The organism is Pedobacter aquatilis (genome assembly GCF_030409415.1).
Lineage (GTDB): Bacteria > Bacteroidota > Bacteroidia > Sphingobacteriales > Sphingobacteriaceae > Pedobacter > Pedobacter aquatilis.
On record NZ_JAUFPW010000027.1, the window covers coordinates 1 to 109,760 of the forward strand.

General features: G+C 36.2%; 81 protein-coding genes and 1 tRNA gene. 28 read left to right on the forward strand and 54 right to left on the reverse strand.

Features of this window, described 5'->3' with window-relative positions:
• Positions 1 to 136: 136 nt before the first annotated feature.
• The 3 genes from QWY86_RS10815 (at position 137) to QWY86_RS10825 (ending at position 4,851) form a co-directional block, all read left to right on the forward strand.
• Positions 137 to 367 (forward strand): hypothetical protein, encoded by a 231-nt coding sequence (locus tag QWY86_RS10815; RefSeq protein ID WP_290241926.1) that lies wholly within the window; start codon positions 137 to 139, stop codon positions 365 to 367.
• 271 nt (positions 368 to 638) lie between these two features.
• Positions 639 to 3,776 carry a sacsin N-terminal ATP-binding-like domain-containing protein gene (locus QWY86_RS10820; RefSeq protein WP_290241928.1) on the forward strand — a complete coding sequence of 1,046 codons (3,138 nt, stop codon included), beginning with the start codon at positions 639 to 641 and terminating at the stop codon, positions 3,774 to 3,776.
• 1 nt (position 3,777) lies between these two features.
• Entirely contained in the window at positions 3,778 to 4,851 is a 1,074-nt protein-coding gene (locus tag QWY86_RS10825) for an AlbA family DNA-binding domain-containing protein (protein ID WP_290241931.1), read from the forward strand.
• A 613-nt stretch (positions 4,852 to 5,464) separates the two neighbouring features.
• Here QWY86_RS10825 and QWY86_RS10830 read toward each other — a convergent pair.
• The 3 genes from QWY86_RS10830 to QWY86_RS10840 form a co-directional block, all read right to left on the reverse strand.
• Positions 5,465 to 6,457 carry a hypothetical protein gene (locus tag QWY86_RS10830; protein WP_290241933.1) on the reverse strand — a complete coding sequence of 331 codons (993 nt, stop codon included), beginning with the start codon at positions 6,455 to 6,457 and terminating at the stop codon, positions 5,465 to 5,467.
• 258 nt (positions 6,458 to 6,715) lie between these two features.
• The gene (locus QWY86_RS10835) at positions 6,716 to 7,678 is read right to left on the reverse strand and encodes a hypothetical protein (protein ID WP_290241935.1); all 963 of its coding nucleotides are present in this window, start codon (positions 7,676 to 7,678) and stop codon (positions 6,716 to 6,718) included.
• A gap of 351 nt (positions 7,679 to 8,029) precedes the next feature.
• A complete protein-coding gene (locus QWY86_RS10840; protein WP_290241938.1) occupies positions 8,030 to 9,406 on the reverse strand; it encodes an ImmA/IrrE family metallo-endopeptidase in 1,377 nt (458 codons plus the stop codon).
• A gap of 302 nt (positions 9,407 to 9,708) precedes the next feature.
• On the opposite strand from QWY86_RS10840, the gene QWY86_RS10845 reads away from it, so the two are divergent.
• Together QWY86_RS10845 and QWY86_RS10850 are read left to right on the forward strand one after the other, a co-directional pair.
• Positions 9,709 to 10,968, forward strand: coding sequence for an AAA family ATPase (locus QWY86_RS10845; RefSeq protein WP_290241940.1), 1,260 nt, complete (start codon positions 9,709 to 9,711; stop codon positions 10,966 to 10,968).
• Positions 10,969 to 10,970: 2 nt separating this feature from the next.
• On the forward strand, positions 10,971 to 11,669 hold the full coding sequence (locus QWY86_RS10850; protein WP_290241942.1) for an RloB family protein: 699 nt from the start codon (positions 10,971 to 10,973) through the stop codon (positions 11,667 to 11,669).
• A gap of 52 nt (positions 11,670 to 11,721) precedes the next feature.
• Here QWY86_RS10850 and QWY86_RS10855 read toward each other — a convergent pair whose 3' ends face one another.
• The 7 genes from QWY86_RS10855 to QWY86_RS10885 form a co-directional block, all read right to left on the reverse strand.
• Positions 11,722 to 11,979 carry a hypothetical protein gene (locus tag QWY86_RS10855; RefSeq protein WP_290241944.1) on the reverse strand — a complete coding sequence of 86 codons (258 nt, stop codon included), beginning with the start codon at positions 11,977 to 11,979 and terminating at the stop codon, positions 11,722 to 11,724.
• 343 nt (positions 11,980 to 12,322) lie between these two features.
• Positions 12,323 to 15,550, reverse strand: a complete 3,228-nt coding sequence (locus QWY86_RS10860) for an SNF2-related protein (protein ID WP_290241946.1) — start codon at positions 15,548 to 15,550, stop codon at positions 12,323 to 12,325.
• A 24-nt stretch (positions 15,551 to 15,574) separates the two neighbouring features.
• A complete protein-coding gene (locus tag QWY86_RS10865) occupies positions 15,575 to 17,875 on the reverse strand; it encodes an ATP-binding protein (protein ID WP_290241949.1) in 2,301 nt (766 codons plus the stop codon).
• On the reverse strand, positions 17,856 to 18,545 hold the full coding sequence (locus tag QWY86_RS10870; protein WP_290241951.1) for an ABC-three component system middle component 1: 690 nt from the start codon (positions 18,543 to 18,545) through the stop codon (positions 17,856 to 17,858). The genes QWY86_RS10865 and QWY86_RS10870 overlap by 20 nt, the downstream gene beginning before the upstream one ends.
• Positions 18,538 to 19,830 carry an ABC-three component system protein gene (locus QWY86_RS10875; RefSeq protein WP_290241953.1) on the reverse strand — a complete coding sequence of 431 codons (1,293 nt, stop codon included), beginning with the start codon at positions 19,828 to 19,830 and terminating at the stop codon, positions 18,538 to 18,540. Before QWY86_RS10875 ends, QWY86_RS10870 begins: the two co-directional genes overlap by 8 nt.
• Positions 19,831 to 19,863: 33 nt before the next feature.
• The gene (locus QWY86_RS10880) at positions 19,864 to 23,598 is read right to left on the reverse strand and encodes an AAA family ATPase (protein ID WP_290241956.1); all 3,735 of its coding nucleotides are present in this window, start codon (positions 23,596 to 23,598) and stop codon (positions 19,864 to 19,866) included.
• Positions 23,599 to 24,834: an exonuclease SbcCD subunit D gene (locus tag QWY86_RS10885; RefSeq protein ID WP_290241959.1), complete on the reverse strand. Its 1,236-nt coding sequence runs from the start codon at positions 24,832 to 24,834 to the stop codon at positions 23,599 to 23,601.
• 530 nt (positions 24,835 to 25,364) lie between these two features.
• Here QWY86_RS10885 and QWY86_RS10890 point away from each other — a divergent pair.
• Together QWY86_RS10890 and QWY86_RS10895 are read left to right on the forward strand one after the other, a co-directional pair.
• Entirely contained in the window at positions 25,365 to 26,822 is a 1,458-nt protein-coding gene (locus QWY86_RS10890) for a recombinase family protein (protein WP_290241961.1), read from the forward strand.
• A gap of 12 nt (positions 26,823 to 26,834) precedes the next feature.
• Positions 26,835 to 27,032 (forward strand): hypothetical protein, encoded by a 198-nt coding sequence (locus QWY86_RS10895; protein WP_290241963.1) that lies wholly within the window; start codon positions 26,835 to 26,837, stop codon positions 27,030 to 27,032.
• A gap of 157 nt (positions 27,033 to 27,189) precedes the next feature.
• Here the strand turns inward: QWY86_RS10895 and QWY86_RS10900 are convergent.
• Positions 27,190 to 27,263, reverse strand: a tRNA-Met gene (locus tag QWY86_RS10900).
• A 138-nt stretch (positions 27,264 to 27,401) separates the two neighbouring features.
• On the opposite strand from QWY86_RS10900, the gene QWY86_RS10905 reads away from it, so the two are divergent.
• The 3 genes from QWY86_RS10905 to QWY86_RS10915 all read left to right on the forward strand — a co-directional run bounded on the left by QWY86_RS10905 (position 27,402) and on the right by QWY86_RS10915 (position 30,573).
• Positions 27,402 to 27,782: an START-like domain-containing protein gene (locus tag QWY86_RS10905; RefSeq protein ID WP_290241966.1), complete on the forward strand. Its 381-nt coding sequence runs from the start codon at positions 27,402 to 27,404 to the stop codon at positions 27,780 to 27,782.
• A 29-nt stretch (positions 27,783 to 27,811) separates the two neighbouring features.
• Positions 27,812 to 29,236, forward strand: coding sequence for an LptF/LptG family permease (locus QWY86_RS10910; protein ID WP_290241968.1), 1,425 nt, complete (start codon positions 27,812 to 27,814; stop codon positions 29,234 to 29,236).
• A gap of 125 nt (positions 29,237 to 29,361) precedes the next feature.
• Positions 29,362 to 30,573, forward strand: a complete 1,212-nt coding sequence (locus QWY86_RS10915; RefSeq protein ID WP_290241970.1) for a bifunctional 3,4-dihydroxy-2-butanone-4-phosphate synthase/GTP cyclohydrolase II — start codon at positions 29,362 to 29,364, stop codon at positions 30,571 to 30,573.
• A gap of 188 nt (positions 30,574 to 30,761) precedes the next feature.
• On the opposite strand, the gene QWY86_RS10920 is transcribed toward QWY86_RS10915, so the two are convergent.
• The gene (locus QWY86_RS10920) at positions 30,762 to 35,159 is read right to left on the reverse strand and encodes a translocation/assembly module TamB domain-containing protein (protein WP_290241972.1); all 4,398 of its coding nucleotides are present in this window, start codon (positions 35,157 to 35,159) and stop codon (positions 30,762 to 30,764) included.
• Between the two features lie 101 nt (positions 35,160 to 35,260).
• Between QWY86_RS10920 and tsaD the strand changes: the two genes are divergently transcribed.
• Positions 35,261 to 36,262 carry a tRNA (adenosine(37)-N6)-threonylcarbamoyltransferase complex transferase subunit TsaD gene (gene tsaD, locus QWY86_RS10925; protein WP_290241973.1) on the forward strand — a complete coding sequence of 334 codons (1,002 nt, stop codon included), beginning with the start codon at positions 35,261 to 35,263 and terminating at the stop codon, positions 36,260 to 36,262.
• A 207-nt stretch (positions 36,263 to 36,469) separates the two neighbouring features.
• Positions 36,470 to 36,667: a hypothetical protein gene (locus QWY86_RS10930; RefSeq protein ID WP_290241975.1), complete on the forward strand. Its 198-nt coding sequence runs from the start codon at positions 36,470 to 36,472 to the stop codon at positions 36,665 to 36,667.
• A gap of 78 nt (positions 36,668 to 36,745) precedes the next feature.
• Here QWY86_RS10930 and recA read toward each other — a convergent pair whose 3' ends face one another.
• The 5 genes from recA to QWY86_RS10955 form a co-directional block, all read right to left on the reverse strand.
• Positions 36,746 to 37,762: a recombinase RecA gene (gene recA / locus QWY86_RS10935; RefSeq protein ID WP_290241976.1), complete on the reverse strand. Its 1,017-nt coding sequence runs from the start codon at positions 37,760 to 37,762 to the stop codon at positions 36,746 to 36,748.
• A gap of 132 nt (positions 37,763 to 37,894) precedes the next feature.
• Complete coding sequence (gene nth / locus QWY86_RS10940) at positions 37,895 to 38,545, reverse strand: endonuclease III (RefSeq protein ID WP_290241978.1); 651 nt, start codon at positions 38,543 to 38,545, stop codon at positions 37,895 to 37,897.
• Positions 38,546 to 39,026: 481 nt separating this feature from the next.
• Positions 39,027 to 40,217, reverse strand: a complete 1,191-nt coding sequence (locus tag QWY86_RS10945) for an MFS transporter (RefSeq protein WP_290241980.1) — start codon at positions 40,215 to 40,217, stop codon at positions 39,027 to 39,029.
• A gap of 225 nt (positions 40,218 to 40,442) precedes the next feature.
• Positions 40,443 to 40,637: a hypothetical protein gene (locus QWY86_RS10950; protein WP_290241983.1), complete on the reverse strand. Its 195-nt coding sequence runs from the start codon at positions 40,635 to 40,637 to the stop codon at positions 40,443 to 40,445.
• Between the two features lie 87 nt (positions 40,638 to 40,724).
• Positions 40,725 to 41,309 carry an RNA polymerase sigma factor gene (locus tag QWY86_RS10955; RefSeq protein ID WP_290241985.1) on the reverse strand — a complete coding sequence of 195 codons (585 nt, stop codon included), beginning with the start codon at positions 41,307 to 41,309 and terminating at the stop codon, positions 40,725 to 40,727.
• A gap of 259 nt (positions 41,310 to 41,568) precedes the next feature.
• Here QWY86_RS10955 and uvrA point away from each other — a divergent pair, with 259 nt between their 5' ends.
• Positions 41,569 to 44,373, forward strand: coding sequence for an excinuclease ABC subunit UvrA (uvrA, locus tag QWY86_RS10960; RefSeq protein WP_290241987.1), 2,805 nt, complete (start codon positions 41,569 to 41,571; stop codon positions 44,371 to 44,373).
• Between the two features lie 16 nt (positions 44,374 to 44,389).
• Positions 44,390 to 45,043 (forward strand): LysE family transporter, encoded by a 654-nt coding sequence (locus QWY86_RS10965; protein WP_290241989.1) that lies wholly within the window; start codon positions 44,390 to 44,392, stop codon positions 45,041 to 45,043.
• A gap of 401 nt (positions 45,044 to 45,444) precedes the next feature.
• Here QWY86_RS10965 and QWY86_RS10970 read toward each other — a convergent pair whose 3' ends face one another.
• The 10 genes from QWY86_RS10970 to QWY86_RS11015 all read right to left on the reverse strand — a co-directional run bounded on the left by QWY86_RS10970 (position 45,445) and on the right by QWY86_RS11015 (position 54,670).
• On the reverse strand, positions 45,445 to 46,479 hold the full coding sequence (locus QWY86_RS10970; RefSeq protein ID WP_290241991.1) for a DUF2157 domain-containing protein: 1,035 nt from the start codon (positions 46,477 to 46,479) through the stop codon (positions 45,445 to 45,447).
• Positions 46,480 to 46,611: 132 nt separating this feature from the next.
• Positions 46,612 to 48,828, reverse strand: a complete 2,217-nt coding sequence (locus QWY86_RS10975) for a cation:proton antiporter domain-containing protein (RefSeq protein ID WP_290241993.1) — start codon at positions 48,826 to 48,828, stop codon at positions 46,612 to 46,614.
• 508 nt (positions 48,829 to 49,336) lie between these two features.
• The gene (locus QWY86_RS10980; protein WP_290241995.1) at positions 49,337 to 50,350 is read right to left on the reverse strand and encodes a bifunctional riboflavin kinase/FAD synthetase; all 1,014 of its coding nucleotides are present in this window, start codon (positions 50,348 to 50,350) and stop codon (positions 49,337 to 49,339) included.
• Positions 50,351 to 50,509: 159 nt separating this feature from the next.
• On the reverse strand, positions 50,510 to 51,370 hold the full coding sequence (locus QWY86_RS10985) for a YitT family protein (RefSeq protein ID WP_290241997.1): 861 nt from the start codon (positions 51,368 to 51,370) through the stop codon (positions 50,510 to 50,512).
• Positions 51,367 to 52,098: a tRNA pseudouridine(55) synthase TruB gene (gene truB / locus QWY86_RS10990; protein ID WP_290241999.1), complete on the reverse strand. Its 732-nt coding sequence runs from the start codon at positions 52,096 to 52,098 to the stop codon at positions 51,367 to 51,369. The genes QWY86_RS10985 and truB overlap by 4 nt, the downstream gene beginning before the upstream one ends.
• Before the next feature lie 26 nt (positions 52,099 to 52,124).
• The gene (locus QWY86_RS10995) at positions 52,125 to 52,919 is read right to left on the reverse strand and encodes an undecaprenyl-diphosphate phosphatase (RefSeq protein WP_290242001.1); all 795 of its coding nucleotides are present in this window, start codon (positions 52,917 to 52,919) and stop codon (positions 52,125 to 52,127) included.
• Positions 52,920 to 52,996: 77 nt separating this feature from the next.
• Positions 52,997 to 53,323, reverse strand: coding sequence for a type II toxin-antitoxin system VapC family toxin (locus tag QWY86_RS11000; protein ID WP_290242003.1), 327 nt, complete (start codon positions 53,321 to 53,323; stop codon positions 52,997 to 52,999).
• Positions 53,308 to 53,526: a type II toxin-antitoxin system VapB family antitoxin gene (gene vapB / locus QWY86_RS11005; protein WP_290242004.1), complete on the reverse strand. Its 219-nt coding sequence runs from the start codon at positions 53,524 to 53,526 to the stop codon at positions 53,308 to 53,310. The genes QWY86_RS11000 and vapB overlap by 16 nt, the downstream gene beginning before the upstream one ends.
• Positions 53,527 to 53,564: 38 nt before the next feature.
• Positions 53,565 to 53,792 carry a DUF3098 domain-containing protein gene (locus QWY86_RS11010; protein WP_290242006.1) on the reverse strand — a complete coding sequence of 76 codons (228 nt, stop codon included), beginning with the start codon at positions 53,790 to 53,792 and terminating at the stop codon, positions 53,565 to 53,567.
• Positions 53,792 to 54,670, reverse strand: a complete 879-nt coding sequence (locus QWY86_RS11015; RefSeq protein ID WP_290242008.1) for a cell division protein FtsX — start codon at positions 54,668 to 54,670, stop codon at positions 53,792 to 53,794. Before QWY86_RS11015 ends, QWY86_RS11010 begins: the two co-directional genes overlap by 1 nt.
• 202 nt (positions 54,671 to 54,872) lie before the next feature.
• On the opposite strand from QWY86_RS11015, the gene QWY86_RS11020 reads away from it, so the two are divergent.
• Positions 54,873 to 55,277, forward strand: a complete 405-nt coding sequence (locus QWY86_RS11020; protein WP_290242010.1) for a lipocalin family protein — start codon at positions 54,873 to 54,875, stop codon at positions 55,275 to 55,277.
• Positions 55,278 to 55,345: 68 nt separating this feature from the next.
• On the opposite strand, the gene QWY86_RS11025 is transcribed toward QWY86_RS11020, so the two are convergent.
• Both QWY86_RS11025 and QWY86_RS11030 read right to left on the reverse strand, forming a co-directional pair.
• Entirely contained in the window at positions 55,346 to 55,642 is a 297-nt protein-coding gene (locus QWY86_RS11025) for a type II toxin-antitoxin system RelE/ParE family toxin (protein ID WP_290242012.1), read from the reverse strand.
• Positions 55,624 to 55,794, reverse strand: coding sequence for a hypothetical protein (locus QWY86_RS11030; RefSeq protein WP_290242014.1), 171 nt, complete (start codon positions 55,792 to 55,794; stop codon positions 55,624 to 55,626). The genes QWY86_RS11025 and QWY86_RS11030 overlap by 19 nt, the downstream gene beginning before the upstream one ends.
• 120 nt (positions 55,795 to 55,914) lie before the next feature.
• On the opposite strand from QWY86_RS11030, the gene leuS reads away from it, so the two are divergent.
• Positions 55,915 to 58,740: a leucine--tRNA ligase gene (gene leuS, locus QWY86_RS11035; RefSeq protein WP_290242015.1), complete on the forward strand. Its 2,826-nt coding sequence runs from the start codon at positions 55,915 to 55,917 to the stop codon at positions 58,738 to 58,740.
• A gap of 275 nt (positions 58,741 to 59,015) precedes the next feature.
• Here leuS and QWY86_RS11040 read toward each other — a convergent pair whose 3' ends face one another.
• The 3 genes from QWY86_RS11040 to QWY86_RS11050 all read right to left on the reverse strand — a co-directional run bounded on the left by QWY86_RS11040 (position 59,016) and on the right by QWY86_RS11050 (position 63,703).
• The gene (locus QWY86_RS11040) at positions 59,016 to 60,314 is read right to left on the reverse strand and encodes a DEAD/DEAH box helicase (protein WP_290242017.1); all 1,299 of its coding nucleotides are present in this window, start codon (positions 60,312 to 60,314) and stop codon (positions 59,016 to 59,018) included.
• Between the two features lie 207 nt (positions 60,315 to 60,521).
• Complete coding sequence (locus tag QWY86_RS11045) at positions 60,522 to 61,856, reverse strand: MFS transporter (protein ID WP_290242019.1); 1,335 nt, start codon at positions 61,854 to 61,856, stop codon at positions 60,522 to 60,524.
• A 362-nt stretch (positions 61,857 to 62,218) separates the two neighbouring features.
• Positions 62,219 to 63,703 (reverse strand): APC family permease, encoded by a 1,485-nt coding sequence (locus QWY86_RS11050; protein WP_290242020.1) that lies wholly within the window; start codon positions 63,701 to 63,703, stop codon positions 62,219 to 62,221.
• A 447-nt stretch (positions 63,704 to 64,150) separates the two neighbouring features.
• Here QWY86_RS11050 and QWY86_RS11055 point away from each other — a divergent pair, with 447 nt between their 5' ends.
• Positions 64,151 to 66,019, forward strand: a complete 1,869-nt coding sequence (locus tag QWY86_RS11055; RefSeq protein ID WP_290242022.1) for a DNA topoisomerase IV subunit B — start codon at positions 64,151 to 64,153, stop codon at positions 66,017 to 66,019.
• 124 nt (positions 66,020 to 66,143) lie between these two features.
• Complete coding sequence (locus QWY86_RS11060) at positions 66,144 to 68,282, forward strand: ATP-binding protein (protein ID WP_290242024.1); 2,139 nt, start codon at positions 66,144 to 66,146, stop codon at positions 68,280 to 68,282.
• An 11-nt stretch (positions 68,283 to 68,293) separates the two neighbouring features.
• Here QWY86_RS11060 and QWY86_RS11065 read toward each other — a convergent pair whose 3' ends face one another.
• The 3 genes from QWY86_RS11065 to QWY86_RS11075 are packed head-to-tail and all read right to left on the reverse strand — an operon-like array spanning position 68,294 to position 76,583.
• A complete protein-coding gene (locus tag QWY86_RS11065; protein ID WP_290242026.1) occupies positions 68,294 to 69,307 on the reverse strand; it encodes a YihY/virulence factor BrkB family protein in 1,014 nt (337 codons plus the stop codon).
• 6 nt (positions 69,308 to 69,313) lie between these two features.
• Positions 69,314 to 71,605 carry a translocation and assembly module lipoprotein TamL gene (gene tamL / locus QWY86_RS11070; protein WP_290242028.1) on the reverse strand — a complete coding sequence of 764 codons (2,292 nt, stop codon included), beginning with the start codon at positions 71,603 to 71,605 and terminating at the stop codon, positions 69,314 to 69,316.
• Positions 71,589 to 76,583, reverse strand: a complete 4,995-nt coding sequence (locus QWY86_RS11075; RefSeq protein ID WP_290242030.1) for a translocation/assembly module TamB domain-containing protein — start codon at positions 76,581 to 76,583, stop codon at positions 71,589 to 71,591. Before QWY86_RS11075 ends, tamL begins: the two co-directional genes overlap by 17 nt.
• 146 nt (positions 76,584 to 76,729) lie before the next feature.
• On the opposite strand from QWY86_RS11075, the gene QWY86_RS11080 reads away from it, so the two are divergent.
• Both QWY86_RS11080 and QWY86_RS11085 read left to right on the forward strand, forming a co-directional pair.
• On the forward strand, positions 76,730 to 77,224 hold the full coding sequence (locus tag QWY86_RS11080) for a cytidine deaminase (RefSeq protein WP_290242032.1): 495 nt from the start codon (positions 76,730 to 76,732) through the stop codon (positions 77,222 to 77,224).
• A 557-nt stretch (positions 77,225 to 77,781) separates the two neighbouring features.
• Complete coding sequence (locus QWY86_RS11085; RefSeq protein WP_290242034.1) at positions 77,782 to 80,685, forward strand: DNA gyrase/topoisomerase IV subunit A; 2,904 nt, start codon at positions 77,782 to 77,784, stop codon at positions 80,683 to 80,685.
• A gap of 42 nt (positions 80,686 to 80,727) precedes the next feature.
• On the opposite strand, the gene cdaA is transcribed toward QWY86_RS11085, so the two are convergent.
• From cdaA to folP, 3 genes are all read right to left on the reverse strand, one after another.
• Positions 80,728 to 81,519 (reverse strand): diadenylate cyclase CdaA, encoded by a 792-nt coding sequence (gene cdaA / locus QWY86_RS11090; protein WP_290242037.1) that lies wholly within the window; start codon positions 81,517 to 81,519, stop codon positions 80,728 to 80,730.
• Between the two features lie 117 nt (positions 81,520 to 81,636).
• Positions 81,637 to 81,999, reverse strand: a complete 363-nt coding sequence (locus tag QWY86_RS11095) for a four helix bundle protein (protein WP_290242039.1) — start codon at positions 81,997 to 81,999, stop codon at positions 81,637 to 81,639.
• Between the two features lie 142 nt (positions 82,000 to 82,141).
• Entirely contained in the window at positions 82,142 to 82,996 is an 855-nt protein-coding gene (gene folP / locus QWY86_RS11100) for a dihydropteroate synthase (RefSeq protein ID WP_290242042.1), read from the reverse strand.
• A gap of 98 nt (positions 82,997 to 83,094) precedes the next feature.
• Here folP and QWY86_RS11105 point away from each other — a divergent pair, with 98 nt between their 5' ends.
• From QWY86_RS11105 to QWY86_RS11125, 5 genes are read left to right on the forward strand one after another with little or no spacing between them, the layout of a single operon-like run.
• The gene (locus QWY86_RS11105; RefSeq protein WP_290242044.1) at positions 83,095 to 83,640 is read left to right on the forward strand and encodes a DUF1599 domain-containing protein; all 546 of its coding nucleotides are present in this window, start codon (positions 83,095 to 83,097) and stop codon (positions 83,638 to 83,640) included.
• A complete protein-coding gene (locus tag QWY86_RS11110; RefSeq protein WP_290242046.1) occupies positions 83,640 to 84,791 on the forward strand; it encodes a BT_3928 family protein in 1,152 nt (383 codons plus the stop codon). Before QWY86_RS11105 ends, QWY86_RS11110 begins: the two co-directional genes overlap by 1 nt.
• On the forward strand, positions 84,792 to 85,847 hold the full coding sequence (locus QWY86_RS11115) for an ABC transporter permease (protein ID WP_290242048.1): 1,056 nt from the start codon (positions 84,792 to 84,794) through the stop codon (positions 85,845 to 85,847).
• A gap of 3 nt (positions 85,848 to 85,850) precedes the next feature.
• Positions 85,851 to 86,294 (forward strand): DinB family protein, encoded by a 444-nt coding sequence (locus QWY86_RS11120; protein WP_290242049.1) that lies wholly within the window; start codon positions 85,851 to 85,853, stop codon positions 86,292 to 86,294.
• A complete protein-coding gene (locus QWY86_RS11125; RefSeq protein WP_290242051.1) occupies positions 86,291 to 86,794 on the forward strand; it encodes a shikimate kinase in 504 nt (167 codons plus the stop codon). The genes QWY86_RS11120 and QWY86_RS11125 overlap by 4 nt, the downstream gene beginning before the upstream one ends.
• Positions 86,795 to 86,918: 124 nt before the next feature.
• On the opposite strand, the gene crtD is transcribed toward QWY86_RS11125, so the two are convergent.
• From crtD to QWY86_RS11140, 3 genes are all read right to left on the reverse strand, one after another.
• Entirely contained in the window at positions 86,919 to 88,397 is a 1,479-nt protein-coding gene (gene crtD, locus QWY86_RS11130; protein ID WP_290242053.1) for a 1-hydroxycarotenoid 3,4-desaturase CrtD, read from the reverse strand.
• A 10-nt stretch (positions 88,398 to 88,407) separates the two neighbouring features.
• Positions 88,408 to 90,108: a M28 family peptidase gene (locus QWY86_RS11135; protein WP_290242055.1), complete on the reverse strand. Its 1,701-nt coding sequence runs from the start codon at positions 90,106 to 90,108 to the stop codon at positions 88,408 to 88,410.
• Between the two features lie 100 nt (positions 90,109 to 90,208).
• Positions 90,209 to 90,571: a DUF1304 domain-containing protein gene (locus QWY86_RS11140; RefSeq protein ID WP_290242057.1), complete on the reverse strand. Its 363-nt coding sequence runs from the start codon at positions 90,569 to 90,571 to the stop codon at positions 90,209 to 90,211.
• An 802-nt stretch (positions 90,572 to 91,373) separates the two neighbouring features.
• Between QWY86_RS11140 and dnaK the strand changes: the two genes are divergently transcribed.
• Positions 91,374 to 93,278, forward strand: coding sequence for a molecular chaperone DnaK (dnaK, locus tag QWY86_RS11145; RefSeq protein WP_290242059.1), 1,905 nt, complete (start codon positions 91,374 to 91,376; stop codon positions 93,276 to 93,278).
• Between the two features lie 373 nt (positions 93,279 to 93,651).
• Here dnaK and QWY86_RS11150 read toward each other — a convergent pair whose 3' ends face one another.
• The 12 genes from QWY86_RS11150 to QWY86_RS11205 form a co-directional block, all read right to left on the reverse strand.
• Entirely contained in the window at positions 93,652 to 94,551 is a 900-nt protein-coding gene (locus tag QWY86_RS11150) for a nucleotidyltransferase family protein (protein ID WP_290242061.1), read from the reverse strand.
• A gap of 51 nt (positions 94,552 to 94,602) precedes the next feature.
• On the reverse strand, positions 94,603 to 95,259 hold the full coding sequence (locus tag QWY86_RS11155; RefSeq protein WP_290242063.1) for a hypothetical protein: 657 nt from the start codon (positions 95,257 to 95,259) through the stop codon (positions 94,603 to 94,605).
• Positions 95,260 to 95,269: 10 nt separating this feature from the next.
• A complete protein-coding gene (locus QWY86_RS11160) occupies positions 95,270 to 96,844 on the reverse strand; it encodes a helicase HerA-like domain-containing protein (RefSeq protein ID WP_290242066.1) in 1,575 nt (524 codons plus the stop codon).
• Positions 96,845 to 97,256: 412 nt separating this feature from the next.
• Complete coding sequence (locus QWY86_RS11165; RefSeq protein ID WP_290242067.1) at positions 97,257 to 98,132, reverse strand: J domain-containing protein; 876 nt, start codon at positions 98,130 to 98,132, stop codon at positions 97,257 to 97,259.
• A 135-nt stretch (positions 98,133 to 98,267) separates the two neighbouring features.
• Positions 98,268 to 100,685, reverse strand: a complete 2,418-nt coding sequence (locus tag QWY86_RS11170) for an alpha/beta hydrolase family protein (RefSeq protein ID WP_290242069.1) — start codon at positions 100,683 to 100,685, stop codon at positions 98,268 to 98,270.
• A 108-nt stretch (positions 100,686 to 100,793) separates the two neighbouring features.
• Positions 100,794 to 101,210: a DUF1801 domain-containing protein gene (locus QWY86_RS11175; protein WP_290242071.1), complete on the reverse strand. Its 417-nt coding sequence runs from the start codon at positions 101,208 to 101,210 to the stop codon at positions 100,794 to 100,796.
• Positions 101,211 to 101,212: 2 nt separating this feature from the next.
• Entirely contained in the window at positions 101,213 to 101,680 is a 468-nt protein-coding gene (locus tag QWY86_RS11180; protein WP_290242073.1) for a hypothetical protein, read from the reverse strand.
• Positions 101,681 to 101,792: 112 nt separating this feature from the next.
• The gene (locus QWY86_RS11185; RefSeq protein WP_290242075.1) at positions 101,793 to 102,908 is read right to left on the reverse strand and encodes a M42 family metallopeptidase; all 1,116 of its coding nucleotides are present in this window, start codon (positions 102,906 to 102,908) and stop codon (positions 101,793 to 101,795) included.
• A 119-nt stretch (positions 102,909 to 103,027) separates the two neighbouring features.
• Positions 103,028 to 103,435, reverse strand: a complete 408-nt coding sequence (locus tag QWY86_RS11190; RefSeq protein ID WP_290242077.1) for a GNAT family N-acetyltransferase — start codon at positions 103,433 to 103,435, stop codon at positions 103,028 to 103,030.
• Positions 103,435 to 104,019 carry a hypothetical protein gene (locus tag QWY86_RS11195; protein WP_290242080.1) on the reverse strand — a complete coding sequence of 195 codons (585 nt, stop codon included), beginning with the start codon at positions 104,017 to 104,019 and terminating at the stop codon, positions 103,435 to 103,437. The genes QWY86_RS11190 and QWY86_RS11195 overlap by 1 nt, the downstream gene beginning before the upstream one ends.
• A 6-nt stretch (positions 104,020 to 104,025) precedes the next feature.
• Positions 104,026 to 105,189 carry an MFS transporter gene (locus tag QWY86_RS11200; RefSeq protein WP_290242082.1) on the reverse strand — a complete coding sequence of 388 codons (1,164 nt, stop codon included), beginning with the start codon at positions 105,187 to 105,189 and terminating at the stop codon, positions 104,026 to 104,028.
• A gap of 163 nt (positions 105,190 to 105,352) precedes the next feature.
• Entirely contained in the window at positions 105,353 to 106,894 is a 1,542-nt protein-coding gene (locus QWY86_RS11205) for an acyl-CoA carboxylase subunit beta (RefSeq protein WP_290242084.1), read from the reverse strand.
• A gap of 296 nt (positions 106,895 to 107,190) precedes the next feature.
• Here QWY86_RS11205 and QWY86_RS11210 point away from each other — a divergent pair, with 296 nt between their 5' ends.
• Positions 107,191 to 107,535: a hypothetical protein gene (locus tag QWY86_RS11210; protein WP_290242087.1), complete on the forward strand. Its 345-nt coding sequence runs from the start codon at positions 107,191 to 107,193 to the stop codon at positions 107,533 to 107,535.
• A gap of 118 nt (positions 107,536 to 107,653) precedes the next feature.
• The gene (locus tag QWY86_RS11215) at positions 107,654 to 109,258 is read left to right on the forward strand and encodes a SulP family inorganic anion transporter (protein WP_290242088.1); all 1,605 of its coding nucleotides are present in this window, start codon (positions 107,654 to 107,656) and stop codon (positions 109,256 to 109,258) included.
• 38 nt (positions 109,259 to 109,296) lie between these two features.
• Here QWY86_RS11215 and QWY86_RS11220 read toward each other — a convergent pair whose 3' ends face one another.
• A complete protein-coding gene (locus tag QWY86_RS11220) occupies positions 109,297 to 109,521 on the reverse strand; it encodes a hypothetical protein (RefSeq protein ID WP_290242090.1) in 225 nt (74 codons plus the stop codon).
• Positions 109,522 to 109,760 lie beyond the last annotated feature (239 nt).

Below are 109,760 nucleotides of genomic sequence, written 5' to 3' on the forward strand. Positions count from 1 at the left end.
CTTTCTGAAGGATTCATCAAACACTCGTCTGCCCATATAATCAAATTTAAAAGTTTCTTTCTAAATCTGACGACTAAATCCCTCTAGTCAAATGTAGCAACTCCAGTTCTTATATGCTGCAATTTGCTCTTTCATTATGAGTGGATGGGTTTATGCCAATACTGACAAGGATTTTCTAGGCAATGGCGATTTACAGTCTCATATAATAGGAAAGTATATATTGCTTGTAAGTCTAGCTTTAGGCGTCGGGATATCCATTATTTTTTCGATAGCAGGAATAATTTTCTTTTTTAAATGGGCGAACAGCGCTTTTTCCAATGCATCTAAAGATTTAAAAGAGATTGCTGGAAAAGAGAATAAGTTTTAGATGCGAATATTCTAAGCAGGGCCGGTTTTTTGCATTTATTATTTTATGCCTTAATTGTCTTTACAGAGAAAAATAAATAACAGTCTTTTGCCAGAAGGTAAATCAGTCATTTTAGATTAAAATCCTGATATTACTTTTATATCTGGGGGAGGTTACTTCCTAAAGGTAAGCTCTTTTACATTAGTTTTTTGTCTTTAATCGCAAACTTTTTTTTACTAAAATAAAATTAATTATTGTACACGCTCAATATTTTACACTAAATCTAAATTAAATGAACTCAAGCAATGGTATATTCTCGAAATATGAAAGGGATGAGCTAAACAAGATTACCGCAAAATCAATTCTGGAAAAATTGATGAATATCCGTCAAAATATAAATACTGAATTTACCGCGAGGAGATTGGTATGGGAGTTGATTCAGAATGCAAAAGATAATGTCTTTTTATCAAATACTGGGGAGGAAAAAGTAGACGTAAGTATCTCGATATCCGAAAACATGTTTACATTTTCGCATAATAAAGGTTTTTTTACCAATGAGCACATACGAGGGCTGATAAGAAAATACTCGTCTAGTGATAAGAATAGGGATGAGGAAAATGTTGGCCAAATTCATAAAACCACCGGACGTTTTGGGACCGGCTTTATGACGACCCATCTTCTTTCAGAATGTGTAGAGATCAAAAGCCATTATAAGAACGAAGATGGTAATTTTCATGATTTCAGCTTTGTATTAGACCGGTCAGGAAAGACCGAATCCAAAATCATTGAGGGAATAAATCAAGCATTCGATGATGCTGAAGCTAGTATTCAAGCATCAAATGTGAATTCCCTATCGAAAGATGAACTGAAAACTTCGTTTATATATCCACTGACTCCGCAAAAAGAGACCTTGGCGAATATTGCCCTGGACGAGGCCTTGCAAGGGATCGCCTACACATTAATTAATGTTCCAGAAATTAATTCTGTTCGATTGGATGATGGCCTTTTCGGAGATGTTAAATACACGATTGAACATTTTGATGATATCGAACATGATGAATTAAATCTTCAGGTTTTTAATCTTAAGATGAACGGGAAAAGTTCTAAGTTTTATTATCTCCGTATTTCTGAATCGGATGTCCAACTCATTATTCCGGTTTCCTATACTAGAGGCAACTATCACATTGAACATTTGGATAAGAAGATACCTCGCTTGCATCTAGACTTTCCGATGATTGGTACTGAAGATCTCTACCTACCTTTCGTGGTAAACAGCTCTCTTTTTGAACCCACAGAACCTCGGGACGGTGTGAGCTTAATTGATGATGAGGAAAATGATACTTTGAAACTCAACTGTAGCATCATGGTTAAAGCAGTCTCTTTATATCAACAATTCCTAGATTTTATAGGTACTGAAACGAATTGGCAGGATTTATATAATCTTGCCAGAGTCAAAAACCCAAAAAGACATGTTTGGATAGATCCTGATTGGTTTAAGACATCTGTAATTAAACCAATCAGAGAAACGTTACTGGAAAGTGAAATTGTAGAAACAGACAGTGGCGATAGAATTTCAATCCTCGATAGCGAAGGCTATTATCTTGCCTATTTTCCAGTTGCAGCAAATGAGGGGATCCAGAAATTTTTATTTAAACTTGTCAAAAAAATTCATCCGGATAAAGTGCCTAAAAAAGAACATGTATCTCATTGGGCAGAAATTATTTGGAGTGACTGCAGGTCGTATTCGCTAACCAGCTTGACAGAAGAAATTCAGGAAAAAGGGGATCTTGATACTCTGGGCGAATCTTTGGTTGACACTTGCCAGCCGTTATCTTTTTTAAACGATTATTACAAATTATTGAATGAGGAAGAGGAGGTCATCAAGGAAATCAAAGTGGATAAGTACACGGTGATTCCTAACCAGCTGGGAACCTTTGTAGCCAAAACAAGTCTCTATATTGAAGATAAAATTGATGAAGAAATTAAAAATGTCTGCGCTATGGTCGGCACGGACCCGAGGACTTACCTGATATATCCCGGTGCACTCACTGGTGAAGGAATAAAATACTACTTTAAAAAACAAGATGATTTAATAGCTCTTATAAATGCCGCGATAAAAGACGAGAGTGGCAGTGAAATATCGGCTATTTGTGACTACCTGGTAAGTTTGTTCCCTAAAAAAGACATACCTGAAAAGAGAACTAAGATTTTTGATTTATCTGAACGTATATATCCAGACGATTTTAAAGAAAAACGGCACCTCAACTACTTTGATGAAAAAATCTGGGAAGAGTCAGATAAGAAATCCTTATTATACATAGTTAATGCCTTGTCTGATCAAAAAAACGTGGAAACTGCCCGGGAGGAATACGGGTTTGACAATGATGATGACTTTTTAACCTGGTTAAATGACTTTGTTTCCTTCCTTACAGATTACAAATTTTCAAACTTCTATGATCGGGAGAAAGCTCCAATTCTACCGGATCAGAATGGGAATTTTAAAACTGCGAACAGCCTCTTTTTGGACGAGGATGATATCGGCGATGTTTTAAAGGATATTTCTGCAGAATTGGGATCGGATTTTAGAGCTGAATTACTTGATGTTTCGATTTTCTTAACCCTCCCCGAAAATAGGACCTATGGAATTGCCCAGGTAGCTGAAAGAATTTCAACCCATATCAAACCAATACTTCGAGATGTTGATCTTCGCAAGGAATATAAAACGACATTAAAAAAGTTTTACGTCTGGATGAGTGAAAATAAAGAGTGCGGAGAAAGACACTTTCCAGATCTCTATGAGAAAAGGTTCCTTTTTCTGGAAGATGATGACATATCTTCAAATATGAAGAAAGCGACGGAGTTTGAAGCGCTCATGGAAGAACATGGAATAGAGAATATTGATGAGTTAAGGAAAAAACTGGCAAGCCTCAGTAATTATGACAATGTGGAACACCAGGATGAAGACAGCGAGCGTATTGCTATTACAAAGGAGGTGTTGGTAAGCTTGGGTATTTCAACGCCCGATCAACTGATGGAAGCACTCAAAGATCCGGGTATTTCATCCAGGTTTTTGCATACTTCAAAGCCTACCCCTGAAATGTACCAATATGCCCATAAACTTATAGATAGGGCGAAAATAAATATTAAGGAGTTTTTGGAGAATCATCCGGATTATGATTGTACTGATCTCGAGGAAACTGCCCCGACAACCTTTGCCGGCATATTAAAAAATGGTATAGAAGTACAAATCGTAGCGCGGCCTTCCGACAACGGCGAAGTCATCGTTTACTATTCATCAGAGAAAGATACCCTTGATAATGATAACGCTGAATTGTGGGTAGAAAATGGAATTACCGATCCGCACTTACTTACACTTGGCCGTATACTCAAAAGCACGGGAATAACAAAAATCCCGATTAACATGAACTAATATGAACTTACATAAAAAGGTATTATCTATGATATTACAGCCCGAGAATGAAACCCTCGAGTATAAGGCTGTCCTTCCGCCATCTAAAAGTATAGCTCAGATCATCAGCTCTTTTGCAAATACAAATGGAGGCCTATTAATATTGGGTGTCAATGAAATTGGTGGACTGAAGGTTTCTGGCCTAAGCGAGGATTTTAGGGCCAATTCAATGACCCACAAGGCAATAGATCTGCTGCAACCAAAACCTGTAATTGATTACGGGTATATAGAATATAACGGTAAGAACCTTTTCGCAATAGAAGTTCAGAAATCTTCGCAGACCATTAGCCTTGAGGGTAAAGTTTTTGTGAGAAAGGGGAGCAAAATTATAAATACCATGTCAGATGTTCAGAGCTTTTCACCTAGTGGTTATGTAAAAATTGTCTCATTCAACTCCAGCTTTGAAAATTTGAAAAACGGTGCAACCGATTCGAAGACTAAGCTAATCGAACACTATCAAAGTATATTGAATATGATTGATAGCCTGAGCCATCTTTTATACCCGGTTTCACCAACAGAATTGACCGGAGTAAAAGAGGGCAAGGTTTTATCTAGAATTCTTTTCTCTTCAGCTGTTGATAATTTCGAAACCTATCTTTCGGATATTTTGTTTGAAATATATCTTGCTAAACCGCAGACTCTTAAGTCAAAACAAACGGTAACCATTGAAGAAGTTTTAAAATGTTCCGACATACAGGACTTTATAATTTTCTGGGCGAAAGAAAAAATTGGTAAACTTCAAAAAGGCAGTGTCAAAGGATTTATTTCAGAAAATGATCAAATAAGAAACCTAAATGTACTGGAGGAAATCACACAACATGAGATTGAAAAAATATTACAGATCAGACATCTTTACGCGCATCGGAATGGAATTGTCGATGATAAATTTTTGAGGTTTTTTCCAACTGGAAATGCTAACGGTAGTGAATACCAATTGTCAATAGATGAGATTTTGGATAAACTATCATACATAGCCGAAGTCGTTGACAGAATAGATAAAGCAGCAATTGCGAAATATAACTTATCGACAATCTAATTTGCGGATCGACACAAAAATCTGCAGTTGCTTTGGGATCTCGTGCTTAAAAATTGTTACTTTTTACAGTCGGAACACTCCTCCAAGTTTTTTGGATAGTAGAATCCTTTATTTTAATAAAATATTTGACTTAATGATGTCGGTTTATTTTTATACTTTAGTTTGTATCAGCTCAAAAACAGCCCATTTATCTGATGTCCGGCTCATGAAAAGTCCAATTTAGTCCAAAACTCTTCCTGGTAAAAATCCTTAGTTAAGTTTAGCTGTTAAATTCTATGTATTTATGCTTTAACTTAATTGTCAAATTATTATGTCTGCTTTTTGAATGTAATGAGATTAAAAAGAAGGTGCCACTTCTTGATCTTTTGAGAAGCTTGGGCTTCACTCCTCATAGGTTATTTCGTATCGTAAGTGATTGGAAATCTGATATCGCCTTTTCCTGTTTGTTGATTTTGCCTGTTTTGGTCATATTTAGAGCGTATTTTTTTGTCATTGCAAGAGGGTCTTTTAGCTGAAAGCTTTATTCAGCTAAACTAATGTAACCATTTGGGATTTCTATTTTAGACGTTAAACTTTAATATATGTTAGGATAATCCAAAATCATTTCGTTGTTTCATTCGTCTAGATTAAATAAATTGAAGTTGAGTAATGTGGTCCGGTCAATACCAGAATGCATCGTGTTTTCGAAAGCTGAGAGATAGCTTTTCACAGATAAATCTGGAATGCGCTGATACAAACTTTCAGCCATTGTCCAAGTCTCAAATCGGGTGACCAAATCAGACAAGAGTCTGCCAAACTCATCATCAAGGCAGTCCTGCCACTTTTGAATATAATCTACAATCCATTTATTGGTTCTGTTATTTTGATATCCGATAATAACGATCGAGGATATTTCTTGTGGGATGACGTTCACAAAAACCGTATCCAGCGGCTGCTCATCGAGATAACGTCCGTCCAGTCTATCGGTATCATCCATATAGCTGAATATTGCTGAGGCAGAAACTTTGATAGATGGAAATATCAGGGTCTTAAATGAAAAATTTCCATTAGGTGAATCAAGTTCGTCTTCAAACGATTTTTTGAAGGTTTTGAGATCCCTCACTGCTAATTTGTGACCGATCTTACGCGTTTCCAGCATCTTGAAAAAATCCTTTTCCATTAACGCAATCAGATTTTTTGACTGATAAAGACGTTCATTGATCTCCAGACTTTTTTCTTTTTTCCTGAGTTCTGCACAAAGTGCGCGATAGGAGAAAAGGAGCTGACTATGGTAGTCGTGAAAGTCAATTGACTGTTGTTCAATCGGTTTAAATATTTGAGTGTCGTGCCCATTACAAAATAATGGATAGCTGATAGCATTGTTGATACCTAATCTTTTAAATGTTACAGCTCCTGTGCCCTCAAATTGAAAAATGTCTTTGGCGCCTACCTGTATTAAGCTTGAATTTTCTGCAATGTGAGATAATATCCCATTTCTCTGTAATAAGTGTGAATTGATGGCATCATTAAAACAGCCCGGTTGGTAGCAGGTCCATTTTTTGTTATTTACGTTCTTTGCAATAGACTGATATATACTCAGTTGTTTTTTTTGATGAACATTTACCATCGGCTTTGTTTTTACGGACTCAATCTAAACAATATGTTAGTATTATATGATGCAAAATTCAAAAAAACGACTGGTTTTTTCAAGCAAGAAAGTATCAGAGGGCACAAATACTGTAAAGATAAAACTTCCTTTTTGAGCTTTATCGTGATCTCATCTCTTTGAATTCCTGCATAGAGTTTTTGTCAGCAAAAATTACAGATATTCGAACAGCGATTTTGCACATATCATGAATCACGATCATACGCTGCAACTCTCTTATTAAGATGTAAAACTGGTTATGGCCTCTTTTAGTTTATCGTGATAAATCTCCCTGAATCTTATTCCAAACTGGCCGTTTTCCCCTGTGGTGCTGAAAGCTAGCTCGGCATTAGGGTTACTGTCCCAAAAAAGGACGCCTAGGTCTAAAAGGTGTTTACCTCCATCAAAAAGATGAATGCATGAAATTACCTCCCTTGCATAACAGTCTGGTTGGTCTTCCGAGTAATCTGTTTTGTTATTGAACTCCGGAATAGCATAGGTCTGGAAACCGTTTTTTTCAAAATGCCTGATGATCAGCTTGCCGTTTGTGTAACGCTGGTGAATGACCGATATTGGAGTTAATACAGTGTCTTCATTGGATATATCAACAGCATAAAAAGCGTATGCAAAGTTGTCCAGCCGCTGCAACTTTCCGTTCTCAAAATATACCAGATCAAAGCCGCCGCCCCAGCCGTTTATAAGGTGGCGGTCTGTAATACGTTCTTTCATGATCCATTTAATGCAGGATTGTAGTGCTCGTTGTCTACTAAATGGTGCGTCAATGTCATCTTCGCTCTGGAATGCGGCGCTCAGTAAAATCTCTGAAGTCCAGTCGGAGGCTCCAGATCCTGCCGAGAGCATATGGAAATTCAATCTGCTGTCTTCAAATATCCAATTGCCTGATCTCACAACCATGATCTGGTGCTTTTCATCATTCTCCTCGGCAAGGGCATAGATAGCGCTTACTGAGTATTGCTGATTTAACTCATGGTAGATTTCCATCAACGTTTCGCAGCTTACCTTTCTATGCATATAGAAGTCCTGGAGATCCGTAAGGAGTGATTCGATTTCATTTACCTGACCTGAAAATCCGATGCAGAGCAAGTCCTGTATGATGATGGTTTTGATGTGAAAGCCTACAACTGGGTTTGTCGCGTTTGTCCTTCCATTTGTTGTTGGCAATATGATATTACCTTTGGCCATAGTGCTGGAGATTGCGCGGTCGCTAACGATAATTATATTTCCATGATCATTCAGAGTGAAATCAGTGTCATAGTTTTTTCTGTTAGCCTTTAGGTATTTGCAAACCTAAAGATTTTCCGGGATAGGCTCCGCGAATAAAGAATAGGAAAGCTGAATGAATTCGGATTATCCGTGATGGATAAAAAGGGCAGACAAAATAAATTGCCGGCCCTAATCTAAATTAACGCTCTCAAACCTGAAGTTTGATGCAAGGCTCTCACCCCTTGCTAGCCCAAAATTATGAAAATAATCATGAAGTCCGGATGAAGTTTATAATTTTAGGAGTCTATAAAACTAAAACTAAAGCTATTATTAGCCCTTGTTTATTTCCATTTTGGACAAGGTATACTTGATCAACGACGCCACACTTCTGGTGTTTTTGGCCACACCTGTGAAAGATGTGTTCGGACGCCGGAAGTCTGGAGCATAGCGTATCATTCGCAGGTCGGCTAAGCGGTATTCAATAACGGTTTTGCTCGCTTTAAAATAATTGTTCAGGCCGTCCATGGTAGACAGAAAATCCACTCTGTTGTAATTATTGTTATCGCAATAGATTTTTCCATGCTTGGAGATTCCTAACTGACGCTGGGTAATAATCAGCCTGGACATCAGACTGATTTTTGGCAAAAGCAGGCATGCAGCGAGCTGGTTGGCTTGCCATTCTACCCAGTGCCGCTCATTGCGGAGCTGGTGTTTGCCGATTTCTGCATCGTATTCAGAGTCTGAAAGGATGTCGTATTGGCCCTGTCCCATTTTAAGATTGGAGTGAAGGAAAAAATGGGCTATCTCATGCGCCAATACAAACGCATAGCGATCAGTGGATACAAGCTGTTCATCAATGAGGATGCGCTTATTTGAAGCATCATATGCACCGTATATTTTTCTTCCTTTTTTCTCAGGGATGACAGTTTCCAGGACTTCCAGACCGTATGTATCTTGAAGGTGGAGCCTGAACTCGTCAAGATTCAACGCAAGGCCAGATTTGAGGATATTAGGGTCGAACTGATTTAAAATCTTTTCAGACATTTTCTCCAAAAGGTCATGGGAGAGCCGTTCTAGTCCTGCAATTGGCTCCTCCTTGCTGTTCTCTCTGCCAAGATTGCCCAATGCGGCATGTTTGATGAATTTATAGATAAGCTCATCCCAGTTGAAGGATTGCCCGTCTTCCCCGGAAAACATTACCGATTGCAGGTCCCTTAATTGCTGCAGTTCATTTTGCAGATGGATAAAGTCGGTATCTTCGAGATTGTTCTTTTCCTGCTTTGAATTATAAAGCATTATCTGTGGACTATTGTCAGCAACTTTGATCCACATCATATTTTTGCTCTTGGCAAATTTCTCTGCGCGGTTCTGAAGATCTGAGGTCGTCATTAAAACTCCTTTCACATTCAGTCCGGTTACCTGGGTTACCTTGGAGTAAAACTCTTCGACTTTTCCTACCGGAATAGGGTCTGCGTAATCCTTACATTCAATGATGTATAAAAAAGATAGATCTTTGTTTTCGCCGATCCTTACTTCTATACTTAAATCGAATTCAATATACTCATCGGTGCCAAGCGCGTAATATCTAGGCTTTGGAATGATGGTACAGCAGGAAGGGATTAGCCCAAGTTTAAGGCTTTCAAGTGCTTCTTTTAAAATCTGATGGGCTACTGCCTCGAAGGTGTTTCCTTTGTGTACTGTATTCATTTCCAATGTTTTTGAATTCAATTAAACAAATATAAATGAAATAGATAGGCTTGCCTTCAGTTGTTTGACGCAAGTTTTCCACAATAAAAGCGAGGTAATGTGAGTCACTATTTCTCTTAAGGTTTTAATAAGCAGATCTGACAAATGTCTAGTTTCCTCTATGGGCTATCATTTTTTTTAGCAGAACTAGGTATTTATAGAGTTGGAAAAAAAGACTATTTGTGTAGGTATTTTGCATATGTATGATATTTATGAGCTGAAATTGGTATATTTATTGTTTACTTTGTAAAAAATATTCATATATGCTCATTAATTTTCAGGTTGCAAATTACAAGTCGATAATGGATAGCGCAGTGATCAACTTTGAGGCAAGCTCACTGACTGAACTTCAGGAGGAAAATGTGATTGGCAGGCAAAGGATCAATCTGCTCAAATCCATTATCTTGAATGGTGCCAATGCCAGTGGGAAATCCAAGATCCTGGATGCACTTGCGTTTGTTAGGGACATGGTCTTAAATTCTGCTACTGACCGAAAGGTAACAGCCCAGATCAATACTGAACCATTTTTGCTTAACCTTGATAGCTTAGCTAAACCCAGCCGCTTCGAGCTTGAATTCCATTTGGGTGAAAAAAGGTATCGCTATGGTTTTCTGGCTGACGAAAAGGAGATCCATCAGGAGTGGCTCCTTGAAGTGCGGGCCAGTACATTGAAAGAGGTGTTCATCAGGGCTAATGATGAGTTCCATATTAATGAGAAGAAATTCCAAGGTAGTGACGGGCTTGCCCAGCGAACCAGAAAGAATGCACTTTTTTTGACCGTTGCTGCCCAGTGGAATGTAGGACTTGCTGAAGAGATTTCAGGCTGGTTTGACAGCATATATATCGTCAACGGCATGGAGGATAACCAGTACAAGAGCCTTACCACAAAGATGGTGCAACAGGATGAATATAAGGATAGGATCAACAACCTAATCAGGGAAGCAGATTTGGGTATAAAGGAAATACAGATCGTTGAGGGCAGTGACGAGGACCTAAATCGCTATATTAAATTATTGGGTGAAGGATTAAGTGATACTTTTCTTAGGAACTTAGGACGTCGTGATAACAGTGTATTCACTGTCCACAATGTATATGATTCAAATGGCTCTCCAGTATCCGATACTACTTTTCCGATGAAAAGTAAAGAATCGGAAGGAACCAAGAAATTCTATAACCTGGCCGGGTTACTTATCGATGCTATCGAAAAAGGTAGGCTTGTTGTTTTTGATGAAATGGATGCCAGGCTTCACAGCCTTCTTACCCGTGCGATCGTTCTCCTTTTCAACTGTAAAGACAATCGAAATGGGGGTCAGTTGCTTGCCGTATCCCACGATTCTACGCTTATGGATAACCAGCTACTCAGGCGTGACCAGATTTATTTTGTTGAAAAGGACCAACAGGAGGCCACGCGGATTACCAGCCTGGCGGAATTCAAGGTGAGAAAGGATAGTCCTTATTCAAAAAATTACCTTGAAGGAAAATATGGCGGTATACCTTTTATCGATAATCTTGAAGTTAACTAGAGATGGCAAAAAAGAAAGATCAATTTGATTTTAGTGCCTTCGTAGCTGAAATGAGTAAGAAGCCGGCGCCAAAACTTCAGCTAGACAGTAAAGACGAACTAAAATACTTTCTCATCGTAAGTGAAGGTGAAAGGACCGAGCCGATCTATTTCAATTATCTGGCCAGTCAGCTGCCCAAACATATGGTCAACACCATTGAAGTGGATGGGGCGGGGGATAATACCCTGAATGTTGTCAATAAGGCAATCGAACTCCGTGATGAACGAAAAGCGAACAAACTCAAACCTAACTTCGATGAAGTCTGGGCTGTCTATGATAAGGACGACTTTCCCGATGCTAGGTACAATCTTGCGGTTGAAACCGCTGGACAGAACGGGATCGAAAGTGCCCATTCCAACCAATCTTTTGAACTCTGGTATGTTCTGCATTTTCAGTATTTACAGAGTGCTCTTCACCGTGACGACTACTACCCGATACTAAGTGGGCATTTGGGCCTGAAATATGCTAAAAATACACTAGACGTGGTTAAACGGATTGAATCGCTTGGCAATGAGAAGCAGGCGATAGCGTGGGCTAAAGCACTCGAAGAAATGCATGTAGGTCAGAGCCAGGCTAAATCCTGTCCCTCAACGCGCGTTTATGAATTGGTAGAACGGTTAAGGAAATATATTGATCAGACCAAAAATAATAAAGATCTTTAGCAGTAAGCTCGTAAACCGGCCAAATCTAATGCGATTCATATACGATCGATCTTTAAATCATAGCTGGGTATACCCGAACCAGCTCCCTGTAGATAAAGTCTATTGTACCGAGCAAAATTTTTTCCTGCTCAGAGGCTACCTCAAAGAATACCGGATAAGCTCCTTTTAAAATCCACCTGCAAATTGTTGTCTCTGGGGCGTAAAGTGCAATTTTGATATCGCGTGCCTCTACCGGTTTCCCTGGTATTTCTTTAATTCCCGTTTTTGCCCACTCCCAAATTTCTCCGGATTTTGTTATCCCGTTTCTCAATTAGATAGTGCTACAAAAACCTCCCTTTTTTGCTATTTCCAAATGTAATCTATTATTACAAATGTAAAACCAAAGCTTGTTGTAATAACAAGAACGCGGAATCTCTTAATTCAAGATTTGCAGATATCCTTGAGTTCTTCAAAATTGATGTTGCGAAGGAGTATATCGAATTATTGGTTGAGCAAGTTGCGGCGACATTCAACCAGCTGACCGAAAATAAGAGAGCGGATTTTTAGAGTTGGAAAATAGTCATAGGGAATTAAAACGTAAAGTTGAGCGGTTAGAAGAAAGGTATATTGAAGAAGATCTTAGTCAGGAAACTCCTATAATCACTGCTAGTTCCTTAGGATATCTTACTCTTTGCAATGCTGATGATACAAGCCGATACCATTTCATCCAAGGTACTTGAATATTGACAATTTTCTAACAGCCAATCTAATCTTTCAGCTGTGATAGTTACATTACGGAAATTGAGGTCTCTGAGGGTATAAATTTTTCTTCTTCTTGCAGGAACAGCCCTTAATTTATCAAGTTCAGGTATTAAGATAGTTAACCATAAATCTGCAAAATGATCAAGGTCAACATATTCATCGTCGCCATTGGAATCAAATAGCTTGAGAATCTTATCACACTTTTGGTTGTCGACTACGATACTGCTGGTTTCCCTATATTTTTTGAGTATTGCTTCACCCTTTTCCAATGCCCGCTTCTTTTTCCAAGGAAGTAAATTCTTTTCCTCTTTGCGGAGTTTTCGGATAATCTGATCCATTTGCAAAGTAGTGTCTACCTCTTTCCATTTTCTTTGGATGATATTATCTTTCACCAGGTAGCTTTGCAATTTACTGCTGATTTCTGAGAAATCAGTATGTCCTTTACCTTTTTCATCTATCAGTAACCACTTGGGGCTTTTAGTTGTACTTCCTCTAAATGCAAAAAAGCACCAGTTTAGGTCTGATTCCACAAAACTTATAGCCGTTTTTACAGTTGCATCTACATCCCTATACATTTCATAAGTATGATGATCTATCAACGCATCAGGACCTTCTAGTAAGCCATATAAATATTGAGTACTGTCTTTAACGCCTTCCCATTCATGCTCTGTTGTGGTGTATTCATTAAAGGCATTAATGATATTCTTCGTGTTGAATTCTTCTTTAAGATATTTATCATATATTGTTTTGGGTATTTCAACATTATTACCAATCAGATTTTCGGTCACTAGCAAAGTATCTATCATTCTCTGATCTCCTTTCAGCGAAAAAGCTTCTGAATCATCTGGCCATAGCACCGTAATTTCTTCGTGTTCACAATCCATCCTTTCTAATCGCCCTATACGTTGCTCAATGATTCTCAATACGCTTGGCATATCTAACAATACGAGGCAGCTTGCATCCTGAAGATTAATCCCTTCCGACATGGCATCTGAACATAATGCAATAAGCTTTTCTCCCTGAGCCGCTCCTAATGAAAATATTTCCATTACCTGATTCCGGCTTGTTTTATTATGTCCGGCAGCCACAATTGCTTTTATTTTACTTTGCTTATCGGTAATAATTTTCTGAAGATAGTCTAAAGTGATCACGGTTGAGTCGAATGCTAGCACCTTATTGTTTTTGATGGCAGATTCAATAAGTATTTCGGCTTTTTTTAATTCTCTTTCATCGCTTAGCTGTTCTAAAAGTGAACCGATTTTCCCATAAACTGATATTTCTGCCTGGCAGGCTTCATCATATTGTTGCTGATCATAAAGCCATCTCTGGTTTTCGTTTAAAAGATAGTTTTCAATGTATTGTTTAGGTAATGCTGCCGAACATTTTTCAATCTTACTTAAGATGTTTCCAGAAGGGTTTTTATTTGATTTTAACAAAAATCTATCGTTTGCCGCGTTGGTTCCGAACAAGTATTCATATAAGGCACAACGTGATGAACGAAGGTTTACCCTAATCATATAGCCAGCAAGAGCAGTAGCTGAGGTAAATCTTTGGATGATGTAGTGTATTTTCTCCTCTTCCTTTTTTAAAAAATCTGGTACTCTTATCGTTTGTAAATAATGTATACCTTTTAGCTGTTGCAATAGTATTAAAATTTGATTCGCTATTGCTTTGTCATTCTCATTTTCACCAGTAGGGTAGGTTTCTGATATTGTTTTAGGATATTTGCAAGTTTTGCCATACCTGTTGCGATAATGCTCAGGCTCGCGTTCTATCATTTTGTTGAGCTCCCGTTTGGTACGTCTTACAATGAATTGATTGATATAGCCCTTAAGTTGCTCTAAATGCTTTTTGTCGATGTTTTTCTTTCTGTTTTTCCTTAGTTCCAGATAAGTGGTTAAGTCATCATCACTTAGATTATCAATGTCGAGTAGTTCGACTAAGCGCAATAAATCATCAGCTTTTTTGTTGATAGGAGTAGCCGTAGATAGAATTACATGACTAGAGCCTTTGGGTGAAATGGCCTGGCTTCTCTTTGAATGAGGATATAAATAATTATGTGCTTCGTCAACCACCAAAATATCAGAGTTCTCAATCATTTTTTGTAAACTCTTTTGATTTTTATCGTGCCCAACGCTTAGCTTACCCATAGATTCTATCTTGTTATAAAGACTGAAATGCGATTGTTCTTTCTCCCAGTTTTCCATAACTGATTTAGGGCATATAATCAACGCGTTGGAACGGTCTTTTAATCCGTTTTCCCATAGCCAGTGAAATAGGGTATAGGCAAGCGCAGTTGCAAACTTGGTTTTGCCGCTGCCTGTTGGGTCGGCTACCAGTACTCTACCCTGATCTTGTATAATTTTCATGGCCCGGGCAATACCCATTTTCTGCGATGGCCATAAATTATGGGTAATTAATGCCTGGTACAATACCGGAAAATCCTTCATCCATTTGCTTTCCAGTATTTCGGCAATGGCTCTCGCCAACGCTTCTTCCCAGGTTGCATCTTTCAATAATTTGGTAAACAGGTCTATCAGGCCCTGATTATAGTCTTGTGCAATACCGTAATAATACTCGGCGATGTTTTTGATATCATCATACTGGGACTTTTCTGTTTCAGATAGCGTTGGTCTAACCCGTATGTTTGCTTCGGTTTGTATGCGTGTTCCGGATTTACTAAAATTGGAAGAACCTAAAATGGCGGCGGTATCGCCCACGTAGATTTTGGCATGTAGCCTATCTTTAACTTTAAAATTGAATTTGCCCTCATTAATTTTTTCGATGATATTTAGTATTGGGCCGCAAAGTTTAATACTCACATTTTGTTTAACCCAATAGTTTTTAATCTCAGTAGATAAATGATAGTGGGGAAGTCTTCTCCCCACGCGTTCATCTGGATCAAAACCGATTACAATACGGGGCCTTTTTAATTTTGGGTAATCTTTAGTGCCAAAAATATCAATTAGGTTTGAAAGTGATGTAAAGCCAGTAAGGATGACGTAGTCTTCCGTATTTTGAATGTCGTTTAGCAAAATATCACTAACTGTCCGTGCTTGTTCTCTCAGATTCAAAGGAAATTTCGCTTGATCTGGAAGATCGAGTGTATAGTTGAAATCGAAGAGATTGGGTTTAGACATGTTCAGTTGTTGTTAAGCTTAATTCTATTCCACTGCAAGTTCCTTTAAATTAATACGTTTTTCTGTGAGATTATAATTTTTAAATTTATACCTCATGAATGCTGACATCATGTCTTCGTGAGTAGACATAATAATTTGATTATCGTAAAATTCATTTCTTAGTAAATCAATAAACCCGTAAAGATTTAATTCGTCCATAGTTTGTACTGGATCATCTATTAAAATTAATTTGTTTTGGGAGTACTTCTTGTGAAGTGCCAGAGTGAAAGAAATAATTAATGCTGACAATTGTCCAGAACTCATCGTAAATACAGCATCATAGGTTTTGTGTGATCCTGTTTGAAAACGGATTCCCTCTTTTTCGGAAAAGATAAACAGCCCTATCCCACCTTGAAAAGATTGCATAATTCTGCCTGAATAGATATGGAATACTGTTTCTATGTCTTTTATTATTTTTTTCTGGTAAGATTTTAAGGATGAGTTATATGTGCCTTTTAATCTATTCAATTTTTGAGAAATGTCCTTTGCTGTGTCTCTTTTTTTTGTTGCCTCTAATAGTAGTGCAGACTTAGTTTGTAAAATTTGATTTTGATTTAATGATAATTTGTGATATAAGTATTTTCTCTTTGCTTCAATTTGTTCAATGGTCACAGAATCTACTTGATTAAGCTCATTGTTGAAATATTCTCGGAAATACTCCGAAAAATACGTTTCTACTAATTCTGCATTACTCGTGTCTTTTATAATGGAAATTTGGTTCTTGAATAATTCTAATTTGTCAGCTACATCTAGTATTTGTTCGTCACTTAGATATTGTGAATAATCAATTTCGAGAATACCAAGAACCTTTAGAAGATTATTAAAATGATTGTCCTCTAAATCAAGTAACTGTGAAGTAAATTCTTTATTATAATTAAGAGAAGTAAGGTGAATATTTATCAGTTCTGTTATTTGTTTAATGGTTTCCGATTTAAATTCTGCAAACGTATCCTGAAGACGATTGCTTTTATCAGAATTGATTTCTTTGATTTGCTCAGATTTAGTTTCGATTTGAAGAAGTAATGTTTCAATGTTTTTCCAATCATGGCCACATAAAATACATTCTCCACTAGAAACTCCAGCTTCTCTTAGGTCTGTAAGTTCCTGTATTAAATCATTTCTGGATTTAGAAATGTCTGAATAAATTTTATCTAATCCGGAGAGCTCTTTGTGACTGGCTATAAGTGCCTGTTGGGTTAAAGAAAAAGTCGTTTTTAAATCACTTGGAATAAAGTCATACGAGGTCAAGTCTATTGATTCTTCCACGGCATTATGACTAAGAGATTCCAGTTTCTGAATGGTGTTTTGCAGACCTGTCACTTTAGCTTTTAACTCTCTTATCTCATCTTTTTTAGATAAAAAATTATGAAATTTGAAAAAGCTATTTATAAGATTTTCATTTTCCGAAAGATAGTCAACAGCTCTATTTTTTCTATATTGATTGAATAGGCTTTTTCGTTCAATAAATACCTTTAAGCGGTCAAGAACTCCATCTATGCCTATAATCTCTGAATAGTCGAATGTAGATGGATCGATTTCCTCCTGATCCCAGAATAAATCTTTTTTTTCTAATAACTTTACAAAAGAAGTCGGAGTTTCATCAGCAATGATATTGGCTTTTATTTGATTCACTTCCTGCTCAAGAATTCTAAAATTTCCATCTTCAATAGTAATGATTGCATCAAACCTCTTTTTTAGGTCATCAATTCTCTTGATTTTTTGTTCAAATTCTTTTAGATCAAATAAGTGACCAATATGGCTTTTTCTTTTTTTATCATCATGTTTAAGCAGGAATAGTGATTCTTCTTGTTCTACATAGTTGAGAAATTGGAAATTAGATTCGTAATTTTTGCCCAGTAAGTTTGTTAGAAATAGATTTTCGTCATCGACAGATTTCCGATTTTCAGACAAAAACTCATCTTTTGTGAATAGCTTGTATACGGAAAAGTCTATGTATGGTTCTATGCGTGCTGCATCTGCAAACCGCTCCAATATATAGGTATGGTCATTTTTAATTAGTTCAATTGTGATCAAAATGTCTTTGCCCATTCCGTTTGAATTTTGAAATGGATTTTCAGAAAAAACTTGCCTTCCGTCAATCAGTTTTTTCTTAAGGTCTTCATATCTTCTTATTTTTCCAGTAAAAACTAATTCTATTGCATCATAAATAGTTGTCTTTCCAAAACCGTTCGGGCCATCAAATACAATAATGTCAGAAGAATTAAAATTTATAGTAGCGTCCTCGAATACCTTAAAATTCTGGATTCTAATTTTGTTGATCTTCATTTGGTAATATTGTTTTTAATTTTTCAAGAATAGTTTCATTGGTCATTGCACTAAAATCTTCCTCATCGAGCATAAAAAAATCTTGTTCCAGAATTTCGTCAAGTGGATTGTTTTCAACAGATTTTTTGTTTACTTCTTCAAGAGATTTAAGGTTATTGGTTTGAGTGATTCTTATTTTAATAAAAGGTATTTTAATAGCTATTCGATAGATCAATGACTCAAACGAGTTAGCATCAAAATCCGTTTTGTGCTGTTCGAATATTTCGTCTTTCAAAATAAGTGTCTCAATGGCAGTAAGTGCATTTGATTCGCCAATTGCAGCATTTAGATTTTTTAGTTCCTCATCAGTGTAATACAAGATACTTTTCTTGAAGTGATATGGATTCTCTTCAATGTGTAGCAGATTATCAAATTTAACATCTTCTAGCTTTGGAACCTTATTCAATATTAACAGGTTTACATTTTTATCGAAAGTCGATTCTTGTACAAGTGCTTTCGTTTTTACAAATAGATCTATTTGGTCGTTTAATACATTATTGATGTTATCGCCATCGTACTGAGCAATAACCCAATAATTTTTTTGCTCTTTCAAAACATAGATTTTGAAATCTGGATTAGGTTTTTCTTCGAGCTCTGCAGCTTGGAATATTCTGTTTATTAGATCAATCATTTAATTTGTTTTTTGCTGTTTCTAAATCAATTAAGCTGACTTTTTTCCATTGGGTGATTTTTGTTTCACTTTCAGCTTCGCCAGTATCAACATGGTTGACATGACTGACGTTGTTTGCATAGGCTTCTATATTGTCAACGTTACATTCTGAAGTGATTAAGTAGTCGGAATTAAAAGGAACATCAACCATTTTGTTTAGAGCTGTTTTAATTATCCGCTCACTTACTTTTTTCTTACTTGATTCAGAATTGGAATAGTCTATTGAGGTGGGGAAATACTGTTTGCTTTCAGAACAAACCCAACCAATGCTATCGCTTCCATTAGAATCTTTAATAGCCAATAGTATTTGATAGAAAGAATCTTTCATTTCATCTTCATTGAGACTTAAGTCGGTGTATTGCTGTAAGTTCTCATAGGCAACACTTTTATGAGGTCTTATATTTTGTAGAAATTCTTTGAAAGCGGTAGCGTCATAAGAATTAAAAAGTATCGAGTATTTATCCATCTTGGTTTTTAATTCGGGACTTAGTTGATCTTCTTCACAATCCAAGCAGAATTCCTGATAATATCGATTAAGATTATTTCTAATCTTGTCTTCAAAATAAATTTCGTCTTGAACAAGCGAAGCTATATCTGTTCTTATTGCATCTAAGAAATTTTGTAGAGGAATAGGATTATCATACGCAGCATTCCTTATAGCAGTTCCACCATGATTTAGAGCGTGAATGTATATCACCTTATCAGATACAATTTTTTCTAATATTTCACTTAATAATTGAACGGTATCTGGATTGTTATGGCCAACAATATTATACTTTTGAAGTACTAAAATAATTTGTTCTCTAATTTTTACATCAATCTCACTTAAAGGGCAAGATTCTGCACTATTTTCATATTCATAAACTTTCATATTCGGATGCAAAACTTCAATTTGTGCTTTAGTTTTTTCATTTTGAGTTGCCATATGAAAAAAAGCTTCAACCGTTTGTAGTCCAATAGCGACCCATTTCCTTTCCAATTGCTCAAAATCTCCCTTGTAAGTTGAGTATGACGCACTTTTGACAGCCTTAATCTGATGCATAGAAATAGGAGTATGTCCTCCATTAGGAATTGACTTTAGTATAGTAAAATCTTCTATGGAATCTATTTGGAGCACCAACTCATTTATTTCATTTTCAGCTTTAGCATTAAGCTGCTTTAATATATGATAGAGTGCGACTCTACCTTGATAAATGAATCCGCTCCATGTTGGTATTGCGGTATGCGGTAAAGGTTGATTGACCATTCTTTTTATTGATTTGGTAATTAGTTTATATTTTTATAGTCCTGAAACCTCCACCTTACTTTTCCCGCTTTGCTGCTTACTCACCTTAATCTGCACAGGAATCCTCTCGGTCATTTCCTGCACATGAGAGATGACACCCACCTTACGACCCTGATTATGCAATCTTTCCAAAGCATCCATGGCGATATTGAGGGTGGTAGGATCTAGAGAGCCAAAACCTTCGTCAATAAATAAGGATTCTACTTTCATTCGGCTAGACGACAGAGAGGCGAGGCCCAGAGCTAGGGCAAGCGACACCAAAAATGATTCCCCGCCCGAAAGGGAGTAGACCGTACGTACTTCATCGCCCATATCCTGATCTACGACCTGTAGACCAAGCGATGAGGAGATGCGCTCAATTTTGTATCGGCTGGTGAGTGCCTGCAAATGGATGTTGGCATAGCTTAGCAAAACGTCGAGCGTATATTCTTGTGCGATCTGGCGGAATTTTTTACCATCGGAAGAACCTATAATTTCGTTCAGTTTGCTCCAGTTTTCGGTAATGATGGCTTGTGCTGTTATGTTTTTTAGCAGGTCGCCTATCTTATTTTTATTGGCTTCGTTTTGTTGCAGGCGGAAGCTGTTTTCTCCCTTTTTATTTTTCTTTTGTTCTGCCTCTGATTTGGCTATTTTGTTATGGTCATTCAGTTCCTCAAACGGGCGTTCGGACAAACGATTTTGTTTATGGCTATTGAAAGCCTGTTTTCGTTCTGTAAGAATGCTGTTGGTTTTGGTTACTTCTTCATCAATCGTTTGCAATGTCGTTCGCTCTTTAGTTATCCAATCGTTGCTAAACGTTAATAGCTCGTGGAGTACTTCCATGGTTATCGATTGTTGGTTCTTATGGTTGAAATCATTAAGCCAATTTTGCATTTTTTGTAAAGCGCCTTGGGCTTCGGTTTCCAAAGCTTTTAATGTGGCAGTCAATTCATCGCTTTGGGTATGGGCTTTGGTGCTATTGATATTGAGTTGTTGCTGGTTTGCTTTTATTTGTTCAAGCTGTTGCTGAGCTTCGCTTAGAGCCTGTTTTAGCTTAGCTTCGGTGTCGTCAGCAGGTTGTCCGGCAAATAAGACATTGCGCTGCTGGGTCAAGTCCAGACTGATGTTGTTTTGGGTAAAATAGGCTTCCGCTTTTTTGCTGACATCTGAAGCAAGGCTTTTAGCTTGGTTTTCTAGCTCTTTTAGTGTAGCCTCGAGTGCTGCTTTTTGACGAGTAAGTTGCTCCAACTTTTCAGTGTTTTCTTTCCAATTATGTGCAAAAATCTCAATGCGCTCTACGAAACTTACAGGGGCAGCTTTCCAGTTTTCCATCCAATCTGAAGCGATAAAATGCGGCGAGAGGAGCTGTTCTACACTGTTTAAATCAGTACTTGCTTTGTCTCGTTCTTTTGTATTACTGACCTGCTGTTCTTGATAAACAGAAAGCTTGCTTTGAATGTCTTTTATTTGGTTGGCAAGGCTATCCGTGTTTTCTTTGAGTTGGTCTAGCTGGCTTTTTGTGGTTTCAAGTTGTTGTTTTTTGTCTGTATAAACCTGTATTTGTGCCAATAAATCGGCTTGTTTATTTTTAAGAGCTTGTAATTTTTCTTCAATCCAGTCTGCTTTTTTCGCATTAGCTATGGTTCGGCTTTCCTGAGCTCTATCGAATTGTTCCCAAGATTGCTTTTTGGTTGCTAATGCCGTTTGCTTTGTTTTACTATCATCACTTTGGCGTTGGATGGTTTGTTGTAACGTGTTGCTTTCCTGTTCCAGAGCATTGTGCAGGCTATGGCTTGTCAGATAGATTTGTTCTCTTTCCTGATAGGACTTTTCGAGTTGTGCTAATACATTTTCCAATTGCGGATTATGCAAAGCATAGGGGTGGTTAGTGCTGCCACATACAGGGCAAGCCTCTTCATCAATTAAAGCTTCCCTAAGTGTTTCAACATTTTCGGCTGATGCCAGACGTGCTTGCTGCAAGAGTTGATAAGCCGTTTCTTTTTGCGCCCTTTCTAATGGGAGTTGTTGGTTTAGTTTTTGTACTGTTTGCTGTTTCGTTTCATAATCAGATTGGTCTTGTAGCTGTTTTTGATTTAGCGTTTCTAATTCTGTAAGGGCATTATAAAACAGTTGCCAATGGGCCTGTGCTTTTATGGCGTTTTCTACTTGTCGGTCTGTTTCTGTTTTATCGAGGTTTAAGTTTGCGATAGGGGTTAATAACAGTTCTTTTGACTTCGTATCATAACTTTTCTTTAAATTTTCCAAGCCTTCCAGCTGCTGTTTCAAATTAGATTCAATCGCTACCTTTTGGGTTTCGTCGATCTGGATTTTATCGTGTAATTGAGCAAGATTTGTAGCCGAGGTCTGCAAGATTTCCAAAAGCTTCTGGGCATCTTGTAGTTTGGACAAGATGAGCTCTTTATTTTCAGCAATCGGGCTACGGTTTGCGTTTTCCGTTTTCCAGTCGGTAATGTTTTTTATTTGGGTAACAAGATTAGTAAATTCTTCTTGTTTAGCCTTTAGTAGTTTTTTGTGCTGATTATTTGCATCAGAAGCATCTTCAGCTTCTTCTTTGAGTTTTTGTACCTGTTCTTTCTTCTCTGCCAGTAAGGTGTCTAGCTTTCTGGCCTGTTCCAATAGAGGCAGGGCATCGGTAAGCGCTTTGTTTTTTTCAGAAAAACGTTTTTCGGCCTGTTCCAGTTGTATTTCGAGATATTCTTTCTGCCCTCGCAGGGTGGCAATCGTTGCTTTTATTGTAGCAAACAGAACTGTTTTGTCAGCATGTTGCTGTTGAGTATGTTTGAGGGCATCGGCCCAGCTTTTGGTTTGCTGCGCTTGCTCAACATTTTGTAATTTTTGTTTACGAGGCAAGGCCGATGTTTGAACTTCGGTGGCAATATTTAATGCTGTGTAGGCTGTATCATGGCTGGTTTGCAGTTTAACTAGCTGCTCGTGCCATCCGATTTCTGCGGTCAGTTTTTCAATGTCTTTTTCCAGACTTTTAATCTGAGTTTCCAACGTTTCTTGCTCATCTGATAGTGTTTTCAGCTCTTCTTCGGTCAGGGTAATGATACCTTCTTTACGAAGATTAAGTTCCCGAAGTAGCTGTTCCTCTGCCTTGTATTTTTCGTAAATTTTCTTAGATATTTCAGAATAAATGTGAGTGCCGGTTAATTTTTCCAGCAAGGATGATTTTTCGTCTCGGCTGGCTTTCATAAAGGCGGTGAAATCGCCTTGTGCTAATAATACTGAACGCGTAAATTGTTCGAAATTTAAACCAACTAAGCGGGCTATCTCGTTCAGTGTTTCTTGCTTTCGACCGGGAATTTCAATACCTGAAGTAATGTTTTTGAGGGCTATGGAATCAGATTGCATACTGCCATCTGCCTTGTTCCTTGCCCGTCTTACATTCCAGTTAGCACGATAATGGTTCCCATCTATTCCCACAAAATCTACTTCGGCGAACCCATCAGCTGTTCCATCACGGAGTATACTGCGTACATCTCCTTGGCTGAGTGTGCTGCCTTCAACGTCCTTAATTTCTACACCGGTTTCTTTTGCCTGCAGATATCTAGGTGTTTTGCCGTAAAGGGCAAGGCACAAAGCATCTAATACGGTAGATTTACCAGCACCCGTGGCGCCGGTAATGGCAAATATGCCTGCTGAGCATAGTGGTTCAGCCGTAAAATCTATTTCGGTGTTTCCTTCTAGCGAGGCCAGGTTTTTAATGCGTATGGCGAGTATCTTCATTTAATCGGCTGTTTGATTTACTTCCTGTACCACTTGTTGAAAAAGCTGCATTACCCTAGTAGGAACCTCGCTGTTATATTTGGATTGATATATTTTTCCGAATATGTCAATTGGCTGTAATTCATTCAGTTTATCTGGGGTAATTATTTCTGTCGGGTTTTGTTTAGAAACAGGATGCTTTGCATCAATTCTGGCAAGTCTTACTTTTTTGCCAACTAAAGCAGTTTCCACTTTATGGCGTAAAGCAGGTTCGGGTCCTTCAAGTAACACACGTACTTCCAGATATGGAGCTGTTTCAGGAGTCAAATCCATTTTTGGTAAGTTTTCCAACTGAGCAATTACCTCATGCAAAGGTTGGTGGCTCAAGGGAGTTCTTTGCAAGGATATAAATAGCGGAATTTCTATAGTTTTAAGCTTGTTAATTTCCTGATCAAGTTCGAAAACAACGACCTGATGTTTATAATTGAGCTCTGAAAAAGACAACGGCAATGGGCTACCCGAATATCGGATATGCTCTTTGCCGCCAATTCTTTGCGCTTTATGGATATGACCCAGGGCAACATATTTGATGTCAGGATGAAAAGCAGTTGCAGGAATACATTCTACTCCTCCCATAATTTGCCTTTCTGTTTTATCCAGATCAGTAATTTCGGCATGTTGGGTATGCAAATGTCCCATAGCAATGATGGATTGTCCGTCTTTCATTTTATGGCTGGCATATTCAAATGCCTCTTTGTATAATGCGGTTACTCCTTCAGTATATGGGTTTGCGCAGTTAGGTATAGTTGGATAGTCGCCCATACGCAGAAATGGTACTGCGAGACACCATATTTTTGGATTTCCATAGGCATCGTGTATAGGCACAAGTAATTTTTCATAGTCGATATTTCCTTCTGCATCCTTTTCCACCAACCCAATAATATGAACATTGGATGATTCCAGTAATGGCATTGGGGCTTCTAACCTTGATGCAGAATCATGATTTCCGGCAGTGATGATAATTTGTAAATCGGGATTTGCTTTAGTCGCCTGATTCAGGAAAGTATAGAACATTTTTATCGATGCAGCCGACGGATTGGATATATCAAAAACATCTCCGCTGATTAGCATTATATCTATTTTTTCTGTTTGCAGTGTCTGTACCAGCCAATCTAAAAAACGCTGATGTTCATAGCTGCGGTCGTATTCATGAAACAGTTGGCCTATATGCCAATCGGCTGTATGAAGGATTTTCATATCTTAAGACTTTTTAGAAAATTTGCTCAGTGAATCCGAGACCCAATTACAAGAAATATGAGTTCAATAAAGCGGGTGCGTTCACCGCACATAAGAATTTTAGATGGTACTTGAAATTCAGGATGGAGAAATAGTATTTCATAATAATTGAGAGTGTTAGAAATGCAAGATAATTTTTTTTCTTAATTTATTACCAAAGATCGGAAGAAATTTCGCTTCCAATTTTTATCATAAAATTAATTGTTGTTACGTTAAGATATTTACGGTTTACCGTAATTAGCAGAGTTTTAACAGATAAATTTTGTTAAATATTTGCCTCCTAGGCTGCGTGAGGTTAGTACACGAATTTTGGAAAAAAGCTTTTTTGATAAAATACTTTAATCACTCGGGTGTTTGATAAGATGTAAAATTGCCCACAATTTTTTTCTTTCCTCATTGAAAGAATATATATAGTTTATCGTTTCTGGCTTTCACAGATGAATATTCTTAGTATTTGGTCGTTAAATAGACATACATAAATCTTGAATGTTATGAAATCTGCTTATCTGTATGTTCGAGTGAGCACCGATGAACAAAAAAGAAAAGGCTACTCATTGCCTGAACAGGAGGATCGATTGATCAAGTATTGTGAATCTAACAAAATAGAGATACGAGGAGTTTATCGAGAAGATTTCTCAGCAAAAACATTCAATAGACCAGAGTGGAAAAAATTACTGTCTATATTGAAAAAAGACAAAACTAAGGGAGAAAAGAATGTTCTTTGCATTAAGTGGGACAGGTTCAGTCGTAATACGCAGCTTGCCTACGAAATGATAGAGATATTAAGGAAGTGTAATACAAAAGTAATGGCAATCGACCAACCTGTCGATCTTGAAGTCCCAGAAAGTACTGTCATGCTTGCTGTTTATTTGTCGGTACCTGAGGCTGAGAATGCAAGAAGAGCATTGAATACTTCTAACGGTATGCGCAGAGCTAAGCTAATGGGACGATACCCTTGCAGGGCTCCGATAGGTTTTGTTAACCTTACAACGATTGAGGGTAGGAAATACATTGCGCCACAATATCCCGAGGCAGCGATCATCAAATGGATATTTCATCAGTTAGCAAAAAATAAGTATAGGATGTCGGTTATTAGAAGAATGGCTATTGATAAGGGTTTTTTCTGCACATCGTCCTATTTCTCCACTGTGGTGCGTAATCCAGTTTATTGTGGCTTAATCAAGGTTGTCCAGAATGATGGTGAAATCGAAATGATTAAAGGCAATCACGAGGCCTTGGTTTCTGTGTCCACATTTTATGAAGTGCAGGACATTATTAACACAAAAAGAAAAGTTTTGCCAAGAAAGGATGATTTGAAGAAAGCATTTTTTCTTACAGGGCTGCTAATCTGTCCCCGCTGTGGCCGAAAACTTTGCGGAAGCTTCTCTCGTGGTTCTAGAAGCCTTTATCCTTATTATCATTGTAGAGGAAGATGTAAGACTAGAATTAGTTCTGTAGTATTAAACTTGAGTTACGAAAAGAAAATAGAAAAGTTAGTTTTATCTAGAAACGCAAATGAGCTTTTTGTTAGAGTTATGGATGATTCGGATTTGGAAAATACTAAAAGTGAGTTCCTTAATGAAAGAGCAGAAATTAGAAGACAGATTTCAAGAAAGGAAATTGCAATGTCTAAAGCTCGCAATCTTTTTGTGGAAGGGAAATTAACATTTCAGGATTTCCGGGAGCTAAGAAAAGAATACCTATCTAGGCAGGTATGTCTAAAGAATGAACTTGAGCAAAATGCAACAAAACTGGAACACATAGATCGACAAGCGAAGCTTAATTATGGAGAGGTAATTGAAATTTTCAATATTTATAAAACATTAGACCCTGCAGATAAGAAGCACTTTGTCAAATTTTTTCCACCTGAAAACATTGATTATTCAACTGGCGACCTCACAATCAAGCTGCCGTACGGGCTCTCAAAAATACTTAGGTTCAAATCTTAAATCACCAATAATATGAACTTTATTGAAAGAAAAATATCTGTGAATAAAGCTATTTCGCTTTTGGCAAAGAATAATGTAAAAGTTAATGAAAAGGAAGCCGACATTATATTGGATTTCCTTTATCTAATAGCGAAGAATAATCTCAGGGAAGCCCAACCAGAAAAGCCTTTAAACCCTAAGAGGAGGTCGAACAAGCCAAAATCCACTTAGAGGTATTTGTGATACAGCTTTTTAGACCAATTTGGATAAAAGTTAAGAGGTTTTTTTACGATTGTCGAACACCACTTGGCCAAGTTGTAAACATTTGGGCCACAGAATTTTATTGGCATAAAAAAAGGAAACAACAAAAACATGTTGCTTCCTTAAGTAGCGGGGAGCAGGATCGAACTGCCGACCTCAGGGTTATGAATCCTGCGCTCTAACCATCTGAGCTACCCCGCCGGGTAAAAATATTTGCTTATATTATCAAATATTTAGGTGGTTATTTTTTGGAGTTGCAAATATAGAATAAATTACCTTTCTTTAGAAAAATAAAATAAAAAAAAATAGTCCGGAATAATATTCTGGTAATGAATTAACATGGCAGAAAAGAAAAAATTTACGCTTGAGTACGAGGTTAAATCGTCGCCACGAATACTGTATAGCTTTATAAGTGAGCCAAATGGCTTATCACAATGGTTTGCTGATGATGTTAATTTTCGCGATCAGGTTTATACATTTACCTGGGATGATGAGCAATTAAAAGCTAAGCTTGTTTCGGTAAAAGAGAACAAATTAGTGAAGTTTAAGTGGCTAGATGACGAACCACAGTGCTACTTTGAAATGGAAATTGTGCAAGACGAACTAACCAATGATGTTGCGCTTTCTATAACAGATTTTACTACAGACGACCTTCTTGCAGAAAAAAAATTAATCTGGGATAACCAAATTGATTATCTGATAAGTGTTTTGGGTGCATAAAATAAATATGCATTGTTTACCTTTGTAAGGTGAAAAAGATACATCTTCTAATTATAAAATCATTCATCAGGCCTTTCTTTGCAACATTTTTTGTTGTAATGTTTATCCTGTTAATGTTTTTTCTATTCAAATATGTTGATGATCTGATTGGTAAAGGCTTCGAATGGTTTACTATTATCGAGCTGATGTACTATCAATCGATGGTGCAAATCTCTATGGCACTACCACTTTCGGTATTGCTTTCTTCCATCATGACTTTTGGTACGCTTGGCGAAAACTATGAATTGGTTGCCATCAAATCTGCCGGCATTTCGCTGCAAAAAGCCATGCAGCCGCTTTTTTTGCTCATCCTGATGTTAACAGTTGGTTCTTTTTTATTTTCCAACTACATGCTTCCGAAAGCAAATCTCAAATTTTATTCGCTAATGTTTGATGTTAGGAATAAGAAGTTAGCCTTTTTAATAAAACCAGGAATCTTCAACAACAGCATCCCTGATTATTCTATTCGTGTAGATAGTAAAAATGAGGATGGAAAGATGTTCGGTATTATGATTTACGATCATAAAGGAACCAATGGTATTCCAAAAGTAATTCTAGCAAAAGAAGGCGAACTGAATAAATCGCCTGATGGGAAATATCTGATTTTCGATTTAAAAAATGGTGTAACTTATGAAGAGCAGGCAAGTTCGAGTGGTGTTTATAATCCACGACAGATAATGTATCGAAGCCGTTTTAAAGAAACACAACCAAAATTCGATATGGCTTCTTTTGATATGCAAAAAACCGAAGAAGGTAATTTTGGTAATAATACTTTAATGCTGAATTTGAAAGGTATCGAAAGAAAAAGAGATTCACTAACAAAAAAGATGGATACCTTGAATATAAACCGAGCAGTAACCTTAGGTAATAATTTTAAGCAATCGAACATTGCTTTGGGCTATACTAAAATTAAAATTGCACCTAAAAAGATTGCCGATAATATTCTTAAAAATATTCCGAATGGCTTTAGACTTCAAAGTGTTCAGAATGCTGCCAATATTGTTTCAACAATGAAGCAGGGTTTAGATTATGGTGCACCGGTACAAGAAGATTTAAGAGGTGAAATTATCTTCACAAGCGTGGAGTATCAGCGTAAATTTACCCTTGCTGCATCTTGTATATTGTTGTTTTTTATTGGAGCACCACTTGGCGCAATTATTAGAAAAGGTGGTATGGGTTTACCTGTGGTTATTGCCATTGTGTTTTTCCTTATATATCATATTATCACTACCGTAGCCGAGAAATCTGCCAGAGAAGGGAATTTAAATCCAATATTTGGAATGTGGATTGCTTTTATAATATTATCGCCTTTGGCCGTGTTTTTGACTTATAAAGCTACAGTAGATTCTGCTCTTTTCGATGTGAATTATTACAAACAATTTTTTATAAAACTCCTCAGGATAAAGCAGAAATAAAATCCATTATCATTTACTTCCAAATGATATATTCTTAACTATATTGCTTAATAAGGTTGTACCTTTGTATCAATCTATTTGATGATTTAATTATCTGATGATGGGCAATTTGTACTTTATATAAAATGCAAACAAAATTAAACACCATACAAGAGGCTATTGAAGATATCAAAGCCGGAAAAGTTATCATCGTTGTTGATGATGAAGATAGAGAAAATGAAGGTGACTTTTTAACTGCTGCAGAAAACGCAACACCAGAAGTCATTAATTTTATGGCAACATATGGGCGTGGCTTAATTTGTGCCCCTTTAACCGAAGAACGTTGCGATGAGCTAAACCTGAATTTAATGGTTGGCAAAAACACAGCGGCGTATGAAACAAATTTTACAGTTTCAGTTGATTTGGTAGGGCATGGTTGTACTACCGGAATTTCTGCCAGCGACCGTTCTAAAACAATGCTTGCCTTAGCAAATCCAAATACAAATCCAGATGAACTGGGCAGACCTGGGCATATTTTCCCTTTAAGAGCAAAAGAGGGTGGTGTAATTAGAAGAGCAGGGCATACCGAAGCAGCTGTAGATTTGGCTAGACTTGCAGGGTTTAAACCTGCGGGTGTTTTGGTAGAAATATTAAAAGAAGACGGCGAAATGGCTCGCTTGCCAGATTTGTTCAAAATTGCAGAACAGCATCAATTAAAAATCATTTCTATTGAAGATTTAATTGCTTACCGTTTAAGCATAGATAGCCTGGTAAAACAAGAAGTTAGTATAGATTTACCAACCGCTTGGGGCGATTTCAAAATGACGGCTTATACCCAATTGGATAATAACGCAACGCATTTAGCCATTTCGAAAGGAGCATGGAAAGAAGAAGAACCGATTCTGACCCGTGTGCATAGTTCTTGCGTTACCGGTGATATTTTTGGTTCTTGCCGTTGCGATTGTGGTCCACAATTACACAAGGCTTTAGAGATGATTGAGAAAGAGGGGAAAGGTGTTGTAATTTACATGAATCAGGAAGGACGAGGCATTGGACTCATTAACAAATTACGCTCGTACAACTTGCAGGATGCAGGTTTCGATACCGTTGAAGCAAACATTAAATTAGGCTTTAAAGGTGATGAACGTGATTACGGTGTTGGTGCGCAAATTTTAAGATTACATGGCGTTACTAAAATGCGCTTGATGAGTAACAATCCAACTAAACGTGCCGGTTTAATTGGCTACGGCTTAGAGGTTGTAGAAAATATTCCCATCGAAATTGAAAGTAATGTACATAATGAACGTTACTTGAAAACCAAAAGAGATAAAATGGGTCACTCTATTATGAAAGGGTAGTTTTTAGACTGTTATGAGCTGCGAGTTGTCGGTTGCCTGCTTAGGATTAGCCGACAACTTTTTATTTAAAAGATACATGATTGGCAACTTAAACAGATATCCGTAACTGTTCATACTCCTAACAGGCAACAGATAACCATTTTTAAACCACCCTGACTTGTAACCCACAACAGTTAACTGGCAACAGATTACTTTCTAGGATTATTTTTATTCTGATTTATAATCGCTTCCTTATTTATTGTTCGATTAGTTTTAACAGGTTGCTCAGTTTCTTTCTTTCTCAGATTTCTTCTGTAAGCACCAGATAATTTTTGTAGAAATTCTTTAAACGTATCAAACTGCTGTGTATAAACCAAACCAACTGATGTTACATTGGCTGTCGAACTAATACCACTGTTCAAGAAAATACTTTGTTGCGTTGGAGGCTTATTGGCCAGCTTTCCGGTTAAGCTTCCATCTTTTCTGATCAAGAACAAAGCTTCAACCTCGCTACCGACATTGTTTTTAGAGAAATCGATTACGGTAAAATCATTTAAGCTATTTCTATCAACAATACCCGCATTAATAATTAATCTATCATTAAAAAACTTAAATGAAGCATTTGCCTCACTCAACGATTTTACGTTTAAATCAACAAAGTTGAGATTTAACGATGATAATACATTATTGAACTGGTTAAATACAAGCTCAGTCGCTGTACTCGAAACACTTGAACCTAATTGTTTACCAATTGATTCTCCACCATTTCCAGGTGCAAAACTTCTCCTTATAATCAAACTAAAAGCCTGTAAATTCAAATTATTCTGATCGCTAAAGTAGGTTTGAAGTTCTTCTTTAATGGCCGGTTGAGCAGGGAAATTGATGTCAAGTTTAATATCTGGTTGCAATAACAAACCAGTCAGTCCCATTTCAACTTCCGTATTTACACGTTGATTAGCATTACTACTCGCATCTCTGTTGGCTGCCTTATATAACTCATTTAAATTGGCCCTGAGCGCATAAACAGCTTTCAGGTTGATTTGTGCTGCGGTCGGATTTCCAGTCCATCTAATCGTTCCCCCTTGTCTGATTTCGAATTTTTTGTTTATTACCTCCTGTGCGGTAAAGTCAAAACTTCCCGTTTCAATAATGTAATCTCCAGACATTTCAAAGTCGCCAAGACTATTGATGTTTAAGTTCAGCTCGGCGTTACCTTTCCCGCTTAAATTTCCTAAAGTTGTAAAAATGTTTGCCGTTGTATTTGGATCTATTGTAAGTTTAAATGTTAATGTTAAGCCATCAAAAGTGGTAACCTTTTTAACAACTTTTGCAGAGTCTCTGCTTATGAAATTAATGAAATCCTTATCTGAAACCGTTTCAGAACTATTTAGCGGAAGATTAAAAACAGTGCCTTTTTCTGTTTTGGCTTTAATATCAATCTTCATTTTGCTTGTTGGACCAGTAAATTTAAAAACACCTGTTCCGTAAGCTTTTCCGAAATAAACCGAATTGTCTTTAGAAGTGGTGTTAAGTGCCATCAAACTTTCTGCATTAACGGTAACATTCAGCGTTGGGTCGTCAAGATTATTTAAATCAACACTTCCCATTGCAGTAGCTTCGTGTCCTTCTAAATCGGTTAGCTTAAAGTTATCTAATTCAATAATACTATTTTCAACGTTAACCTTGTCGGTAATTACGTAAGTTGTTTTCAGGTAATTCACCATCAGCTGCCCTTTATTAAAAGAGAGTGTTCCATTAATTTTTGGATCGTCAAATTTACCTTTTACCGTTAAATCAGAAGAAACCTCTCCTTTTAAATTTGATACCAGTTGTTTTACAAAAGGCTCAAAAATGGTCAGCTTACTTTCGTCCATTTTGATGTTTAAATCAATGTCTTTCTCTTTTAAATCCAAACCTCCGGTAAGCTTAAACGTTTCCGAATCATTAGCCATGATGCTGGTGTAAACATTTATTTTATTGCCTTCGCTAAAAGAAGATGTATCCGTAAGTGTACCTATGTAAATGTCATTGAAATTTAGAGAGTCAATTTTAATATCATCGCTAATTCTTGGTGCTTTTAAAATACCGTATAAATTGGTTTTACCATTAACTTTTCCGGCAAGTTTAACCCCAAATCCCTTGGTAAAGAAATTAATCGTTTTTAGGTTGAAGTCCTGGAAACCAACTTCAAGTAAATCTTTAGGGTCTTCTGATATTAAACCATCAACCGTAATTTGCTGCTTATCATTAGTTAAATCAAAGTTTTTGATTTCGGTTTTGCCGTTATTTAATACGATGCGAACTTTTTCCTGAATTCTCCACTCTTCATTATTAATCTGTAATATAGATGGAAGAATACTCAAGCGAGCGGTTGTGTCCTGATTTTTGGTAAATTCAACAAGTCCGTTTAAGTCTAATTTATTGGCTTCGTCTGCACTTGATGTTTTAATGTTGAAGGCCAGGCTATCATTTCTTAAAATATTCGAGATATTAAAGTCTTTAACAAACAAGCTATCATTAAGCTGAACCCTGTCTGATGTTACGTTAAGTTGAAGCTGTTCAGGTGTAGTATTTTCATCAATAATGATGTTATTGACCACAACGCCCTGATACTTTAAATTCTTTATAAAGCCGTTCAACGTTGCAGTATTGTTCCTCGAATCGAAATTGCCAATAAAGTTTGCACCCTCAGATAATTCAAGTCCAGGTGAAATTAACTGAGCTAAGGGCTCGAATTTTTTAACCTTGAGGTTAAATTGAAAAATCTGTTCTTTAAACTTTATAATTTGAGTCTGAAATGATGGAACATAGGTTTTCGCAATTGCCTTATAATAAGAACCAATTGAATTTAAATCATATTTGCCATCAATACTGGCATCTAAAATATCTGATTTAATTGTTAAATGGCGGTCAACCCCACTACCATTTGCAGTAAGTTCTACTGAATCGATGCTATAGGTTCCCTTTGGATTTTTCAGTACAATTTCCTGAATCCTCAATCTTCCTTCGATGTTGTTTAGATCAGTACCTGAAAAATTGGTGGTAAATTTAGCATCTACCCTGAGCGAATCCTTAATCAGATTAAGGGCTTTTAATCTAGCTCCGGTAATGGTTGCGTTGAAATTAAATACTGGTAACTTAGGGTTAAGGTTTACACCGCCATCAAAATCAAGTTTGATATTTTTATCATTGATGGTTAGTTTTCCATCGAAATATTTTTTATCGAATGTGCCATTCACCTTAACATTACGATACCTGTAATTGTTGAAATCAATGTAATCAATATCGCCGTCTATTTTTTCCGTAAGCTCTTTCAACTCTGTTCCACGGCCTTTTACATATAATGAGGATGTAATTCTACCCAAACTTTTTTCGTCTAAAAGGTTGCCGATATTAAAATCAAAGGTTTTAACATTTCCGGTGTAAGATGGAACATTATTCTTGTCAATCTTCATATTAACATCCGAAACAATCCGACCTAACTTAGTTTTAAATTCGCCGTAAGCGATAAAATCGTTCTGAAAACCTGTAAAGCTGCCATTGAAATTTATATTTCCAAATTTGTTTACAATACTTGGAACAAGCTTTTTGTTTTTACCAGTGATACCAGAAAGCACTTCATCCAGATCGGTTTTGTTAGTTCCGGCCATTTCAATTTTCAAATCCATAAAGGTTTCTTCCCACTTCGGTAAACCTTTAATTACAAAATCGCCTTTTATATGCGTTGCCTTTCCCGATCTAACAGATAACTTTTTGGCTTTAAGGTTATTTACTAAACCCGTTATTTGTCCATCAACATCTAAATCCAATTTCATTGTATTCAACTCCGGAGCAAAGTATGCAACATCTTTTGACGATATATGGCTGTCTTTAAAAATAGCCTTCATCCGAACATTATCAATATAATGGTTGAAATCCCTGAAGGTTTTAAACTGCATTCGATAATAATCCGTTAATCGGCTTTGGTTGGTAACCAGTAGCAATTTTTTTAGTTCAATTGCATTGGTATCTACAGTAGTTTCAGCAGTTAAATTCTTTAAATAAAAACCACTTCGTTCTCTTAAAGTCAGGTTTTTGATATTTGTTTTAAGAATGTGGTTCTTCGTGTCTAAGCCTTCAAGAATAACACTTAAATTCTTTACGTCAACATTATCAAAGTTTACACTGTTACCCTGCGCAGTATCTTTGGCCTTGTAATTTTTGTATTTGAAGGCCAAATTATTAACTATAATTCTACCGAAATCAATTTTGTAGGGTTTCTTTTTTTTCTTTACAGTAACCTTACCATCATCAAAATAATTAATGATGAAATCGAGGTTAGATGAATTATCTTTGAAATCTTTTAAGAAGAATTGCCCATTATTAAGCTGAATCGTATTTATGTCGATAATTCTTTTATCTATAGATAATTGGTTAATATCAACCATTAATGTTGGCGTACTCAGAAGGGTATCCTTTTGAAGGTCGAGAACTGATAGTCCTTCAAGAACGATTGACTTAAAAGGCTTGATGTATAGGCTTTTAATGGATACAGTAGTATTTAACTCCTTTGATAAATACGCAGCTGCTTTTTTCGCAAAAAAAGTTTGAACAGGTTTAAACTGCAAAGAAAAAACAAGAAGCGCAAGCAGCAAAAGTATTGATGCGATTACCCAAAGGAGTATTTTAAATAGTTTTTTAATAATTTTGCAGCTTAAATAAAAATAATTTGTCTATTATACTTGCTATAGAGTCCTCTTGCGATGATACTTCGGTTGCTATATGTAACAACGGCAAAATTACGGCCAATGTTATTGCAAACCAAACAATTCATGAAAATTATGGTGGTGTAATCCCTGAATTAGCTTCAAGGGTACATCAACAAAATATAGTGCCCGCCGTTCAGCAAGCATTATTGATTGCTAAGGTTACAAAACAGGACATAAGTGCTGTTGCTTTTACACAAGGGCCGGGCTTATTAGGCTCGCTCCTGGTAGGTGTTTCCTTTGCAAAATCATTTGCATTGGCATTAAATATACCGCTAATTTCTGTCAATCATATGCATGCGCACATTCTTGCACATTTTATTGATGAACCTAAACCGAATTTTCCATTTTTATGCTTAACAGTTTCTGGAGGACACACTCAAATCGTTTTGATAAAAGATTATTTTGATATGGAAATTGTGGGGGAAACTTTGGATGATGCCGCAGGAGAAGCTTTTGATAAAACCGCCAAAATTTTGCAATTGCCTTATCCTGGTGGACCTTTAATTGATAAACATGCTCAATTAGGAAACCCAAAGGCATTTAAGTTTGCTGAACCTCAAATTACAGATTTGAACTTTAGCTTCAGCGGATTTAAAACTTCTATTTTATATTTTATCCGCAAGCAGGAAAAGGAAAACCCTGATTTTATTGCTGAAAATTTAAACGATATTTGTGCTTCTGTTCAATACAGTATTATTCAGATTTTGATGAATAAACTTAAAAAGGCCGCGAAGCAATTCAATATTAAGGAAGTTGCCATTGCAGGCGGTGTTTCTGCTAATTCAGGTTTAAGGAATACTCTAGAGCAAACAGCTATCGATTTTGGTTGGAACGTTTACATTCCGGCTTTTCAATACTGTACTGATAATGCAGGCATGATTGCAATTGCCGGATACCATAAGTTTCTGAAGCAAGAGTTTGTCGGTCAGGATGTTTCGCCATTGGCAAGAATGGAATTTTGATGAGGCTTAATTGATTAATTGCTGAATTGGTTAATTGTAGAATAGCTTAATTGTTGAATTGTTACTTGAAATTTGAAATTTGAGATTTGAGATTTGAGATTTGAAAATTGAATATTGTGATTTGTAATTTGAAACTTGAGCCTTGATAATTGACCTTTAAAATAACCTTCCGAATCAGACATCTGACTTTGGACTAATAAAAATTATATGACTGGAGCATCATTAGTATTTTGGATAGTTTGCGCTATACCTTTAATGGGGATTTTGTATTACCTCATTAGGAAAGATAAAAATAAATTAAAAGGAAGCTGGGGCGTAATTATCTTGGGTGCCTTACTTGTTGCGGCTATCTTGGTTATCGTTTACGTAACTAAAGATTTCAACGCAATTTTTAGTCAAAACTAGATATTGCGATAAAAGCCATAAAACAAACAGTCCCGGTTAAATTAATAATCGGGACTGTTTTTGTTTATAAGATTTAATCTATTTTTCTTCTAACTTATCGCCAGTTACTTCAGCTTTAATTTTAGCTTCTAACTCTTCGGCCAATTCAGGGTTATCACTTAAAAGTTGCTTAACGGCATCTCTACCTTGTCCAAGTTTTGTATCTCCGTAAGAGAACCAAGAGCCTGCTTTTTTAATAATACCGAAATCTACACCTAAATCAATAATCTCACCGTTTTTAGAAATTCCTTCGCCAAACATTACATCAAACTCAGCAATACGGAAAGGCGGTGCAACTTTGTTCTTTACAATTTTCACCTTCACACGGTTACCCGAAACCTCGTCAGTATCTTTAATCTGCGAAATTCTACGGATATCTAAACGTACCGAAGCATAAAATTTTAATGCATTACCACCAGTTGTTGTTTCAGGGTTACCAAACATGACACCAATTTTATCACGTAATTGGTTAATAAAAATACAGCAACATCCGGTTTTCGAAATCGTACCGGTTAATTTACGCAATGCTTGGCTCATTAAACGGGCATGTAAACCCATTTTGCTGTCGCCCATTTCGCCTTCAATTTCACTTTTTGGTACTAATGCAGCAACAGAGTCAATAACAATTACATCAATTGCGCCAGAACGAATCAGGTTATCTGCAATTTCTAATGCCTGCTCACCATTATCTGGTTGAGAGATTAAAAGGTTGTCAGTATCAACACCTAATTTCTTAGCATAAAATTGGTCGAAAGCATGTTCTGCATCAATAAAGGCAGCAATACCACCTTTTTTCTGCGCTTCTGCAATAATGTGCGTAGCTAGAGTTGTTTTACCTGACGATTCTGGGCCGTATATTTCAATAACCCTTCCTTTTGGAATTCCACCAATACCTAAGGCAATATCTAAACTAATCGAACCTGTAGAAATAAATTCAAGTGGCTCAATAGCTGTATCACCAAGTTTCATTATCGTGCCTTTACCGTACGATTTTTCTAATTTATCTAAAGTAAGCTGTAAAGCTTTTAATTTATCTGTGTTGACAGTTGCACTCATTTTTTCTTTCATGTAAGGCGTAAATATAAAATTAATCTATCGGCTAAAATCAAATGTTTAAAACTTGTTTACTAAAATATTTAGCTAAGTTAATTGTTTTTTGGCTAATGTCAATAGTAAATTAAAAATAAATTACAATACTGCAATTTTGTTCAGTTTTTCAAAATATTTGCACATATAAGTTATTTCGCAAATATTGCATTTAGGGCTTCTGGCTACGCAAACATATCGTCCGTGCAGAATTAACCAATGATGTGCGATGTGAATATCATGCTCTGGCAAATTCTTTACCAAATCCTTTTCTACAGCCAAAGGCGTTTTGCCATTAGTTAGTCCAAGTCTGTTTGCAACCCTAAATACATGCGTATCAACGGCCATAGCAGGTGCATTATAAATTACCGAAGCAATCACATTAGCTGTTTTTCTACCCACACCAGGCATTTTCTGCAAATTATCAATATCCGATGGTACGACATCATTAAACTCATTTATTAATATATTTGCCATACCAACCAAATGTTTAGCCTTATTATTTGGATAGCTGATGCTTCTGATGTAGTCAAATACAATATCGGGTGTAACTTCTGCAAGCGCTTTGGCATTTGGGAACCGCTGAAAAAGGGCAGGCGTAACCATATTAACTCGTTTATCGGTACACTGTGCAGATAAAATTACGGCCACCAAAAGCTGATATGGATTGTTGTAATGGAGTTCTGTTTCTGCATCTGGCTGCTTCGCCGAAAAATGTTCTACAAAAAGTTTATACCGTTCTTTTTTAAGCATGGGCAAATATAGCTAGCTATTTTCATAACGATTAGAAATATTAGAAAATTGAAGCAAGCAATTCTTGGCGCAATTCGTCCCGCTTTGCACTACAATCTTTTTAATACAGCTGTCCTGCTGAGGTATGTGGCATTTGTTTCATCGCTTGCAGATGAATTATATATAAAGTTACTGCTCAATTAAAAAGTATTTACGTTGCAATCGGGTTTAGAAACTTTAGGTTAGTGCCGCAAACATCCCTCGGGCCAAGGCTTAACAAATCCTTATACAATACTTAAACTCACCCATATCCCACCTATAGCAAATGAATGTAGTAGTCTTAAGTAAGGCAAAGGCACTGTAAAGCCAAAGACAATTCAAGATAGTCCACCTTTTATTCGCAAAACGCGGACTTACCGCGGACTCACTGCGGAATTACGCTAGCTGATCTCCGAAAGAGGACTATATAAAATAACAATATAAATGCTATTAATGGTACCGATTAATGAAATGAACTGACAGCAACTTTCTCAGTTACCTCTACTTCCTGATTTTGATTGCTTTTTATTAACCAAAAGGCAAAAAAAGCACCTACTAAGGCCATTGCTGCACCAACATAGGCCGGTGAGGTATAATCAAAACCATAAACTAAAGGCAAGCCCCCAAAAAATGCACCTAAGGCATTTCCAATATTAAAACTCGCCTGACTTGCTGAAGCTGCGAGCATCTCCGAACCTTTTGCAGATTGTATCATAAGCATTTGAATCGGGGCAGCCAGTGAGAATGAAACAGCTCCCGTAACAAATGTCATTATAAGTGCCATAACTTGATTAGCCGAAACAAAATGAACGATTGTTAACGTAACTACCATTGTAATAAGTAATGCTGCCGAAGCTTTAGCTGGCGAATATTTATCTGCTAATATGCCACCAAGGTAGTTCCCGGTCATCATGCCCAAGCCTGCAAGCATTAATATATAAGTTACTGCATTTGAAGAAAAACCTGCAACTTCTGTCATTAGCGGAGCTATGTAGCTGTACCAGGTAAATAAACCGCCGGTACCAATAGATATCATAAAAATGATTATCCAGGCTTCTCTTTTCTTAAAAAAGCTAAGTTCTGACTTTAGATTTCGGTCTTTGGCCGCCCCTAATGCTGGTAACCAGAGTTTTAAACTCAATAAAGTAACTAAACCAACCAATACAACAACCGCAAATGATATACGCCAGGAAAAGTTGTGTCCAATAAATGTACCTAAAGGAACACCAACAATATTTGCAATGGTTAAACCCATAAACATTAAAGAAACTGCTTGGGCTGCTTTACCCTCTTTTGCGATTCTGCTGGCTACAACAGAACCTACACCGAAGAAAGCGCCATGGGGTAACCCTGAAAGTAATCTGGCTATAAATAAAGTATTAAACGTTGGGGCAAAGGCAGAAAACGCATTAAAAGCCGTAAACATAACCATTAAGGCAATTAATATCTTTTTTGGTGGATACTTACCGGCAATCATAATTAAGAGCGGTGCACCAATTACAACACCGAGCGCATAAGCAGAAATTAAATGACCAGCTTCTGGAATGGTAACTTTTAAGTCTTTTGCAATATCTGGCAAAAGCCCCATCATTACAAATTCTGTAATGCCGATGCCTAAACCACCAAGTGTAAGCGGAAGTAAGTTCTTATTCATAGCGATGCTTAGTGTTAAAATTACACTAAGCAAATGTAGGGCTTTTAATTAATTATGCGAAGCGAAGGCTTTAAAAATGGAAGATGTATGACTTTTTGGGAAATGAAAGATGGAAAATGGATAAGGGAGAATGAGAAATGGATAAGGAAAATAGTAGTAGAGTATGGAAGGGTTGTAAATAAAAAAAGCTTCCTTAATTTTAAGAAAGCTTTTTGATATGTAAAATTACTTTGATTTGCTATATGCTAAAATCCTGTTGATGGCATCATCTGAAGGATTTTTTAGCAGCCCATCTAACTTACTTTTAATTTGATCATAAAATAAGTCAATTTCCGCGTCAGACTCATTATCAGTTGTGTACTGAAACATGTTTTGTGTGGGTAAATTTACATTTGTTTTTGATGTAGAGGTTTTTGTCATAAGCAACTAAATGTTTTTGTTTTATAAACTTAACGATAGTTCAGATGCTTTATTTCAATCCCTAAAACATTTTATGTAACTTTTTCATTACCCCTTATAAGTCATCTCTTTTGTTTTAAGCATTTTACGCAAGTTGCTTAACGCATAGCGCATTCTGCCTAGAGCAGTATTAATGCTCACATCAGTTAAATCGGCAATTTCTTTAAAACTTAAATCTGCGTAGTGGCGCATTAAAAGCACTTCTTTCTGCTCATCCGGTAATAAATGAATCATTGCTTTCAGATCTTTGTGGGTTTGGTCGCGAAGCATTTTTTCTTCTGCACTTTCATCATAAAAGTGTAGCATATTAAATACATCCATTCCATCCGAACTTGTAATAATTGGTGTTCGTTTTTCCTTTCTGAAATAATCGATAACTAAGTTGTGCGCAATACGCATTACCCAAGGTAAGAACTTGCCTTCCTCGTTATATCTCCCCGATCGCAAAGTGTTAATTACTTTGATAAAAGCATCTTGAAAAATATCTTCCGCTAAGTATTGGTCTTTTACCAACAAGTAGATAGAAGTATAAATTTTGCTTTTATGTCTTTGTAAAAGTTCTTGCAATCCATTCTCGTTCCCGGCAACGTATAACTTTACCAGGTCCTGATCATTATATGATTGTAAATTCATAGGTTTACCTACACTAAATCCCGTACTATTTGCTAAAAATTAATTTGTAGAAGTTTAATTTCTATAGCTGCTCTCCTATGTTTTTTGAATGTGTTAGTTTGGTTCTGAGTTTGTTAATATTCAAAGAAAGTTAATTTTTTATCAAAAAACAAAAAATTAAATGTTAAAAAATAAATTAACGGTCCCAGTACCTTATTTTTGTATCTTCTTAAAACCCAAATTACTTTATCGGGGTTTGATAATATATTCTTAATAATACATGAGCAAAAAAGAAGCCGAAAAAGATCCGCACAAAAATATTATTATAAAAGGTGCCAGAGTGCACAACCTTAAAAATATAGATGTTGCTATTCCGAAAAATAAATTGGTGGTGGTAACTGGTATGTCAGGTTCGGGTAAATCTTCGCTTGCTTTTGATACACTTTACGCAGAAGGTCAACGCAGGTATGTAGAAAGTTTGTCGTCTTATGCACGCCAATTTATGGGGCGTATGAACAAGCCAGATGTAGATTATATTAAAGGAATTGCACCAGCCATCGCCATTGAGCAAAAGGTAATAACTTCGAATCCACGCTCTACGGTGGGTACATCTACAGAAATTTACGATTATTTAAAGTTACTTTTTTCCAGAATCGGGAAAACCATTTCGCCAATATCTGGCAAAATAGTAAAGAAAGATTCTGTAAGTACAGTGGTAGATTATGTAAGCTCGCTAGCCGATGATACAACAGTAACCATATACTGCCCGCTTTATCCTCATAACAATAGAACGATAAAAGAAGAACTCGCTATCTTATTGCAAAAAGGGTTTTTAAGAGTTTTGATCAATAATAAAATAGAAAAAATTGAATCAGTTTTAGATGACCCTGATTTTAAGGATGTTGAGCTAGTTGACGACAAAACTGTACAGATCTTAATAGATAGAATTGTAACCAATAAAGAAGAAGAAACGCTAAGCCGTTTAGCCGATTCTGTACAAACTGCATTTTTTGAAGGTAAGGGAGATAGTTATGTTGAGGTAAAAGGAAATACTAAGCACTTCAGCGATAGATTTGAATTGGACGGTATGCGTTTCGAAGAGCCTACACCAAATTTTTTCTCATTTAATAATCCGTATGGCGCTTGTAAACGTTGCGAAGGTTACGGAAATGTAATTGGTATTGATGAAGACTTAGTAATCCCTGATAAAAGCAAGAGTGTTTATGATAATGCAATTGCGCCATGGAGAGGTGAGAAAATGGGCGTTTGGCTTCAGAATTTCATTAAAGCTTCTGCTAAATTTGATTTTCCAATTCACAGAGCCTATAACCAGCTTACAGAAAAAGAGCAAGCTTTATTATGGACAGGAAATAAATACTTTGAGGGATTAAATGCCTTTTTCAAAGAATTGGAAGAACAAACCTACAAAATTCAATATCGTGTAATGTTATCCCGCTATCGCGGAAAAACAGTTTGCCCGGATTGTAAAGGTTCTCGCCTGCGCAAAGATGCATCGTATGTAAAAATTGCAGAAAAATCCATTATTGATGTGGTGTTAATGCCTTTGGCTAAAGCATTAACCTTTTTTAACGAATTGAAATTAAGTGTTAACGATGCTAAAATTGCAAAGCGTTTACTTGCCGAAATTAACAATCGCTTCTTATACCTTAACAATGTTGGTTTAGGTTATTTAACCCTAAATCGTTTATCAAATACCCTCTCGGGAGGTGAATCTCAACGTATTAACCTTGCAACTTCATTAGGTAGTAGCTTGGTTGGTTCTATTTACGTTTTAGATGAACCAAGTATAGGTTTGCATCCACGTGATACCAATAAGTTAATTGAAGTTTTAATTTCTTTGCGAAATGTTGGCAATACGGTTTTGGTTGTAGAACATGAGGAAGAAATGATGCGTGCGGCCGATTACATTATCGATATCGGTCCGGAAGCAGGAACGCATGGTGGTAACTTGGTTTTCAGCGGAGATTACGAAGCCATTTTAAAAGATAAAAATAGTTTAACAGGACGCTATTTATCAGGCGTTGATAAAATTGCAATACCAGAAAAACGCAGAAAGTGGAAAGATCATGTTCTTATTAAAGGAGCAAGAGAAAATAACCTTAAAAATATTGATGTTAAGTTTCCATTAGGTGTTTTTACTGCCGTAAGTGGTGTTTCTGGCTCGGGTAAAACCAGTTTGGTCAAGAAAATTCTTTACCCGGCTTTGCAAAAAGCAATTGGAAATTATGCTGGTGAGCAAACCGGTGCTTATGATGGTATTTTCGGTAACTATGATTTGGTTAGTGCTGTGGAAATGGTCGACCAAAATCCTATTGGTCGTTCAAGTCGCTCAAATCCGGTTACCTATGTTAAAGCCTGGGATGATATTAGAGCATTGTTTTCTTCGCAGGCAGCCGCAAAGGCTGCGGGTTTAAAACCAGCTGCGTTCTCTTTTAACGTTGAAGGTGGTAGATGTGACGTTTGCCAGGGTGAGGGCGAAGTGAAAATAGAAATGCAGTTTATGGCAGATATCTATTTGCCATGCGAAGCTTGTGGTGGAAAACGCTTTAAACAACAAGTATTGGATATCACCTACAAAGAGAAAAACGTTTCTGATATTTTGGATATGACTATCGAAGAAGCGGTAGATTTCTTTAAAGACGAACAAAAAATTCTGAATAAATTGAATCCATTGGTTGATGTTGGTTTGGGCTACGTTCATTTAGGTCAATCTTCTAACACCTTATCTGGTGGCGAAGCGCAACGTATTAAATTAGCATCATTTTTAATAAAGGGAAATAACGCAAACAAAACCTTATTCATTTTTGATGAACCAACAACTGGTTTGCATTTCCATGATATCAAAAAGTTATTAAAAGCATTAAATACTTTAATCGAACAAGGCAATACAATTCTTGTTATCGAACACAATATGGATATGATTAAGTGTGCAGATTGGGTAATTGATATTGGTCCGGAAGGTGGTGACGGTGGTGGAAAACTTGTATTTGAAGGTATTCCGGAAGATTTGGTGAAAGAGAAAAACTCTTATACCGGAAAATATTTAGCTGACCATTTAAAATAAATTTATACTTTCGGCAATGCTTTTTCTAACCTTTATTATAGGCATCCTTCTAAATGCAATGGGCTATATTCCGCCTGGCAATATTAACTTAACCGTTGCTCAATTGGCCATAAATAAGGGCATGAGGCAGGTTTGGTACTTTATTTTATCGTTCTCTTGTGTAGAGGTATTTTTCACTTTCGGCATGATGCGCTTCGCCCGTTGGGCCATGAGCGATATTAATCCAAATGAAGCATTTAGTGAAGTAAGGTTAGGAACTTTAGTAGATTGCTTTATGATTCTCATGTTTATTACCATGGGTACTATAACATGGGTAAACCGTAAAAAAGCTCCAAAAACCAGTAGTAAAAAAGAAGATAAGCGTAGCGGAAGTGTACTTTATGGCTTAATTCTTGGTGTTTTAAACCCTGTACAAATTCCGTTTTGGTTGTTCTTTGGTAACTATGTTATTTTGCATAATTGGATTGAAACCGATTATTTATCGCTTGTAATTTTCAGTTTAGGTTCGGGTTTAGGTTCTGCCGGAGCATTATATTTGTACGCACATTTTGCCACTTTTATACAAGAAAAATTTGCATTAAGCAGTTTAATTATCAATAAATCGATTGCGATATTTTTATACGCTTTAGCTGTTTATTTAATTGTAAAGCAGGTAATTATTGTTTTTTAGCCGTGCCTCGCAATGACGTGATGTTTAAGGTTTTCGTCATTCTGAACTTGTTTCAGAATCTCACCTAATTATTAGCCTATTTATTTTGGAAATGAAAGCTCAGCTAAATGGCGGCTTTTAGTCCCGCCAAACACTTTACTCCACTGCGTTCCGTGTTCGTTTATGTCGGGTTTAGGTACAAAGGTTTTTGCATGAAAAGCCCCTCAAAATGGTTACTGTTTTAATTTAAATAACCCCCGACATAACGAATTCCGATATTTCATCGGTAGTAGTTGGCGGGACTGCTGTAACCGATGTTTCACTGTCTTTGCGCTCCAAATTATTTAATAATGGAAGATGTAAGATGGATGAGGGAATCAGTTTTTCATCTTACATCTTCCATCAAATATTTATAACCCAGTTTACTTTAAAAATTCTACGTTCCAGATTTTTTCTGCCTTTCTACCAATCAGCCAAAATGAAGCTGCTAACACCGAAAAGAAAAGCGCCTTATGCCAGCTATCCCAAAAGTATTCGAAATAGCGAGTGTACAAATTGATAAATAGAAAAGTAATGCCAAACTCGCGGGCAATATCATCTCTGTATTTTAAACCATATAAGGTGCTTGCCAGGCAAATTGCAGCAGAAATTAATGCCCAGTAAAATAAACTTAATTGCCTGATTTTATACCATTCTTCGAGGCTGGCGAAATTGCCAAATACGGATAATGCCCAAAGCGAAACAAATAGGTAAACCATTCCTGCAATGTAGGTAACCTGAAAAAAGTGTTTGGTTCTTGGTATAACCTTCATTATAACGGAAGCGGCAGTTAATATGGCCCCAAAAACGACAAAACGTAGTGGGTAATTCATCCCAAGGAAATAATAATTCCAGCGACTTAAATAGCCCGTTTCTGTGCCAAACCATGCACCGAGTGAGATTAGTGCAAAAACCCAAATCAATCTTGATTTAAAAATATAACCTAAAGCACCATAAATAAATACGGAAATTAAAATCAAGACAGAAAAATTACCAGAACCATTATCTATGGCTTTTCCAAAATAAGCTACAGCATTCGCCGTTAGTAAAATGGCAGAAAAGACTATTGCTTCATTGCTGAATTTTAAATTAGGTAAATTCTTTTTTCTTCTAAAACCAAGGATGTATAACCATGCGGCTATGCCTCCGGAAACAATTGCAATTACAATATTTGGCGTGTTGTAAACTCTTTTTAGGTAGTTTAAAATTGAGTTATCGATAAGCAACGAACCTAGTGCAATAAAGCCACAGGCAAGTGCAATCCAAAAAGCATATTGCGCTAAACGTAACCAATCGAAGTTTTTAGCTTCATAACTTTTTCTCAGTTTTTGCCCTGTTTCTTCGGTAATTAAACCATCGGTTTCCCATTGGTCTATCATATCATCAAGAAATTCACTTTTTTCTTTATCGACTCTCATAGGTTAGGTAATGAACGAAGATATGTTTTTTAGTCGGAAGTCAAAATGTCAGAAGTTTTAAGCTAATATGCGCTGTTGCCATTCATTGCTTTGTACAATTATAACTTCTGACTAAAGACTCCCAACTTTTTATTAAATCACATCTTTGATCTTCTTATTGTTTCCAACAATCCAAATCACATCACCATTGGCAAAAACAAAATCGGAGGATGGGTTTAGAATTCTTTCTGCACCACGTTCTATGCCTACAATTAATGCCTGCGCTTTTTCCCTGATTCCGGCATTGCGAATACTTAAACCAAATACAGGGGATTCGGTGTTTACCACAACTTTTTGTAAAGTCATTTCCTTATCAGGGAAGTTGTTTTCTTCTTCTATTTCTGGCGTGTTCACTTCCAAAATGGCTTTTACCATTGCCAACTGATCATCGGCGCCAATAAGCAGTAATTTATCGTTTGGATAAAGTCTTTCATCACGTCCAGGTGTTGGAATAGTATTTCTCCCGCGTTCTATCATGGCAATATTTACACCGAACTTTTCTCTAATCATTAATTCCGTTAGGGTTTTTCCAACCACTTCCGATTCTGGCGATACCTTAAGCTCGGTTAAGTGTGTATCCCACGGTAAAATATCTGGTTTTTGGTTTTCTCTGGCGTTTAAATTCTTGATGAAACGGCGTTCCAGTTTATCGTAAAAAGATTGAAGCTTTCTGGAGAATATAATCATTCCAAGCACGATTAAACCCAGTGCAATTAGGGCGGCAACCCAGGTATCGAAAAACTCGTACATTAAAAACCCAACGAAGAATATACCTAATGCAATCCTGAAGAACTCAATGGCAATTAGCGGGCCGCGGGTGTATTTTTTATTTAACCAAAGGTGAGAGTAAGCTGTTTTTTGAATCCTCCGAATGGATAAAGCCCATAAAAAAGGAGACATTAAGATAAAAGACAGGGATACACTAATTATAATAGAAGTTAATCCATTAGTAATATTCTTAACAATAAATGGTTGCAAATATCTTGATGTAAGAAAAATAACGGCGATAATAATTACCGAATGAATGATTGTATTGAAAATGTAAGAACGAAGCAAAATTTTCCAATCGCTTAAGGTAGTAATTCCAGCTGTGCTTGAACTATATCTTTCAATACCATCCAACCATTTTTTTGGTAAAACCCGGTTTAAGAAATTATAAAAACTTTCGGATGATTTAATTAAATATGGTGTTGTAAAGGTTGTAATGGCTGAAGCCGCTACGGCAATTGGATAGAGAAACTCGCTTGTAACTTTAAGCGTTAAACCTAAAGTTGCAATGATGAATGAAAATTCTCCAATTTGCGCTAAACTCATTCCGGCTTGTACAGAGGTTTTTAATGGCTGACCAGACAGTAAAGCACCAAGAGATGAACTGATTAATTTACCAAGCACTGTAGCTAATGTTACCACTATAATTGGAAAAGCATAGTCAACCAAAACTTTTGGATCGATTAACATGCCAACAGAAACGAAAAATACAGCTGCAAATAAGTCTTTAACAGATTTTGTTAAGTGTTCTATTTTTTCGGCCTGCGTGGTTTCTGCTAAAATTGAACCCATAATAAAGGCGCCAAGTGCCGGAGAAAAACCAACCTTTACCGCAAGTAAAACCATAACCAAACACAATGCTAAAGAAACGATAAGCATGGTTTCGTCATTCATTAGTTTTCTGGTGGCTTTTAAGAAAGTCGGGATTAAAAAGATTCCTGCTAAAAACCATAAAACCAGAAAAAAGGCAAGCTTTAGTATCGAAACCAGCATCTCTGAGCCTGCAAACTGCTGACTTACCGCCAATGTTGAAAGGAGCACTAACAATAAAATAGCTACCAAGTCTTCAACAATTAGAACTCCAAAAACCAGGCCTGCAAACTTTTTATGCTTAACGCCTAACTCTTCAAAGGCTCTGATGATAATTGTTGTTGAGGATACCGATAAAATACCCCCCAGAAAGATGCTATCCATCGTACTCCAACCCATAAGTGAGCCTGCTGCGTAGCCGATTAGTAGCATAAATATAACTTCAACAATTGCAGTTATGGATGATGAACCACCAACTTTGACTAATTTTTTGAAACTGAATTCTAGGCCTAAGCTAAAGAGAAGGAAGATTACACCAATTTCTGCCCAAATGGTTATGCTTTTCTGGTCGGTTACGGTTGGTAAAAATTTGAAATGTGGGCCAACAATTAAACCAGCTAATATGTAGCCTAACACAAGAGGTTGTTTAATCTTTTTAAAAAGCAAGGTTATTATCCCTGCGGCGGCTAGTATTAATCCTAAATCGGCAATTAAATCTGGTAAATGAATCATTTTATTTTAAAGTGCTTAAAAATTAAAATTTTAAATTCGGCTAGAGCAATGGTTTTAATTGTTCTTGACCGTTAATTGAAAATGAAATCTACTTACCAAAAAATGTGTTTTGGATAGAGAATTTTAAATAAACACCGATAATGGTTATCTAATTTATTCAAAAATACCTTCGTATTTATTGCTTTAAGTATTAAAGCCGCAAATGCATAAAATAGAATTAATACGAATATTGATTGATGAATTTTAAGTGATGCAACTGATGAAATAAAATCTTTTTGCAGATGTTCGCTTTCGCTCTGTAAACTATAGTTAAGACTAATGTTTTTCTTTGTAGTGAAAGAATATGCCTTGGTATTAGATTCGATTTTTTTAATTACTGTTTTTTTTTGCGAAGCAAAGCCTGCGAAAGAAACAAAAGTTAGAAAGAATAAATAGATACAAAAAAGCCTCATTGCCGCTAATATAACGAAAACGAGGCTTTTTTAATAAGAAAACTGCTGCTAAATGCTTAATTTGAGATTGAGCTGAAAAAAGCAAGTGTTGCTTTTTTATCTTCCTGGAGTTGTACCGTTAACGCTTCTAATCCAGTAAACTTCACATCATGACGAAGGAATTTTAAGAAATTCATCTTGATATCCTGACCGTAAATTTCGCGATTGAAATCGAATATATTCACTTCAATATTTCTGGTCATGCCATTTATGGTTGGGCGCTGCCCGATGTAAGCCATTCCTTTGAAGGTTGAAGGTTGAAGGTTGAAGGTTGAGGTTTTAGTATTCAATTCAGGGTTTTGACTTTCAACTTTTAACTTTTCACTTTCCATACTCATTTCAACAGTCACCGCATAAATACCATCGCCTGGAATGAGCTTATACGTTTCCTCTACAAAAATATTTGCTGTTGGAAAACCTATTGTTCTGCCAATTTTATCTCCCTTAATTACACGACCATAAATAGAAAAAGGATAACCTAAATAATCTGTTGCTAAACTTACATCGCCAGCCAAAAGTGCCTGACGGATTTTAGTTGAACTTACGGCGACATCGTGAATATCTTGTTCGGCAATTTCTTCAACTGTAAAGCCATAATGTAAACCAGCGGCTCTTAAATCAGTTAAATTACCAGCTCTATCTTTACCAAAACGATGATCGTAACCAATGATAATGTGTTTTGTGCCGATATTGTTTACCAGTATGTTTTGAATATAATCTTCGGGAATTTGATTGGAAAAATCGCGTGTAAAGGGGGTAATGATTAAATGATCTACACCAAGACTTTTTAAAATTTCGGCCTTTTCGTTTATGGTATTTATCATTTTTAAATCCTGATTTTCAGGATCGATAATCATTCTTGGGTGGGGGAAGAAAGTTAGAATTACACTTTCGCCACCATCTGCTTTGGCTTTTGCAACCAGTTGTTTAATAATTTTTTGATGCCCAAAATGTACACCATCAAATGTACCAATGGTCACAATTGCGTTTTCAATTTTTGAAAACTCAGAAAGGTTATTATATATTTTCAATGATGATTTTTTTATGAATTGGGTTTTGCATGAGGGATGGAAGCGATGTCCTTTTTTGTTACTCCTTAGACGGGCTCAGGATGACAATAACAAAAAAGATTTAGCGTACAGCCCGACCCCTTGCGTAGCTTGGGGGCATGCCCAAATTTATTTTATTAATTAATGTAAAGCGTGGCGCTTAACTACGCCACCTTTTATATCGGCAATTTGATGTTGAATTACAAAAGCATCTGGATCGATTTGCCTGATGGCTGTTTGTAATTTACTCATCTCCAATTTTGTTACAACAGTAAAAATTATATCAATGTTTTTATTTTCTGCATAGCCACCAGAACCTTTATAAATAGTTACACCACGTTTCATATCGGCAATTATGTAACTTTTTATGGATTCTTGATTTTCGGAAATAATGGTTACACCCGTATATTGTTCAATTCCATTCACAATAAAATCGATGGTATAAGAAGCTGATAAATACGTTAAAATGGCGTACAAAGCAGTTTCTATATTTAGAAAATATGCTGCGAAAGCAAAAATGATGATGTTTAATATAAGTACAATATTACCTACTGTTAATATGCTGTTTTTGCTGATGTAGAGTGCCAATACTTCGGTTCCATCGATTACACAACCGCCACGCATGGCTAAACCAATTCCGCCACCTAAAAATAAACCACCAAAAAAGGCGATTAGTAATTTATCATGAGTGATGGGTTGGAAAGGAAAAAAAACTAAGGATATTGAAAGTGCCGCAATGGCGATAGCTGTTTTGATGGCAAAGGTTTTACCGATTTGTCTGTAACCTAAAATTACAAATGGAATGTTGATGATAACAATTAGGTACGATAAATCCCAATCGGTTAGTGTTCTCAACAACAGCGAAATTCCGGTAACGCCGCCATCGATAAAGTGGCTTGGCATTAAAAAGCTTTTTAATCCGAAACAGGCCGATGTTACACCAGCGGCGATTAAAAATACTTCCTTTATAAACCTTGCATTTTTATTTTTTAGATTGTTCATATTTCGGCAGCAGGTTTTTCTTCTTCCTTTTTGCTACGAATATAATTAACAAGCTCTAAAACCTCAAAAGAATTTGAAAGGTGAAAATTTCCGCTGCGGGTTCTGGTTAGTTTCGAAAGGTATGCACCACTATTTAAGGCTTTGCCAAAATCGGATACTAAAGAACGGATGTATGTTCCTTTGCTGCAAACAATTCTAAAATCTATTTCCGGTAATTCTATACGGGTAATTTCAAACTCAGGAACAGTTACAAAGCGTTTACGTAGTTCTACTTCTTCGCCTAGGCGAGCTTTTACATAAAGGCGTTCGCCGTTAATTTTTACTGCAGAATGTGCAGGCGGATATTGTTCTATATCGCCAGTGAATTGTGGTGTAGCGGCGTAAATTTGTTCGTTGGTGATTTGACTGATGTCGAAAGTTTCATCAACTTCAGTTTCCATATCGAAAGATGGTGTAGTAGCACCCAAAATTAAAGTGCCGGTGTATTCTTTTTCTTCGGCCTGAAAAGTATCTATTTGTTTGGTGAGTTTACCAGTGCAAATAATTAACAAGCCTGTTGCAAGCGGATCTAACGTGCCTGCATGACCAACTTTTAACTTTAAAGGTTTTAAGGAATTACGGATTTTGCCGACCACATCAAATGATGTCCATTTATATGGTTTATTAATTAGCAACAACTCACCTTCGGCGAAATTAAAATCTTTAAATTTTGAATTTTCTGTACTCACAAATCTTTTTTGCGCAAAGATACAGATTATATTATTTGCAGATTACGTCCGCTTAAAAGTAGAGCGATAATAATTAAGCCTGCAATAATTCTGTACCAACCAAACATTTTAAACCCATGTTTATTTAGATAACCGATAAAGCTTTTAATGGCTAATAATGCTACAATAAATGCGACAACATTACCAATAATTAATAGGTTTGTTTGTTCTTGCGTTATGGTGTTGCCGTCTTTATAAAAATCGTAAAGTTTTTTAGCGGTAGCGGCAAACATAGTAGGTACTGCCAGAAAGAAAGAAAATTCTGCTGCAACTTTTCTACTTAATTTCTGACTCATACCGCCAACAATAGTGGCGCCTGAGCGAGATACACCAGGAATCATGGCAATACATTGAAAGAAACCAATTTTTAATGCGGTTAGGTAAGTCACATTTTCTTCTTCGTGGATTGTAGGCTTATTAAACCATTTATCAACAAATAATAAGATAACGCCACCAACTAATAAAGATATTCCAACAGCCATTGGGCTTTCTAATAACTCATCAATTTTATCGCTCAATAGTAAACCAAAAATTGCCGCCGGGATAAATGCAACCAATAACTTAAAGTAGAAATTGATGGATTTAAAAAATCTTTTGAAGTATAAAACCACTACGGAAAGTATGGCGCCTAATTGGATGGCTACAGTAAAAAGTTTTACAAAGGGATCGCTCGCAATGCCCATAAAAGAGGAGCCAATAATCATGTGGCCCGTGCTCGATACAGGTAAAAACTCGGTTAGTCCTTCAATTATTGCAAGGATAATGGCTTCAAAAGAATTCATGTTGTATATTTCAGCAGGTTAAGCCCACTTAATTTTTAAGTTATAATTTTTTAATTTTACATCTTTCGATAAAAGCACTAAATCTTCTGCAATACTTTGCGATACAATAATCTATCGAAAGGATCATGATTAATAAAGTCGAGATTTAGCAGCGTAGAAAGATGAGTTTCATTTATTGAGATAATTTCAATTTGATTTCTTTCTGCAAAACGGAATAATTCATTAAATTCTATTTTAAGTTCGAGTTTGCCAATTTGTTTTTTTATGGCTATTTCCCAAAAGGAAACAATACTTATAAAGCATTGCTGATTAATGTCTGAAATGTCGTTTTTAATTGATGCGGGTAATTGAGTATCGCCAGCAACAAACCAAAGAAAAGTATGTGTATCTAATAAAAACCCCAATAAATGTATTCGGAGAATATATCTAATGGTTCATCAAAATCATTAGATAATTTAATTTTACCTTTCGCAAAGCCAAATTCACGTGATTTCAATTTTGTTTTTTTTAAATTCTTAACCTTTAGCGATTCAACAAAGTTGGCAACTTCTTGCCTAAGGTTCATAGGCAATGAATTTATTTCGAGTTGTAAATCTGAAGTTGTCATACCCTAAAGTTAAAAAAAACCAATAATTATAGCAACTGTTATTTTTTTAAGATGGCATATATACCAAAAGCGAAGCCAAAAAGAACCACAAGTGGCGCTAATAATGTTCTTCTGAAATCATAAATATCTCCAGTTGTGCCCATCATTAAAATAAAGCCTACAACAACGATTGCAATGCTAATTAATAACAATTGGTAATTTTTCTTTGTAAAAACCAATTCGCTTTTTGTTTCTTGCGATGCTGATGTCGATTTTTTTTGTGCCATTATCTATATAAATTATAAGATTTTAAACGTAAATATTTGCTTACCGCGAACCAGGTACTAATTCCGGTTATAAAGAAACCAATAATTATTAAACCAACAAACACAATTCCAAATTCCTTGTAGTTGTTTAAAATAATAATTTCCGGTACTTCTTTACGGGCATAAATCAATGTAGCCAATAGAATAATAATTGCAATAAATGCAGCAATTAAACCATGTAAAAAGGCAAATAATATAAAAGGACGTCTGATAAAGTTTTTCGTTGCACCAACTAGCTGCATACTTTTAATTAAAAATCGTTGAGAGTAAATTGCAAGACGTATAGTGTTGTTAATCAGTGCGATAGCAATTACAAGTAAAATAACAGCAAATGCTAAAATTACTAAACCAATAGTGCTAATATTCTTATTTACCATATCGATTAAAGAACTTTGGTACACTACTTCTTTTACAACCGGGTTTTTAGAAATACTGGTTTTTAATGCTTCAATACTTTTATTATTCGCAGATTCTGCCTTTAAGTAAACATCAAAGGTAGATGTTAATGGGTTGTAGCCCAAAAAGTTAACAAAATCTTCACCTAAATCTTGCGTTAAATTTCTAGCTGCTAATTCTTTATTTACGTATTGCGTTTGCTTAACCGCAGGATTTGAATTTAAGTCTTTTTGAAAAGCTAAAACATCGGCTTCTTTTGCACCTTCATCAACAATAATATTTAAAACAATGTTCTCTTTCACGTAGTTAGAAAGGTTTTTTGCATGAACAAGTACCAAGCCAAGAAGCCCAAGCATTAATAAAACTAATGCAATACTAAATATTGTAGATATGTATATGGTTTTAGTTTTCTTAGATGCGTCGCTTACTTCGAATTCTTCCATGTATTTAAATTTTGTTTTTTGCGAAAATATAAATTATACCTGATAAACCCCAATTAATAGGTTTTTAAATGAATACGAACGTTCTTATAACTAGCTTTAATTTAAATGATTTTCTTGAGTAGTTTTGTAGTTTTTTCAAAAAGCGGTACGAAATTTGGTAATTCGGCGTTAATATTACAATCTAAAACTTAATCATATCCCAATGAAAAAACAATTTACCATGTTTTGTCTGCTTCTTTTAACAGCAACGACAATATTTTCGTGCAAAAAAGATGATAGTTCTTTAAAAGCCCGAATTATTGGCAAATGGACAGTAAATAAAATTGAAGTTAGTGGAAATACTAACGCTGCGCTGAACGGAACTTTTAATTATACGGTTAACGATTATATTGATTTCAAAGCTAATGATGATGATCAGGTTGAGTTGAGTTTAAACAATCAGCGTACCATTGGAACTTACACTGGCTCACTTGGGAATGATTTTGTAATGTCGTTTCCTGAAGGTGTATCATACTGCTCTGCATCTACATTAACAGGTAATCAGTTAAATTTTACAGCTAAAATTGATAAAACTAATATTGTTAAGGTATATTACTTAACACGATAAAAATCTTAATCCCCCGATTATTTGCTTGCGCCATTGGTTAATTGAATCAATGGCGCATTTTTTTAGTTTTACCAGTAAATCATTTTTGATGGGAGAAACTCACATACAATGATTTCCGTATTTAGCTCCATAAATACAATGGTGTATTTTTTATAATTTAAGCACTTAAAACCCATCAAAGCCCTTTCTGGTTCATTACAAATTTTGTAACGCCTTCTTTCATCAGCCAATAGTTCGATAAAATCATAAACATCATCTGAAAATTTTTCTGCTGTTGCCGGAAAACCTTCTGATTCAATAAACCATGATATTTCAGCAATACTTTCTACAACAGATTCTTTGATTGTTATTTTTCTGCTGACCATTTCCTGATTAACTTTTTACTAATGGCCCTAGCCTCAGCAATTGAAAAAGTTTTCTCGGGATGATGTTTTAAAGCAGCTATCTTTTGTAGCTCTTGAAAGCTTTCTTCAGGGATGAGTACGTATTTTTTATTTTCGATTGTTATATGTTCCATAACTACTCATTTTGATTAACGAAGATAATAATAAATAACTTAACGGTTTAACTTGTTTTTAGGTTTCACTAAACCCCTTAATTTCCGTAATTTCGTCCCTTTAAAAATTTAAAACTTGCAATGGATTACCAATTCAAAGAAATAGAGCAAAAGTGGCAGAAATTTTGGGCCGATAATCAAACGTTTAAAGCCGAAAGCAATTCTGAAAAACCAAAATATTATGTGTTAGATATGTTTCCTTATCCATCTGGAGCAGGTTTACACGTTGGTCACCCACTAGGTTACATTGCATCAGATATTTTTGCAAGATACAAACGCCTTAAAGGTTTTAACGTTTTGCACCCAATGGGTTACGATTCATTTGGACTACCGGCAGAACAATATGCTATTCAAACGGGTCAGCACCCTGCAATTACCACTGAAGCAAACATTGCAACTTATCGTCGCCAGTTAGACCAAATTGGTTTTTCTTTCGATTGGAGCAGGGAAGTTCGTACAAGTGAGCCATCTTATTACAAATGGACGCAATGGATTTTTATGCAATTGTTCAATTCGTGGTATAATATTGAAACGGATAGGGCAGAAAATATCTCAACCTTAATAGAAAAATTTAACGCCTCAGGTACGGATGATGTTAAGGCTGTTTGCGATGAAGATGTGAAAGATTTCTTGCCAAGTGATTGGGCAACTTTTACCGAAGAAGAAAGACAAGTGGTGCTGTTAAAATACCGCATGACTTACCTAAGGGAAAGTACGGTAAACTGGTGCCCGGCTTTGGGAACAGTTTTAGCAAACGATGAGGTGAAAGATGGTTTTTCTGAACGTGGAGGTTTCCCGGTTGAGCAAAAGAAAATGATGCAGTGGAGCATGAGAATCACGGCATACTCGGATAGGCTTTTACAAGGTTTAGATACCATCGATTGGCCAGAACCAATTAAGGAAATGCAACGCAACTGGATTGGTAAAAGTGTTGGGGCTTCAGTTAAGTTTAAAGTTGAAAGTTTAAATTTGAAAGATGGATCTTCGGACTCCGGACATCTGACCCCGGACTATATAGAAGTTTTCACAACCCGTGTTGATACTATTTTTGGTGTGTCATATTTGGTTTTAGCACCAGAACACGAATGGGTTGCAGAATTAACTACGCCAGAACAAAAGCAAGACGTGGAAAATTACATCGCTCAAACCAAAAAGAAATCTGAATTAGACCGCATGGCGGATACGAAAACTGTTTCAGGTGCTTTCACTGGTACTTATGTAATCAATCCGGTAAGTGGCGAACGTGTTCAATTGTGGATTGCCGATTACGTGCTTGCAGGTTACGGAACTGGTGCGGTTATGGGTGTGCCAAGTGGCGACCAACGCGACTGGTTATTTGCAACGCATTTTAATTTGCCAATTATCCAGATTCTGGATGCACAACAAAATATAGATACACAAGCCGACCCAACAAAAGAAGGGAAATACATCAACTCAGGTTTTATTAACGGATTAACTTATAAAAAAGCCGTACCATTTTTAAATAACTGGTTAGAAGAACAAAAGGTTGGTAAAGCAAAAGTAAACTTCCGCCAGCGTGATGCGATTTTCGGTCGCCAGCGTTATTGGGGAGAACCAATTCCTGTTTATTTTAAAGATGGCTTGCCTTATTTATTGCAAGAGGAAGAATTGCCTTTAATCTTGCCAGAGATTGATAAATATTTACCAACTGAAACTGGTGAGCCACCTTTGGCAAGAGCCGAAAGCTGGATACCAAAAGACGGTGAACATTACGAGTTAAGCACCATGCCAGGTTGGGCTGGAAGTAGCTGGTACTGGTATCGTTATATGGATGCGAATAATAATGATGATTTCGCATCGAATGAGGCTGTTGAATACTGGAAAGATGTTGATTTATACATCGGCGGTTCTGAGCATGCAACTGGTCACTTACTGTATAGCCGTTTCTGGAACAAGTTTTTGAAAGATTTGGGTTACACCAAAGAAGAAGAACCTTTCAAAAAATTGATTAATCAAGGGATGATACAAGGTAGAAGTAACTTTGTTTATCGCATTAACGATGAAAATGGAAAACCTACAAACACTTATGTTTCAGCCGGATTAAGAAAAGAATATAAAACTTCTGCACTGCATGTTGATGTAAATATTGTAGAGAACGATATACTTGATATAAACAAATTTAAAGCCTGGAGAGAAGAATATGCTAATGCGGAATTCATTCTTGAAGGTGGAAAATACATCTGCGGAGTAGAAGTTGAGAAGATGTCGAAATCGAAATTCAACGTGGTGAATCCCGATGATTTGATCGAGCGTTACGGAGCAGATACTTTGCGTATGTACGAAATGTTTTTAGGTCCGTTGGAGCAAAGTAAACCTTGGAATACCAACGGTATTGAAGGCGTATTTAAGTTCTTGCGTAAATTCTGGAGATTATTCCACAACGAGGCTTGGGAATTTACAGTGATGGATGCTGAGCCAACCAAAGCGGAGTTGAAATCTCTACATAAAATCATTAAAAAAGTACAGGATGATATTGAGCGTTTTTCATTCAACACATCTGTATCAAGCTTTATGATTGCCGTAAATGAATTAACAGATTTGAAGTGCAACAAACGTTCCATTCTTCAAGATATGGTGGTGATTTTATCTCCTTACGCACCACACATTTGCGAAGAACTTTGGGTTCAATTAGGTAATGAAGCTGGAGCTTTATCTTATGCGGCGTTCCCAACTTTTAATCCTGAGCATTTAGTAGAAGATGAATTTGCTTACCCGGTTTCTATCAATGGAAAAATGAAAATGAATTTGAATTTAAGTTTAACCTTGGCGCAACCAGAAGTGGAAGCAATTTTATTCGCAAATGAGCAATTCCAGAAATTTTTAGATGGTAAAGCGCCAAAGAAAATCATTTTCGTAAAAGGAAAAATTATTAATGTAGTGGTCTAAGGTCGAAGGCGTAAGGTTTAGGGTATAGGTTTTCATACCCATTGCCTAATAAACGACAAAAACCCTGAGTTGATAATATCAATTCAGGGTTTTCTGTGCGCTAGTAATGACGACCGTTCGTGTAGAGTTTATTAAAGCGTTTCTCAAATCCATTGCCGTCCGGCTTCAGCCAACTGATAACAAATGAAAACTCGAGCTATATTTACTCGGGTTCATATAATTTTTTGAGCGTGGGTTTTCAAACCCTAAGCCCTCAACCTTTTAACCTTCAACCTTTACGAGGCTTTTCTTCTATTACCACCGAAGCGCCTGTTATTGCTTGCGTTACGAGGTTTACCGCTCATGTTTCCATCGCCACCACCTTTTTTACCTCCACCACCTTTTGATTGTGCTTGAGGTTTACGTTTAACCTGATTTTTAGCCAGCATACTTTCCCAGGTTAACGGGTAAGGATGATTATCGACAACAGGCAAAGTAATTTTAATCAATTTCTGAATATCTAATAAATATTCATTTTCTTCCGCATCGCAGAAAGAAATAGCAATACCATTTGCACCAGCACGGCCCGTACGACCGATCCTGTGTACATAAGATTCAGGAATATTCGGCAACTCAAAGTTAAATACGTGAGATAATTGGTCGATATCTATACCGCGGGCAGCAATATCTGTAGCCACTAAAACACGAATTTTTCGGTCTTTAAAATCTGTTAAAGCTCTCTGACGAGCATTTTGTGACTTATTTCCGTGAATAGCAGCTGCTTTAATTCCGGCGTGTGCTAAATCTTTTACGATTCTATCTGCACCATGTTTTGTACGCGTAAAAACTAAAGCTGTTTGAATGTCTTTATCTTCCAAAAGATGAATTAATAACTTCTTTTTATCAGGTTTATCAACAAAATAAACCGATTGAACAATGGTTTCAGCAGTTGAAGAAATTGGCGTAACTTCTACTTTGGTTGGATTAGATAAAATTGTATTCGCTAATTTTTGAATTTCATCAGGCATGGTTGCCGAGAAAAATAAAGTTTGGCGTTTGGCTGGTAATTTGGCCACAACTCTTTTTACATCGTGGATAAAACCCATATCCAACATTCTGTCTGCTTCATCTAGAACGAAAAGTTCTATAGTATTTAAGCTGATAAAACCCTGGTTCATTAAATCTAACAAACGACCTGGGGTAGCCACTAAAATATCTACACCTTTGCGTAAAGCTTCAACTTGCGAGTGCTGATTTACGCCACCGAAAATTACCAATCTACGCAAGTTTAAATTGCTTCCGTAAGCTTTAAAACTTTCTTCAATTTGAATGGCAAGCTCGCGTGTTGGCGTCAATACTAAAGCCTTTATATTTTTATTTGCTTTAGTATTGATGTGTTTTTCGTGTAGTAATTGCAACATTGGTATGGCGAAAGCAGCAGTTTTACCTGTACCTGTTTGTGCGCAACCTAATAAATCTTTGCCTTTTAAAATTGTTGGGATGGATTGCTCCTGTATAGGTGTTGGTTGTGTATAACCTTCTTTCTCAAGGGCCTTTAAAATTGGCTCAATGAGGTTTAATTCTTTGAATAACATGTATGTTTTTTTGTAATGTTTATTGAAGAAGCTAGAACAATCATTTGTTGAAGGACTAACTTGCGGAGAGAATATGCCATTCAGAATGGCAAGCCCTTATTCCTGCTTCGGCGGCAAAGGTACGTAAATTAAAATGATTGAAGGAGTGAATTTTAAATGAATGAATTTGTGTTGGTTATTCTATCACTCAATCATCCTATCATTCAACTATTTCTCTTCCTTAAACCTGCTAAAGCAAATCAATGCAATAAGGCAAAGCCCAAAACCAACAATACCATTTAAGCGCAAGCCAAAATCATTTCCCGGGTCTTTACCGTAAATGGTTAACATGGCAAAAATGGCAATGCCTAAAGTTTGCCCAAGTTTTACGAATAAATACTTAACCGCGAAAAACATACCTTCATGGTTTTCGCCAGTTTCAACCGTATCTTTTTGTGCAATATCCGCTAATATGGCGTTAGGTAAAATACCCAGTGCAGCCAAAGGGAAGGAGGCTGATAAAACCAGAATGTAAAGTTGAGTGCTTGGTAACAAAGGTAATTTGCCTAAAAAGAAAATGGTAACAAAGATTAAGCACAAAACTACAAAGGCGGAGAGTACAAATGGTTTTTTACCAATTTTAGCAGAACCAAAATTTACAATTGGGTAAAAGAATAGAGAAGCCAAAACCATAACGCCCATAAACTTTCCGCCCTGCGATTCATCTAAACCCAAAAGTACGGTACAGAAAAATAATAAACCACTCGAAATAATACTCAACGCCGTGTAAAAGGCAAAATCTGATACCAAATAATATTTAAAATTACTGTTTTTAAAAGTATTTTTAATCGCTGATAAAAGTGGAACATGACTTGGTTTAGCCACTGAAAAATCTTTTTCCTTGATATAAAAAATAGGTAGCAACATCACTAATCCTGATAAAATACATAAAGCCCAGATGGCAATCTGAACAGCCTCACTACGGTTAGCCACAACAAAGTTCATTTGAACCAAATCGGCAAAATTATTGGTACAGGCAGATAGAATAATACCGATTACAAAACCAACTTGCTGATAGCTTGATAATTTCACCTTTTGCCTCGGCGTATTGGTTACCTCTGCCAGCAAAGCGTTGTATGGAATAATGTAGGTAGTAACCGATATGAAAAACAGACAAAGTGTTATTGTTAACCACCAAGCATTATGCAAACTTTCTACCTTTTGTAAAGGATAAAAAACCAGTCCGCAGAAAATCATTGATGGAATAATTGCCCATTTCATAAAAGGAATTCGGCGGCCACTAGGGTTGGTGCTCTCATCACTTTTCGAAGCAATGAAAGGATCAAAAACGGCATCAACCAACCTGCCCGATGCCGCAATGATTGATAAAATATTAAACAAACCTAAAAAAACAAGCTGAGGTACAAGCGGTGGTAAACCTGCATTACTTGGCGGCAAGTAGAAATACGGCAGCATCACAATGATAATATTCGTCATTGTGCTCCAGCCAATCATTCCGGCAGCATAAGCAATTTCCTGTTTTAAAGAGAGCGTTTTATTCATTAAATTAAAGCTAAACCTTTTATTCTTTTGTAAAGCATTTTCTGTAATATTTGGTTAATTCAGCCCTGCTTTCCGTTTTATCCCAATGATGTTTTTGTGCCGAATTTGCGACAGAAAAACGGGATGTTCACTTCAATCAGGTTTATTTTACGCAGGTTAACCTTACTATTATACAGCAAAGTGCCTAAGGCAAATTTACATTAATCAAAGCAATAAATTATCCACCTAAACCCGACAGAAACGAAAATACTTTTTGAAGCATAAATCTTGAATATGCTGACAGAAGTTTTTTCAAAAAGATTGCAGTATATGGCGGGATTATCGATACCGATGAGCACAGCAATTGCTTTTCTAATTTTATATTATTTCTTTTTAAACAATTTGCCAATAAAATAAATGGCTAAAAACCCGATAAAAATATACAAACCATTTAAGGCTGCATATGGGTCATCAGCATAAATACTAAAGGCTACAAAAGTATAAGCCGCAATAAAAATAAGTGGCAATATTGGATATAATGGAACCGTATAAATTGTTTTTTTATCTAAATGTGCGGTTCGTTTTCTGAGTATAAAAATTGTTGCCGCAGAACTGGCCATGCTAATGCTCTCCAGAAAAATGGTGTAATTTAAAATCTTGTCGAAAGTTTTGGCGAAAAAGATAATGACAACAGCAACCAGTGCAAAAACTGTTAAGCTCACACTGATTACCTCGGTTTTTTTATTCATCCTGCTAAATACCTTTGGTAAAGCGCCTTCTTCGCCCATGGCAAACATTGCCCGTGGGTTACTTAATAAATTCACGTTTACATAGCCCATAACCGATACAAAAATGATAACCGAGAACATTTTAAAACCTGATGGTCCGAATATTTTGGAGGCAAGAATTGCAGCAATACTTTCAGCAGTTTTTAATTCTTCGAAACCGATTACCTTAACATAAACATAATTCAGTAGTACGTATAGGGTTACAATAATGCTTAGGCCAATAATAATCGAGCGTGGAATAACTTTTTTAGCTTCGGTAACTTCGCCACCAAAATTGATGGTTTGTGCATAACCTGCATAAGAAAATGATACAGCAATTAAGCACAAGCCTAAGGCTTTTCCATAATCAGCCCAGTTGGGTACAGTGTTATTTTGCGTTTTAAAAACCGGACTTATGCTTTGGGTATCTCCAGTAAAAAATATTGCACAGATAAGGGTTAAAATTAAACCGATTTTAATAATGGTAAGTACATTTTGAGTTTTAGCACTCGCTTTTAAGCCCAAAAGATTAATCAGATAGAAAACTAAAATGGTGGTTATGGCAATCACCACTCTGTAGGTTTCGTTCTGCATGTTAAGCGGTAAAATAATTTTACTTAAATACTCCGCACCGATAATAGAAATCGCAGCAACCGATGCCGCACTTGAAATTAAAACAATGCAATTAATCGCAAATGCAATTGAAGGATGGTAAGCTTTAGAGAAAATTTTATAATAACCACCAGTTACCGGATATCGCGACCCGATTTCGGCATAAGTTAATGCGCCACAAAATGCTACAAAGCCACCAATAAACCATGCAAGGTAAAATAATTCGGGTATTTGAGCTTTGGCAGCCACATTTACCGGTGTACGAAAAATACCCATCCCAATTACTAAACTCACCACAATCATGGATAAATCGAATAGCGAAAGTTGTTTCTTTTGTTGCATTAAAAAGGAAAATAAATATGGGTTGAAGATAGGGAAAATGTTTCTATGGAAGATGTGTGGAAGAAATGGAAAATGAATGATGAAGTAGTAAGACTTATTTGGGTGGTATGTTAAATCTTCAGGACTATACGATTTGCTGGCTTCCATTTAAAATATTACAGGTTTTTGCCAAGTACGACCGTCAATCCCAAGTGCTGGGTAAATCAAAAAAACAGGTGCACAAAAGAACAAATGGCAGATACAAACCTAAAACGCAGTGGTTTTGCGGAGATATACTTCTAAGCTTCATATAGCAGCCACTAGCAAAACTAAGTGCCACTGTTTTTTTGTGTGCGTGAGGTATGTGTGAAAGCACATTGCTGGATTGACAAGCATTTTTGCATACTTTTGATGCCTCAAAAGTTTGATGCCCCGCGGCACAGAGCGAAAGATAAAATCAATTATATTTCATGAACAATTCAGAATTGAATTTTATCCTTAAACAATTTCCTCTTTGTTTTTTGTTGAAATTTCTTTTCCCGGCTTGGAAGATAAATTCTTCGGGAATGCCTATTTTAGCGAAAGTTTTTCATCCGGATTGCAAACAATAAATTTATGGCAGAAGTAATTTACAACGACGATAGTATTCGCTCATTAGATTGGAAAGAACACATCAGACTACGCCCCGGTATGTATATCGGTAAGCTTGGTGATGGTTCTGCGCAAGACGATGGGATTTATGTTTTGCTAAAGGAAATTGTAGATAACTCGATCGATGAGTTTGTGATGGGTACTGGAAAAACCATCGAAATCACAGTTTCTGAGCAAAAGGTTAATATCAGAGATTACGGTCGTGGGATTCCTTTAGGTAAGGTAATTGATTGTGTAAGCAAAATAAACACCGGTGGTAAATACGACAGTAATGCCTTTCAAAAATCGGTGGGTTTAAACGGTGTTGGTACAAAGGCTGTAAACGCACTTTCTACCAGCTTTACTGTACAATCTTATCGCGATGGAAAAACTAAGAAAGTTGAATTTTCTAAAGGCGAAATTACCAATGAGCAACCTGTAATTGATACCACTCAAAGAAACGGAACGGCCATTACTTTCTATCCTGATGAAAGTATTTTTAGAAACTACCATTACATTCCGGATTTTGTTGAAAGCATGGTTTGGAATTACGTTTTCTTAAATACCGGCTTAACCGTAAACTTTAACAACCAGAAATATTTTTCAGAAAGAGGTCTTTATGATTTACTTTCTAAGTTTAACAAACCCGAAGAAATCCGTTATCCGATTATTCACATGATTGGTAATGACATTGAAATTGCGATGACCCACGGGCAGCAATACGGTGAAGATTACCATTCTTTTGTTAACGGACAGCATACTACACAAGGCGGAACCCACCAGGCAGCTTTCAGAGCAGCAGTTGTAAAAACCGTTCGTGAGTTTTTCAAGAAGGAGTTTGATGCTTCTGATGTTCGTTCATCTATTATTGCGGCGATTTCTGTACGTGTGCAGGAGCCTGTTTTCGAATCGCAAACCAAAACCAAGTTAGGTTCCCAGAATATGGGTCCAGAAGGGCCGTCTGTTGCAACATTTATTAATGATTTCGTTAAAAAGGAACTGGATGATTATCTGCATAAAAATCCGGATGTTGCAGATGCGCTTTTAAAACGTATTAATCAATCCGAAAGAGAGCGTAAAGACATTGCCGGAATTAAAAAACTGGCTAACGATAGAGCTAAAAAAGCCTCATTACACAATAAAAAACTTCGCGACTGCAAGGTTCATTTTAACTCGACACACGAGAAGCGTTACGAAACAACCTTGTTTATAACCGAGGGAGATTCTGCATCGGGTTCGATTACAAAATCGCGTGATGTGGATTGCCAGGCTGTATTTAGCTTAAAAGGTAAGCCGCTTAATTGTTACGAGTTGACCAAGAAAGTTGTTTACGAGAATGAAGAATTTAACCTTTTGCAACATGCCTTAAATATTGAAGATGGCTTAGAAGGTTTACATTATAACAATATCGTTATTGCAACAGATGCCGATGTTGATGGCATGCACATCAGGTTGTTAATGATGACTTTCTTCCTTCAATTTTTCCCGGATTTGGTAAAAGCAGGGCATGTTTATATTTTACAAACGCCACTTTTCAGGGTTCGTAATAAGAAAGAAACCATTTATTGCTACAGCGACGAGGAACGTAAAAATGCAATCGAAAAACTAGGTAATAAGCCAGAAATTACACGTTTCAAAGGTTTGGGTGAGATATCTCCAGACGAATTTGGTTTATTTATTGGTAAAGACATTCGTTTAGACCCAGTGATTTTAAAAGACCAAACGATTAAAAGTTTGCTTGAATACTACATGGGTAAAAACACCCCAGACAGGCAGCAACACATCATCAGAAATTTACGTGTAGAAAAGGATGAAATAAAGGAAGAGCCTAAAATTGTTGATGAAGTTGCTTAATTAAAACGCTTGCATAAATCAATATCTTAAGATACTTTTGTAAACATTAAGCATCTCCCTGTTGTTTGATTGATTTTCCTGTGATTTTAACAATTATGAATCATAATTCTTAAAATCAAAGCCCTTGAAATCTACCAGAAATTCTGTCATAAAATACCTAGTCATAGTATTTTTAATTTTAGCTGTTTTTGCAATAAGCGCAAGCTTATTTATTAATTTCTCTAAAATACCGCTATTAAAGTCAGTTAATAAAATTGTTCAGGTTCAGAATGATTTTATAAAATTAGATAGCTGTATTTTTAAACTCTACAACGCAGAAAACAGCTGCAGGATGTACGTGGTAAGTGGAAATAAAACTTACTACAATCATTTTGTTACTCAAATCAAAGAAGTTTCGGCAATAATGGATGCGATAGAATATGAGAGCCAAAAGGAGAAAGCCTTACAGGTTGATAATTTTAACGACTTAATTCAGCAAAAGAAAATACGTACAAATCAGTTTATTCAACTTAGAAAGTTAGCCGATAGTTTAATTAATTTCTCTGTACAAGTTAAAGATAATCCTGAATTAGCTGAGCCAAAGAATAACTTATTCACTACGAGGCAATTTAGAAGTATAGTAACCATAGATACGATAAAACCCAGCCTAAAGGTTGCACCGAGAAAAAAACTATTCGGAAGAATTTTTGCTGCAATCGGCAGTAGGAAAAGTAAACTTGTTGATAGTTCCAAATCTACCCTTGTTAAAACCGCGGTTTCGGCCGATACCTCTTCAGTAAGTGTTGCGTACAACAAACTTCAGCTTAAATTAATAAACGATTATTATATAAAACTGTATCGGTTAAATAAGAACTTAAAAGATAAGGAGTGGCTTTTATTAGATTTAAACCATAAATTAATTGAGGCAATAGTTAATAGTCTGAACAAGTATAAAGTAAATGAAAAGATATATTATGACACCGTTCAGGAAGATATAAATGTAAAGACATTTAAAACGGTTGACAATCTTGATAAGTTTACAAAAACCTTGCTTGCACTTGCTTTTGGCTTAATGCTTTGCATAATTTATTCTATTTATAAATTGTATCGCAATGAAAAAGCATTGATTGATTATAGCAATAAAGCTAAACTTTATGCACTTTCAAAAAGTAGGTTTTTGGCAAATATGAGCCATGAAATACGAACGCCTCTAAACTCTATTGTTGGCTTTTCTGAACAGTTAACTCAGGTAGTTTTACCATCGCAACAGTACGAACAGGTTACAGCAATTCGAAAATCATCGATAATGTTGCTCGAGGTTGTTAACGATATTCTGGATTTTTCTAAGTATGAAACCGGAAAGGTAACTATTGAAAAATTGCCCTTTTCGCCACAGGTTGCAATTTATGATGTTTTCGATAGTATGAAAATCCAGGCGGATAAAAAGAAACTTGATTTTATACTGGATACGCAAGTCGACAAAAACACCTTTGTACTCGGTGATTCCTTGAGGTTGAAACAAATTGTGATGAATTTGTTAAGCAATGCCATTAAATTTACCAATAGTGGGAATGTAACACTCTCTGCAGAATTTCTAAAAAAGAATGAAAAGAATTTAGTTTTAAAAGTTAGCGTTAAGGATTCGGGTTTAGGCATAAGTGCTATTGATCAGAAAATTATTTTCGATGAATTTGCGCAGGTTTATTATGCATCAACAAAAGAAAAGCAACAAGGCACTGGCTTAGGTTTAGCGATATGCAAGAAGATTGTTGAGTTTCATGGTGGCAACATTTCATTATCAAGCGAGGAGGGGAAAGGCTCCAATTTTATATTTGAGATTCCATACCAAATTACCGCTAAGCCTGTTGATATAGATAATAAATTAGAACTTACTACAGCCCAGTTAAATAGGTTGGTAGGCAAAGATATTTTAGTAGCTGATGATAATGTGCTCAATATCTTACTCGCGACTACAATTTTAAAGAAGTATAGATTAAACTTTAGTGCTGCGAGTAATGGTCAGCAAGCTTTCGAACTTTTTACCGAAAACAATTATGATCTTATTTTAACAGATATTCAAATGCCTGAACTTGGTGGTATAGAACTTACAAAACTAATCAGGAGTTATCATGATGAACTCAAACGTAATATCCCGATTTTAGGCGTTACCGCAAATGTAATGCAAGAAGACCGGGCAAAATATTTACAATCGGGTATGGACGAGCTGGTTTTAAAACCGTTTTCGGAAAAAGAGTTATTAGATAAAATTTTAAAATTTATATAGCACCCAATTAATCATTTGGGTGCATGAATGGTATCTTCTGGATGTTGCGGTGGCAATACATCCACATTCTTTTCTACGATAGTGATTTTAGTAAATACGGCGTATTTACTTGGTGCAATACCGCCATCGTATTTCTCTGCGTAGGCCTGCGTAAATTCAGCACCGAAATACAAAATTAATGAGGTATAATAAATCCAAAGTAATATTACAATAATGGAACCAGCTGCGCCAAAGGCGGAAACCGTAGTTCCTTTCTCAATATAGATTCCAATTAAGTATTTACCTAAACTAAAAAGAAGGGCAGTAAATAATGCGCCAATAATTGCCGATTTCCACTTGATATTTACATCAGGCAATACCTTGAAAATTATGGTAAATACTGCAGTTACCGCAGCTAAAGTTAAAACATTGTTCAAAATATAAATCAGTAATGCCATTGTATCATTTGCTACAGGAATTACTTCATCAATATCACTTTGTGAAATTAAGGAAACCAGCTTGTCACCTAAACCAACAACCAAACTATTAATTACCAATGATACTAACAGTAAAAAGCCCATTGATACAATTAAGGAAAAGGAGAGTAATCTGTTTGTTAACATTTTTAGCCAGCCTTTTTTGGGCATTGCTTTAACTTTCCAAATTAGGTTAATACTATCTTGTATTTCAATAAAAATTACGGTAGCACCAATAATTAATGTACCGATACCGATAATTAAACCTATTGTAGATTGACCTGATTTATTTGCATTATCCACAAAACCTTGTATCTGAGTGGCTGCCTGAGGCCCAACTAATTCGGTTATTTCATTGAAAAACTTGTCACGGGTTTTCATCGCTTCGCCAAAAAATAATGTGGCAGATGCAAGAATAATAATAATTAGCGGAGTGAGCGAAAATATGGTGTAATATGCCAAGGCGGCGCTTAATTTCATAACCCTATCTTCTGCAAAACCCTTTCCTGCAGCAACAAGTAAATGATAAAGAGCAATAAAGAAGTTTTTTATTTTATTAAGCAATTTCATAATCTACTAGAATGGGTATCCAATCCCGATGTTAAAAATTAAATTTTGCCTGCGCCAGTCTTTGTTACCAAAAGAAATATCATCAAATACCCATCTTTGTCCTTCTGGTAAATAAGGTTTACGAACTGGGAATGCAACATCCAAACGAACCACAAATATGGTAGCATCAACCCGTAAGCCTGCACCTGTACCAACGGCTAACTCGTTCAATGTATTTTTTAATTTGAATTCAGAACCTGGCCTTAGTGGGTCTTCTTTCCTCAGCCAAACATTTCCGGCATCTACAAATAAAGCGCCATATAAAACACTAACTAGTTTGAAACGCAGTTCTGAGTTCAACATCAATTTAACATCACCACCTTGGTCTGCAAAAAGCGCATTATCTGCAACTTTAAATGTTCCCGGACCTAAAGTTCTTGCCGGAAAGGCACGAATGTCATTACTACCACCGGCAAAAAATTGTCTGACGAATGGGAGGGAGGTGCTATTGCCATAAGCATAACCATAACCCACATTTAGTCGGTTAGCCCATGTTACATTTCTGTTGATTTTATAGTAATCTCTTAAATCTGCTTCCAGTCGAACAAATTGAGTAAGGGGAGTGTTAAATAATGTTTTCTGCCCTAAGCTATTTGTAGGTGTAAATAAGCCCCAAACGTTACCACCAGTTTCTATACCTCCGAAGAAATATGTGTTGTTTCTCCTGTTGGTTTCCATTTGATTAGTGTAGGTAAAATTGTAATTACTACCAATAATAAACTGATTTTCTAATGTTGATCTTAATAACGGATTTTCAGTAAAGAGCCTGGTCCTCGTGGTGTCAGACGGGAATCTGGTTGAAATATAACTTAACGAAATTGGGTTTAAGTTATGCTCCTTATATTGATTTTCTTTAAAGTTATAGCCAAACTCACCTTTAAATGCATTTAATGTGTATTCACCACCTCTGTTTAACATTTGATAAGATAGTGATGCAATTGTTTTCGGTATAAATGCCGTTGTACTGTTTGGTTTATAAAAAGGAACGATGAACCTAGGAAATGTTAATTTACCTTCGGCGGTAAGTGAAAGTGAATTTCTGCCTAATGATGTTCCTCTTGTTTGCGTTTCAAAACCACCACTTACGCTTACGTCCAATTGCTCTGCACCTCTGAATAAATTACGGGTGGTTTGGGTAACCTTAACCTCAGAACCAACAAAGTTGTTGGATTTACTTGTTCCGGTTACAGAGAAGGTTAATGAGTTTTTCTTTAAAGGCGTAAGGTAAATATTCAAATCCAGCTGATTATTTTTGAAACTATCTACTGGTAAAAATTCTGCTCTAACATCTTGGAAGGCACCAATATTAACCATTCTGTTCAAGGATTGGTTATGATCTTTTCTATTGTAAAGTTCGCCTTTTTGAAAGAAAACCAACCTATCAAACAAACGAGGTTTAAAGGTATTTCTATCATCATAGATATTAAAATCGTGATATTGTAGTGGTTGCGATTTTCTTAATGCAGAATCTCTTCTTAATGAATAGTTTGGATAAATATTAATATTCTTAATTGTGTAAGGTTTTAAGCCTGCATCTGGCGCAATATCTTTAACCTTTATCGTTACATTTATCAAACTTTTTCCAATGGTACTATCCACTTGCATAATCAAGTAATCCGGACTGAAATAGAAATAACCGTTTTCCTTTAAATCATTATCAATCCTGATGCGCTCATTTTTATAAACATCTAAATCATAATAGTCGCCAACCTTTAATAAGGTTTTCTCTTTATTTTGGTTGATGATTTTTGTTAAAACGCCAGAATCTGGTGGAAAAGTAATCTTATTGATTTTATATCTATCGCCAGTATTTGCAGTATAAATGGCTTTCGCTTTTTTATCTTTTACAACGGTATCTCCTGTAACAACAGCTTGCAAATAACCTTCGCTAATTAAATAGCTTGTTAAAACATCGTTGTTGTATTTTAATTTTACTTCACTTAAAAGCACCGGTGGTTCGCCTTGTCTTCTCAACCAGTTTCTAAACCCTTTAGGTTTTTTGGGCTCGCCTGCAAGATTATAAATACCCAGTTTAAACTTAATACCCAATAAAGATTTGTTAGGGCGAGGACGTGTTTTGCTTTCCAAATCAGATTTAACTTGTTTTTCATCCTCAATTCTGCCAGCAGAATCAGGATTTATTTTAACCTCAGCGCCGGTATATAAAGCTTGTCCTGGTTTTAATGATTTCGTGCTGCTACAACCCGCATAAACTAAACAGGCCAGTATAAATAAAATCGGTCTAGTTAGTTTTCTCATCTTGTGCTTTCTGTTCAATGTTTCTTGTTCTTCTTACTCTTTTCTTCTGAAATATCTCTCTGAATTTATTGTAATCGACTACCAGCGTGAAACCTAAACCGGTTTCAATAATCTGACCCTGCACAATTACATCATTCTGGTTTCTGCGGTACGCCCTTAATCTATATCGTCCATCGGCAGATAAAGCATATTCTACATTAACATTTCCGGCAATATCTGTCGATTTTTCTCCTGGTGCCTGCGGTCCTTCAAGCGCAAATGAACTGCCTACAGATACGGTTAATCTATCGTTCAATAACTTTTTAGATAAGCCAACTTCTAAATCCGTTTTTTGCTGTAATGAACCTGAAGAATAATCTTCTGATGAATTCACACCAAAGTTTAAATCTACACCTTGAATTAAATCAGAGGTTAGGTTGTTTAACTGCTCGGTTAATAACTTGCTTACACTAGAGCGGGCAAGTGTAGAAACACCACCACCGCCACCGGCTAAGCTTTGGAAAGGATTACTTGCGATAAATCTGTTTAAGGCAAGCAAAGCGAAAACTTGTTTATTCAATTCGCTTTCATCCCTGTTAACATTAATTAGTTTAGTGTAAACCTGTCCGCCTAATGCATTGCGTTCATTCTCTGGCAAATCTATTTTAAAAGAGATGGTAGGTTTTAATAATTCACCTTTCATCATTAAATAAACCTGGAATGGTAGTTTGGTTTTCGCTTCATAAAGATCAGGCTGATTCAGCAAATCAATCGGGGCTGCATTCACTTCATAAAGTGCACTTAAATTTACATTGGCAGTTGTTGGCTCACCAGTCCAGATTATAGTGCTACCTTTTACTAATCTAAACGCTTTTTTACCTAGCGGGCCTACAGATAAATTATAAGAACCATCAATAATTTCATAACGACCTGTTAAGCTAATTTTACCGCTTGGGTCGATGGTTGCGTTTAGGTTTGCATCGCCTTTAACATTTAAGGCATCTCCGTTTGATGGATCTACTACAACATTTAGCTCGGCTTCCGGATCAACCGAGATGTTTGCAACCAAATTCATTCCTTTAACCGGCGATTTACTAATGCTATCTACCTTTAAAGCCCTTTGTCCGTTAAATGGTGGCGCATCTGCATCAATAAACTGAACAATACCTTCCTGGTCTATAATAGACGGATCATTTGCTGGTAATGCAAAAAAGAATTTAGTACCCTTGTTTACGTTTACCGACATATTCACATCGGGTTGATTTAAATCGCCACGAACTTTAATATTACTGGTTAAAAATACCGTACCATAAATCATTTCGTTATCGGCTGCGGTAGAATTAATTGCCCTGAAATTGTTTGTGCGGATATCTAATCCGAAGCGATAGTTTTTGAAGTCAGTTGTGTAAACCTTGCCATTAATCGTTGCTTTTTGGTTTAAAGAATCAATCAATGTAAAATTATTGAAACTAATGCCTTCGTTTGTAAAAGATATTTTTTCGTTCGGCATTCTGAAATACGAATTTACATATGCCACGTTTATACCGGCATTATTAAAAGTTAAATCGCCTAAAATTCTTGGAGCGGTTAATGCCCCTTTCACAGTTAGCGCACCCGTTAAAGTTCCGGTTCCATTTTTCAGCTGACCTTGAGATAAACTCTCGATATTTTTCATTTCGATTTTATCGATATTGACTGTCAAATCCAATGCGCTCTGCGGTGCGGTATAGTAAAAGCCATTTACCCTCAAATCATGAACACCAGCTAAGGCTACATTTACCTCAAATGCATTTTCGGTATTATTATTTACGGCGACGCGTAAAGTACCAAGCTGGTCTTTTTGGTAACGCAATTGGTCGATGGTTAAATTTGCTTCAAATTTTGGTGTGCTGGCTAAATCTTTAACATTAGCCGTTCCGTTTAATCTTCCACCAACCAAAGTTGTATCCGTTTCAGCAAACTTGGTTAGGGTTTCTAACTGGAAATCTTTAAACTCTACAGTTAATGGTGCATTGGGTTGAGTTGAATTACTGTTAATTGCTAGAGATTGTCCGCTATTGCTGATTTGAAATTGATTAACCAAAATCCCTGATGCGCCAAACTGAATGTAATTATCTTGCGAAACCACCCATTTTTCATAATCAAGAAGCAACTTTTGTGGGTCAAGGGTAAACTTAAAATCTTTATTTATAGATTGGAAATTTCCGCCGATTACGTATTTGTTTTTAAGCTGCCTATCGCGAAGGAAAATATTAACCCCTAAGATATTATTTGCTGCATCGCCACTAATTTCGGTATTGAACAAAGCAATTGATGGGCTTTGCAAACGTTTAACCGTTAAGCCATAATCTAACTTGTTGTTATCATTATTGATGTTTAAAACGGTGGTGTCAACTTTAAAATCGCCATAAACTATTTGTGGGAAATTACCTTTGATTTGCAGACTATCCTTTTGCGTGTCTATCAAACCATAAAATTGCGATGATTTGAAAACCGTTAACTGCGGCACGAATTGTTTTAATAATTTTGAATCATATACCTGAACAAAGAAACGCATACGCTGGTCTGGAATTTTAGTAACCTCACCAAAAGCATAGTATTTATTTATTTCGTTGATAAAAGCGCTGCCAATCTTCGTTAACTGATATTTACCGTCAACTTTAGCCGATAAGATTTCTGATTTTAAAGTAAGCTCGTTTTCTGTAGCGGTCGATTTTGCATTTACCGAAATCGTATCAACATTAATTCTTTGCGCATCCTTAACTAATTGTAAACCTGTAATGTTAACCGTTCCGTTCAAGTAATCTGCATCGGCAGTTTGTAAGTCTACTTTCACTACACCGGCTGCGCTTAAAACCGTCGGACTAAAATTTAAGGCCTGAAGATTAACTTGCTTTAAATTCAAATCAGCTTTTACTGCCGGATATTTCCCCGCCATGTTAACCTTCGCATCTAGATTAAAATTAGCGTTGCTATCTGGCATGTTACTTTTAATGTTGATGTTTTGATTGGCATAAGTTCCTGATAAATTCAGATTTCTGTAAGTGTACTTGTTGTAGTAAGCACTCAAAACACGGGCATTAAACTTCGCGTTAATTTTCTTTGGGTCTAAGCCCGTACCAGCAACATTTGCCTTAACTGATACACGACCTAATTTTGGTTGCATTTTCAATAATCGACCGACGTTAAAATTGTTTAAGTTCACATCAGCTTTATAACTTTCACGCCCTTTAGGGCCTTTCATTCCGGCTACCAAAATTGCACCACCCATATCCGTTTGGATGCTCATATTGGTGTTAAAATCAGTCATCGAGCCTTTAAAATTTCCTTTTGCATTAATCACATTAGGTAATTCTATTGATGGTGGAAGTGATTTTCTTGGCACAGCAACCAAAATATCGCTTTTGGTAACGTAGAGTTTTTTAATGTTTAAATCAAGAAAGGTTTTATTAATATCCGGTAAACCTTTGGCTGTTCCACTAATGTCGATTTGTGTGTTTTTTAAACCACTAATTTGTAACCTTGGGATATTTAGGTTATTTAAGTAGCCATTAACCTCAGCATTTAATTTTATTTTTTCATTGCGATAATTTGCCGGAATTGCGTCGCTGAAATATCCTGCATCTTTCAAGCCAATTGTTGTATTTTTAAAGGCCAAATTCAGTTTAACCCTTTCAGGATGTTTGGTTAAATCATCCATAGAAGTAAAATTAAGTTCGGTTGCATTCTCAACAGTTGTATTTGGCGTTTTTAATACAAAATTGCTCAGCTTAATCTGTTTATCATTGTAAACCGCATTTCCTTTTAATTCGTTTAATGCAAATCCACTTTTCTCTTTTAACGAGCCGTTTTTAACATTAGCGGTAATTCCATTTGCACTATAATTAACATCGCCAGCACCAAAATTTAAACCTGTAATTTTTAAGTGGTTAAAATCCATGCCTTTTGCGGCTGGTTTAGCGCCTAAATTGTCGAATTGTAAATTGTTCTCAGCAAGGCTGATGTTTTTAATAATCAAACCCAATGGCGATTTTTCCGGAACTACCGTATCTTTAACTTTCTTTAAATCGTTGCTTGGCGCAGGCTTAAAGGCAAAAATGATGTTCGATTTATTTAGTCTTGCATCATCAACTGTATATTTACTGTTTGTTAAGTCAACTTTTAAATTCACCAAGCCTAAATCATTTACATCAGCAATGGCTTTTGTTGTCGATATTTGGTCGTCATAATTAACTTTAACATTCGAAAAGGCAAAATTCTCCACTTCAATCAAAGGGAGTTTGCCTTGCTCTTTTTCAGCACTATCTACACTATTTGTTAGGTGCTGAACCAATTTAACCAATGGTTTCTGTTGCAGATATTTTAATGAAGTATTCTCCAAGGTTAAATCCTTTATAACGTAATGTTGGTTTTCTAAGTCGAAAGTTTTAAGCTTGGTTTTAAAGGCGCCTAAGTAAAGTTTAACATCATTCCCGGCAACATCATCACGGTAGGTTAAGCCAATATCTTCAAATGAAACTTTATCAACAGAAAATTTTAAGGCAGAGGTTGTGTCTTTGTCAACTTTCTCTTCTGGTTTTTTCTGGTCGCTCATAAAAGCATCAACCAAAAAAGAAAAGTTAAAAGTCGTATCCGGAGTTATCCTTTTAACATTTGCCCGTATATTTTTTAGTTCGATGTTGTTAACCTCTACCGTATTTTTTAGAAGCTTAAAAAGACTAATGTCAACCGCTAATCTTTCCGCATAAAGCAGGGTGTCTTTGTTTAAATCTTCTATGTAAAATTTATTTAAAACAACATCCTTCGGCAAGGCAATTTTAATACTTTCTAGCCTAACTTCTGTTTTGGTTTTGCCTTTTAAGTAGTTTATGGCCTTATCTTTTACAAAATTTTGTACCGCCGGAATGTTTAAAGATAGGGCTATAGCAACCACCAAAATTATAACCGATGCGATAATCCATAATATTATTTTGAGACTTTTACGTACGTATTTATTCAAAGCGAAGAATGTTTGGTGTTTGTGAAATGCCAAAAACGTGCCATGAAAATTAATTTCAAAGCACAATTTATAATTAATACAAAAAATACCTTAAATTGTTCGCCCGCTGCAAAAATTTAACACAGCGGTTTTGTAAATCGTTTAAAATGAAATCAATAAATGTTAATATAACTTTTGAGCAATATGCTGGCGTTGAGGAATTAAGTAAAAACGACCAGGAACTTTGCAATCTTTCGGAGCAAGCATTAAAAACATCTTATTCACCATATTCTAAATTTAGAGTTGGTACAGCGATACGTTTAGTGGGCGGTAAAATTATTCAGGGTAGCAATCAGGAAAACTTGGCCTACCCTTCGGGTTTGTGTGCTGAGCGTGTGGCACTTTTTGCAATTGGTGCAGCCTATCCAGATGCTGTGATAGAAAGTATGGCAATTACTGCACAAACTGATGCTTTTGAGATTGTAAAACCTGTAACCTCTTGCGGCGGGTGTTTGCAGGTTATGGCTGAGTTTGAAAGAAAGCAGAAGACACCAATTGAGGTGCTTTTTTATTGCCTGAACGGGGAAGTTTTAAAAGTGAACAGCGTTAAAGATTTGCTGCCTTTTGGTTTTGTTGAAGATAGATTGAGCACCAAAGCTTAATTTTTGGAAAATGGATGGTTTTGTAGCTTTTCGGTAACATCCGTCCTGCTAATGCTGCAAGTCCTCGCTCATACTTCGCTTTGGGCTTTACGCTTATATCAGGTTTATTAATAATGGTTCGTGATTCTTTTGTACGGTCTTAACCACCCCTTGCCCCTCCTAAATTAGGAGGGGAGTAGTTTCTGCTTTGGCATAATATACGCTTTAATTGGAGTATGTGGTTTAAATCCACAATCAATCCTATTACCACAACAAAATTTACCTGCATTATCCAACTCCCGTCCTTATTTTCAAGGAGGGGTATGGGGTGGTTTTTGAACCATAGGTATTATCACTTGCTACTTAAACCCGATTAAAGTGAAAATCCTTTTTGTTTGTAGCCACGCTCATCCTCAACAAGCAGAAGTACAAAAAGATTGCAACGAAAAGCGGGAGCAAACTAACCGAAGCACTACTGTAACTGCTTTTCAAATTTAAAGGCTTTCGATTGTGAATAACCAATATTTAACCTTACTATCCTTTTTATTATATTTACGGCTGCCAATTTCTGTAAATAAATGAGTGAAGAATTAGACCCTAAAATAAACGAAGAACATAAACATACCATAACGCCAATTAACGGTTTATACGAAAACTGGTTTCTTGATTACGCATCTTATGTAATTCTGGATAGGGCCGTTCCGCACATTAACGATGGTTTAAAACCTGTGCAGCGACGCATTATGCACTCGCTAAAGGAAATGGACGATGGACGTTTCAATAAGGCTGCAAACGTAATCGGTAATACCATGAAATACCATCCGCATGGCGATGCATCTATTGGCGATGCAATGGTACAAATTGGGCAAAAAGATTTACTTATTGATATGCAGGGAAACTGGGGCGACCCGGTGACTGGCGATAGCGCTGCAGCTCCGCGTTACATCGAAGCCCGACTTTCAAAATTTGCCAACGAAGTTGTGTTTAATCCGGATACTACAGAATGGCAATTAAGTTATGACGGACGTAACAACGAGCCGATTACTTTACCTGTAAAATTCCCTTTATTATTGGCTCAGGGTGCAGAAGGTATTGCGGTGGGTTTGGCTACTAAGGTTATGCCACACAATTTTATCGAATTGATTGATGCTTCAATTGAATCTTTAAAAGGTGTTCGCCCGAATATTTTCCCTGATTTTTTTACCGGCGGAATGGCAGATTTTTCGAACTATAACGAAGGTCAGCGTGGGGGAAAAATTCGAGTGCGTGCTAAGATTACGGAGAAGGATAAGAAAACTTTGGTAATAACTGAAGTTCCTTTTAGCACCACTACAGGTTCTGTAATTGATAGTATTTTATCTGCCAATGATAAGGGCAAGATTAAAATTAAAAAAATTGAAGATAACACCGCCGCAAACGTAGAAATTGTAGTGCATTTGGCGCCGGGTATTTCGCCAGATGTAACCATTGATGCACTTTATGCGTTTACGGCTTGTGAGGTTTCTATTTCTCCAAATACTTGTATAATCAACAACGATAAGCCGCACTTTATGAGTGTGAATGATATCTTAATTGAAAATACAAAGCATACAAAAAGCTTACTTAAGCAAGAACTGGAAATTCGTTTGCACGAGTTACAGGAGAAAATTTTCTTCAGTTCTTTATTAAAGATATTTATTCAGGAGGGCATGTACAAAAATCCTGAATATGAAAACTCTGCAAATTTCGATACCGTTGTAGAGGTTTTACATTTATTGTTCGATCCGTTTAAACCTTCGCTTTACCGAGAAATTTTGCCAGAGGATTTCAAGAAGTTAATTGATAAGCCAATGAGTAGCATCACCAGATTTGATGTGAAAAAGGCTGATGAACAAATGAAAAACCTGGAAGATGAAATTAAAGTGGTTAAAAATCATTTAAAACATCTTACGGATTATGCGATTGCATGGTTTCAGAAATTAAAGGATAAGTACGGCAAAGGCAGGGAACGTAAAACTGAAATCCGTTTATTTGATAGGGTAGAGGCAGCTAAAGTTGCCCTAGCAAACATCAAATTATACATGAACCGTGAAGATGGTTTTATTGGTTCTGGTTTACGTAAGGATGAATTTGTTGCCGATTGCTCTGATATTGATGAAATTATTGTTTTCCGTGAGGATGGAAAATGTATCATTACAAAAGTAGCGGATAAAACTTTTGTTGGTAAAGGTATTATACACGCCCAGGTATTCAAGAAAAATGATGAGCGAACGGTTTACAACATGATTTATAAAGATGGTTCAAGCGGAACATCTTATATAAAACGTTTCTCAGTTGTTGGCGTAACCCGCGATAAGGAGTACGATTTAACAAAGGGTACTAAAGGTTCGAAGGTTTTATACTTTACTGCCAATCCAAATGGTGAAGCCGAGGTTATTAATGTTGCTTTAAAACCGCATTCAAAATTGCGTAAACTTCAGTTCGACCAGGATTTTGCAGAAGTTGCCATCAAAGGTCGTGGTTCTCAGGGAAATATTATTTCAAAATATCCGGTTAAAAAAATCATACTTAAAAGTAAAGGTGTTTCTACCTTATCAGGATTAAAAATCTGGTATGATGATTTGCTAAAACGCTTAAATGTTGATGGGAGAGGTAAATATCTGGGTGAATTTGATGGCGATGATAGAATTTTACAAGTTCATAAAGATGGTACTTACGAGCTAAGTTCTTTCGAATTAAGTAATCACTTTGATGATGATTTAATATTGATTGAAAAATTTGCACCTGAAACTGTTTTTGCCGCCGTACATTTTGATGGAAAAGCGCAAAATTATTTTGTAAAACGTTTCGTTTTTGAATTGCAGTCTATCGGCAAGAAAGTGCCTTTTATTAGCGAAGAACCAAAATCGAGGTTGCTGTTTTTAACTTCAAATCCGCTTGCTAAAATAATTGTTGATGTTTTAAAAGGTAAAACACAAATTCCTGAAACTTTAGATTTATTATTGTCTGATTTAATTGATATTAAAGGTTTAAAGGCAAATGGAAATCGTTTATCGCCACATGATGTTCAGAAAGTGGTTTTAGATGAGCCAGAGATTGAAGTTGAAGAAACAGAGGATGAGGTGCCTGAAAATAATGGTGGTGGAAGTGAAACTTCTGATGATATCGAAACGCCAGAAGAAACTATTGTTGAAAGCGTGCAGCCTCAAAAAGTAGAGGAAAAGCCAACATCAACAAAACCCAAATTTGATAGTAAACCTGTAATAAAGGAAGTTATAGCGCCTGCTGTCGAAGCATCTAAAATTGAAGAAAAATCAGTTGAAGAAGTAAAACCTGCTGTTGTTGAAGAACCTGTTTCTAAATCAGAACCAGTTAAAAAAGATGAGCCGAAAGTTGAATCACAACCAAAAGAAGAACTAAAGCCACTTAAAAAAGTAGATTTCGAAATTACTAATCCAAACGATATAGAAATTGATGATAAAGGACAATTGGGGCTGTTTTAACAGTTCCTAATTGTTTTTTTTATGGATAGAATAGCAAGAATTTTAAAAATCTTTATTAAGTAACTTTTCAAGCTCTCCAAAAGATACATTCATCCTAACTCTACCTTGTTTAGCGTATGATATTTCTCCGGTTTCCTCTGATATAATTACTGCAACTGCATCAGTTGTTTCGGAAACACCAATCCCGGCTCTGTGCCTTAAACCAAATTGCGAAGGAAGCTGGTCATTATCTGTTAAAGGTAAAATACAACTTGCACTCTTAATTTTATTCTCTGAAATAACAACTGCACCATCATGCAGGGGACTATTTTTCTGGAAAATACTCTCCAATAATCGCTTCGAAATTTTAGCATCTACAACCTCACAGCTGTTTGCGAAAAATTGTTCATCGTAAAACTTTACAAATACCATCAAAGCACCGGTTCTTGTTTTTTTCATCGTTTTACATGCATCTATAATTGGTTTTATGCGTGTTAAATTGTTTCTTTCAATTTCTTTTCTGCCAAATAAATAACCCCACCAGGCTTTATTTTTTTGAAGAAATGCATTTTTACCAATCAACAAAAGGAATCTTCTTATTTCGGGATGAAAAATAACAATGAGTGCTATAATACCCACGCTCATAAATTTCTCAATAATTGCCGTAAGCAATTCCATGTGTAAGCCCTTAACTATCCAATAGAAAACGGTTATCACAAACATGCCCACTAATAAATTTACAGCAAGTGTATTGCGAATAAGCGTGTAAACGTAGTAAATTAATAGTGCCACAAGCACAATGTCTACCACATCTGTTGGAGATATTTTAAGGAAATCGAAATCAAAGCTTTTCATCTATGGCAAGATAGTAAATGTTTCATAATGGTTAATTGTTTGGAATGTGAAAATTGGTTAAATGTAGTAATTGTTGAATTGGTTAGTTGTCATTGCATATATTAACTATAACTCCTTTTATGAGCGGAGAATAGCTTTTCTAAGCGCATTCAGTTTATTGGTTAGTTCATCAAGTTTTAATCTAAAAAGTTTGTATTCTTCTTCTGTAATGTAATTTAAGTCGAAAGCAGTTATGAAGTGATTGACTGTTTCAATTGCGCTAGAGTATGCCATAACAATAAAATGAGCTTTATCTTTTACGGTAATTCTTGCAGATCCTTCTGCCAAACAATCTCCAATACTACAGGATGAACGCTTAATTTGGCTCGATAGGCCAAAAATTTCCTCTTTTGGAAATTTCTTCACTAAAAGATAAACCTCTTTTCTAAAGTTTCTTGCTAGCTGCCAAGTTTCTAATTTTTCAAAAGAATAAATATGCATAATGATCAAATTTATATTCAATCATTTTCAGTAATCTATCAATAGGGTTAAGAGATTTTACTTTTTAATAAGCAAATTAAACACTTTTGCAAATTAGGGCAATTAAACAAGTACTCAATTAATTAATTAACCAATTCAACAATTAACCAATTAACTTCCCAACAAGCTTAATACATTCAACCGCTTCTTTAACATCATGTACCCTTAAAATTTTAACCCCTTTTTGCAGAGCGATGGTATTTAAAACTGTTGTTCCGTTCAAAGCTTCAGCGGCAGTGTTTTTCAAAACCTTGTGAATCATTCCTTTTCTCGAAAAGCCTGCTAAAATAGGAAGTTTGAAAATCTTGAAATCCTCTAAACTATTTAAAAGTTCGTAGTTATGTTCTAAAGTTTTGCCGAAGCCAAAACCTGGGTCAAGGATGATGTCGTTAATATGCAAGGCCTTTAACTGAGCAACTTTTTTAGCGAGATAATCGATAATATCCAATGTTACATTTTCATAATGCGGATTTTGCTGCATGGTCTGTGGTGTGCCTTGCATATGCATAAATATATAAGGAACCTGTAAACGGGCAATTGTGTTAAACATTTCAGCATCCATATCACCAGCCGAAATATCATTGATGATATGTGCGCCTGACGCAATAGTTTCTTCAGCAACTTTTGCTCTGAAAGTATCAATCGAAATTACAGCTTCTGGTAATTTATTGTTTATCGCTTCAATAATTGGTATCAACCTAAATAATTCTTCATCGGTAGAAATATCTAAAGCACCTGGTCTGGAAGAGTATCCACCAATATCAATGGAACTTGCACCTTCGTTTAGAAATTGTTCTGTTTTTCTTAGGGCTTCATCAATAGAAGTCGTTCTGCTTTTGCTGTAGAAAGAATCTGGTGTAATATTCAAAATACCCATCACCTTTGGTGTGCTTAAATCAAATATTTTTCCTTTTATATTGAGGCTTTGTTTTGGTTCAAAAAAGTTTTTTTCTGCCATAATAAACCCTTTCGGGATTTGGGTTTCGCTTTAAAAATGTATCTTTAGCTTTCGTTTTTTCGATACAAAAATACACTAAAACTAAATAAATATTGGCTTTGGCACAAACAAATACCGCTTCTGAATTTGATGAAGTGATCGCAGTCTGCAGAACTTTATTTCTAAAAAAAACAACCGATTACGGAACAGCTTGGCGCATATTAAGGTTAAGTTCTATCACCGATCAGATTTTTATTAAAGCACAACGCATCAGAACTTTAGAGGAGAAAAAAGTTAGTAAAGTAGGTGAGGGCATAACGCCAGAGTACATCGGAATCATCAATTACTGCGTTATTGCAATGATGCAATTAGATTTAACTGAGAGCGACCTTTTGGAAATTCCTGTGGAAGATGTGCAAGTGCTTTTTGATACAAAAGTTAAAGAAACAAAGGATTTAATGTTCGCCAAAAACCACGATTATGGAGAGGCTTGGAGAGATATGCGCATTAGTTCTTTAACTGATTTAATCTTGCAAAAAATATTTCGCGTTAAACAGATAGAAGATAACGAAGGTCAAACTCAAGTATCCGAAGGCGTAAATGCAAACTACCAGGATATGCTAAATTACTCAGTTTTTGCTTTAATAAAATTAGGTGTAAAATAATGAAGAATCCTCTTTTAACCATTTCCAGAATTTTTGTTGGCGTATTATTTATCTTTTCAGGATTAATTAAAGCAAATGATCCACTTGGTTTTGGTTATAAGTTACAGGAGTATTTTGAAGTTTTTCACTTGGATTTTTTAAGTCCGATTGCTACCGGGATAGCCATTTTGCTTTGCACCCTGGAAATTGTTTTGGGCGCATTGCTTTTATTGGGTTTTTATGGTAAAAAAGTAGCTTGGGGCTTACTATTACTAATTATTTTCTTTACGCTGCTCACATTTGTTTCTGCTGCATTTAAGGTAGTTACAAGCTGCGGTTGTTTTGGCGATGCCATTCCACTTACACCTTGGCAATCTTTTAGTAAGGACATCATTTTATTAATATTTATTGTTTATATATTTCTTAAAAAGGATTTGCTCAAGCCAATCATTTCCAGAGAAAAAAGCCAGCAAAATATTGCGCTACTAATCGTTATAGCTTCATTATCATTTGGAATATTCACTTATAATTTTCTACCGATCATAGATTTTCTGCCTTATAAAGTTGGTGCTCATATTCCATCATTAATGGTTATTCCGGAAGGTGAAAAGCCCGATGAATTTGAAATCATGTATCACCTTAAGAATAAAAAAACAAAGGCTGAGCAAGACATGAGTGATAAGGAATATTTAAAAACTGAAATTTGGAAGGATAATAACTGGGAAATTGTTGGCGAGCCGACTAAAAAACTCATAAAGAAGGGCTTTGAACCAAAAATTAAGGATTTAATTATTACAGATGCATCTGGAACAGACTACACCAAGGAATTAATCGAAAATCCTTACTATAGTTTAGTTTTTGTAGCCTATAATCTAAATGATGCAAATAGTAAAGCAATTGGAAAGTTAAATGCACTAGCGCTAAATGCTACACAACAATACAATATCAGAAGTGTCTTGCTAACTGCGAACGCAGCCAGGGATGCCGAAATTTTTATCAAGAAAAATAACCTCTTTTCTGAAGTATTTTACGCTGATGCTGTTCCATTAAAAAGTATGGTTAGGGCAAATCCAGGCATTATTTTGTTAAAAAATGGTGTTGTTGTAAAAAAATGGCACTTTCATTGTATGCCAAGTTTCGATGATTTAAGTAATAAATATTTCAGTAAGTAAATGTTCGCATACATCATTAAAAAATTACTTTATGGCTTGCTGGTTATGGCAGGTGTAGTATTGGTGGTTTTTGTGTTGTTTAATATTTTACCAGGCGATCCGGCCAGAATGACAATGGGCCAAAGAGCCGATGTTCAGTCTTTAGAAGCAGTTAGGAAGGAATTTGGTTTAGACCGTTCAAAACCCATGCAGTTTGTTTTGTATGTTAACGATTTATCGCCAATAAGTTTTCTGGAAAACGATAGCATCACTCAAAACAAATATCATTATCAAAAAATATTAAACTTTGATAATAACGCACTCGTTTTAAAATGGCCTTACCTCCGCAGTTCGTATCAAACCAAACGAGATGTAACCGATATACTTTCTGAAACTGTTCCTAATACTTTCATTTTAGCTTTAACAGCGATGATTTTTGCAACAATAATTGGTGTGTTATTAGGTGTTTTATCAGCCGTTTATAAAGATTCATGGATTGATAAAACGGCAAATGCCTTTGCAATTTTAGGAATTTCAGCACCATCTTTTTTTGCCGGAATTATAATCGCCTGGTTATTTGGCTTTGTGTTAAGTGATTTTACCGGATTAAAAATGAGTGGTAGTTTATATAGTTACGACCCCTTTAATGGTGAAATATTAACGCTTAGAAATTTATGGCTGCCTATGATAACATTGGGTTTAAGGCCTTTGGCAATTATTGTTCAGCTTACCAGAAGCGCCATGCTCGATGTGCTTGCGCAAGATTACATTCGTACTGCAAGAGCAAAAGGTTTAAGTAGAAATGCGATAATTTACAAGCATGCACTAAAAAATGCGATGAATCCTGTTATTACTGCAATATCTGGTTGGTTTGCATCTTTACTTGCGGGTTCGTTTTTTGTAGAATATATTTTTGGCTACAATGGTTTGGGCCGAACAACCGTAAGCGCATTAGAAATGTCAGATTTTCCGGTTGTAATGGGTTCGATATTATTTATCGCTTTTGTATTTGTGGTGATTAACATTTTGGTTGATATTTTATACGCCTATGTTGACCCAAGAGTTAAACTTGCATAATATATGATTGAGGAATTTATTCGTTATACAGAGCTTTCCGATAGGGAAATACTGGAGGTCTTTAGCAAAGCTGATAATGATATGCCTGAGGCTGAACGATTGTTCAGTCATGTTTTAAATGCACAACACATTTGGGTAAATCGTATTGAGGGTTTGCCGTTAAAATATGAAATCTGGCAGGTGCATCCTGTAGAAAAATTTGAAAGCATTTCATCTGATAACTTTAAACTTATCAATGCCAGTTTAAATAAACACGATTTGCAAAGTAAAATCACCTATCACGACTCTCGTGGTAATGAATATCAAAATACAGTTGCCGAAATGTTTATGCAAATGCTAAACCATTCTACATATCACCGAGGGCAAATAGTTTCGATGCTAAAAAAGGAAGGTTTTACTCCTCCGGTAACTGATTATATCTATTTTAAACGCAAAAACCTTTTATGATAATTTTCCTTGTTGGATATATGGGCTGCGGTAAAAGTACCAAAGCAAAGCAATTGGCACATCGTTTAGAATGTCCGGTAATTGATTTAGATGCGGAAATTGTAAATCAAACAGGTAAAACCATTGCCGAATATTTCGATGCTTATGGTGAAAGTGGATTCAGAGATTACGAAAGCGAAACGCTAAAATCTTTTCCATATCCGGAAACTTGTGTGGTGGCAACTGGCGGAGGCTTACCATGTTTTTTTGATAATATGGATTGGATGAATAATCGCGGATTAACCATTTATCTGCAAATGACACCAGCAGCTTTGGTTTCCAGGTTACACAATCGCCAGAAAAGACCTTTGATAAAGGATTTGAATGATGACGAACTTTTCGTTTTTATAGAAGAAAAATTAAAAGAACGTGATCCTTTCTATACAAAGGCTAAACTTATTGTTGATGCTTTTGATTTGGACGGCGAAAAATTGGAAAGTGCAATTGCTGGGAAGTTCTAAATTTTTATAGAAATGTAGACGTTTATTTCGCAAAGAGACTGCTTCGCACTTCGGAGTGACGAAGCGATTTACCTCATTGCGAGATAGCGAGCAATTTCCAAAGGCATTAATATTTCTACAGCTTCTAAACTCTTTTAATATTATCGTCAATAATTTTAGCCGATAATAGAGCAAGTGGAATACCGCCGCCCGGATGAACACTACCACCACAGAAATAAAGATTTTTTATTGTCGAACTGAAGTTTGAATGGCGTAAAAATGCTGCTAACTGGTTATTTGAACTATTCCCATATAAAGAACCCTGGTAAGAACCTGTTTTGCTTTCTATGCTTCGTGGGTCGAGAATGGTTTCGCTGATAATATCCTTTGATACATCTTTTTTTAAAATGCGATTAAGTTTTAATAAGATATGTTGCTTTGCCGATTTAATTAATTTATCCCAATCCTGGCCTTCATTGGCTGGCACATTTATCATCACAAACCAATTCTCACAATCCTTAGGTGCATCGGTAGCAATGTGTTTCGAAGTGATATTGATGTAAATCGTTGGGTCTTCACTGATTGATTTCTTCGACCAAATCGCATCAAATTCTGATTGATAATCTTTAGCGAATAAGATATTGTGTAATCCCAATTCTGGGTAAATACTTTTAATGCCCCAATAAAAAATCAATGCCGAACTGCTTCTTTGCTGGCTTAATAATTTTTTAGGTTGAAGAATGTTATTTAGTAGATTTTTATAGGTAAACCAGATGTCCAAATTGGATATTACAACATCAGCTTTTTGTGTTATATCATTAATTTTTATACCTTCTACCTTTCGCCTTCTGCCTTCCACCTTATAAATAACCTCATCAACTTTTTTGTTGTAATGAAATTTGACGCCTAAATCCTCTGCCAGGTTTACAAGTGCTAAAATGATGGCATGCATACCATTTTTTGGTAAATAAGCACCAAAATGATATTCAAAGTGAGGGATTACATTTAATGTAGCTGGTGCCTGATACGGATTTGAACCATTGTACGTAGCATAACGATTAAACAATTGAGTAATCCGCTCATCGCTGAAAGCATGTAAATTAGCTTTGTGTTGCGTTCTGAAGGCATCAATTTGTCCGAAGCGGAAAATACTTTTAACGGTATCCCAATGGAGATAACTCTTAAGTTTATGTAAACTTCTTTCTAAAAAAACCTTGTGGGTTACAGCATATATCGTTTCGCTTTTTTCAAAAAAAGATTTAATTTCTGAAGCCTTAGCATTCGTTTTGTGTTCAATCTCTTTCGCAAATTTATTTATATCTGATGACGCACTTAACCTTAATCCATCTTCGTAGAAATACCTGCAAATTTCATCAAGCTTATCGTACTCAAAATAATCTTTTGGATTTTTACCCGCAAGGGTAAAAAGTTCATCAACGTATTGCGGCATCGTGAACAAACTCGGACCAGCATCAAACCTGAAGCCATCGGCATTAACTTCAGTAAGTTTTCCTCCTGGATAGGCATTTGCTTCGAAAACCTGTACCGTATAACCTTTCATCGCTAAACGGATGGAACTTGCTATTCCGGCAACCCCGGCACCAATAATAATTGCTTTTGGCATTTATTTTAAACTATTTCAATTCGTTTAAATACAAATTGGTTTGCTTTTCAATTTCTAATGTAGCCACTTTAATTGCAGAACCAACTCTTGTTGTTTCAGATTTTACAGGCATTTTATTTATCGTGGCAATGGCATCAATATACCATTTGCTCCAGGTTTCAATAATGTGTTTTTCCTCATCTACCGATTTACCTTCAGCTATTGCTTTTTTGCTTAAATCAAATTCAGTTTTTAAACGGATTAATGCATCTGTTTTAACTTGCTTTACCGTTTCGCTCGCTGTGTTTTCATCTGCAGAAATTAAAGTGTAGGCGGCGGTTAAACCGCTAATGCCAACGTTTTTCATTTCCGTTGCCGAAACTTTATCAATTCTATCATTATCGGTATGGTAAAAAACATCTGTAAAATGCCACATCAGTAATCCTGGGATTTTATTTTGAAGAAATGGCGTATGGTCGCTGCCGCCTTCAAAAGGATTGTAGTTTACGGTCCAGTTAGCAAATTTTCCTTGTTCTTTACAGACATTGAAAATAAAATCATTAAAATAGTGTGGAAAAAGGTCTTTTTCCTTTACATCTCCAGCACCCCATTCTGTGTGTTTGTCTTCACCTCTGGTCCATATTGCAGATGGATCTGGCATTTTTTCAATTATAAATGAACCACCAGTTTTCTTGGTGTCTTCGCCCACCATATCCAAACTCATACCCCAGAGAATACCTTTTGCTCGGATTGTATCTTCAACTATATATCTTCTTGTTGAAGTAATTTCATCGCCCCATAAAAATGTTAAGGTGCGTTTTGGAGCAATTTTTTTTGCTTTATAAAGTTCGGCGGTTAAACGAGCCATTTCTGCCAATGTACCAACGCCACTTGCGTTATCGTTTGCACCCGGCTCTTGTACGTGAGCACTAAAAACAAAACGTTCAGCTGGTTTTTCGTTGCCAATAACATTTGCAACAACGGTTAACTCTTCCGATTGATAAATTTTAGTCTCGATATTTACTTTAAGCTTTGTTGCGCCTTTTAAACAATTTGCCTTAAGTTTTTCTTTTGCTTTGTAGGATAAAAGCAATGTCCATACTTCGCTGTTTGCTTTCATACTTCCAAATTGTATCGAAGTTTGATGAATTTCTGGCTTTGTATAAGCTGGCATGGAGTAACCCAAAACACCAACTGCACCAGCCTTTGTAGCAATTGCTAATAATCTTGAAGGATGCGTTTCTGCAAAAACGATTTTTCCTTTTAAATCTAGTTTCTCAATTTCGGCAGGGTTGGTATTGCTAATGTAAACCACATCTGCGGTAACGCCATCGGTTGGTGTAGATACACAATTGATAGGAATCATATTTCGGTTTGAATTAAACGAAATTAGTGACTCTGATTCACCAACGATGTTAATGTTAGCATTAACAGGTTCCCAGGTTTTATTTTTCATTGCCCTTTTTTCAATTCGATAGGTTAGGGGCGATTCTGTTTCGCTTTGTTTTTGCTCAACAAAGCCTGCCTTTTTTAAAATATCTTCTACATGTTTGATACTTGCGTTAAAACCTGTATTGCCAGGAACCCTGAAATATTTTTCTACAAAAGCAGTGGTTTCGTAAGCATTTTTTTCAATAAAGCCTTTTCGCGTAAGGTTAAAATTATTTGTAATGTTTTGGGCAAAGCCACCTACGCTGGTCAAAATTAAGGCAACAAGAATTTTTGTTTTCATGGGGTTGAATAAAAGCGAAAGATAAAAGATTTTTAAGTCAATACCATTCCTGTTCAACTTCATTTTTAGAAATTGATGGAATAGAAGGATGGAGTTAAAATTATTTTAAGTGCAATAATATTAAAGCAACTAACGCCGGAATGGACTGCACATACAGAATTCTTTTACTCGCGGTTGCTGCGCCATAAATTCCGGCAATGATTACGCAGGTCAAAAAGAAAATGGCTACATAAAATTTCCATTGATGATTTTCTATATAGAGCGACCAGATTAAACCTGCAGCTAAAAATCCATTATACAATCCCTGGTTTGCAGCAAGGGTTTTGGTTGGTGCAAATAATTCCTTCGGAATGGTTTTGAAAACCTTTGGCGCTTTAGTTGTCCACGCGAACATTTCTAACCATAAGATATAGATGTGGATTGCGGCTACTAAGCCGATTATGATTTGTGCTACTAATTGCATTTTGTTTTGGTTTTGAGATTGAAGATACAATTTATTTGGATATTCATGGCTAGTGGTTTCGAAGTCTATATACTCTGTTTATAATCAGTTATCAGTCTGAGCTTGTCGAAGACCTTTTAATAATTAAATTTAATAGTAGTTTTTTGTGTTAGCCAGACAGGTTTTTTCTTTGTCTTGATAAAATATATAATATCCTTCAATTTTACCACCCCTTGCCCCTCCTAAAATAGGAGGGGAGTAGGTAGTGCTTTTTATTCTTGTATAAATTTATTAAAGGTTCCACAGGTTTCAACATCTGAACGGAACTCTCCATCTAAAATAGAAAGGGGAGTAGGTAGTGCTTTTTATTCTTATATAAACCATTAAGGATTTTTGAAGTTACTGCATCTGAACGGAACTCCCCTCCTTATTTTCAAGGAGGGATTGGGGGTGGTTTTTGTTTATACTCTAGTTAGGTTTTTTTGCCAAAAGCCACGAACTTTCATTATAAACCCGATGATAGCGGGCATCCCGAATTTCTCGGGATAAAGTGACCAGCTCCAAAGGAGTGCCTTTGGCACGGGGCGGGTGCTCCCAAAGTATATCTGGCTTTCATTTTCAAGTCTTTTGTAAACCCATCAATTCTATCGCACATCGGAACATCTTACATTCCATCTTTTTCTGTCATGCTGTCAGTATCAATTCAGAATAATTTTTACATTTTATCAGTTTTTTAACCATATTTTCTGCCAAAAACCAATTGGCACAGGCATTGTTTAATAGGTGTAGAATTAATACTTAAAAAGAGAAAATACAAAATACAATGGGAAAAATTATTGGAATAGACTTAGGAACAACCAACTCTTGCGTGAGCGTAATGGAGGGCAATGAGCCTGTAGTTATTGCGAACAGTGAGGGTAAACGTACTACACCGTCTATTGTTGCTTTTGCAGAAAACGGTGAACGTAAAGTTGGCGAGCCGGCTAAACGTCAGGCTATAACTAACCCAACAAAAACGATTTATTCAGTAAAACGCTTTATGGGTAACAGCTACGACGAAAGTGCTAAAGAAGCTGGTCGCGTACCTTATAAAGTTATTAAAGGCGATAACAACACGCCACGTGTTGAAATCGACGATAGAAAATATACTCCACAAGAAATCTCTGCAATGATCTTGCAGAAAATGAAAAAAACTGCCGAAGATTTCTTAGGACAAGAAGTTACAGAAGCGGTTATTACTGTGCCTGCATACTTTAACGATGCGCAACGTCAGGCTACTAAAGAGGCTGGTGAAATTGCTGGTTTACAGGTTAAACGTATTATTAACGAACCAACTGCTGCAGCTTTAGCTTATGGTTTAGATAAAGCGCACAAAGACATGAAAATTGTTGTGTTTGACTGCGGTGGTGGTACACATGATGTTTCTGTTTTAGAATTAGGTGATGGTGTTTTTGAAGTAAAATCTACCGATGGTGATACACACTTAGGTGGTGATGATTTTGACCATGTAATTATCGATTGGTTAACAGATGAGTTTAAAAGCGAAAACAGCATGGATCTTTCTAAAGACCCAATGGCTTTACAACGTTTAAAAGAAGCTGCTGAGAAAGCTAAAATTGAGTTATCGAGCACAACTTCTACTGAAATTAACTTACCATACATTACTGCTGATGCTAGCGGTCCTAAACACTTAGTGCGCACTTTAACCCGTGCTAAATTTGAGCAATTGGCTGATAGCTTAATCAAACGTACTATCGACCCTTGTAAATCTGCTTTGAAAAATGCTGGTTTAAGCACAAGCGATATCGATGAAATTATCTTAGTTGGTGGTTCAACTCGTATTCCTGCAATTCAGGATGCGGTTAAAGCTTTCTTCGGTAAAGAGCCGAGTAAAGGTGTTAACCCTGATGAGGTTGTAGCTATTGGTGCTGCTATTCAAGGTGGTGTATTAACTGGTGATGTAAAAGATGTATTGTTGTTAGACGTCACGCCTTTATCATTAGGTATCGAAACTATGGGTGGTGTAATGACCAAATTAATCGAGTCGAACACAACTATCCCAACTAAAAAATCTGAAACATTCTCAACTGCTGCTGATAACCAGCCGTCTGTTGAAATCCACATTTTACAAGGTGAACGCCCAATGGCTAACCAAAACCGTACAATTGGTCGTTTCATTTTAGATGGTATTCCACCAGCACCTCGTGGTGTGCCTCAGGTAGAAGTATCTTTTGATATTGATGCCAACGGTATTTTACACGTAAGTGCAAAAGATAAAGCTACTGGTAAAGAGCAAAAAATCCGTATCGAAGCATCTTCTGGTTTAACTGATGAAGAAATTCAGAAAATGAAACAAGAAGCTGAAGCTAACGCAGAAGCTGATGCAAAAGCAAAAGAAGAAATCGAAAAAATTAACGGTGCTGATGCTTTAATTTTCTCAACTGAGAAACAATTAAAAGAGTTTGGTGAGAAATTATCTGCTGATAAAAAAGCGCCAATCGAAGCTGGTTTAGAAAAATTAAAAGCAGCACATGCAGCTCGTAATTTTGCAGATATTGATGCAGCACAAGCTGAATTGCAAAATGCTTGGAATGCAGCTTCAGAAGAAATGTACAAAGCCGGTGAGCAACCTCAAGGCGGTGGTGAACAACCACAAGCTGATGGTCAGCCTCAAGGTGGCGATAACGTTACTGATGTTGATTTCGAAGAAGTAAAAGAAGAAAAATAGTTTTTAGTCGGAGGTTGGAAGACCGAAGATATAGAACAATTAAAAGCATTCCTGATTAAGTTCAGGGATGCTTTTTTTGTTTTACACACGCTATTGCAAGACACGAAGCAATCTTACTGTGACTTTGACTTATATAGCGATAATTGTAGGATTGCATCTTACCTTGCAATGACGACCGCTCTTTTTATTTGAAAACGAATGGTTCTATGCTTTTCGGTAATAGCAGCCCCGCCATTCGCTTTATCCCGAGAAATTCGGGATGCTCGCTGCTGTCGGGTTTATGATTAGCAAACTATAGCTTTTGGGGAAATCATAACGCAAAAGAAAAGGTTCAGCTTATTAAACTGAACCTTTTCTATATAATCAGGAAATATTAATTCCAAAGTTTCTCTGGGTAGGTTCCGTTTTTAACCAACTGGTCAATACTATCTTGAACATATGGCTTATCTTCTTTATACGTTACGCCAAACCATTTGTTTGAAGTTGGCACAACTTTAAACGTAGCTTCACCACTTTTAACTAAGTTTTCGCCAATCAGTGGAATAAAAAATTCTGCTTTAGGTTTATCTTTATTAGCCATTGCAAACTCAACGAATAACTTTTCAGTAATGTTGAAAACAGCAGGCGTAAAGCCCCAGAAATTCATCGAAACAGGTGTTTCAAAATCTAATGGAAATTCTTCACCATCTTCTTCGTAATAAATTTTACCATCTTTTGGATATACTTTAGTACGTTCAATAATTTCTTCTAAATTACCAGAAGCATCTACTTTACAAACGCCACGAGAAACAGCGCCAAACTCAGAGAGTGTTTTGCCAATTTCGTAACCGATAATTGAAAAATTACTATCAGAAGCCTCATCGTTTAAGAAATCGACCATTTTTTTAAAGGCGTCAAAACCATAATAATCATCAGCATTGATTACGCAAAAAGGTTCTTTAACTACTTTTCTGCCAGATAAAATTGCATGAGCAGTCCCCCAAGGTTTTTCTCTGTAAATTTCTTCTTCTATACCAAATTGCTTTAAATCGAAATTTTGAAAAACGTAATCCGTTTCAATTTTTCCATTTAGCTTTGGCTCGAAAATAGATTTAAAATTTTCTACAAATTCTTCTTTTATGATGAATACAACTTTGCCAAATCCGGCTTTAATTGCATCGTAAATAGAATAATCAATAATGGTTTCTCCATTAGGACCAAAACCATCAATTTGTTTCATGCTTCCGTAACGGCTTGCCATCCCGGCAGCCAATATTAATAAGGTAGGTTTCATATTGTTAATTAATTGTTCTAATCAGTTTTTCGATTAGATAGGGCGTTTGATTTATTTATTTAAGTAATTAAAAATTTGTTCTAAGTCGCTATCGTTTTTATAGTCAGGTTTATGATTTTTTAAATATTCATTCAACTGATTTTCTTTATCTTCAAATAAAGCGAAAATTGATTTCTTATTTGGTACAATTTTACTAAAAATTCCGTTTTTATATGAATAATAGCTATACGTTGTGTTAAATGTTTTATTAACTACTGCAGAGCCATATTGTTTTGATTCGGTTATAGATTTATTAAATTTTTTGTACAAACCTATTTTACCATTACAGATGATTTGAAAAAATGATGACGAGTTTAATGCATCTACAGCTGGAAATCCATTCTTAAAAATTAAAGTGCTACCATTTTTGGGGTTATTAATCTCAAATTCTGCCACAGGTTCTGCAAAATGCATCATCTTACCGGCATCAACAAAAACCAATTTATCATCCATTAAGTCATATCTTAACGAATCGTACTGGTAACGTTTGCCATTTTTTAACGTTACTTTTCCTTTCGACCATTTTTCTATTAAATATGGCGTACCTTCAACATCTGTATATTTCTTTTCCTTTATAGGCGTTCTGATAACATCACCAAAAGGAAGAATTTCATACTGAGCTTTAGCACCAAACGATAAAAAAAGAATCAGAAAAAGTAAGTTTTTCATGGTTAGAAGTTTAAAATCCAAATAATCCACCACCACTTTTGGTACGTGTTTTCTTTCCTGTTAGCATTCCGAATAAGCCGCGAACAATTTCTTTTCCTATTTGACGGGTAATTGTGGCACCCATAACTTTTTCTATTATACTTTTTTCGCCAGGCTTTGGTTTGCTTTCTATCTCTTCCTGTTTCTTTGCTTCAGCCTCTTGTTTAACCTGTGCATCTGCCGCAATTTGTTCATTAATTCTTTTTGTCAGAATATCATAAGCACTTTCCGGATCGATAGTATCTTTATACTTGCCATACATTGGACTTGCGTTCACCAATTTATCAAAATCTGCAGAAGTAAGGGGTCCCATTACCGCTCTTGGCGGTGTAAGCATGGTTGCCGAAACCTCAGTTGGGATACCTTTTTCATTTAGAACTGTAACCAAAGCTTGTCCGGTTCCTAAAGAAGTTAAAACTTTATCAATTTGATAAAAATCTGATTTAGGATAAGTATTAACGGTTTTCTTTAATGCATCAACATCATTTGGTGTAAAAGCTCTTAAAGCATGTTGAACGCGGTTACCCAATTGCCCCAAAACACTTTCCGGGATATCCGTTGGTGCCTGTGTACAGAAAAATACGCCAACACCTTTCGAACGTATTAAGCGAATTATGGTTTCAATTTGTTCTAAAAACGTTTTTGATGAGTTATTGAAAAGTAAGTGTGCTTCATCAAAAAAGAAAACCAATTTTGGCTTATCCAAATCGCCAACCTCTGGTAATGTATTAAATAATTCGGCTAGTAAACTTAACAGAAAGGTAGAGTATAAAACAGGTTGATTTTGAACATCAGCAATATTTAAAAGGCTAATAACGCCTTTGCCATCTACACGTTCAAACAAATCATCGGCATCGAAAGATTTCTCACCAAACATTCCGGCCAAACCTTGCTGCTCAATTGCAACTATTTTTCGAAGTATTGTACCAGATGTTGCTGTAGAAATGCTGCCGTAACTTTCTTTTATTTCTTTGGCTCCAGCACCTTCACTAAGGTATGAAAGTAATTTCTTAAGGTCATTTAAATCGATAACAGGCATTTTGTTATCGTCAGCGTATTTAAAGATTACAGCCATTACGCCACTTTGCGTATCGTTTAAATCTAAAACTTTTGATAAAAGCGTTGGCCCAAATTCTAAAACTGTTGCACGCATTTGCGCACCTAATTTGCCCGAAAGGGAATAAACTTCTATCGGAAAACCTGTTGGTGTAAATGTCTTATTTAACTGTTTAGCCCTCTCTTCAATCTTCGGGTTTACACTCCCAGCTTGATTTAAGCCCGATAAATCGCCTTTAACATCAAGCATAAAAACCGGAACTCCGGCATCAGAAAGTTGTTCGGCTAACAATTGTAAAGTTCTGGTTTTACCAGTACCGGTTGCGCCGGCAATTAAACCGTGTCTATTCATCATTTTTAATGATAAATTAACCTCGGCTTCACCATATACCTGTCCATCTAAAATACCAGCACCAAGGTAAATGTAAGAACCTTGTGGAGCGTAAGATGCTTTTATTTTTTCTATAAACTTCGAAGAGGATTCACTCATTGTAATAATTTTATGAGCACCAATTTAGTAAACTAATATTAAAATAATGTTTTTTTTATTAGCGCTAATTATAAAATCATTTCCACAGTGCCAAACAACAATTGCCTTGGTTTAGGTATTTAACCAACTACAGTTTTGATAGCCGCTCAAATAATTCTCGCTGTTCAGTACTTAAATTTTTTGGAATTTAATTTTTTTAGTTAATACGAATGTTTTTGCTAAGCCAAAGCACAAATTCTTCGTTCTCTCCATTATCGGCCTAACATCCCGAAGTTTCGGGATTCAGCCGGCAGTTTTTGTTTCTTTTTGATGCCATAAAGAAAGAAGCATGTCCACCCAAGACAAGTCTATTATTTATACTACCGACAGACGTTAATCGAAGAAGATTTTTTTAAATCATAATTCGTATTGTTTAAAGTTTTGATAGCCGCTCAAATAGTTCTCGCTGTTCAGTACTTAAATTTTTTGGAATTTTAATCTGCCATTTAATGTACAAATCGCCAAAATGATTCTCCTTTTTATAAACAGGGAAACCTTTGCCTTTCAAGCGTAAGTTTGTATCAGGTTGTGTACCTGCCGGGATATTAAGTTTTACTTTTCCACTTAAGGTTTCCACAATCTTCTCTCCACCCAATATTGCGGTGTATAAATCTATTTGTTCATCAATGTAAATGTCGTTGCCTTTACGCTTAAATTTTGGATGCTCAGCAATGTTAAAGGATATAAATAAATCTCCTGCCGGACCATGATTAGGACCAGGTGCACCATAACCAGGCAATTTAATTTTTTGTCCGTTTTCTACTCCTGCCGGAATAGTAATACGAACTTGTTTGCCATTAACTGTTAGTGTTTGCTTATGTGTTGTGTAAGCATCAAGCAAGTTTAAATTTAAGTCTGATGTGTAATCCTGCCCCTTAAATGGAGAACGCGAACTACTTCTTGAACCTCCGCCACCAAACATGGATGAAAAGAAATCAGAAAAATCTCCATCACCAAAACCCGAAAAACCACCTCTGCCTCGACTTTGAGATTGCTGGCGTTGCTTACCACCAAAAGCATCTGCATGTTGCCAGTTTTCTCCGTATTGGTCGTACTTTTTTCTTTTGTCAGGGTCGCTTAAAACCTCATTCGCCTCATTAATTTGTTGGAATTTCTTTTTCGCTTCATCATTATCTGCATTAACATCAGGATGGTATTTTCGTGCCAATTTCCGATAAGCTTTTTTTATTTCATCTGCTGTAGCGGTTTTATTAATCTCGAGAACTTTATAGTAATCTATATAAGCCATAGTTATGGAAACGATTTTTATTGAATGGTTTTAATTCGGATTGTAAAAATAAGGATTAGAATTAAAAGATGGCTGCCGCACAAAAAATAAAAGCCCCGATTTTTTCGGGGCTTTTAGCAGTTTCAAAATGAAATCTTATTTCTTGTTCTTTACATATTTCTCAAGCCATTGGTCTTGCTCCCAAAGTACGTGAAGAATATTTTCTTTACCACGATAGCCGTGTGCTTCAAAAGGCATGAAAACAAATCGAACCGTACCGCCCAAACCTTTAATGGCAGCAAACAAACGCTCACTGTTAATAGGGTAGGTTCCGGTGTTATCATCAGAATCACCGTGAATTAATAGAAGCGGTGTTTTGATTTTATCAGCGTAGCTAAACGGACTCATTTCATAGTACATCTGAGGTGCTTGCCAATAAGTTCTATCCTCGTTTTGGAAGCCGAATGGTGTTAATGTACGGTTGTAAGCGCCACTTCTTGCAATTCCAGCAGCAAATAAATTGGTGTGCGCCAATAAGTTTGCAGTCATAAATGCGCCATAGCTATGTCCGCCAACGGCCATACGTTTTCTATCGCCAACGCCTAAATCTGATAGTTTGTTAATTGCAGCTTCGGCATTTAAACTTAATTGATCAACAAAAGTATCGTTAGGTTTTTTACCATCCTTAGCAACAATTGGCATTTCAGCATTATCTAAAACAGCATAACCGCGGGTTACCCAATAAATTGGTGAACCCCATGAAATTGCAGTAAACCTATCTTTTGAACCACGAATTTGAGCGGCATCAGTTGCAGAATTAAACTCACGAGGATAAGCCCAGATTACTGCAGGTAGTGGTCCGTCTTTTTCTTTGTTATAGCCTTTTGGTAAATATAAGTCTCCGGTTAAATCTACACCATCGGCACGTTTGTAAGAGATTTTTTCTTTAGTAATACCATCTAACGAAGGATAAGGATTGCCGAAAGAAGTCACCGGTCTATCCGCCATGCGTAATACTAAATTTTTAATGTAATAGTTTGGAACTAATTTCTGACTTTCCTTACGCGTTAATAAAATAAGTTTATCAGGATCTATAACATCACTTACAAATTCATAAGTTCCCTCTGCGCTGCGCCAAATAATTTCATTCTTTTTTGTCGCTAAATCAAACTTCGCAAGAAATGGTAAATCGCCTTTTTCTGATGAACCAACAACATTGTTCATCAATAATTTGGTGCCGTTATCAACTAAATGAATTACCGAACGACCGTATTTATTTTTAGTTGTAACCGGCGAACCTGGGTTGCCATAAGCATCAGTTTGGTTACGGGTGTAAAGCTCTTCAATTTTTCCTGTTGATGGATTGTAAATGCTTACTTTATTGGTTTGCTTACTACGCAAACCTTCCATAACTAAAGCTAAATTGGCATTACCCCATTGTACACCACGATAACGAGTTTGAGTTTTGAAAAGCTCTTTTTCTGCTCCGGTAAAAGGTGCACTTAAGGCATAAACCGCATCATGAAAAGGAACATTCTTCTTAATTAAACCGCTATCTAATGGTTTAGCCCAGGTAATTGTTGCAGGTTCATCATCTCTCCAGCTGAAGCCGCGAGGTATATTCTGCGTATTGTCATAACCCGATGGTGTACCTTCTGAAGATGGAAGCTCTGCCAAAACCTTAACTGCTTTTCCGGTCAAATCTGTAATCGTCATGGTTGATGGAAAACCGCCTGCCGTAACCAGATATGAAAATGGTTTACGGATGGTTTCTACCAACATAAAGGTTTTGTCTGGAGATAAACTTACTGTACTGTAAATTGCTGGTTTGCCAATAGGTGTTTCAACACCCGCAGTATTTTTAACCAGTTGTGAAGTGCCGTAAAACTCAAAAAGTTGCTCATCAAAAGGCGATTTAATTAAATCCTGGTAAGTTGGACTTGGTGCCGCTTTACCTAAGTTTTGCTGAACAGTCGGGCCTTTTGGCATTAATGGTTTTACCGGAGCTGCGCTTGCTGGTTTAGTAACGGCTCTGTAAACAATTGTATTATCGTTTAACCAGGTTAAGCCGCTGCCTAAAACCGTATTTAAAAATGCTTTGTTTGTTTTGGTTGCCTTTTTAGTGGCTAAATCAATGATGTATAAATCAACACCCTTTTGAGTGGTATTGGTAAAGGCGATTTTATTTTGTGATGGATTCCAGCTAATGTTACCCGCGTATAATGGAGTAGGCAAACCTGTTATCGGGAAAGTTTTATCAGTTTTAATATTTTTAACAGAGAAGTTGTTAATGTAATTCTGGCGGCTGGGAGCGTAGTTGTTCGGGTTTAAACGCATACCAGCAATGCGATATTCTGGCATTGCTAACTCTTCTACCGATGGATAAGAATTTCTCTCGCTGAATAAAATCCATTCTGCTTTGTCATCAATGCTTACTCCTGGGGTTGGTTTCGCAAGCAATAAATCGGCAATTTCTTTTGGCGGTGTTTGGTAGCTTACTGCATCCTGCGCAGCAGTATTTAAAGAAACACATGCGCCTGCTATTAGAAAATAGAGGTGTAGTTTTTTTATCATAATTAGGGTTAGTTAAGTTTATTCGGTTGAATAATCAAATATGCGAATTTAATAAATAAGCCCTTGTTCCGTAACCGCTAATTTACATTTTTATAGGTTAATAAGTCGTTAGCAACGTCTTTCTCCAGTATCAATTAGCGAGTTTTCAATCATCTTTTTTAAGATATCTAAATTTACATCACTAAGTTTCTTAATGTAGATGCAGGCTTTACCCGTTTTATGTTTGCCAAAATGTAATAGTAGTTCTTTACGCTGTGGAAATTCTGAGGATAGATAAAGTGCTAAAGCGTCTTTTCTCGGCGAAAAGCCAACGATTGGAGCGTCACCTTCTCTGCCACTCTCATATTTATAATGATAAGCGCCAAAACCAATTATTGCGGTTCCCCACATTTTGGCTTTAAATGATGAAATTTCTTCAAATATCTTAACCAATTCAAAGGCATCATCGCGTTTAGTTTCGCTTTCTATCTTATTAAGAAATTCGGTAACACTATGCTCGTTTTCTGTTGTTTTATTCTGAGCCATACTTAATTTTTAAAAACCTCCCATTTATCAACATACAATATTAAATCGCTGGTTTGCAAAGGGTCGGCATTTGAAATTGTTAATTTCCCTTTTTCATCTCTGGAGATTTTCAAAACTGAACTAGTTGCATCTCCGTTTTCGTGTTTAATATATCCCTTATACAAAGCAGAACCCTTAGTTAGATCGGTATTCAAATTGCAATCAAAAGAATCAAGAATAATATCGTATTTCGATTTTGGCTCATTTGGCATTTCTAAATTAACAGTTATCAGGTTTATCGGATTAACTGTGATTTCAGCCTTTACTAAAAACTCTTTATTATTTTCTCTGCCGCTCTTGATATAATATTTAATCACATTGTCGCAGGTTTCATCCTTTTTAATTTTAGTAGGCTCAATTTTTGCAGAAATTGAGGTAAATAAAATAATGATTAAGACAAGAACTGATGGTATTTTGTTGTTGTAATGCATATAGATTTGTTAGCGTTTATCTTCAATTAAGATACAGAAATGATTTTATTTAATAGGTTAAAAAAAGGCTCGAAGAATTAACTTCAAGCCTAAGATATTTTGACGTTTAAATCTACTTAAATTCTCTAAAATCTTGTCCGTCTTTAATATTTAGCAAGCTTTCATAAATTAAGCTGATTACATTATCAACATCTTCTTTATGAACCATTTCTACCGTAGTGTGCATGTAGCGCAATGGCAAAGAAATTAATGCCGAAGGTACACCACCATTCGAGTAGGCAAAAGCATCAGTATCCGTTCCGGTAGAACGTGATGAAGCCTGGCGCTGAAACGGAATATCGTTTTTCTCGGCCGTTTTAATTAATAATTTATTTAAGTTGGTTTGAACCGCAGGTGCATAAGAAACCACCGGACCTTTACCTGCTGATAAATCGCCTTGCGTGTTTTTATTAATCATCGGCGTAGTGGTATCGTGGGTTACATCTGTTACAATTGCAACGTTTGGCTTAATGCGTTGTGCAATCATTTCTGCGCCACGTAAACCAATTTCTTCTTGTACAGAGTTTACGATGTATAAACCGAACGGAAGTTTTTTCTTGTTTTCTTTTAATAAACGAGCCACTTCGGCAATCATAAAACCACCGACACGGTTATCTAAAGCACGACCAACATAATAACGGTCGTTTAAAATCATAAATTCGTCTTCGTAAGTAATTACGCAGCCAACGTGAATGCCTAATTTTTCAACTTCTTCTTTTGATGTACAACCGCAATCTAAAAAGATGTTTTTAAGTTCAGGCGCTTGTTCCTTTTCGCCATGACGGGTATGAATTGCCGGCCAGCCGAAAACTGCCTTTACCAATCCTTTTTCGGTATGGATATTTACGCGTTTTGATGGCGCAATCTGATGGTCAGAACCACCATTGCGGATAACGTATATTAAACCATCATTTGTAATGTAATTAACATACCATGAAATTTCATCAGCGTGTGCTTCTATAACTACTTTATATTCAGCCTTTGGATTAATAACACCAACCGCTGTACCATAGTTATCTACGAAATGTTCATCAATATACGGTTTTAAATAATTTAACCATAGTTTTTGTCCTTCCCACTCATAACCTGTAGGTGCAGGATTATTAATATATTCTTCTAAAAATTGTAACGATTTTTTGGTTACAACAGCAACGTGTTTTTTCTTTTCGTCTTCTTTTTTCTTTGCCATATTGTATTTATGATTTTAGATTTACGATTTTAGAATGGCATGAGCCAAACAAATTCTGAAACCTAATTTTATTCATTTGAATCTGTGTTTCTTTAAATCGTATTTCGTAAATCTACAACCTAAAATTTCAATTCCATAACAACATAATCATTTCCATTTTTTGAAAATAGATTATCTGTTTCAAGGAATCCAAATTTAGAATAAAATTCGGTAGCGTTTACACGAGCATTACACCAAAGCCTCGAAGCTTTTTGAATTTTACAAAAATCTATCAAATAATTCATCAAAACTGTGCCATAACCTTTTTTCTGGTCATTTGTAAGTACTGCCAATTTGCGAAACTGGTAAATATCATCTTCATTAAATAATGAAACCACTCCCGTAAGTTTATGCTCGGCATATAAGCCAAAATGTATGCCCTCAAAATCATCTTCCAGCTTAACCAAATCAAAAGGAGCATCAGGATACATACTTTCATGCCGGATGCGCCAGGTTAGCGATGGGAAGATTTGCTCTACAACAACCATTACAACAAATAACTAAATCCAAACCTTAACAAGAGGGAGACTCTGTACTTATTAAAATCTGTTTGGAAGGATGGCCCTATTGCCAATTCTGTATTTACATTTTCCATTATATTATTCTGAAATCCCCATATTGGTGAAAAGGAATGGACAAAGTTTGTCGCATATCTTTTGTTTATTAAAATAGGTGTAATTAAGTTGTACTCCAGGCCGTAATAAGTGGCACTATTGTTTTCTACAATTTTTAGTGCTTTTTTTCTTTCGGCAAAATTGTAGTAATTTTTATACCCGATTGATAAAACCGGAGCAAAATTAACAAGGTAATCAATCCCCAAAACATCGCTGGCATTTCTTGGTTGCTTCGGGTGGAAAGGTGCAACAACCTCAATGGCAGCGCCAAAAAATAAACTTGATTGCTTTGATATTTTTTGCTCCCTTTCTAATCCTGTGCCCAAAAGGTAGGCTTTAAATTTGTTCAGAGATTTTATTTCGACAGTTGTTTTTACAGAATCTTGTGCCGATGCTTTTGTGAAAAGGAATAAATGGATGATGATTAAGAATGTTTTGAGTGCCGTTTTAGATTTCATTAATAATTAGTTAGTGAATTTTTTGCTTCCGTAGAATTTGTAAATTAAAATATTTAGTAAGATGATTGCAGCCATGCCATAGCAAAACAAACTCCAACCACCTAAATCCCACAACCATAAACCTAACGCAGAACCACAGCTTGCACCAATAAAACTAACCGACATAAATATCGTATTTAGCCTGTTCCTGGCTTCTGGAATTAAGGTGTAAATTCTGGTCTGATTGGTTACGTGTATGGCTTGCTGACCAATATCTATCAGTACAATTCCGATTACAAATAAATATAAGTGATTTTCGGTAAAGTAGAATAATGCAACACTTACAATTTGTAGTATGAACCCAATCATCAGATTTTTACGAGGATTATTACCATCGCTTAACTTGCCAACCAATGGCGCCGCCAAAGCACCGGCTGCGCCTGCAATGCCAAATAACCCTATCTGTAAGGTTTGAAAACTAAAAGGTGGATTAGCGAGAAATAACACCATCGTAGTCCAGAATGCGCTGATAATTGCAAAGGCCAGAAAATTAATAATGGAGGTTTCCCGAAGAACAGGTTGTTTTTTAATGTAGCTAAACATCGAACCCATTAATTGCTTATAATTCCCTTTAAAGGATGGAATACTTTGCGGAAAGCGTTTCGCCATTAATATTATCAGCAAGGCACAAATTGCTGCGGCAATATAATACATTGCCCGCCAACCGAGCCAAAAGCCAATACTACCGCTTACAGCCCTCGATGCTAAAATACCAACCAACAAACCACTCATTATCGAACCAATATTTGCACCACGGTTTTCATCGGTGCTTAAATTGGCTGCCAGTGGTAATATCAACTGGGGAACGATAGAACAGGTTCCGATGAGAACACTTGCAACTTCTAATAACAAAAAACTTTTGGCAACAGCCGCCGATAAAAGCGCTACAATTGCCATTCCGGTTATGATTAAGATTTGTTTCTTACGCTCAAACATATCACCCAAAGGCACTAAAAGAAATAATCCTAAGGCATAACCGATTTGTGTTAAGTAAGTAATGCGGCCGGCTACGCTTTCTGTTAGGTTAAAATCTTTTGCAATTAAAATAACAAGCGGTTGGCAATAATAAATGTTTGCAACAATTAAGCCCGTGCAAAAGGCCATTAAAAGAATATCTATACGTTTTAACATGGGGTGATATGTACGATGTTTTTATAGATGATGGATGATGGGATATGAAGAATGTTTTCTTCCATCACACCGCTCCACCCTTAAAAATGTAAATGGCTTATGAAAAATTGCTGATGTTTTTTTCCTTCTCCCATTTCCCAATTCCATCATCCATCTTTCATCCCTACAAAGGTATATTTCCGTGTTTTTTTCTCGGGTTATTTACCACTTTGTTTTCTAACATTTTGAAAGCTTTTATCAACTTAATACGGGTTTGAGATGGTTCGATAACCTCATCAATAAAGCCTCTTTCAGCTGCTCTGTATGGATTCGCAAAAATATCTGAATATAGTTTTTCTTTTTCCAGCCATTTCTCTTCAGGGTTTTCTGCAGCAGATATTTCTTTTTTAAAGATGATTTCCGCAGCGCCTTTTGCGCCCATTACTGCAATTTCTGCGCTTGGCCATGCGTAATTCATATCAGCACCGATATGCTTACTGTTCATTACGTCGTAGGCGCCACCATAAGCTTTTCTGGTGATAACCGTAATGCGTGGAACAGTAGCTTCGCTAAAGGCATAAAGTAATTTTGCACCATTGGTGATGATGCCATTCCACTCTTGATCTGTGCCTGGAAGAAAACCCGGAACATCTTCAAAAACCAATAACGGAATGTTAAAGCAATCGCAGAAGCGAACAAAACGAGCAGCCTTAGTTGATGAATTGCTATCTAAAACACCGGCTAAGTAGGCGGGTTGATTGGCCACAATACCAATACTTCTGCCAGCTAAACGAGCAAAGCCGACAACAATATTTTCAGCAAAATCTTTGTGCACTTCCAAAAAGCTATCTGCATCGGCAACTGAAGAAATAATTTCTCTGATATCATAAGGTTGTGAAGCATTTTGAGGCATAAAAGTATTTAGCCCTGGCCTGCTTTCATCTTCTTGTTCGTAAGCAATGCTTTCTGGTGTTTCCTCACAGTTTTGCGGCATAAAAGCCAATAATTTTTTAACGTGATTAATAGCCTCAATCTCGTTTGCACAGGCAAAATGTGTAACACCAGATTTAGTTGCATGTGTATTGGCACCACCTAATTCTTCTGAGGTAACCACCTCATGCGTTACCGTTTTAACCACATTTGGTCCGGTTACAAACATGTAAGAAGTTTGTTCTACCATCAAAATGAAATCGGTTATTGCAGGCGAATACACTGCACCACCTGCACAAGGCCCCATAATTGCCGATAATTGTGGAATAACACCTGATGCCTGAACATTTTTATAGAAAATATCGGCATAGCCACCTAAAGAAACCACACCTTCCTGTATTCGGGCACCACCGCTATCATTTAAGCCGATTAATGGCGCACCGTTTTTCATCGCCATATCCATTAGCTTACAAATTTTTTCAGCATGCGTTTCAGATAAAGAGCCTCCAAAAACTGTAAAATCCTGAGAAAAAACATATGTTAATCGACCGTTAACCATTCCGTATCCGGTTATCACACCGTCACCCAAATATTTTTCTCGCTCCATTCCGAAATCGGTACTGCGGTGTGTAACCAACATGCCAATTTCTTCAAAACTGCCTTCGTCCATTAAAAAGTGAACGCGTTCACGGGCCGTTAACTTGCCCTTTTTGTGCTGCGCATCAATTCTTTCTTGTCCGCCACCAAGATTGGCTTTGTTAATCTTTTCCTGAAGTAAAGCAATTTTCTTATCCATATTCGGTTCTATAGGTTTTAAAATTAAAAATTAGTATTGGGAAAACAAGGTTTAGTGAGGTGATTATTATAGCAAATCCGAAAATAAGATTTATACATTAAATTGATATTAGCAATTGTAATGCTTGAAGGTTTTATTATTTGTATATTTATTTAAGTGTTAATTAGTTGATTTTGTGTATTTTGTAATAACGATTTGGCTACATTACATTTTTTTTACAACCTGTTGTATTGAAAAGTCAATAATCCGATTATTTTTGCAAGCACGAGATTAAAATAAGATTAGAAACTGTTTAAATGTTTTTAAGGAAATATAAATATATCATTGTATCAACCTTTATGCTCATCTTTATTGCAAAGATGGGTATTTCTGGTGCGCCAGTGTTTTATACTTGTATCGACCGTGAAATTATGAAAGCAGTTATTATGCAAATTGAGTTAGAGCATGATGGCGGGAAGGATGCAGCAAAAGATACCGCCAAATTTACCGATTTTAAAGTAGTTGAGCTTAACCATCCAATTCTATCTTACGAATTTTCTTCAGGTCATTTCTTTCTTAAAAGCAGTTTTATCGAGCATTTTAAAAGATATGTAGAGCCGTTTCATCCAACGGTACCAACACCACCACCAAACTTTATTTAATCCATTTCAAGGCAATTTTAATTAAAATAACATTTTATGCAGATGTATCATTTGCTGAAATTGTTTTGTTTGCCAATCGCGATTTATTCGTTAAAATTTACCAGATAATCATATCGTTATGCAAAAGTTTAACCCGGCCTTTTCAGGTTCGGATGTAAAGAAATATTTTCTTGCAAAGAATTTAAAGAAGGACCTTCCATCGAGTATTGTAGTTTTTTTGGTGGCGTTGCCACTCTGTTTAGGTATTGCACTTGCCAGTGGCGCCCCTTTGTTTGCGGGTTTAATCACCGGGATAATTGGTGGAATTGTTGTCGCATCTTGTAGCGGTTCTCAACTAAGTGTTAGTGGTCCGGCTGCAGGATTAACGGTAATCGTTTTGGGTGCCATTACTTCTCTGGGTAGTTATCCAACGTTTTTGTTAGCGGTTGTGCTTGCAGGCGTTTTTCAAGTTATTTTAGGCTTTATTAAAGCGGGCACCATCGGTAATTATTTCCCATCTAGTGTAATAGAAGGTATGTTGGCTGCCATCGGCTTAATCTTAATCCTTAAACAATTACCGCATGCATTAGGTGTAGATACAGATTTTAGTGGCGATGAAGGTTTCTTTCAACAAGATCATGAAAATACTTTCTCTGCAATATCTGCTGCATTGGGGCACTTCAGTTTAGCCGCGGTCGTAATCAGTGTACTATCTATACTGATTTTAATTTTCTGGCCTAAAGTTAGGCAGCTTGCAATCATTCCGGCGCCATTAATTGTGGTAATAATTGGTATCGTTGGTACATTAATTTTTGCAGGAACAAATACCCCTTTAAGAGCCGATCAAATGGTTAAAATTCCGGTTGTTAGTGGCTTGGATGGCTTAATTGGACTATTTAGAATGCCTGATTTTGCTCAGCTTGCCAATAAAAATGTTTATATAGTTGCCTTAACAATAGCGGTTGTGGCCAGTCTGGAAACACTTTTAAGTATTGAAGCTGTAGATAAAATCGATCCGATAAAGCGTGTAACGCCAACAAACAGAGAGTTAATTGCTCAAGGTATTGGCAATATTACCAGCGGTATGATTGGCGGATTGCCTATGACATCCGTTATCGTTCGCAGTTCAGCTAACGTAAATGCAGGTGGTAGAACCAAAATGTCTGCAATATTTCATGGCACCTGGCTACTACTTTCTTTACTGTTTATTCCTCAGGTAATCAATATGATTCCCTTATCTTGTTTAGCGGCAATACTTTTGGTTACTGGTTACAAGCTAACCAGAATTGGTTTGTTTAAACACATGTATCATAAGGGTTGGGATCAATTTATACCCTTCGTTGTAACTATTCTGGCGGTTTTATTTACCGATTTATTAAAAGGTGTTGCCGTTGGTATGCTGGTTTCTATCTTTTATTTGTTGCGTACAAATATGCGCAATCCATTCTTCTACAGAATTACAAAGGAGGGCGATAAGAAAAACATAAGAATAAAACTTGCCGAAGAAGTTTCCTTTCTAAATAAAGCTGCAATACAGGTGGTTTTAAATAATGTACCAAGGGAAACGAATGTAATAATTGATGGTACAAATGCCCGGTACATCGATCCTGATGTTTTGGAAACGATTTTTAATTATAAGCACAATGCCTATACGAAGGGGATAATTGTAACACTGGAAAATATTAAGAAGCATTACACAGTGCCAAAATTAAACAACAATATTATTGATGATATAAATAAGTAATCGTTAAAATTTAAGTCCCGAAACTAATCGGGACTTTTTTATTTTTCAGTATTTGGCATATTGCCGGCCTCACCTTTATTTCCTTTTTCAGCATCTTCTCTGGCTTCTTCTGAACCGAAATCACCTTTACCAAAATCTTTTGCCAAATGACCAGCTTCAGATTTTACCTTGTTTTTATCACTATTTTTATTGCTATGGTGGCTTGGAACCAGCTGTTCTGGTAAATTGCTTTTCTCTGCCTTATTCTCTTTTTGATTGTCCATGATTTGAAGTTTTGTTCATAAAGAACATCAAAAAACCACTATTAGTTTTAAAATTGATAGGTTTTTGGAAATGAAGGGACCATAATTCTTGGGTGCTTTAGTCCCGTTATCCGCTGTAGCCCTCATTGCGTTTCGGGGCTGCCGCTACTACCCTACCGTGTACCCACATCCTTTTGGATTTCGAATCCTAGATAGATGTTATAGAATTTCTTGAGACCAATTATTAGGGTTGTTGCACC

Coding starts and splice junctions, on each gene's coding strand:
- QWY86_RS10815 (WP_290241926.1), top strand. CDS start 137: ATGAGTGGATGGGTTTATGCCAATACTGACAAGGATTTTCTAGGCAAT.
- QWY86_RS10820 (WP_290241928.1), top strand. CDS start 639: ATGAACTCAAGCAATGGTATATTCTCGAAATATGAAAGGGATGAGCTA.
- QWY86_RS10825 (WP_290241931.1), top strand. CDS start 3,778: ATGAACTTACATAAAAAGGTATTATCTATGATATTACAGCCCGAGAAT.
- QWY86_RS10830 (WP_290241933.1), bottom strand. CDS start 6,457: ATGGTAAATGTTCATCAAAAAAAACAACTGAGTATATATCAGTCTATT.
- QWY86_RS10835 (WP_290241935.1), bottom strand. CDS start 7,678: ATGGCCAAAGGTAATATCATATTGCCAACAACAAATGGAAGGACAAAC.
- QWY86_RS10840 (WP_290241938.1), bottom strand. CDS start 9,406: ATGAATACAGTACACAAAGGAAACACCTTCGAGGCAGTAGCCCATCAG.
- QWY86_RS10845 (WP_290241940.1), top strand. CDS start 9,709: ATGCTCATTAATTTTCAGGTTGCAAATTACAAGTCGATAATGGATAGC.
- QWY86_RS10850 (WP_290241942.1), top strand. CDS start 10,971: ATGGCAAAAAAGAAAGATCAATTTGATTTTAGTGCCTTCGTAGCTGAA.
- QWY86_RS10860 (WP_290241946.1), bottom strand. CDS start 15,550: ATGTCTAAACCCAATCTCTTCGATTTCAACTATACACTCGATCTTCCA.
- QWY86_RS10865 (WP_290241949.1), bottom strand. CDS start 17,875: ATGAAGATCAACAAAATTAGAATCCAGAATTTTAAGGTATTCGAGGAC.
- QWY86_RS10870 (WP_290241951.1), bottom strand. CDS start 18,545: ATGATTGATCTAATAAACAGAATATTCCAAGCTGCAGAGCTCGAAGAA.
- QWY86_RS10875 (WP_290241953.1), bottom strand. CDS start 19,830: ATGGTCAATCAACCTTTACCGCATACCGCAATACCAACATGGAGCGGA.
- QWY86_RS10880 (WP_290241956.1), bottom strand. CDS start 23,598: ATGAAGATACTCGCCATACGCATTAAAAACCTGGCCTCGCTAGAAGGA.
- QWY86_RS10885 (WP_290241959.1), bottom strand. CDS start 24,834: ATGAAAATCCTTCATACAGCCGATTGGCATATAGGCCAACTGTTTCAT.
- QWY86_RS10890 (WP_290241961.1), top strand. CDS start 25,365: ATGAAATCTGCTTATCTGTATGTTCGAGTGAGCACCGATGAACAAAAA.
- QWY86_RS10895 (WP_290241963.1), top strand. CDS start 26,835: ATGAACTTTATTGAAAGAAAAATATCTGTGAATAAAGCTATTTCGCTT.
- QWY86_RS10905 (WP_290241966.1), top strand. CDS start 27,402: ATGGCAGAAAAGAAAAAATTTACGCTTGAGTACGAGGTTAAATCGTCG.
- QWY86_RS10915 (WP_290241970.1), top strand. CDS start 29,362: ATGCAAACAAAATTAAACACCATACAAGAGGCTATTGAAGATATCAAA.
- QWY86_RS10930 (WP_290241975.1), top strand. CDS start 36,470: ATGACTGGAGCATCATTAGTATTTTGGATAGTTTGCGCTATACCTTTA.
- recA (WP_290241976.1), bottom strand. CDS start 37,762: ATGAGTGCAACTGTCAACACAGATAAATTAAAAGCTTTACAGCTTACT.
- nth (WP_290241978.1), bottom strand. CDS start 38,545: ATGCTTAAAAAAGAACGGTATAAACTTTTTGTAGAACATTTTTCGGCG.
- QWY86_RS10945 (WP_290241980.1), bottom strand. CDS start 40,217: ATGAATAAGAACTTACTTCCGCTTACACTTGGTGGTTTAGGCATCGGC.
- QWY86_RS10950 (WP_290241983.1), bottom strand. CDS start 40,637: ATGACAAAAACCTCTACATCAAAAACAAATGTAAATTTACCCACACAA.
- QWY86_RS10955 (WP_290241985.1), bottom strand. CDS start 41,309: ATGAATTTACAATCATATAATGATCAGGACCTGGTAAAGTTATACGTT.
- uvrA (WP_290241987.1), top strand. CDS start 41,569: ATGAGCAAAAAAGAAGCCGAAAAAGATCCGCACAAAAATATTATTATA.
- QWY86_RS10965 (WP_290241989.1), top strand. CDS start 44,390: ATGCTTTTTCTAACCTTTATTATAGGCATCCTTCTAAATGCAATGGGC.
- QWY86_RS10970 (WP_290241991.1), bottom strand. CDS start 46,479: ATGAGAGTCGATAAAGAAAAAAGTGAATTTCTTGATGATATGATAGAC.
- QWY86_RS10975 (WP_290241993.1), bottom strand. CDS start 48,828: ATGATTCATTTACCAGATTTAATTGCCGATTTAGGATTAATACTAGCC.
- QWY86_RS10985 (WP_290241997.1), bottom strand. CDS start 51,370: ATGAACAATCTAAAAAATAAAAATGCAAGGTTTATAAAGGAAGTATTT.
- QWY86_RS10995 (WP_290242001.1), bottom strand. CDS start 52,919: ATGAATTCTTTTGAAGCCATTATCCTTGCAATAATTGAAGGACTAACC.
- vapB (WP_290242004.1), bottom strand. CDS start 53,526: ATGACAACTTCAGATTTACAACTCGAAATAAATTCATTGCCTATGAAC.
- QWY86_RS11010 (WP_290242006.1), bottom strand. CDS start 53,792: ATGGCACAAAAAAAATCGACATCAGCATCGCAAGAAACAAAAAGCGAA.
- QWY86_RS11015 (WP_290242008.1), bottom strand. CDS start 54,670: ATGGAAGAATTCGAAGTAAGCGACGCATCTAAGAAAACTAAAACCATA.
- QWY86_RS11020 (WP_290242010.1), top strand. CDS start 54,873: ATGAAAAAACAATTTACCATGTTTTGTCTGCTTCTTTTAACAGCAACG.
- QWY86_RS11025 (WP_290242012.1), bottom strand. CDS start 55,642: ATGGTCAGCAGAAAAATAACAATCAAAGAATCTGTTGTAGAAAGTATT.
- QWY86_RS11030 (WP_290242014.1), bottom strand. CDS start 55,794: ATGGAACATATAACAATCGAAAATAAAAAATACGTACTCATCCCTGAA.
- leuS (WP_290242015.1), top strand. CDS start 55,915: ATGGATTACCAATTCAAAGAAATAGAGCAAAAGTGGCAGAAATTTTGG.
- QWY86_RS11040 (WP_290242017.1), bottom strand. CDS start 60,314: ATGTTATTCAAAGAATTAAACCTCATTGAGCCAATTTTAAAGGCCCTT.
- QWY86_RS11045 (WP_290242019.1), bottom strand. CDS start 61,856: ATGAATAAAACGCTCTCTTTAAAACAGGAAATTGCTTATGCTGCCGGA.
- QWY86_RS11050 (WP_290242020.1), bottom strand. CDS start 63,703: ATGGAAGCCAGCAAATCGTATAGTCCTGAAGATTTAACATACCACCCA.
- QWY86_RS11055 (WP_290242022.1), top strand. CDS start 64,151: ATGGCAGAAGTAATTTACAACGACGATAGTATTCGCTCATTAGATTGG.
- QWY86_RS11065 (WP_290242026.1), bottom strand. CDS start 69,307: ATGAAATTGCTTAATAAAATAAAAAACTTCTTTATTGCTCTTTATCAT.
- tamL (WP_290242028.1), bottom strand. CDS start 71,605: ATGAGAAAACTAACTAGACCGATTTTATTTATACTGGCCTGTTTAGTT.
- QWY86_RS11080 (WP_290242032.1), top strand. CDS start 76,730: ATGAAATCAATAAATGTTAATATAACTTTTGAGCAATATGCTGGCGTT.
- QWY86_RS11085 (WP_290242034.1), top strand. CDS start 77,782: ATGAGTGAAGAATTAGACCCTAAAATAAACGAAGAACATAAACATACC.
- cdaA (WP_290242037.1), bottom strand. CDS start 81,519: ATGAAAAGCTTTGATTTCGATTTCCTTAAAATATCTCCAACAGATGTG.
- QWY86_RS11095 (WP_290242039.1), bottom strand. CDS start 81,999: ATGCATATTTATTCTTTTGAAAAATTAGAAACTTGGCAGCTAGCAAGA.
- folP (WP_290242042.1), bottom strand. CDS start 82,996: ATGGCAGAAAAAAACTTTTTTGAACCAAAACAAAGCCTCAATATAAAA.
- QWY86_RS11110 (WP_290242046.1), top strand. CDS start 83,640: ATGAAGAATCCTCTTTTAACCATTTCCAGAATTTTTGTTGGCGTATTA.
- QWY86_RS11115 (WP_290242048.1), top strand. CDS start 84,792: ATGTTCGCATACATCATTAAAAAATTACTTTATGGCTTGCTGGTTATG.
- QWY86_RS11120 (WP_290242049.1), top strand. CDS start 85,851: ATGATTGAGGAATTTATTCGTTATACAGAGCTTTCCGATAGGGAAATA.
- QWY86_RS11125 (WP_290242051.1), top strand. CDS start 86,291: ATGATAATTTTCCTTGTTGGATATATGGGCTGCGGTAAAAGTACCAAA.
- crtD (WP_290242053.1), bottom strand. CDS start 88,397: ATGCCAAAAGCAATTATTATTGGTGCCGGGGTTGCCGGAATAGCAAGT.
- QWY86_RS11135 (WP_290242055.1), bottom strand. CDS start 90,108: ATGAAAACAAAAATTCTTGTTGCCTTAATTTTGACCAGCGTAGGTGGC.
- QWY86_RS11140 (WP_290242057.1), bottom strand. CDS start 90,571: ATGCAATTAGTAGCACAAATCATAATCGGCTTAGTAGCCGCAATCCAC.
- dnaK (WP_290242059.1), top strand. CDS start 91,374: ATGGGAAAAATTATTGGAATAGACTTAGGAACAACCAACTCTTGCGTG.
- QWY86_RS11150 (WP_290242061.1), bottom strand. CDS start 94,551: ATGAAACCTACCTTATTAATATTGGCTGCCGGGATGGCAAGCCGTTAC.
- QWY86_RS11155 (WP_290242063.1), bottom strand. CDS start 95,259: ATGAAAAACTTACTTTTTCTGATTCTTTTTTTATCGTTTGGTGCTAAA.
- QWY86_RS11160 (WP_290242066.1), bottom strand. CDS start 96,844: ATGAGTGAATCCTCTTCGAAGTTTATAGAAAAAATAAAAGCATCTTAC.
- QWY86_RS11165 (WP_290242067.1), bottom strand. CDS start 98,132: ATGGCTTATATAGATTACTATAAAGTTCTCGAGATTAATAAAACCGCT.
- QWY86_RS11170 (WP_290242069.1), bottom strand. CDS start 100,685: ATGATAAAAAAACTACACCTCTATTTTCTAATAGCAGGCGCATGTGTT.
- QWY86_RS11175 (WP_290242071.1), bottom strand. CDS start 101,210: ATGGCTCAGAATAAAACAACAGAAAACGAGCATAGTGTTACCGAATTT.
- QWY86_RS11180 (WP_290242073.1), bottom strand. CDS start 101,680: ATGCATTACAACAACAAAATACCATCAGTTCTTGTCTTAATCATTATT.
- QWY86_RS11185 (WP_290242075.1), bottom strand. CDS start 102,908: ATGGCAAAGAAAAAAGAAGACGAAAAGAAAAAACACGTTGCTGTTGTA.
- QWY86_RS11190 (WP_290242077.1), bottom strand. CDS start 103,435: ATGGTTGTTGTAGAGCAAATCTTCCCATCGCTAACCTGGCGCATCCGG.
- QWY86_RS11195 (WP_290242080.1), bottom strand. CDS start 104,019: ATGAAATCTAAAACGGCACTCAAAACATTCTTAATCATCATCCATTTA.
- QWY86_RS11200 (WP_290242082.1), bottom strand. CDS start 105,189: ATGTTAAAACGTATAGATATTCTTTTAATGGCCTTTTGCACGGGCTTA.
- QWY86_RS11205 (WP_290242084.1), bottom strand. CDS start 106,894: ATGGATAAGAAAATTGCTTTACTTCAGGAAAAGATTAACAAAGCCAAT.
- QWY86_RS11210 (WP_290242087.1), top strand. CDS start 107,191: ATGTTTTTAAGGAAATATAAATATATCATTGTATCAACCTTTATGCTC.
- QWY86_RS11215 (WP_290242088.1), top strand. CDS start 107,654: ATGCAAAAGTTTAACCCGGCCTTTTCAGGTTCGGATGTAAAGAAATAT.
- QWY86_RS11220 (WP_290242090.1), bottom strand. CDS start 109,521: ATGGACAATCAAAAAGAGAATAAGGCAGAGAAAAGCAATTTACCAGAA.